127 protein-coding genes, 1 tRNA gene and 1 pseudogene (1 of these 129 running past the window's edge) are annotated in these 115,343 nt (G+C 32.6%); 40 read left to right on the top strand and 89 right to left on the bottom strand.

Annotated elements, in window-relative coordinates:
* Together FLY87_RS02815 and FLY87_RS02810 are read left to right on the top strand one after the other, a co-directional pair.
* Positions 1 to 121 carry the end of a tetratricopeptide repeat protein gene (locus tag FLY87_RS02815; protein WP_141266261.1) on the top strand. Its footprint begins 1,193 nt before the window's first position, so 121 of the gene's 1,314 nt are visible here — the last part of the coding sequence; the start codon falls outside the window, past its left edge; its stop codon occupies positions 119 to 121.
* Positions 118 to 708 carry an RNA ligase partner protein gene (locus FLY87_RS02810; RefSeq protein WP_012545229.1) on the top strand — a complete coding sequence of 197 codons (591 nt, stop codon included), beginning with the start codon at positions 118 to 120 and terminating at the stop codon, positions 706 to 708. Before FLY87_RS02815 ends, FLY87_RS02810 begins: the two co-directional genes overlap by 4 nt.
* On the opposite strand, the gene FLY87_RS02805 is transcribed toward FLY87_RS02810, so the two are convergent.
* The 13 genes from FLY87_RS02805 to FLY87_RS02745 are packed head-to-tail and all read right to left on the bottom strand — an operon-like array spanning position 688 to position 13,774.
* Positions 688 to 1,674 (bottom strand): acetyl-CoA carboxylase carboxyltransferase subunit alpha, encoded by a 987-nt coding sequence (locus tag FLY87_RS02805; RefSeq protein WP_141266260.1) that lies wholly within the window; start codon positions 1,672 to 1,674, stop codon positions 688 to 690. The two genes, FLY87_RS02810 and FLY87_RS02805, sit on opposite strands and share 21 nt — an antisense overlap.
* The gene (locus tag FLY87_RS02800; RefSeq protein ID WP_255446959.1) at positions 1,671 to 5,072 is read right to left on the bottom strand and encodes a DNA polymerase III subunit alpha; all 3,402 of its coding nucleotides are present in this window, start codon (positions 5,070 to 5,072) and stop codon (positions 1,671 to 1,673) included. Before FLY87_RS02800 ends, FLY87_RS02805 begins: the two co-directional genes overlap by 4 nt.
* A 34-nt stretch (positions 5,073 to 5,106) precedes the next feature.
* Positions 5,107 to 6,393: a DUF512 domain-containing protein gene (locus FLY87_RS02795; RefSeq protein ID WP_141266258.1), complete on the bottom strand. Its 1,287-nt coding sequence runs from the start codon at positions 6,391 to 6,393 to the stop codon at positions 5,107 to 5,109.
* Positions 6,383 to 6,922: a CDP-alcohol phosphatidyltransferase family protein gene (locus tag FLY87_RS02790; protein WP_141266257.1), complete on the bottom strand. Its 540-nt coding sequence runs from the start codon at positions 6,920 to 6,922 to the stop codon at positions 6,383 to 6,385. Before FLY87_RS02790 ends, FLY87_RS02795 begins: the two co-directional genes overlap by 11 nt.
* A 10-nt stretch (positions 6,923 to 6,932) precedes the next feature.
* Positions 6,933 to 7,955: a tetratricopeptide repeat protein gene (locus FLY87_RS02785; RefSeq protein ID WP_141266256.1), complete on the bottom strand. Its 1,023-nt coding sequence runs from the start codon at positions 7,953 to 7,955 to the stop codon at positions 6,933 to 6,935.
* Entirely contained in the window at positions 7,945 to 8,604 is a 660-nt protein-coding gene (gene rpe / locus FLY87_RS02780) for a ribulose-phosphate 3-epimerase (RefSeq protein ID WP_141266255.1), read from the bottom strand. Before rpe ends, FLY87_RS02785 begins: the two co-directional genes overlap by 11 nt.
* Complete coding sequence (locus FLY87_RS02775) at positions 8,601 to 9,098, bottom strand: PASTA domain-containing protein (RefSeq protein ID WP_012546118.1); 498 nt, start codon at positions 9,096 to 9,098, stop codon at positions 8,601 to 8,603. The genes rpe and FLY87_RS02775 overlap by 4 nt, the downstream gene beginning before the upstream one ends.
* A complete protein-coding gene (locus FLY87_RS02770; protein WP_028842251.1) occupies positions 9,095 to 10,420 on the bottom strand; it encodes a transcription antitermination factor NusB in 1,326 nt (441 codons plus the stop codon). Before FLY87_RS02770 ends, FLY87_RS02775 begins: the two co-directional genes overlap by 4 nt.
* Complete coding sequence (locus tag FLY87_RS02765; RefSeq protein ID WP_012545747.1) at positions 10,393 to 10,932, bottom strand: DUF116 domain-containing protein; 540 nt, start codon at positions 10,930 to 10,932, stop codon at positions 10,393 to 10,395. Before FLY87_RS02765 ends, FLY87_RS02770 begins: the two co-directional genes overlap by 28 nt.
* Positions 10,907 to 11,833: a methionyl-tRNA formyltransferase gene (fmt, locus tag FLY87_RS02760; protein WP_141266254.1), complete on the bottom strand. Its 927-nt coding sequence runs from the start codon at positions 11,831 to 11,833 to the stop codon at positions 10,907 to 10,909. The genes FLY87_RS02765 and fmt overlap by 26 nt, the downstream gene beginning before the upstream one ends.
* A gap of 8 nt (positions 11,834 to 11,841) precedes the next feature.
* Entirely contained in the window at positions 11,842 to 12,339 is a 498-nt protein-coding gene (def, locus tag FLY87_RS02755) for a peptide deformylase (protein ID WP_028842253.1), read from the bottom strand.
* Positions 12,340 to 12,351: 12 nt separating this feature from the next.
* Positions 12,352 to 13,302, bottom strand: coding sequence for an MlaD family protein (locus FLY87_RS02750; RefSeq protein ID WP_028842254.1), 951 nt, complete (start codon positions 13,300 to 13,302; stop codon positions 12,352 to 12,354).
* Entirely contained in the window at positions 13,295 to 13,774 is a 480-nt protein-coding gene (locus tag FLY87_RS02745; RefSeq protein ID WP_028842255.1) for a flavodoxin family protein, read from the bottom strand. Before FLY87_RS02745 ends, FLY87_RS02750 begins: the two co-directional genes overlap by 8 nt.
* Positions 13,775 to 13,905: 131 nt before the next feature.
* On the opposite strand from FLY87_RS02745, the gene FLY87_RS02740 reads away from it, so the two are divergent.
* Positions 13,906 to 15,444, top strand: a complete 1,539-nt coding sequence (locus tag FLY87_RS02740; protein WP_038058954.1) for a bifunctional ADP-dependent NAD(P)H-hydrate dehydratase/NAD(P)H-hydrate epimerase — start codon at positions 13,906 to 13,908, stop codon at positions 15,442 to 15,444.
* On the top strand, positions 15,410 to 16,207 hold the full coding sequence (locus tag FLY87_RS02735; protein WP_028842257.1) for an RNA methyltransferase: 798 nt from the start codon (positions 15,410 to 15,412) through the stop codon (positions 16,205 to 16,207). Before FLY87_RS02740 ends, FLY87_RS02735 begins: the two co-directional genes overlap by 35 nt.
* On the opposite strand, the gene FLY87_RS02730 is transcribed toward FLY87_RS02735, so the two are convergent.
* Positions 16,155 to 16,505 carry a response regulator gene (locus FLY87_RS02730; RefSeq protein ID WP_021013189.1) on the bottom strand — a complete coding sequence of 117 codons (351 nt, stop codon included), beginning with the start codon at positions 16,503 to 16,505 and terminating at the stop codon, positions 16,155 to 16,157. The genes FLY87_RS02735 and FLY87_RS02730 overlap by 53 nt on opposite strands.
* A gap of 99 nt (positions 16,506 to 16,604) precedes the next feature.
* On the opposite strand from FLY87_RS02730, the gene FLY87_RS02725 reads away from it, so the two are divergent.
* The 20 genes from FLY87_RS02725 to FLY87_RS02630 all read left to right on the top strand — a co-directional run bounded on the left by FLY87_RS02725 (position 16,605) and on the right by FLY87_RS02630 (position 31,432).
* A complete protein-coding gene (locus tag FLY87_RS02725; RefSeq protein ID WP_012545438.1) occupies positions 16,605 to 16,928 on the top strand; it encodes a helix-turn-helix domain-containing protein in 324 nt (107 codons plus the stop codon).
* Between the two features lie 398 nt (positions 16,929 to 17,326).
* Entirely contained in the window at positions 17,327 to 17,770 is a 444-nt protein-coding gene (gene rplI, locus FLY87_RS02720) for a 50S ribosomal protein L9 (RefSeq protein ID WP_028842258.1), read from the top strand.
* Positions 17,770 to 19,152, top strand: coding sequence for a replicative DNA helicase (gene dnaB / locus FLY87_RS02715; protein ID WP_012546182.1), 1,383 nt, complete (start codon positions 17,770 to 17,772; stop codon positions 19,150 to 19,152). The genes rplI and dnaB overlap by 1 nt, the downstream gene beginning before the upstream one ends.
* The gene (gene amrB, locus FLY87_RS02710) at positions 19,153 to 19,962 is read left to right on the top strand and encodes an AmmeMemoRadiSam system protein B (RefSeq protein WP_012545930.1); all 810 of its coding nucleotides are present in this window, start codon (positions 19,153 to 19,155) and stop codon (positions 19,960 to 19,962) included. It begins immediately after the preceding gene.
* Positions 19,946 to 20,554: a molybdenum cofactor guanylyltransferase gene (locus tag FLY87_RS02705; RefSeq protein ID WP_164924810.1), complete on the top strand. Its 609-nt coding sequence runs from the start codon at positions 19,946 to 19,948 to the stop codon at positions 20,552 to 20,554. The genes amrB and FLY87_RS02705 overlap by 17 nt, the downstream gene beginning before the upstream one ends.
* Positions 20,542 to 20,730 (top strand): twin-arginine translocase TatA/TatE family subunit, encoded by a 189-nt coding sequence (locus FLY87_RS02700; protein ID WP_012545632.1) that lies wholly within the window; start codon positions 20,542 to 20,544, stop codon positions 20,728 to 20,730. The genes FLY87_RS02705 and FLY87_RS02700 overlap by 13 nt, the downstream gene beginning before the upstream one ends.
* Positions 20,731 to 20,732: 2 nt before the next feature.
* Entirely contained in the window at positions 20,733 to 21,824 is a 1,092-nt protein-coding gene (gene alr, locus FLY87_RS02695; RefSeq protein ID WP_141266253.1) for an alanine racemase, read from the top strand.
* The gene (locus FLY87_RS02690; RefSeq protein ID WP_141266252.1) at positions 21,821 to 23,011 is read left to right on the top strand and encodes a pyridoxal phosphate-dependent aminotransferase; all 1,191 of its coding nucleotides are present in this window, start codon (positions 21,821 to 21,823) and stop codon (positions 23,009 to 23,011) included. Before alr ends, FLY87_RS02690 begins: the two co-directional genes overlap by 4 nt.
* On the top strand, positions 23,008 to 23,877 hold the full coding sequence (gene era, locus FLY87_RS02685) for a GTPase Era (RefSeq protein ID WP_141266251.1): 870 nt from the start codon (positions 23,008 to 23,010) through the stop codon (positions 23,875 to 23,877). The genes FLY87_RS02690 and era overlap by 4 nt, the downstream gene beginning before the upstream one ends.
* A gap of 13 nt (positions 23,878 to 23,890) precedes the next feature.
* Complete coding sequence (locus FLY87_RS02680) at positions 23,891 to 24,331, top strand: bifunctional nuclease family protein (protein ID WP_206768428.1); 441 nt, start codon at positions 23,891 to 23,893, stop codon at positions 24,329 to 24,331.
* A 3-nt stretch (positions 24,332 to 24,334) separates the two neighbouring features.
* Positions 24,335 to 25,087, top strand: a complete 753-nt coding sequence (recO, locus tag FLY87_RS02675) for a DNA repair protein RecO (protein WP_141266250.1) — start codon at positions 24,335 to 24,337, stop codon at positions 25,085 to 25,087.
* The gene (locus FLY87_RS02670) at positions 25,054 to 25,257 is read left to right on the top strand and encodes a hypothetical protein (RefSeq protein WP_012545128.1); all 204 of its coding nucleotides are present in this window, start codon (positions 25,054 to 25,056) and stop codon (positions 25,255 to 25,257) included. The genes recO and FLY87_RS02670 overlap by 34 nt, the downstream gene beginning before the upstream one ends.
* A 122-nt stretch (positions 25,258 to 25,379) precedes the next feature.
* Positions 25,380 to 25,544: a hypothetical protein gene (locus tag FLY87_RS02665; RefSeq protein ID WP_012546002.1), complete on the top strand. Its 165-nt coding sequence runs from the start codon at positions 25,380 to 25,382 to the stop codon at positions 25,542 to 25,544.
* Positions 25,545 to 26,135: a MarC family protein gene (locus FLY87_RS02660; protein ID WP_141266249.1), complete on the top strand. Its 591-nt coding sequence runs from the start codon at positions 25,545 to 25,547 to the stop codon at positions 26,133 to 26,135. It begins immediately after the preceding gene.
* The gene (gene cobO / locus FLY87_RS02655) at positions 26,136 to 26,636 is read left to right on the top strand and encodes a cob(I)yrinic acid a,c-diamide adenosyltransferase (protein ID WP_141266248.1); all 501 of its coding nucleotides are present in this window, start codon (positions 26,136 to 26,138) and stop codon (positions 26,634 to 26,636) included. It begins immediately after the preceding gene.
* Positions 26,636 to 27,274, top strand: coding sequence for a histidine phosphatase family protein (locus tag FLY87_RS02650; RefSeq protein WP_012545248.1), 639 nt, complete (start codon positions 26,636 to 26,638; stop codon positions 27,272 to 27,274). Before cobO ends, FLY87_RS02650 begins: the two co-directional genes overlap by 1 nt.
* Entirely contained in the window at positions 27,261 to 28,229 is a 969-nt protein-coding gene (gene lpxK / locus FLY87_RS02645; RefSeq protein WP_141266247.1) for a tetraacyldisaccharide 4'-kinase, read from the top strand. The genes FLY87_RS02650 and lpxK overlap by 14 nt, the downstream gene beginning before the upstream one ends.
* A 141-nt stretch (positions 28,230 to 28,370) precedes the next feature.
* Complete coding sequence (locus FLY87_RS02640) at positions 28,371 to 28,760, top strand: hypothetical protein (RefSeq protein ID WP_141266246.1); 390 nt, start codon at positions 28,371 to 28,373, stop codon at positions 28,758 to 28,760.
* Between the two features lie 183 nt (positions 28,761 to 28,943).
* Positions 28,944 to 29,540: a prepilin-type N-terminal cleavage/methylation domain-containing protein gene (locus FLY87_RS02635; protein WP_141266245.1), complete on the top strand. Its 597-nt coding sequence runs from the start codon at positions 28,944 to 28,946 to the stop codon at positions 29,538 to 29,540.
* A 20-nt stretch (positions 29,541 to 29,560) separates the two neighbouring features.
* Complete coding sequence (locus FLY87_RS02630; RefSeq protein ID WP_141266244.1) at positions 29,561 to 31,432, top strand: PglL family O-oligosaccharyltransferase; 1,872 nt, start codon at positions 29,561 to 29,563, stop codon at positions 31,430 to 31,432.
* A gap of 22 nt (positions 31,433 to 31,454) precedes the next feature.
* Here FLY87_RS02630 and FLY87_RS02625 read toward each other — a convergent pair whose 3' ends face one another.
* Together FLY87_RS02625 and FLY87_RS02620 are read right to left on the bottom strand one after the other, a co-directional pair.
* A complete protein-coding gene (locus FLY87_RS02625; protein ID WP_141266243.1) occupies positions 31,455 to 31,868 on the bottom strand; it encodes a HepT-like ribonuclease domain-containing protein in 414 nt (137 codons plus the stop codon).
* Complete coding sequence (locus FLY87_RS02620; protein ID WP_012545284.1) at positions 31,849 to 32,259, bottom strand: nucleotidyltransferase domain-containing protein; 411 nt, start codon at positions 32,257 to 32,259, stop codon at positions 31,849 to 31,851. The genes FLY87_RS02625 and FLY87_RS02620 overlap by 20 nt, the downstream gene beginning before the upstream one ends.
* A 305-nt stretch (positions 32,260 to 32,564) precedes the next feature.
* On the opposite strand from FLY87_RS02620, the gene FLY87_RS02615 reads away from it, so the two are divergent.
* On the top strand, positions 32,565 to 33,503 hold the full coding sequence (locus FLY87_RS02615; protein WP_012545758.1) for a radical SAM protein: 939 nt from the start codon (positions 32,565 to 32,567) through the stop codon (positions 33,501 to 33,503).
* Here FLY87_RS02615 and FLY87_RS02610 read toward each other — a convergent pair.
* Both FLY87_RS02610 and FLY87_RS02605 read right to left on the bottom strand, forming a co-directional pair.
* Complete coding sequence (locus tag FLY87_RS02610; protein ID WP_012546148.1) at positions 33,477 to 33,956, bottom strand: metallophosphoesterase; 480 nt, start codon at positions 33,954 to 33,956, stop codon at positions 33,477 to 33,479. The two genes, FLY87_RS02615 and FLY87_RS02610, sit on opposite strands and share 27 nt — an antisense overlap.
* The gene (locus FLY87_RS02605; protein WP_141266242.1) at positions 33,934 to 34,659 is read right to left on the bottom strand and encodes a ScpA family protein; all 726 of its coding nucleotides are present in this window, start codon (positions 34,657 to 34,659) and stop codon (positions 33,934 to 33,936) included. Before FLY87_RS02605 ends, FLY87_RS02610 begins: the two co-directional genes overlap by 23 nt.
* Positions 34,660 to 34,676: 17 nt before the next feature.
* Here FLY87_RS02605 and glp point away from each other — a divergent pair, with 17 nt between their 5' ends.
* Entirely contained in the window at positions 34,677 to 35,912 is a 1,236-nt protein-coding gene (gene glp, locus FLY87_RS02600; RefSeq protein WP_012545855.1) for a gephyrin-like molybdotransferase Glp, read from the top strand.
* Here glp and FLY87_RS02595 read toward each other — a convergent pair.
* From FLY87_RS02595 to selD, 3 genes are all read right to left on the bottom strand, one after another.
* Complete coding sequence (locus tag FLY87_RS02595) at positions 35,909 to 36,775, bottom strand: NAD-dependent epimerase/dehydratase family protein (protein WP_141266241.1); 867 nt, start codon at positions 36,773 to 36,775, stop codon at positions 35,909 to 35,911. The genes glp and FLY87_RS02595 overlap by 4 nt on opposite strands.
* Positions 36,776 to 36,811: 36 nt before the next feature.
* Positions 36,812 to 37,291, bottom strand: a complete 480-nt coding sequence (locus FLY87_RS02590) for an Hsp20/alpha crystallin family protein (RefSeq protein WP_012546682.1) — start codon at positions 37,289 to 37,291, stop codon at positions 36,812 to 36,814.
* A gap of 108 nt (positions 37,292 to 37,399) precedes the next feature.
* Positions 37,400 to 38,422 carry a selenide, water dikinase SelD gene (gene selD / locus FLY87_RS02585; protein WP_255446957.1) on the bottom strand — a complete coding sequence of 341 codons (1,023 nt, stop codon included), beginning with the start codon at positions 38,420 to 38,422 and terminating at the stop codon, positions 37,400 to 37,402.
* Positions 38,423 to 38,530: 108 nt separating this feature from the next.
* Here selD and mltG point away from each other — a divergent pair, with 108 nt between their 5' ends.
* The 10 genes from mltG (at position 38,531) to FLY87_RS02535 (ending at position 48,272) form a co-directional block, all read left to right on the top strand.
* Positions 38,531 to 39,526 (top strand): endolytic transglycosylase MltG, encoded by a 996-nt coding sequence (gene mltG, locus FLY87_RS02580; RefSeq protein ID WP_012545006.1) that lies wholly within the window; start codon positions 38,531 to 38,533, stop codon positions 39,524 to 39,526.
* Positions 39,519 to 40,568, top strand: a complete 1,050-nt coding sequence (ispG, locus tag FLY87_RS02575) for a flavodoxin-dependent (E)-4-hydroxy-3-methylbut-2-enyl-diphosphate synthase (protein WP_141266239.1) — start codon at positions 39,519 to 39,521, stop codon at positions 40,566 to 40,568. The genes mltG and ispG overlap by 8 nt, the downstream gene beginning before the upstream one ends.
* Before the next feature lie 65 nt (positions 40,569 to 40,633).
* A complete protein-coding gene (gene rpmE / locus FLY87_RS02570; RefSeq protein WP_012545159.1) occupies positions 40,634 to 40,834 on the top strand; it encodes a 50S ribosomal protein L31 in 201 nt (66 codons plus the stop codon).
* An 84-nt stretch (positions 40,835 to 40,918) separates the two neighbouring features.
* A complete protein-coding gene (locus tag FLY87_RS02565) occupies positions 40,919 to 41,809 on the top strand; it encodes a DUF1385 domain-containing protein (protein WP_141266238.1) in 891 nt (296 codons plus the stop codon).
* Entirely contained in the window at positions 41,802 to 42,863 is a 1,062-nt protein-coding gene (prfA, locus tag FLY87_RS02560; protein ID WP_012545879.1) for a peptide chain release factor 1, read from the top strand. Before FLY87_RS02565 ends, prfA begins: the two co-directional genes overlap by 8 nt.
* Positions 42,860 to 43,699 carry a peptide chain release factor N(5)-glutamine methyltransferase gene (gene prmC / locus FLY87_RS02555; RefSeq protein WP_141266237.1) on the top strand — a complete coding sequence of 280 codons (840 nt, stop codon included), beginning with the start codon at positions 42,860 to 42,862 and terminating at the stop codon, positions 43,697 to 43,699. The genes prfA and prmC overlap by 4 nt, the downstream gene beginning before the upstream one ends.
* Positions 43,700 to 43,705: 6 nt before the next feature.
* A complete protein-coding gene (locus FLY87_RS02550; protein WP_012545498.1) occupies positions 43,706 to 44,239 on the top strand; it encodes a C39 family peptidase in 534 nt (177 codons plus the stop codon).
* 14 nt (positions 44,240 to 44,253) lie between these two features.
* Positions 44,254 to 45,489: a glucose-1-phosphate adenylyltransferase gene (gene glgC, locus FLY87_RS02545; RefSeq protein WP_141266236.1), complete on the top strand. Its 1,236-nt coding sequence runs from the start codon at positions 44,254 to 44,256 to the stop codon at positions 45,487 to 45,489.
* Complete coding sequence (locus FLY87_RS02540; RefSeq protein WP_141266235.1) at positions 45,458 to 47,638, top strand: ABC transporter substrate binding protein; 2,181 nt, start codon at positions 45,458 to 45,460, stop codon at positions 47,636 to 47,638. Before glgC ends, FLY87_RS02540 begins: the two co-directional genes overlap by 32 nt.
* The gene (locus FLY87_RS02535; protein WP_012546220.1) at positions 47,631 to 48,272 is read left to right on the top strand and encodes a response regulator transcription factor; all 642 of its coding nucleotides are present in this window, start codon (positions 47,631 to 47,633) and stop codon (positions 48,270 to 48,272) included. The genes FLY87_RS02540 and FLY87_RS02535 overlap by 8 nt, the downstream gene beginning before the upstream one ends.
* On the opposite strand, the gene FLY87_RS02530 is transcribed toward FLY87_RS02535, so the two are convergent.
* The 17 genes from FLY87_RS02530 to FLY87_RS02450 form a co-directional block, all read right to left on the bottom strand.
* Entirely contained in the window at positions 48,250 to 49,401 is a 1,152-nt protein-coding gene (locus tag FLY87_RS02530) for an MFS transporter (protein ID WP_012545276.1), read from the bottom strand. The two genes, FLY87_RS02535 and FLY87_RS02530, sit on opposite strands and share 23 nt — an antisense overlap.
* Positions 49,402 to 49,500: 99 nt before the next feature.
* Positions 49,501 to 50,466, bottom strand: coding sequence for a class II fructose-bisphosphatase (glpX, locus tag FLY87_RS02525; protein WP_141266234.1), 966 nt, complete (start codon positions 50,464 to 50,466; stop codon positions 49,501 to 49,503).
* A 13-nt stretch (positions 50,467 to 50,479) separates the two neighbouring features.
* Complete coding sequence (locus tag FLY87_RS02520) at positions 50,480 to 50,644, bottom strand: zinc ribbon domain-containing protein (protein ID WP_021013190.1); 165 nt, start codon at positions 50,642 to 50,644, stop codon at positions 50,480 to 50,482.
* Positions 50,645 to 50,750: 106 nt separating this feature from the next.
* Entirely contained in the window at positions 50,751 to 51,662 is a 912-nt protein-coding gene (locus FLY87_RS02515) for a DUF4405 domain-containing protein (RefSeq protein ID WP_028842262.1), read from the bottom strand.
* Positions 51,646 to 52,596, bottom strand: a complete 951-nt coding sequence (locus FLY87_RS02510) for a site-specific DNA-methyltransferase (protein ID WP_239639278.1) — start codon at positions 52,594 to 52,596, stop codon at positions 51,646 to 51,648. Before FLY87_RS02510 ends, FLY87_RS02515 begins: the two co-directional genes overlap by 17 nt.
* A 93-nt stretch (positions 52,597 to 52,689) precedes the next feature.
* On the bottom strand, positions 52,690 to 53,664 hold the full coding sequence (locus FLY87_RS02505; RefSeq protein ID WP_012546529.1) for a CfrBI family restriction endonuclease: 975 nt from the start codon (positions 53,662 to 53,664) through the stop codon (positions 52,690 to 52,692).
* Positions 53,664 to 55,091 carry a DNA methyltransferase C1 gene (locus tag FLY87_RS02500; RefSeq protein WP_012545124.1) on the bottom strand — a complete coding sequence of 476 codons (1,428 nt, stop codon included), beginning with the start codon at positions 55,089 to 55,091 and terminating at the stop codon, positions 53,664 to 53,666. The genes FLY87_RS02505 and FLY87_RS02500 overlap by 1 nt, the downstream gene beginning before the upstream one ends.
* Positions 55,088 to 55,762: a DNA repair protein RadC gene (radC, locus tag FLY87_RS02495; protein ID WP_012545736.1), complete on the bottom strand. Its 675-nt coding sequence runs from the start codon at positions 55,760 to 55,762 to the stop codon at positions 55,088 to 55,090. The genes FLY87_RS02500 and radC overlap by 4 nt, the downstream gene beginning before the upstream one ends.
* Complete coding sequence (gene metG / locus FLY87_RS02490) at positions 55,759 to 57,687, bottom strand: methionine--tRNA ligase (protein ID WP_141266233.1); 1,929 nt, start codon at positions 57,685 to 57,687, stop codon at positions 55,759 to 55,761. The genes radC and metG overlap by 4 nt, the downstream gene beginning before the upstream one ends.
* Positions 57,674 to 58,438, bottom strand: coding sequence for a regulatory iron-sulfur-containing complex subunit RicT (locus tag FLY87_RS02485; RefSeq protein ID WP_012546016.1), 765 nt, complete (start codon positions 58,436 to 58,438; stop codon positions 57,674 to 57,676). Before FLY87_RS02485 ends, metG begins: the two co-directional genes overlap by 14 nt.
* A 19-nt stretch (positions 58,439 to 58,457) precedes the next feature.
* The gene (gene holB / locus FLY87_RS02480) at positions 58,458 to 59,417 is read right to left on the bottom strand and encodes a DNA polymerase III subunit delta' (protein ID WP_012545713.1); all 960 of its coding nucleotides are present in this window, start codon (positions 59,415 to 59,417) and stop codon (positions 58,458 to 58,460) included.
* Positions 59,407 to 60,036, bottom strand: a complete 630-nt coding sequence (tmk, locus tag FLY87_RS02475; protein ID WP_141266232.1) for a dTMP kinase — start codon at positions 60,034 to 60,036, stop codon at positions 59,407 to 59,409. Before tmk ends, holB begins: the two co-directional genes overlap by 11 nt.
* A complete protein-coding gene (locus tag FLY87_RS02470) occupies positions 60,029 to 61,024 on the bottom strand; it encodes a hypothetical protein (RefSeq protein WP_141266231.1) in 996 nt (331 codons plus the stop codon). The genes tmk and FLY87_RS02470 overlap by 8 nt, the downstream gene beginning before the upstream one ends.
* 5 nt (positions 61,025 to 61,029) lie before the next feature.
* A complete protein-coding gene (locus FLY87_RS02465; protein ID WP_012546486.1) occupies positions 61,030 to 61,245 on the bottom strand; it encodes a hypothetical protein in 216 nt (71 codons plus the stop codon).
* 12 nt (positions 61,246 to 61,257) lie between these two features.
* Complete coding sequence (locus FLY87_RS02460) at positions 61,258 to 61,353, bottom strand: 30S ribosomal protein bS22 (protein ID WP_084205599.1); 96 nt, start codon at positions 61,351 to 61,353, stop codon at positions 61,258 to 61,260.
* A gap of 81 nt (positions 61,354 to 61,434) precedes the next feature.
* Entirely contained in the window at positions 61,435 to 65,604 is a 4,170-nt protein-coding gene (locus FLY87_RS02455) for an acyl-CoA dehydratase activase (RefSeq protein ID WP_181405965.1), read from the bottom strand.
* Positions 65,594 to 67,039, bottom strand: a complete 1,446-nt coding sequence (locus FLY87_RS02450) for a menaquinone biosynthesis decarboxylase (protein ID WP_012545977.1) — start codon at positions 67,037 to 67,039, stop codon at positions 65,594 to 65,596. The genes FLY87_RS02455 and FLY87_RS02450 overlap by 11 nt, the downstream gene beginning before the upstream one ends.
* Positions 67,040 to 67,235: 196 nt before the next feature.
* Between FLY87_RS02450 and FLY87_RS02445 the strand changes: the two genes are divergently transcribed.
* Complete coding sequence (locus FLY87_RS02445; protein ID WP_012546839.1) at positions 67,236 to 68,660, top strand: methyl-accepting chemotaxis protein; 1,425 nt, start codon at positions 67,236 to 67,238, stop codon at positions 68,658 to 68,660.
* 32 nt (positions 68,661 to 68,692) lie between these two features.
* Here FLY87_RS02445 and FLY87_RS02440 read toward each other — a convergent pair whose 3' ends face one another.
* The 51 genes and pseudogenes from FLY87_RS02440 to FLY87_RS02195 form a co-directional block, all read right to left on the bottom strand.
* The gene (locus FLY87_RS02440) at positions 68,693 to 70,921 is read right to left on the bottom strand and encodes a response regulator (protein WP_141266230.1); all 2,229 of its coding nucleotides are present in this window, start codon (positions 70,919 to 70,921) and stop codon (positions 68,693 to 68,695) included.
* On the bottom strand, positions 70,911 to 71,321 hold the full coding sequence (locus tag FLY87_RS02435; protein WP_012546568.1) for a chemotaxis protein CheW: 411 nt from the start codon (positions 71,319 to 71,321) through the stop codon (positions 70,911 to 70,913). Before FLY87_RS02435 ends, FLY87_RS02440 begins: the two co-directional genes overlap by 11 nt.
* Entirely contained in the window at positions 71,306 to 71,671 is a 366-nt protein-coding gene (locus tag FLY87_RS02430) for a PleD family two-component system response regulator (RefSeq protein ID WP_012545359.1), read from the bottom strand. The genes FLY87_RS02435 and FLY87_RS02430 overlap by 16 nt, the downstream gene beginning before the upstream one ends.
* 28 nt (positions 71,672 to 71,699) lie before the next feature.
* Positions 71,700 to 72,959 carry a response regulator gene (locus FLY87_RS02425; RefSeq protein ID WP_012545878.1) on the bottom strand — a complete coding sequence of 420 codons (1,260 nt, stop codon included), beginning with the start codon at positions 72,957 to 72,959 and terminating at the stop codon, positions 71,700 to 71,702.
* Between the two features lie 10 nt (positions 72,960 to 72,969).
* Positions 72,970 to 74,100 (bottom strand): cache domain-containing protein, encoded by a 1,131-nt coding sequence (locus FLY87_RS02420; protein WP_012544979.1) that lies wholly within the window; start codon positions 74,098 to 74,100, stop codon positions 72,970 to 72,972.
* A complete protein-coding gene (locus FLY87_RS02415; protein ID WP_141266229.1) occupies positions 74,101 to 74,655 on the bottom strand; it encodes a DUF4388 domain-containing protein in 555 nt (184 codons plus the stop codon).
* Between the two features lie 4 nt (positions 74,656 to 74,659).
* Positions 74,660 to 75,262 carry a thiamine phosphate synthase gene (thiE, locus tag FLY87_RS02410; protein ID WP_141266228.1) on the bottom strand — a complete coding sequence of 201 codons (603 nt, stop codon included), beginning with the start codon at positions 75,260 to 75,262 and terminating at the stop codon, positions 74,660 to 74,662.
* Complete coding sequence (gene accC, locus FLY87_RS02405; RefSeq protein ID WP_141266227.1) at positions 75,249 to 76,604, bottom strand: acetyl-CoA carboxylase biotin carboxylase subunit; 1,356 nt, start codon at positions 76,602 to 76,604, stop codon at positions 75,249 to 75,251. The genes thiE and accC overlap by 14 nt, the downstream gene beginning before the upstream one ends.
* A gap of 2 nt (positions 76,605 to 76,606) precedes the next feature.
* Entirely contained in the window at positions 76,607 to 77,050 is a 444-nt protein-coding gene (gene accB / locus FLY87_RS02400) for an acetyl-CoA carboxylase biotin carboxyl carrier protein (RefSeq protein WP_012545496.1), read from the bottom strand.
* Positions 77,051 to 77,053: 3 nt separating this feature from the next.
* On the bottom strand, positions 77,054 to 77,617 hold the full coding sequence (gene efp, locus FLY87_RS02395; protein WP_012545338.1) for an elongation factor P: 564 nt from the start codon (positions 77,615 to 77,617) through the stop codon (positions 77,054 to 77,056).
* A 12-nt stretch (positions 77,618 to 77,629) separates the two neighbouring features.
* Positions 77,630 to 78,694: a Xaa-Pro peptidase family protein gene (locus tag FLY87_RS02390; RefSeq protein WP_012546421.1), complete on the bottom strand. Its 1,065-nt coding sequence runs from the start codon at positions 78,692 to 78,694 to the stop codon at positions 77,630 to 77,632.
* Positions 78,684 to 79,883 carry a bifunctional phosphopantothenoylcysteine decarboxylase/phosphopantothenate--cysteine ligase CoaBC gene (gene coaBC / locus FLY87_RS02385; RefSeq protein WP_012544995.1) on the bottom strand — a complete coding sequence of 400 codons (1,200 nt, stop codon included), beginning with the start codon at positions 79,881 to 79,883 and terminating at the stop codon, positions 78,684 to 78,686. Before coaBC ends, FLY87_RS02390 begins: the two co-directional genes overlap by 11 nt.
* An 18-nt stretch (positions 79,884 to 79,901) precedes the next feature.
* A complete protein-coding gene (gene rpoZ / locus FLY87_RS02380; RefSeq protein ID WP_012545675.1) occupies positions 79,902 to 80,318 on the bottom strand; it encodes a DNA-directed RNA polymerase subunit omega in 417 nt (138 codons plus the stop codon).
* A 13-nt stretch (positions 80,319 to 80,331) separates the two neighbouring features.
* Positions 80,332 to 80,946 (bottom strand): guanylate kinase, encoded by a 615-nt coding sequence (gene gmk / locus FLY87_RS02375; RefSeq protein WP_141266226.1) that lies wholly within the window; start codon positions 80,944 to 80,946, stop codon positions 80,332 to 80,334.
* Positions 80,933 to 81,196, bottom strand: a complete 264-nt coding sequence (locus FLY87_RS02370; RefSeq protein ID WP_164924889.1) for a DUF370 domain-containing protein — start codon at positions 81,194 to 81,196, stop codon at positions 80,933 to 80,935. Before FLY87_RS02370 ends, gmk begins: the two co-directional genes overlap by 14 nt.
* The gene (locus FLY87_RS02365; RefSeq protein ID WP_028842021.1) at positions 81,193 to 82,044 is read right to left on the bottom strand and encodes a YicC/YloC family endoribonuclease; all 852 of its coding nucleotides are present in this window, start codon (positions 82,042 to 82,044) and stop codon (positions 81,193 to 81,195) included. The genes FLY87_RS02370 and FLY87_RS02365 overlap by 4 nt, the downstream gene beginning before the upstream one ends.
* Positions 82,041 to 82,304, bottom strand: coding sequence for a DUF167 domain-containing protein (locus FLY87_RS02360; protein ID WP_141266225.1), 264 nt, complete (start codon positions 82,302 to 82,304; stop codon positions 82,041 to 82,043). Before FLY87_RS02360 ends, FLY87_RS02365 begins: the two co-directional genes overlap by 4 nt.
* Positions 82,279 to 83,163 (bottom strand): phosphatase PAP2 family protein, encoded by an 885-nt coding sequence (locus FLY87_RS02355; protein ID WP_141266224.1) that lies wholly within the window; start codon positions 83,161 to 83,163, stop codon positions 82,279 to 82,281. The genes FLY87_RS02360 and FLY87_RS02355 overlap by 26 nt, the downstream gene beginning before the upstream one ends.
* Positions 83,163 to 83,609: an NYN domain-containing protein gene (locus FLY87_RS02350; RefSeq protein ID WP_012544998.1), complete on the bottom strand. Its 447-nt coding sequence runs from the start codon at positions 83,607 to 83,609 to the stop codon at positions 83,163 to 83,165. Before FLY87_RS02350 ends, FLY87_RS02355 begins: the two co-directional genes overlap by 1 nt.
* A gap of 456 nt (positions 83,610 to 84,065) precedes the next feature.
* Positions 84,066 to 84,905, bottom strand: coding sequence for an FkbM family methyltransferase (locus tag FLY87_RS02345; protein ID WP_141266223.1), 840 nt, complete (start codon positions 84,903 to 84,905; stop codon positions 84,066 to 84,068).
* A 5-nt stretch (positions 84,906 to 84,910) separates the two neighbouring features.
* Positions 84,911 to 85,612: a polyprenol monophosphomannose synthase gene (locus FLY87_RS02340; protein WP_164924890.1), complete on the bottom strand. Its 702-nt coding sequence runs from the start codon at positions 85,610 to 85,612 to the stop codon at positions 84,911 to 84,913.
* Positions 85,612 to 86,640 carry a glycosyltransferase family 9 protein gene (locus FLY87_RS02335; protein ID WP_141266222.1) on the bottom strand — a complete coding sequence of 343 codons (1,029 nt, stop codon included), beginning with the start codon at positions 86,638 to 86,640 and terminating at the stop codon, positions 85,612 to 85,614. The genes FLY87_RS02340 and FLY87_RS02335 overlap by 1 nt, the downstream gene beginning before the upstream one ends.
* 3 nt (positions 86,641 to 86,643) lie before the next feature.
* Positions 86,644 to 87,258 carry a hypothetical protein gene (locus FLY87_RS02330; RefSeq protein WP_141266221.1) on the bottom strand — a complete coding sequence of 205 codons (615 nt, stop codon included), beginning with the start codon at positions 87,256 to 87,258 and terminating at the stop codon, positions 86,644 to 86,646.
* Entirely contained in the window at positions 87,245 to 89,134 is a 1,890-nt protein-coding gene (locus FLY87_RS02325) for a DUF2723 domain-containing protein (protein WP_141266220.1), read from the bottom strand. Before FLY87_RS02325 ends, FLY87_RS02330 begins: the two co-directional genes overlap by 14 nt.
* Before the next feature lie 72 nt (positions 89,135 to 89,206).
* Complete coding sequence (locus FLY87_RS10360; protein WP_141266219.1) at positions 89,207 to 89,644, bottom strand: prepilin-type N-terminal cleavage/methylation domain-containing protein; 438 nt, start codon at positions 89,642 to 89,644, stop codon at positions 89,207 to 89,209.
* A gap of 365 nt (positions 89,645 to 90,009) precedes the next feature.
* Entirely contained in the window at positions 90,010 to 90,840 is an 831-nt protein-coding gene (locus tag FLY87_RS02315; protein ID WP_141266218.1) for a HAMP domain-containing sensor histidine kinase, read from the bottom strand.
* Entirely contained in the window at positions 90,837 to 91,481 is a 645-nt protein-coding gene (locus FLY87_RS02310) for a response regulator transcription factor (protein WP_141266217.1), read from the bottom strand. Before FLY87_RS02310 ends, FLY87_RS02315 begins: the two co-directional genes overlap by 4 nt.
* Entirely contained in the window at positions 91,481 to 93,526 is a 2,046-nt protein-coding gene (pilQ, locus tag FLY87_RS02305; protein WP_141266216.1) for a type IV pilus secretin PilQ, read from the bottom strand. Before pilQ ends, FLY87_RS02310 begins: the two co-directional genes overlap by 1 nt.
* Positions 93,523 to 94,002: a pilus assembly protein PilP gene (locus FLY87_RS02300; RefSeq protein WP_028842013.1), complete on the bottom strand. Its 480-nt coding sequence runs from the start codon at positions 94,000 to 94,002 to the stop codon at positions 93,523 to 93,525. The genes pilQ and FLY87_RS02300 overlap by 4 nt, the downstream gene beginning before the upstream one ends.
* A complete protein-coding gene (locus FLY87_RS02295) occupies positions 94,002 to 94,589 on the bottom strand; it encodes a type 4a pilus biogenesis protein PilO (protein WP_028842012.1) in 588 nt (195 codons plus the stop codon). Before FLY87_RS02295 ends, FLY87_RS02300 begins: the two co-directional genes overlap by 1 nt.
* Positions 94,590 to 94,591: 2 nt before the next feature.
* A complete protein-coding gene (locus tag FLY87_RS02290; RefSeq protein ID WP_028842011.1) occupies positions 94,592 to 95,146 on the bottom strand; it encodes a PilN domain-containing protein in 555 nt (184 codons plus the stop codon).
* Entirely contained in the window at positions 95,143 to 96,081 is a 939-nt protein-coding gene (gene pilM / locus FLY87_RS02285; protein ID WP_028842010.1) for a type IV pilus biogenesis protein PilM, read from the bottom strand. Before pilM ends, FLY87_RS02290 begins: the two co-directional genes overlap by 4 nt.
* A 21-nt stretch (positions 96,082 to 96,102) precedes the next feature.
* Positions 96,103 to 96,930: a shikimate dehydrogenase gene (aroE, locus tag FLY87_RS02280; protein ID WP_141266215.1), complete on the bottom strand. Its 828-nt coding sequence runs from the start codon at positions 96,928 to 96,930 to the stop codon at positions 96,103 to 96,105.
* 484 nt (positions 96,931 to 97,414) lie between these two features.
* Positions 97,415 to 98,440: a glycosyltransferase family 9 protein gene (locus tag FLY87_RS02275; RefSeq protein WP_141266214.1), complete on the bottom strand. Its 1,026-nt coding sequence runs from the start codon at positions 98,438 to 98,440 to the stop codon at positions 97,415 to 97,417.
* Complete coding sequence (locus FLY87_RS02270) at positions 98,437 to 99,504, bottom strand: O-antigen ligase (RefSeq protein ID WP_181405964.1); 1,068 nt, start codon at positions 99,502 to 99,504, stop codon at positions 98,437 to 98,439. The genes FLY87_RS02275 and FLY87_RS02270 overlap by 4 nt, the downstream gene beginning before the upstream one ends.
* Positions 99,505 to 99,695: 191 nt before the next feature.
* Positions 99,696 to 100,769, bottom strand: coding sequence for a glycosyltransferase family 9 protein (locus FLY87_RS02265; RefSeq protein WP_181405963.1), 1,074 nt, complete (start codon positions 100,767 to 100,769; stop codon positions 99,696 to 99,698).
* A gap of 53 nt (positions 100,770 to 100,822) precedes the next feature.
* Positions 100,823 to 102,037 carry a glycosyltransferase gene (locus FLY87_RS02260; protein ID WP_141266211.1) on the bottom strand — a complete coding sequence of 405 codons (1,215 nt, stop codon included), beginning with the start codon at positions 102,035 to 102,037 and terminating at the stop codon, positions 100,823 to 100,825.
* A complete protein-coding gene (locus tag FLY87_RS02255) occupies positions 102,034 to 103,149 on the bottom strand; it encodes a glycosyltransferase family 9 protein (RefSeq protein WP_141266210.1) in 1,116 nt (371 codons plus the stop codon). Before FLY87_RS02255 ends, FLY87_RS02260 begins: the two co-directional genes overlap by 4 nt.
* A gap of 32 nt (positions 103,150 to 103,181) precedes the next feature.
* Positions 103,182 to 103,337 (bottom strand): hypothetical protein, encoded by a 156-nt coding sequence (locus FLY87_RS10080; RefSeq protein WP_181405962.1) that lies wholly within the window; start codon positions 103,335 to 103,337, stop codon positions 103,182 to 103,184.
* Positions 103,338 to 103,365: 28 nt separating this feature from the next.
* Positions 103,366 to 103,545: pseudogene (locus FLY87_RS10380) on the bottom strand (hypothetical protein); the annotation flags it as partial.
* Positions 103,546 to 103,575: 30 nt separating this feature from the next.
* Entirely contained in the window at positions 103,576 to 103,752 is a 177-nt protein-coding gene (locus FLY87_RS10070) for a hypothetical protein (RefSeq protein WP_181405961.1), read from the bottom strand.
* Positions 103,753 to 104,149: 397 nt separating this feature from the next.
* Positions 104,150 to 104,293 carry a glycosyltransferase family 9 protein gene (locus FLY87_RS02245; RefSeq protein ID WP_141266209.1) on the bottom strand — a complete coding sequence of 48 codons (144 nt, stop codon included), beginning with the start codon at positions 104,291 to 104,293 and terminating at the stop codon, positions 104,150 to 104,152.
* A complete protein-coding gene (locus tag FLY87_RS02240; protein WP_181405960.1) occupies positions 104,280 to 105,392 on the bottom strand; it encodes a glycosyltransferase family 4 protein in 1,113 nt (370 codons plus the stop codon). The genes FLY87_RS02245 and FLY87_RS02240 overlap by 14 nt, the downstream gene beginning before the upstream one ends.
* 105 nt (positions 105,393 to 105,497) lie before the next feature.
* Positions 105,498 to 105,971 (bottom strand): hypothetical protein, encoded by a 474-nt coding sequence (locus tag FLY87_RS02235; RefSeq protein WP_028842004.1) that lies wholly within the window; start codon positions 105,969 to 105,971, stop codon positions 105,498 to 105,500.
* Positions 105,940 to 106,326 carry a nucleotidyltransferase family protein gene (locus FLY87_RS02230; protein ID WP_028842003.1) on the bottom strand — a complete coding sequence of 129 codons (387 nt, stop codon included), beginning with the start codon at positions 106,324 to 106,326 and terminating at the stop codon, positions 105,940 to 105,942. Before FLY87_RS02230 ends, FLY87_RS02235 begins: the two co-directional genes overlap by 32 nt.
* Positions 106,327 to 106,732: 406 nt before the next feature.
* Positions 106,733 to 107,830, bottom strand: coding sequence for a glutamate 5-kinase (gene proB, locus FLY87_RS02225; protein WP_012546492.1), 1,098 nt, complete (start codon positions 107,828 to 107,830; stop codon positions 106,733 to 106,735).
* Positions 107,815 to 108,828 (bottom strand): GTPase ObgE, encoded by a 1,014-nt coding sequence (obgE, locus tag FLY87_RS02220; RefSeq protein WP_012545625.1) that lies wholly within the window; start codon positions 108,826 to 108,828, stop codon positions 107,815 to 107,817. The genes proB and obgE overlap by 16 nt, the downstream gene beginning before the upstream one ends.
* Positions 108,829 to 108,863: 35 nt before the next feature.
* Positions 108,864 to 109,133, bottom strand: a complete 270-nt coding sequence (gene rpmA / locus FLY87_RS02215) for a 50S ribosomal protein L27 (protein ID WP_012545975.1) — start codon at positions 109,131 to 109,133, stop codon at positions 108,864 to 108,866.
* Between the two features lie 2 nt (positions 109,134 to 109,135).
* Entirely contained in the window at positions 109,136 to 109,450 is a 315-nt protein-coding gene (gene rplU, locus FLY87_RS02210) for a 50S ribosomal protein L21 (RefSeq protein WP_012545103.1), read from the bottom strand.
* 11 nt (positions 109,451 to 109,461) lie between these two features.
* Complete coding sequence (gene hisG / locus FLY87_RS02205; RefSeq protein ID WP_012545705.1) at positions 109,462 to 110,340, bottom strand: ATP phosphoribosyltransferase; 879 nt, start codon at positions 110,338 to 110,340, stop codon at positions 109,462 to 109,464.
* 542 nt (positions 110,341 to 110,882) lie between these two features.
* Positions 110,883 to 110,966: transfer RNA gene (locus FLY87_RS02195), tRNA-Leu, on the bottom strand.
* Between the two features lie 232 nt (positions 110,967 to 111,198).
* Here FLY87_RS02195 and FLY87_RS02190 point away from each other — a divergent pair.
* The 3 genes from FLY87_RS02190 to FLY87_RS02180 all read left to right on the top strand — a co-directional run.
* A complete protein-coding gene (locus FLY87_RS02190; RefSeq protein ID WP_141266206.1) occupies positions 111,199 to 112,812 on the top strand; it encodes a methyl-accepting chemotaxis protein in 1,614 nt (537 codons plus the stop codon).
* A 321-nt stretch (positions 112,813 to 113,133) separates the two neighbouring features.
* Entirely contained in the window at positions 113,134 to 113,670 is a 537-nt protein-coding gene (locus FLY87_RS02185; RefSeq protein ID WP_141266205.1) for a hypothetical protein, read from the top strand.
* Between the two features lie 646 nt (positions 113,671 to 114,316).
* Positions 114,317 to 115,343 (top strand): methyl-accepting chemotaxis protein (locus tag FLY87_RS02180; RefSeq protein WP_141266204.1); only part of this gene is annotated, 1,027 nt, incomplete at its 3' end.

Genomic DNA, 115,343 nt, shown 5'->3' with positions numbered 1-115,343 from the left:
TCTATCATACTTATGTAGAGAATGTCATTCAACATTTGAAGAATGGACAGGAAGATGTTCTGTTTGCGGCACATGGAACAGCTTTGAGGTTGATCTAAGAGGCTGTGAAATCCTAAAATGATTAATTTTTTTCGCAAAAAACGAAAAATTGTTCTTGATACAAGCGTTTTTATTAATCCAGATATAAGAAATTTTTTTGGTGAAAATCCTGAAAAGGCGATTGAGGAATTTATAAAAATAGCAAAGAGAGCCAAAAATCTTGAATTTTATATTCCTTCCACTGTTTTTAAAGAATTGATGTATTTTGTTGATGAAAAAAAAATCCCGAAAGATTTTTATTTTTTAATTAGAATTAAATCTCCTGATAAACACAGAAGTGTCTGTCCTGCAATATTTTTTTATGAACTTGTTGAGGAGATGAGGCAAAGAATAAATAAGGGTTTGAGAGTTGCAGAGAATGCTGTAAGAAATGTAAATCAGAAAGATGCTGATGAAATAATCAAAGATTTAAGAAAAAAATACAGAGAAGCACTTCGTGAAGGTATAATTGATAGTAAAGAAGATGTTGATTTAATATTTCTGTCTATGGAACTTCAAGCAACATTGATTACAGGTGATCAGGGATTGATTAAATGGGCTGATAAACTCGGGATTGAATGGATTGTCCCTGAAAAATTTAAAGATTTTTTACTTTCTGCGATTGGATGAACCCCAGAAGTTACCAATTTTTCTGAATTTTTCATATCTTTTTTTAATAAGTTCGTCAGGAGGAATCTTAATAAGTTCTGTTGCCACGCTAACTATTTTAGCTTTAATTCTTTTCCCAACTTCCTGAGGTTCTCTGTGAGCTCCTCCAAGTGGTTCAGAAATAATATCATCAATAATTCCAAATTTTTTTAAATCTTGTGCTGTAAGCTTAAGTTCTTCAGCTGCTCTCATGTAATCTTCTACTCCTACATCAGAATTCTTTTTCCATAATATAGCTGCACATCCCTCTGGTGAGATAACTGAATAAATTGCATGTTCAAGCATGAAAATTTTATCACATACACTCAGTGCAAGAGCTCCTCCGCTTCCACCTTCACCTATCACAAATCCAATCAAAGGTATTTTAAGTAGCGACATCTCCATAAGATTATTTGCTATTGCTTCAGCCTGTCCCCTTTCTTCTGCACCTATTCCAGGGAATGCACCGGGAGTGTCAATCATGGTAATAACAGGTATTGAAAATTTTTCTGCCAGCTTCATGACTCTTAATGCTTTTCTGTATCCTTCTGGATGAGCCTGCCCAAAGTTGCGATATATTCTTTCTTTTATTGTTCTACCTTTCTGATGTCCCACCAACGCATAGGGATCACCATCAATTTTCCCAATTCCTGCTATAACAGCAGGATCATCTCCGAAACGACGATCTCCGTGAAGTTCAATGAAATCTTCAAAAATTATTGGAATATAATCAAGTGTATAAGGCCTCTCTGGATGTCTTGCAATCTGGGTTTTCTGCCATGGGGTTAGATTTGAGAAAACTTCAGTTTTTAATTCCTTTAACTTTTTGTTGAGTCTTTTTATTTCCTGAGTAAGGTCAATATCGCTTCCATCGGAGAGTTTTTTTAACTCTTCAATTTTTATTTCTAATTCCTGTATAGGTTTTTCAAAGTCAAGATAGTAGGTCATCTTATCCTCACCTGACAATCTTTGATTTTTTGTATCTTTGTTTCAAAATCAATGCATGGTTCAAAGGGACTAAGAATTATAACATGGTAATCAGGAAGATTTAAACAAATATATATGTTTCCTTCTCCATTATGTCTTTCCTCAAGGCATTGTCTCACTTCTTTTAAAATTCTGTAAGCCTTTTCAGTATCTGAACAATCAATGCTGATTTCATATTTTATTTTTAAATCTACATTTCTCAAATCTTCTATCTCTCTTGCAAGAAATTTTGTTGAATCAGGATATTTAAATATTATTCCCTTGATAAGAATTGCATTTTTTTCTGTTAAAATATTGCTAAATTTTTTAAAAAGTTCAGGATAAATAACAACTTCAACTCTACCTGTTTCATCTTCTATTGTAATATAAGCGGTTACTCCTTTTTCTTTTGCTTTACTTTTGATTTCCTCTACAATCCCTGCAATTTTTATTTCGTGTGTTTCTTCATTGTTATTAACAAAATCATCTTCATCTGTATCAAAAATATCAGCAATGGTGGAGACATTTATTTTATTTAAAACAGGTCTAAGAGGTTTCATCGGATGTCCAGTAAGATAAAAACCAAGTGAGGATTTTTCCTCACTTAAAACTGTGTTATTATCCCATGCTTCTATATTCTCATGAGTAAAGAACAGTCCTCTTGAAGATTTAACTCCTTTAAAGGATAAAAGTTCATGCATTGCTATTGCTCTTGCCTGATTGGGAGTGTATTGAGGATAAAGGGAATCAAAAGCTCCTGCTTTAATAAGCGATTCTATAACCTTTTTATTAACTTTCCTTGTATCCAGTCTGGTTAAAAAATCATCTATTGATGTAAATTTTTTCTTTTCTCTCTCATTAAGTATGCATTGAAGAGCAGAGCCTCCGACTCCTTTAACTGCTTCAAGACCGAATCTTATAAATTTTTCTTTTACAGTGAATGCTCTATCACTTTCATTTATATCAGGTCCTTTAATTTCTATGCCCCAAGCTTTGCATTCATTTATAAATTTAACAATTTTGTTTGTATCTCCCATTTCATTGGAAAGGTTTGCTGCAAAAAATTCCTGAGGATAGTGAGCTTTCAAATAGGCTGTAATATATGCAAGATAGGCATAGGCAGCAGAGTGAGATTTATTGAAACCGTATTCACCAAAGGCTGCCATTATATTAAATAAAGATTCTGCTTTCTCATAGGGAATCCCGTTTTTTTGAGCACCTTGAATAAACTCTTCTTTAAGACTTGCCATTAATTCTGGAATCTTTTTCCCCATCGCCTTTCTTAAAACATCTGCCTGTCCCATTGTAAATCCTGCAATTTTATTGGCAATTTTCATAACCTGTTCTTGATAAAGAATTACTCCATAAGTTTCATCAAGTATGTCTTTTAACTCTGGAAGTTCATATTCAACAGGAACTACCCCTTTTTTCCTCTTAATAAAATCATCAACCATTCCACTGCCAAGAGGACCCGGTCTATATAAGGCAACAAGTGCTATTAGGTCTTCAAATCGCCGGGGCTCCATTCGTTTTAATAGTTCCTTCATACCTCTGCTTTCAAGTTGAAATACACCAGTTGTTTGTCCAGAGGAAAGAAGTCGATAAGTTTCAGAGTCATCAAGAGGAATGTTATTTAAATCTATATCTTTCCCCTGTGCCTTGACATATTTTATTGTGTCATCTATAACAGTGAGAGTTTTTAATCCTAAGAAATCAAATTTAAGAAGTCCCACATCCTCCAGAGCCTTCATATCAAATTGACTTATTACAGTTTCTTCACCAGAATTTTTGTATAAAGGCATTAAGTCTTCAAGAGGCTCTGGAGAGATAACAACTCCAGCAGCGTGTTGGGATGCATGTCTTGCAAGTCCTTCCAGCCTAAGAGCTATATCAATCAGTTCTTTAACTGTCTCATTTTTATTGTAGAGTTCTTTCAATCTTGGTTCTAAATTTAAAGCTTCTTCAAGAGAAGGACATGCAAAAGGTATCATTTTGGCAATTTTATCTACATCAGCATAAGGAATGTTTAATGCCCTTCCAACATCCCTTACCACTGCTCTTGCAGCCATTGTCCCAAAGGTTATGATATGAGCAACTCTGTCTTTCCCGTAGTTTTCTGCCACATATTGAATAACCTCTTCTCTCCTATCTTTGCAAAAGTCAACATCAATATCGGGCAAGCTTATTCTTTCTGGATTCAAAAATCTTTCAAAAAGAAGTCCATATTTAATTGGGTCTATATCTGTAATTTTTAGTGCGTATGCTACAAGACTTCCTGCAGCAGAACCTCTGCCAGGTCCTACAGGGATACTTTTTCTTCTTGCATAGTTTATAAAGTCCCATACAATAAGAAAATAGGAAGCAAAACCCATTTCAGTGATAACTTTAAGTTCTTCTTGAAGTCGCTTTAGGTAGTCTTCAGGTACATTACCTTTAAATCTTTCTTTTAATCCTTCTTGAGCAAGTTTTTTTAAGTATTCCTCTGCAGTATATCCCTGAGGCACATTATATTTTGGCAGTTTATGTTCCCCGAGTCTTAACTTAAAATTACATCTTTCAGCAATTTGCAGGGTATTTTTTAAAGCTTCAGGAATTTCTACAAATGCTGAATACATTTCTTCAGGTGATTTGAAATAAAATTCATCGCTTTGAAATTTCAACCTTTTTTCATCTTTTATAGTTTTACCAGTTTGAATACAAAGCAAAATTTCATGCGCTCTTGCATCTGATTTATGAAGATAATGGCAATCATTTGTTGCAACAACGGGTATATCAAATTTTTTTGAGAGTTCTATTAATCCTCTGTTTGCTATTGTCTGTTCAGGCAGACTGTTTGATTGAATTTCAAGGAAAAAATTGTTTCCAAATATATCTTTTAAAGTTTTTGCTGTATTTTCTGCTCTTTCAATATTTTCATAAACTATATTATATGGTATTTCTCCCTTAAGACATCCAGAAAGAGCAAAAAGTCCCTTATGATACATACTTAAAAGTTCCATATCAATTCTTGGTTTGTAATAGAATCCTTCAAGATAAGAACGGGTAACAAGTCTTGTAAGATTTTTATATCCCTCTTCATTTTCTACTAAAAGAGTAAGGTGAAAGGATGCTTCTTCAGGCATTCCAGGGTCTTTGTTTATCTTTGTTTTATCAAAGCGACTTTGAGGAGCGACATAGACTTCGCAGCCTATAATGGGTTTTACTCCTGCTTTATTGGCTTTTTTGAAAAATTCTACAACTCCAAAGAGATTTCCATGATCAGTTATTGCCACAGCAGGCATGTTATATTTTTTTGCCTGTTCAATTAATTCATCAATTTTAATTGCACCATCAAGCAGGCTATATTCTGTATGGATATGAAGATGAACAAACTCTGACATGCTCATACTATGAATGTTAAAATTTTACCTTATACTAAGTCAATTTGAAGACTGCATCCATAAGAGATTCTGGTTCAGGGCTTATTTTTAAGGCTCTAACTTGTAAAATCTTTTCAATATCACTCATTTTTAAATTATCAATAAACATGTCTTCCGAATCTTTCATTGTAACATCAGGGACAAGAACTAAATCCCCTGGTTCAACATAGGAAGCTAAGCCTTTAATTATATCTTCGCCATTTAAGAGTCCTGTTACTGAAACAGTTTCACCAAAAAGATTATTTTTTATAGGATAAACATCAATGGGAATGTTTTTTTTCCTTAGCTTTTCAATAAACTGAGTAAGATAAGGATAAAAAGAAGTCCCTGTAAAGGTCACAAATCTTTTTTTAAATTTCACAGAAGGTATTTTTAGTTTCGTTGCTTTATTAATAAATAGAGGAACCATACCAACCCCATTTTCAATCTGAGGCAGATCATCATAGATAGTTAAAGAAGGAAATGGTTTTTCAGCTTTAATGTAAAATTCGTCTGCAAGATAAACAAAACTGACTCCGTGTTTTTTCCTAAATCTTTTCTGAAACATTTCAATAATTTTAATTACTTCTTCTGCTTTGTTTTTTGTTACAGGTGTCAGCCCGTTTTTATGATATTTTGTAAGTCCTACTGGAACAATGGCGATTGAAGATACGTAAGGATAAAGTTTATGAAGCTCTATGATTGTTTTTTCAAGGATTTTTCCATCATTTATTCCAGGGCACAATACTATCTGTGTATGCATTCTAATTTTAATTTTTGCAAGTTTTTTAAGTTCAAGCATAATAGGTGGAGCTTCATAATTACCTAAAAGAGCATTCCTTATCTCAGGGTCTGTAGCATGAACAGAGATATAAAGAGGACTCAGTCTGAGTTTTTTTATTCTTTCATAGTCTTTTTGTGTAAGATTTGTCAATGTGATATAGTTGCCATAAAGAAAGCTTGCTCTGTAGTCTTCGTCTTTAACATACAAAGATTTTCTCAATCCTTTGGGAAGTTGTTCAACAAAGCAAAATAAACATTTGTTTACACACCTTTTTATCCTGAACGGTGCTACTTCAATGCCTAAGGGCAGTGCATTTTTATGAATATTAAAGCTTAGTTTTCTGCCATCTCTTTCAATTATAAGTTTAATAAATTCTTCATCTCCGTAAAACATTAAATCCAGAGCGTCTTTGACAGGATGCCTGTTTATTGAAATTATATTATCTCCTGCTTTTATTCCTGCTATATAGGCAGGACTTTGGGGTAATATGGATTCAATTTTAACTCCTTTATTTATCATTTTTTAATCGTATAAGAATATATTGAAATAACGAAATAATAGCAAGAAAACTTACCAAAAAATATCCAAAATCAGGCATAGAAGGGATAGAAAAGTTTGTTGAAAGAAGAATATAACCAAATATAATTACCTGCGAAGCATTACTTATTTTACCAAGCATTGTTGGATTTGCTATTTTCTTTTTTCTTAAATACATTTCCAGCCATCCCGTAGCCACTATAGCATCTCTTATGAATACCACAGAGAGAAACCATCGGGGAGCAAGTTCATTGATATAAAAAGTTATCATAATGCTTAAAAGAAGAAGCTTGTCTGCCAGAGGGTCAAGAAAAATTCCAAATTTTGATATTTGATTAAACTTTCTTGCAATAATTCCATCAAGACTGTCTGTTAATCCTGCTACAATCACAATTTTCAATGCGAGAGAATAATCTTTTGAGTTCATTGCTATGATAAAAAATGGGACAAGAAATATGCGTAGAGAAGTTAGTATGTTGGGAATTGTTATTATTTTTGCATTTACCATCATAAATTATACTCTATGGAATATTATAAGCCTGAGCGTATTTACCTTTAAGCAAGCTTTGTGCATATTTTTTTTCAAGAGCAAAATCATACTTTTGAGTTTCATTAAATGCCTCTGAAAAATATTTTATAGCAAAAAATTTTTTTCTGTTCAGATAATGAATAATTCCTCTCTGAAGTTTACAATATATAAGACCTCTGGGGTCATTACATTTTTTAAAATTTTTCTCAGCATTTTTGATATACTGCAAAGCTACTGCATATTTTTTTCTCAAAATATTTATCATTGCCATGCTCCATAAAGTATACGATGAGCTTACAATATCTCCGATCCCACTGTAGATATTTATTGCTTTTTTAAAATTTTTCTCAGCATTTTTGTAGTCTCCTATCATTCTATATGCATTGCCAATGCCGCAAAAAGAGTATGCCATACCAAATCTATCTTTGATTTTGTTAAATATTTGATTTGCCATTCTGTAATATTTCATTGAATCTTCATAATTACCATAAACTCTTAAGCTTCCACCAAGCCCACAGTAAACATATCCAAGACTCTGATTATTCTTGAGTTTTTTAAATAGTGTTAGAGATTTATAAAAAGCTTCCAATGATTTTTTTATTCTTCCTCCAAATCTCCATATAGCTCCTTCAGCCCATAATGTAAATGCTATACCCTTTTTATCTTTATTTATTTCATAAATTTTTCTTGCTTGTCTGATAAGTTTTAAGGCAACTCTCCACTGACCCGTTGCTTTTTTTGAAAGTGCAAGTCCTGTTAAAGCATCTGCCATAGCAATTTCATTATTTAATATCTCTGAAACTTCTATTGATTCACTGTAATAAAGCTCCGCATTTTTAAAGTTTCCAAGTATTCTGTTTAAGTCTCCAATAACTATTAAACAATCAAGCCCCAGTTCAACATCATTATTTTTAACTGCTTTTTTATAAATTTTTTTCCACAATTTCAGGGATTCTTTAAAATAACCATTCATTCTTAATTGTTCTGCTTTTTTTATTATTTCTTTAGTTTCCATATAACTCTTTTCTCAGTTGTTTCATGAATTTTTTATAGTCTTTTTGTTCAAAAAATGCTGAACCCATAACAAGAATATCTGCTCCTGCTTGAACAATTTTTTTTGCGTTTTCAAGTTTCACGCCTCCGTCTACTTCTATGACTGTTTGTAGTTTATTTGACAAAATTATTTTTTTAGCTCTATTAATTTTATCAAGTGTAGAAGGGATAAATTGTTGACCGCCGAACCCTGGATTAACAGACATAATTAAAATTAAGTCAATATCATGAATAATTTCTTCAATTGAACTGAGAGAAGTAGCAGGATTTAAAGACACACCAACTCTGATACCAGATTCTTTTATCTGCCATACTGTTCGGTGCAGATGTGGACAGGCTTCAACATGAACTGTAAGAATGTCTGCTCCTGCTTTAACAAAATCTTCAATATATTTTTCAGGCTGTATGATCATTAAATGAACATCCAAGGGAAGCATCGTTGCTTTTTTTACTGTCTCCACTATTAGAGGACCGATTGTTATATTTGGAACAAAGCATCCATCCATAACATCAATGTGAATCATATCTGCACCTGCTTGCTCTGCGTGTTTAACCTCTTCTGCAAGTCTTCCAAAATCAGCAGAAAGTATTGATGGTGCTATAAGTGTCACTTCTCTTCCTCCTTTTCTCCAATACTGACAATTAATTTTATAGCCTTCCCTCCCTGTTGCGGCTCAGGTGACTGGGCAATAACTATGTTGTCAGGATATTTGTTTGAATGGATTTTAATAACTTTTTCAATAGGGATACCTTTTTCATTTAAAATTTTTTCAGCTTCTTCATAAGAAACTCCTCTTACATCTGGAAAGACTGTGAATTTTAATCCTTTACTCATAATTACTCCGACTTCTCTACCTTTCTTAACTTTTGTTCCTGCTGGTAGAGACTGTCTTGAAACTGTTCCTGTAGGGATATCGGAATACTCTTCTCCGTCAATTCTTATATAAAGTCCTTTTTCTTTGAGTATCTGATTTGCTTGAACAATATCTTTTCCTCTTAAGTCAGGAACTTCTATTGTCCCACCCGAAACAAAAAGGGTTAAAGAAAGATATCCAGCTAAAAAGCCTGCAAATATTGCTCCTGCTATGTATAAAATTTTTTTCATTTAATTCTTAAAAGTTTACCCATGAAAAATCCATCCATTCCATCTATATGTGGATATGTCCGTAATTTTTTTATACTACTAAATTCATCGTGTTTCTGTAAAAAGCTTTCAATTACTTCTTCTCCTTCCTCAGGCTCAGTTGAACATACTGAGTATACAAGAATGCCATTTTTAACTAAAAATTGTGAAACATTTTCAAGCATGAGTTTTTGAGTTTTTGAAAGTCTTTTAATTTCTTGCTCGTTTACTCTATATCTTACATCAGGATTTCTTCTTATAACTCCTGTTGAAGAGCAAGGTGCATCAAGAATAATTCTATCAAATTTATGAGTATTGAAGCCTAAGGAATCTAAATGTTTTTTTAAACTTATCTGACAGATATCTGCCAATATTGGTTGTATTTCAACATCAGGTAAAAACTTTTTAACTCGTGCTATATTTTCCTGTAAATTTTCTAACCTTTTTTTATTATTTTCAATACAGATAATAGTTCCTTTTTTAATTAATGCTGCTGTAAGAAGCGTTTTACCACCAGGACTTGCACATGCATCAAGAATACATGCACCTTCAAAGGGTTCTAAAAGAAAACACACAAGCTGAGAAGCCTCATCTTGAACAATCCAGAAAAAAGGCGATTCCTTTAAAGTTTTTCTTATTTCATATCCCTGTCCTTCAATTATTAAACCAGAAGCAACATGTTTTGAAAAGCTGACTTTAAACCCTTTTTGTGTAAAATATTCTCCTATCATTTGCCTTTCTTCAGGTTTTACAGCAATTGTAATCGGAGGTTTTTCATTGTTTGCTTTAAGTAGTGCTTTAACTTCATTTAGTTGAAATCTTTTAAGCCATCTTGTAATAAGCCATTCTGGATGTGAGTATACAACAGAGAGATTTTTATTATCAGTCTGCATTTGTTCAGTTATACGAAATATTTCATCACCTTGATATTTCCTTAAAAAGTTTCTCAGTATAGCATTCACAACATTGGGTTTACCATTGAAAGATTTTTCAACATTTACTGTTTCATTTGCTACTGCATATGCAGGAATATGCATAAAAACTAATTGATAAATTGCGCATCTTAGATTATTTATCGTGTACATAGAAAGTTTTTCTTTGTTTTTATAAAACTCCTCTAAAAGCCAGTCTATATAATAGAGATTTCTAAGAACACCATAAATAACTTCAAGCAGAAAAGCTCTATCAGCTTTATCAAACATTGAAAGGATGTTTTCTGTAAGGGCAAATTTTAAAGGTTTTTTTGTTCCTACTACATTGTTTAAGACTTCTACAGCTACTTTTCTTGGTGATTTATAAACCATTTAAGTGCGTCCTCAATTTTTTGTAAACTTACTGTGGTATCAATACATGGGCCGAAGGGTCTTTCATTTAAAATTCCAATAACAGGAATTGGATAAGTATCAACTATTCCACTTGAGAGGTCTCTTTCACAGGCAACTGCGATAATTGCATCAGGTCTGACTTCCTTTACTACTTTTCTCGCAATTGTCCCTCCTGTTGCAATAGCGATTGAGATATTGTAAGTCTCTGCAATTTCAATTAAATTTTTTATTTTGCAGTTTCCGCACCTGCGGCATTTAAAAACATCAAATGTGAGCCTTACATCGCATTTTGAGTTTTGAATGCAGTGAGGAAGCAAAAGAAGTATTTTTTTCACATTTGCATTATCACGCATAACAAGAAGATTATTAAGCTTTACAATATATGCTTGAAATTCTGGTTTTTTTGATTTTAAAAATGCTCCTGCAAGCATCAAAACCGGATATAGAATTTTAAGGATAAAGCCTCTAAGAAAATGAGTCCATGCCTTCATTTATTTTTCTTCCAGAGATAAATTCTTTTGCCGTCATTATTTTTTTTCCTTCTGGCTGAATAAGCAGAATTCTAAGTAACCCTTCTTGTGTTCCTACAATTAATTCATTTTTAGCTTTGATAATCAGACCTGGTGCTGCATTGCCTTCTAATACTTCTGTTTTAATTATTTTAACTCTTTCATCTTTTAAAAAACTGTATGCACATGGCCAAGGATATGTTCCTCTAACAAGATTAAAGATTTTCCTTGCAGAATTATTCCAGTTAATTTTTCCATCATCTTTTTTAAGTTGGGGTGCATAGGTTATCTCACCAGTTTGAGGTTTGGGCGTAATAATCCCCTTCCTCATTTTATCAATTGTCTCAATAATTAATTCTGCCCCAATTACAGAGAGCTTTTCAGAAAGAGTTTCTGCATTGTCTTCATCATTTATAGAAATTTCTTTTTGTAAAAGAATGGGACCTGTGTCAAGTCCTTCATCAATAATCATTGTTGTTACACCTGTTATTTTTTCTCCATTTATTAATGCCCATTGAATCGGTGCTGCTCCTCTGTATTTTGGTAAAAGCGAAGCATGAAGATTTATACAACCGTGTTTCGGTATCTCAAGAATTTCTTTTGGAAGTATCTTACCATAAGCAACAACTATAGCAAACTCAGGATTTAGCGATTTTAATTTTTTTATAAAATTATCATCCTTTATTTTTTCTGGTTGACAGAGAGGTAATTCATATTGTAGTGCAACTTTTTTAATCTCAGGTGCCTGAAGATTTTTTCCTCTTCCTTTTGGTTTATCAGGTTGTGTTACAACAAGCAATATTTTTTCGCTCCTTGAAATCAAAGCTTTGAGCGAAGGAACTGCAAACTCTGGAGTGCCGAAAAAAATTATTCCAGATGACATAATATATTTTATTTCTTTGTTTTGAATTTTTTTCTGAAAAGCTCTCTTTTAAGTGGGCTTATTTTATCAATGAGAAGAATGCCGTCAAGATGGTCTATTTCATGCTGTAAGGCTCTTGCCAAAAGTCCTGTTGCTTCTATTTCTATTTCTTTGCCATTCCTATCCAATCCTTTTACAATAACTCTTTCTTTTCTTTTAAGTCTTGTTGTAAAGCCTGGCAAACTTAGGCATCCTTCTTCAGAAAGAATTTCTCTCTCTGAGTCTGTTATCTCAGGATTAATCAACACTATAAGGGATTGGTTCTGTTCTCTGGGAGATGTATCAACAACAATAAGTCTTTTTAAAACACCAACCTGCGGAGCAGCTAATCCAATGCCATTGGCATTATACATTGTTTCAATCATATTATCAATGAGTTTTTGTAAGTCACCATTTATCTCAGAGATAGTTTCCGCTTTTTTCTTTAATACTTCATCAGGATATTTTTTTATCTCAAGGATTGCCATAAAAAATTATAACTAAAATACACTGAATTTGAAAAATTTTTTTGGATTTTTTTTGATTTCTTCTATTAATTCTTTAAGTTCCTTTATACTTTGTCTTAAATCATCCGCCACAGTTTTATCATTCATAAGAAGTTTAAGTGTGCCTTCAGATTTTTCAATTTCTTGTAAAAGATTATCAAGTTTTTGAGAACTCTTAAGTAAAGTTTCATACAAAGAAGGGTCATTTATCATTTTGCCAAGACTTCCCTGCTGTGAAGATATTTTGTTTGAAGCTTCTTCAAAGTTTTTTAAAGCATTTGAAAGTCTTTGATAAAATTCTTTATCCCTTGCAATCATTCCAATACTTCCAGTTCTTATTTCTTCTACTGTTTTCTTAAGGTCTGAAACTGCAGAGTTTAAATTATTGTAAAGTGAAGGATCAGTAAGTAATTTGGGAATGGTTCCTTCAGATTTATCCACTTTTGTTATCAATGAATCAATTCTCTCAATCAATCCTTCAATTTTACTCATTGTAGAAGCTGCAACTCCTATAATTTCTCTTACTTCTGTTTGAGGAGAGCCATATAGACCTTTTGATGCATCAAAACTTTCCTGAGAATCACCAGGAAATATTTCAATATATTTGTCACCAAGCAGACCTATTGTCTGAACAGTTGCCTTTGCATCTGATTTTAAATAGTTTAAAACATCCTTATCTATTGAAACTTTTACTACTGTACCGTGTTCTTTACTGAGTTTTATTTCTTGGACTGCTCCAATGTCAACTCCTGCAACTCTTACAGGAGCTCCTTTACGCAGTCCTTTGACATCTGTTATATAAATATTTAGCGAAGTTCTTTCTTTAAAAAGTCCCTGTATGCCGCCTGAAAAAACTATTACAAAAAATATAATGAGCAGTGTAACTGTTATAACAATTCCGACTTTTAAAGATGCCCATTTGAGTTGTTTTTTTCTGTCAAACATTATTTATCCTGTTTAAAACCTCTACGTACTTATTCACCATTTCTGCTAATTCTCTTTCAATTCTTTCATCTGGTTTCCCGATTGAAACAGGACCATAATGACCGAGTCTTGTAAACCCAAGACAAAGACATCCATGAATCAAAAATGCTTTTAAAATATCAAGACATACTGTTTCTCCTCCACCACCAATCATTCCAGTTGATGTAAAAGCTGCGACCAGTTTTCCTTCAATTTTTCTGTAGTATTTGACACTTTCATCAATAAATTTTTTAACCTCTGCTGCCATTGTTCCAAAATAGTTAGGTGAACCAATGATATATCCATCATACTCTGTGAGGCTATCAATTTTTACTTCATCAACTCTTTTTAAATCAACATCAATTCCTTTGTCCGCAAGCCCCTGAGCAATTATTTTTGCCATTTTCTCTGTATTTCCTGTTCTTGAATAGTAAGTAACAAGAACTTTTTTCATAATTCACCTCCATAACATTTTTTTTCATTTTATCATAATATACATGAATTTGCCATTAGAAATAGATTGCTAATAGCAATCTAAAATAGCGATGCTCTATTGCCAAACCTTAGTGTGCTATAATTATGATTATGAAAATTGTTACATCTCATGAAATGGCAGAAATTGACAAATTGACAATAGATTATTATGGAATCCCTTCAACAGTTTTAATGGAAAGAGCTGCATTAAGCATAGTTAAGCATGTGCTCAAATTTAATCCAGAAAATTTGATTATCCTCGCAGGACCGGGAAACAATGGTGGTGATGGTATTGCCTGCGGAAGAATACTCAAAAACAAAGTTAAAAATATAAAAATTTTTCAGCTTTTTCCTGAAGAAAAGCTTTCAGAAGACTGTAAACTCCAGCTAAGTGTGGCTAAAAAATTCGGGATTCCAGTAGTTGTAGGCTATCCAGACAATGATCAAATAGATAAAGCTGACCTTATTATTGATGCTATTTTTGGGACAGGACTTAAAAGAGAAATTGAAGGCAAAGTTGCTGAGTTTATTGAGATTCTTAATTCATTTAAAAAACTTACGGTAGCTGTTGATATTCCATCAGGAGTATCCTCTGATACAGGAGAAATTCTTGGAGCGGCTATCAAGGCAAATTTGACAGTAACATTTGGACTTCCTAAAAGAGGACATTTGCTTTATCCCGGCAAAGACTACACAGGTGAGTTATTTATTGAAGATATCGGGTTTCCAGAAGAATTAACAAATAATGAAAACTTAAAAATTTCGCTTATTGAAAGAGAGTTTGCCCTGTCACTTATGCCTCCAAGACCTAAGTATTCTCATAAAACAAGATATGGACATGTTTTTGTAATTGCAGGTTCTACAGGGAAAACAGGTGCTGCAATGATGACCGCAAAAGCTGCACTTAGAGCAGGTTCAGGACTTGTAACAATGGCTGTTCCTGCAGCGCTAAAAGTTGTTTTTCAGAGTAAAGTTCTTGAAGAGATGATACTTCCTCTTCCATGCACAATGAATACTCTTTCAAAGCAAGCTTTACCAGAAATTATGGATTTTGTAAAAGAAAAAGCAAATTCCATTGCTTTTGGTCCGGGTGTTGGAGTCAATGAAGATATTGAAATTATTTTAAGAGAACTTATTTTAAACTCTTCTTGTCCAATTGTAATTGATGCTGACGGACTTACAGTTCTTAGCAAAATTCTTAATGTTTTAAAAGATGCACATTCAGAGATTGTTCTTACACCTCATCCTGGAGAGTTAAACAGACTTATAAACATCCCAGTGAAGGATATTGAAAAACAAAGAATTGATATTGCTCAGAAAGTAGCTAAAGAGTTGAATGTAATTATTGTTCTTAAGGGAGTTCCTACAGTAATTGCAGAACCTCAGGGTAGAGTATATTTAAATACAACAGGAAATCCTGGAATGGCAACAGGTGGTTCAGGAGATGTCCTTACAGGTATTATTGCTTCACTTATTGGACAGGGACTATCTCCTCTTTATGCTTCTGTGTTTGGAGTTTATATTCATGGATTAAGCGGAGATATAGCATCTCGCAGGAAGGGATTTCATGGACTTATAGCAGGGGATATTATAGAAACCCTTCCAGAGGCATTCATTGAACTCACAGATGAAATTGATTCAGAGCCCTGAAAATCCTCTGATTAAAGAAATCAAAAAGATAAAAGAAACTCAGAGGAGAAAAATTTTTTTTGAAGGAGTTCATCTTGTAGAAACCTCTCTGGTTTCAGATTATGTTTTTACTGAAAAAGTTTTTGTTATAGAGAAATTTATTGAAAAACAAAAAAATTTTTTAGAAATTCTTCAGGAGAAAAAAATACCAGTAATAATAATATCAGAAAAAGTTGCAAAAACTATTTCTGATACAGTTACTCCTCAAGGAGTTTTTGCAATTGCTGATTTTAAAATTAAAAATATTAATGATTTATCAAATCCAACTTTTATTGTAATTGCTGATAGAATTCAGGACCCTGGTAATATTGGGACAATTATACGTGCTGCAGAAGCTTTTGGTGCAGAGGCTGTTTTAGTTACACATGGAACATGTAATCCTTTTTCAAACAAGGCTTTGAGAGCTTCAGCAGGAAGTATTTTTTTTCTTCCTGTAATAAAGGTTACAGTGAAAGAAATTGAAGAATTTGTTTCTAAATATGGACTTAATCTTGTAATAACAGATTTAAAGGCAACGATGTCTTCGTTTAATATGGATTTTACAAAACCATTAGCAATTGTTTTTGGAAATGAATCTAAGGGAGTAAGTCAAGATTTAAGAGCAATAAAGCATACAAGTTGTAAAATTCCTCATAAGGGAAAAGCTGAAAGTTTGAATGTTGCTATGGCTGCTACAGCAATTCTTTATGAAATCCTTCGTCAACGATTTTTAAAATCTCCTTAAACTCATTAACAGAAAAAGGTTTATTAATGCAGAAAGCTTTTTCTTTTAAAACTTCTTCTTGAGGGCAATTTATAGTTGATGTTATTATAACAGGTCTATCTAAAGCTATTTCTGATATACGATCAAGAAGATTTAATTCCTTAATTGTTATATAATCAGCTATAATAAAATTATAGGTTGACCATGATTCTGTAATTATTGCTGTAGTTTCTGACTCGTAGCCCCATGCCCTAAGACATTCTGCGAGGAAATCTCTGACGAATCTATTATTTTCAATAATAAGAACTTTCTTACTCATAAAATATATTTTATACAACTTTTAATATATAAAGTCAACAATTTTACAACTAAAAATTGATAGATTTTAAAAGGTTTTAAGTTTTAATGTTTTAAGTTGATGAAAATAGGTGAGATAATAAAAAGACTCAGAAAAGCAAAGGGATTTTCCCAGATGGAGCTTGCTGAAAAAATTGGAATAACCTATCAACAGCTTCAGAAGTATGAGAAGGGAAAATCAAAAATAACAGTAGACAGGCTTATTGATATAGCAAGAGCACTGGATGTGCCATTAAGTGCAATTTTATCTGAAATATACAAGAAAGAGAATATAGAGATTTATTCTGAAGAAGAAATAGTTTTTCTTGAGTATTTTAGAAAAATCTCAGACCCAGAGTTAAGAAAATCTTTTTTAAAAATTTTTGAACAACTTTCAAAGAAATAGAGGCTGTTCAATTACTAATTGTCATTCCGACGGGTCTCAATGACCCCATGAATCTCCTCCTTAAATCGGAGATAAGGAGATTCCTCGCAGACCCTTCGCCTACGGCTCAGGGCTCGCTTCGCTCGGCTCTGAATGACAGTCTTATTATGTCACCCCGAGCGTAAGCGAGGGGTCTCTTCCTTTGGAGGCGAGGAGATTCCTCGTTGCTTTGCTCCTGGGAATGACAAGAAGAGGAATGACAGATGGAGGTAATTGAAAAATTGCAAGGCTTGTGATTTATTGATTTTTAACAAATTATAAGTTTTTGAACAGGATAGAAATAAAAAACAGGGATAAACGATTAGCTTAAAATTATGGTATGATATATTAAGTTAAAAAATTTTTTGTAGGGAGGCAGAATGAAAGTAATTCTCAAAGAAGATGTTCATGGATTAGGCAGAGCAGGACAAACTATTAATGTAAAAGATGGATATGCAAGAAACTATCTTCTGCCAAGAGGACTTGCATTAATTGCAGATGAAAAAAACTTAAAAGTTCTTGAGTATCAAAAAAAGAAATTTGAGGAACAAGCAAAGAAGAAACGTCAGGATGCAGAATCAATAGCAGAGAGACTCAGTGCTCTTGAGCTTACAATTAAAGCAAAAGCTGGAGAAGATCAAAAACTTTTTGGCTCTATTACAGCAAAGGATATAGCAGAGCTTTTGCAAAAAGAAGGTTTTTTAGTTGACAAAAAGCAAATCAATATTTCAGAGCCAATAAAAAGAGTAGGAGAGCATGAAGTAGAGGTCAAACTGCTTTCAAATGTAAGTGCAAAGTTAAAAATAAATGTAGTCGCAGAATAATGGCTTATTTAAAAGAGATAGAGAATTCTGTTGATAGACTTCCACCACAAAGCCTTGAAGCTGAACAGGCTGTGCTTGGTGCAATTATTCTTGAAGGCGAATCAATAACAAAGGCAATTGAAATAATCTCGCCAGAAGATTTTTATAGTGAGCGACACAGAAAAATATATCAAGCAATGCTGGAGCTTTTTGATAAAAATGAACCAATTGACCTTATCACCCTTACTGAGCATTTAAAGGACAAAGGAGAACTTGAAGAAACTGGGGGACTTGGTTATTTAAGCAATCTTGCAACAGTTGTTCCCACATCTGCGAACATAAGATATCATGCCAAGCTTATAAGAGAAAAGGCTCTTTTGAGGTCAGTTATTCGTGCTTGCACAGAGATTGTTACAAAGGTTTATGAAGAGCCTGAAGATGCTGAGGAGATGATTGATTATGCGGAAAGATTGATTTTTGAAATCTCAGAAAAAAGAACAAATACAAGTTTTTATAATATGAAAGATGTTGTTAAGCAAACTTTCAAGATAATAGAGAGTATGTATGAGAAGAAGGCGGTAATAACAGGTGTTTCTTCAGGATTCAAAGACCTTGATGAGTTAACATCTGGCTTTCAACCTGGTGATCTGATAATTATTGGTGGAAGACCCGGAATGGGTAAAACAGCTTTTTCATTGAATATTGCCCAGCATGTTGGAATAGAGCTTGGTGAACCTGTTGCTTTTTTCAGTCTTGAAATGTCTAAGGAACAGATTGCAATGCGGCTTTTAAGTAGCATTGCAATGGTAAATTCTTCAGCTTTAAGGAAGGGATTTATCAGTAAGAGAGACTGGGAGCGAATTACAGATGCCGCAGTCAAGCTTAGCGAAGCTCCGATTTATATAGATGATTCATCTCAGATGAGTGTTCTTGAAATAAGGGCAAAGGCAAGAAGGCTTAAAATGGAAAAAGGTAGACTTGGATTGATTGTTATAGACTATCTTCAACTTATGCGAAGCAGAAATAACTATGATGTAAGAGAACAGGAAATAGCTGACATATCTCGTTCACTTAAAGCTATGGCAAAGGAGTTAAAAGTTCCTGTTATTGCATTGAGTCAGCTTAATCGTTCAGTTGAAAAAACTTCTGATAGAAGACCTACTCTGGCAAACTTGAGAGAATCTGGAGCTATTGAGCAAGATGCTGATGTAATAATCTTTCTTTACAGAGATGAGGTATATAACAAGAAAAATCCTGCTAATAAAGGGAAAGCTGAAGTAATAGTGGCGAAACAAAGAAACGGACCTACTGATATAGTTTATCTTACATTCCTGAATGATTACACAAGATTTCTTGACTATACAGACAAATATATGGGAACAGAGATAGAAGAGGAAGTATAAATGATTAAGAGACGACCTTCAGTAGCAGGATATTTTTATCCATCAAATTCAAAAGAACTTTTACAGGAAATTGAAGAATACATGCCTACAACCCTTAAAATAGATGCTTTTGGAGCAATATGTCCTCATGCGGGTTATGTTTATTCTGGCAGTGTTGCAGGTGCTGTGTATTCAAAACTTAAACCAAAAGAAATATTTATTCTTATAGGTCCGAATCACACTGGCTATGGAGAAAATGTTGCTTTAATGACAGAGGGAGAATGGGAAATTCCTCTCGGTAGCATAAAAATTCATAGTGAACTTGCAAAAAAAATTATTGAAAAAAGCCCTCTTGCCAAAGATGATATACATGCTCATCTTCATGAACATTCACTGGAGGTTCAGCTTCCATTTATTTATAAACTCAATCCAGAAGCTCAAATTGTGCCGATAACATTAAAGATGCTTTCCCTTAAGGATTGTTTGAGTTTAGCACAAGGCATTGTTTTAGCAGTGAATGAGCTTAATTTTAGAGATAAGGTTGTTGTAGTTGCAAGCACAGATATGAGCCACTATTTGCCTGATGAACTTGCAAGGAAAGTTGATTCTTTAGCAGTTGAAAAGATTAGACATTTTGATCCAGAAGGACTTTATAATACAGTATTAGAACATGGAATATCCATGTGCGGTTTTGTTCCCACTGTAACGATGCTTTATACTACAAAACTTCTTGGAGCAAAAGAGATTCAGGTGATAAAATACACAACCTCTGCAGAAGTAAGCAGAGACTACGATAAAGTTGTAGGATACTTAGGTGCAATTGTTTACTAAAATTCCTCTTACTGCAGCTATTCTTGCAGGTGGTAAATCTTCAAGAATGAAACGGCAGAAATGTCTTCTCTCTTTTGACAATGAAAAAATAATTGATATGATTGTAACAAAGCTGAAGGACATTTTTGAGGAGCTTTTCATTGTAACAAACTTCCCTGAACTTTATTTCTATACAGGCATTACTTTATTGGGAGATATATATCCTTTTAGAGGACCTATGTCAGGAATACATGTGGCAATCAAAAATTCAAAACATGATATATTTGCTTTTGCCTGTGATATGCCTTTTGTAAAAGGGGAAGTTATTTGCGCTCTCTCGGAGAAACATATAAAGGAAGCAAATACTGCTACAGTTCCATCATATAATGGTAAAATTTATCCTTTACCTGGAATTTATTCCAGAAAACTTCTTGATGAACTGGAGAAATTGCTTTTGGAAGATAAACTAAGTATGACCAAATTCCTTAATGATATTGGTGCAGAAATAGTAGAAGTTGCAAATTTAGACAAAGAAGGATTATCTTTTATTAATATAAACACAGAGGAAGATTTAGAAAATTTAAAAAAGGGGGGCATAAAATGTTTGGATTAGGCACACAGGAATTATTGATTATCCTTGTTATAGTAATTGTTCTCTTTGGAGCAACGAGACTACCTCAGATTGGCAGGGGAATTGGTGAAGCAATAAAGAATTTCAAGAAAGCAACGAGCGAAAAAGATGAAATTGATGTGACTCCAAAAAAGGATAATACTGAAGAGAAAAAATAAATGTGAGCAGATTTCTACAAGCAGAAATTAATTTAAAAAGTCTCATTCACAATTTCTCCAAAATTAAAGCTCACCTGAGAAATACAAGGGTATCCTGTAAAATAATTGCTATTGTTAAAGCAGATGCTTACGGACATGGTGCAGTTGAAGTTGCTCGTGTATTTGGACTTCTTGGAGTAGATTATCTTGGTGTAGCTTTTTCTGAGGAGGCTATTGTTCTAAGGGAAGCAGGGATAAAAGTTCCCATCATTGTGCTTTTTGACAGGGAAATAGAAGGCGTTTTTAAATACAATCTTATTCCAGTAATATTTGACTACAGACAAGCAGAGTTTTTATCTAAAGAAGCATCTCGTCGTGGGGTGATTCTTCCTGTTCACATAAAGGTTGAAACAGGAATGGGAAGGCTTGGTATATATGAAAATCCCTGTGAAACAATTAAAAAGATTGCACAGTTGGACAACTTAAAAATAGACGGAGTAATGAGTCATTTTTCCCGTGCAGAAGACCTTGAATGGACACAGGAACAGATGAAAAAATTCAGTAAAATAAGGGAATTTCTTCATAATTTAGGAATGAAACCTCTTTTCCATATAGCCAACTCTCAGGGATTGAATTATACAGAAGCTTTATTTGATGCAGTAAGACCTGGGCTTATGCTTTATGGATATGGGGCAGAGGGCTTTATCCCATGTATGACTGTTAAAACAAAGCTTCTTGATATAAGAAAACTTCCTGAGGGAACACCAATTAGCTATGGAGGCACTTTTGTAACAAAGAAAGATAGCCTGATTGGTGTCATACCTGTTGGCTATGCAGATGGATATTTCAGGAGTCTCAGCAATAAAGCAGAGGTCATTGTAAGAGGTAAAAGGGTTCCTGTTGTTGGAACAGTATGTATGGACTTAACGATGATTGATTTAACAGATATTCAAGAGGTACAAATTGATGATGAGGTAATTCTTCTTGGCAAAACAGGCAGTGAAGAGATTACAGCCTCGCATATAGCTCAATGGGCGGGAACAATACCCTATGAAGTGCTCACATCCTTTGGAGGCAGAGCACGGAGAAAATATATAATGGAGGAGGAAGAATGATAGCTGAAAGAACAAAAAAGGTTAAACCTTCACCTACTCTTGCAGTGGATTCAAAAGCCAAGGAATTGAAAGCCAAAGGATTTGATGTAGTAAATTTTGGAGTAGGAGAACCTGACTTTGACACTCCAGAACACGTTAAAGAAGCAGCAATAAAAGCAATAAGGGATGGATTTACAAAGTATACACCAGTTGGCGGAATAGATGAACTTAAAGAGGCAATTATTGATAAACTGGAAAGAGATAACGGACTTAAATATGGAAAAGAAAATATTCTTGTATCCTGCGGAGCAAAGCATTCTCTTTATAACATTGCTCAGGCATTGTTTGGACCAGGGGATGAGGTTATGATTCCTTCTCCTTATTGGGTTTCCTATCCTGATCAGGTTCTCATAAATGATGCCCAGCCTGTAATTGTAGAAACCTATGAAGAGGACAACTTCATGCTTCAGCCAGAGGTTCTTGAAAATAAGATTACACCAAAAACAAAGGCGCTCATTCTTAATTCACCTTCCAATCCAACAGGGTTTATTTATAGTAAAAAAGTTTTAGAAAAAGTCGCAGAGATAGCTTTGAAACATAATATTTATATTATTTCCGATGAAATATATGAAAAACTTATATATGACGATGAAAAACATATAAGTATAGCTTCTCTTGGAGAAGAGATAAAAGAAAAAACCATAGTGGTAAATGGATTGAGCAAGTCTCATGCAATGACAGGTTGGAGAATTGGTTATGCTGCAGGTCCTGTAGAAATAATAAAGACAATGACAAAAATTCAAAGTCAGTCTACATCTAATCCCACATCAATAGCTCAAAAAGCTGCAGTTGCAGCTCTTAGCGGTCCTCAGGATTGTGTTGAAAAGATGAGGCAGGAGTTTGAGAGAAGAAGAAACTATCTTGTAAAGGGATTAAACAGTATCGGAGGAATATCCTGCAAAATGCCAAAGGGAGCTTTTTATGCTTTCCCTAATATTAGCAAAGTGCTTGGCAAAAAAGTTTCTAATAATCAAATAAACTCATCAATGGATCTAAGCATATATTTACTTGAACAAGCTAAGGTTGCTCTTGTTCCAGGGTCTGCTTTCGGAGCAGAAGGCTATATAAGAATATCTTATGCAACAAGCATGGAAAATCTATCCAAAGGCATTGAAAGAATCCGTAAAGCATTGGAAGAACTTAAATGAAATGTGGATATGTTGCATTAATTGGTAGACCTAATGTAGGCAAGTCAACGCTTATTAATACAGTTATTGGTGAAAAGGTTTCAATTGTAACTGAAAAGCCTCAGACAACAAGAAATAGAATCACCGGAATTAAAAATCTTCCTAATGCACAGATTATATTTATTGATACACCAGGGATTCATAAGCCAAGACATAAACTTGGTGAGTTTATGGTTAAAGAAGCTCAAGAAGCAATGGATATGGTTGACTTAATAGTGTTCATGGTAGAGCCCGAAGCACCGGGAAATGATGAACTTTCAATAATTGAAAGACTGAAAAAGCTTAATAAACCTGTTATTCTTGCAATTAATAAGATAGATACTGTAGCAAAACAGAATCTTCTTCCATTAATAGAGCTTTATAATGATCTTCATCCATTTCAGGAAATTATTCCAATTTCTGCACTTAAAAAAGATGGAATTGAAAGATTAGTTGAAAGAATTATTTTTTATCTGCCAGACTCTCCCATTCTTTATCCTGAAGACATGCTTACTGACCAGGCAGAACGGTTCATGGTTGCTGAGTTTATAAGAGAAAAAATTATGAAATATACACATGATGAAATACCCTATTCAGTTGCAGTTGATATTGAAAGATGGGAAGAAACAGAAAAATTAATCTCCATAGGAACAAATATTTATGTTGAAAGAGAAGGTCAAAAAATTATTATAATAGGAAAAAAGGGCGAACGATTGAAAAAAATTGCAACAGAGGCAAGACTTGATATTGAGAAATTTTTAGGAACAAAGATTTTTTTGGAAGTATGGGTTAAGGTTAGGAAAAAATGGAGACAGAAAGACATGTTATTGAAATCACTGGGGTATTGAGATGTTGATTGAGATGAAAGTAGAAGGATTGCTTTTTGACCCAAGAAGTGGAATGTATATTTTACTTCTTCAGCAAGTAGATGGAGAAGAAACCCTTCCGATTTGGATTGGTAAACCCGAGGCAGATTCAATTGCTCTTGCACTGGGCAAGGTGCTAACGCCAAGACCTTTAACCCATGATTTGATAAAAAATATTCTTGATGAACTTGAGGTTCGTATTACAAAGGTTGTTATAACTGACTTGATTGACAATACTTACTATGCCTTAATATATACACACGATGGTATTAGAGAAAAAACCATTGATTCCCGTCCTTCTGACGCAGTCGCCATTGCTTTAAGAGTTCAGGCACCCATATTTGTTGAGGAAGGCATATTTGAGTTGAGAAAGGCTGATGAGCTGGAAGAGTGGCTTAAAAATCTCAAGCCAGAAGACTTTGGCAATATCATGTAGTGAATGCACTATAGCACAGAAGCCATTGTCCTAAAGAACATTCCCTATGGTGAGGCGGATTTAATAGTAACTTATCTTACGAAGAATTATGGCCTTTTGAATCTTTTTGCTAAAAGTCCTCGTAAAATAAAAAGTAGATTTGGAAGTTCCCTTGAGCCTTTGACCTATTCACAAATATCTTTTATTGGTAAAGAAGATAATCTTCAAAAGATTATTCAATCAGATATTATCCATCCTTTTCAGGCAATCAGAGAAAACTACAGATTATTTCTACAGATAGCTAATGCTGTGAGATTTTTAATACAGGCTCTACCTAAGAAAGAACCAAATAGCGAACTTTTTTATCTCCTGCTTAATACGCTTCTTTATTTAGAAAAAAGAATAAAACCTGACAACTATATCCTTTTTCTAAAAGTTAGGGGATTAAGTATTTTGGGCTATCTTCCTGATTTTAAAAACTGTGGAGTTTGCAGACAAGAGTTAAAAGAAGAATTTTATTATTCCAGCGGATTTATTATCTGTAAAAAATGTTCTTCTTCATATCATTATTCATCTTCAGTTCTACCTATCCCTATATCTCAGGGGGTTATAAAACTGCTTAAGGAAATATCAACATGGACATTGAATTTTTTAGAAAGAGTAAAAATTTCGGATAAACTATTCAATGAAATGGAAAAATTTCTTCAGAACCATATTTTTACAGTCTTAGGGTATAATAAGACATGGGATACAGAGAAAAATATTACAGCCTCATAGAGAAACTTAAACAAGAGATAATAGAGTTCTGCGGATATAGGTTCATCAGTTTGGTAATTTTTGACTCAGTTGCCTCAGATAGATTCAGCCCTGCCAGTGATATTGATAAAGATAAATTTCCTGAAGGAATACATTTTAATTTGTCTAAAATTGCTGAAATATCTAAGTGATTAAAAAAAGAAAGAGTCTGAGGAATATACAAAAGAAGATACTTTGAAAGCTATTGAGGGAGCTAAAATAGTTATTGAGACTGCAAGAAAATTTATCAAAATATAGAATATAGGAGGATAACATGAAGGAACAGCAAAAACCAATGTGCATAATCTGTGCATGGAGAGCTACATGCCAAAAGCAGTTTTCCCTTAAAGCAGGGCAGAAATGTCCTGATTTTGTAAAGGATGTTACAGTGAAAATTGAAGAAGAGGAAGAAAAAGAAAAGGAACAAGAACAAAAATAAGTGGAGATTGTAAATACATTTTTACTTACATTTATACCCCTTTTTGTCGCAATAGATGCGCCAGGAATTCTGCCTTTGTATATTTCTTTGGTTGAAGGAGTTCCTGATAAAGAAAGAAAACACATTGCCCGTCAGTCAGTAATAACAGCATTTTTAGTAGGAACATTATTTCTCTTTCTTGGAAATTTTATATTCTCACTTCTTGGAATAAAACTTGAAGATTTTATGATAGCAGGAGGAATTCTTTTATTAATTCTTTCAATTTCAGATATTTTAAGAGTAAAAGAAAAAGAACTTACGATTAGTGATACACTCGGAGTTGTTCCAATTGGTACTCCTTTACTTGCAGGTCCTGCAACGCTCACAACTTTAATCATTCTTGCAGGAAACTATGGATATCCAATTGTAATTTTTTCACTTTCTCTGAATCTTTTGATTGCATGGGTAATGCTTGAAAAAGCAGAGTTTGTAATAAAAGTCATGGGAATTCATGGAATAAAAGCCTTTGCTAAAGTAATGGCACTTCTTTTAAGTGCAATTGCTGTAAGTCTTATTAAAAAAGGATTAACGAAGATTTTAGGAGTAAACTAAATGATTCATGTTTACACAGGTGATGGAAAAGGTAAAACAACAGCAGCAGTAGGGCTCACTATAAGAGCAATTGGTAATGGTTTTAGAGTATTATTTGTTCAATTCATAAAAGGAGCTCACACAGGAGAGATTGAGATATTTCAAAAATTTCCAGAACTGATTGAGATTTACCGCTGTAGCACAGGTTTTGTATATAAAACTCCTGAAGAGTCTCAGATGGAAACTGTGAAAGAATGTGTTAAAGAAATTGAAAAAAAGCTTGAAAAAAATACCTATGATATGGTTGTTTTTGATGAACTTTCTGTTGCATTGAGCATCGGATTACTCAGCCGTGAAGATGTTGAAAGATTGATTCAGCTTTCAAAAAAAGCAGAGCTTATAATTACTGGCAGAAATGCTCCAGACTGGCTAATTGAACGAGCAGACCTTGTTACTGAAATGAAGAAAATAAAACATTACTTTGACAGAGGAATAAAAGCAAGAAAAGGGATTGAATACTGATGAATCCAACTCTGGTTATCTATCTATTAAGACACGGAGAAACAGAAGGACCAAAAAAGGTTTACAAAGGACACATTGATGTTCCTCTCAGTAAAATAGGGGAAAAGCAGGTGGAAAAAGTTGCGCAGTTTTTAAAAAACTATATAAAAAAATACGAACTTCAACCAAAGATTATTTATTCTTCACCTCTTAAAAGAGCTGTAACTTCAGCTGAGATTTTAAGTAGAGCGCTTTTAGTTGAAGTTAAATCAAAGAATATTCTTAAAGAGAGAAACTTTGGAACATGGGAAGGATTAAGCATTAATGATATAGTATCCCTATATCCTGAAGAATTTGAAAGATGGAGAAGGGATCCTCTTAGGTTCTGTCCTCCTCAGGGAGAAAGTACAATACAGGTAAGTAAGAGAGCCAGTGATGCGTTAAAAGAAATTTTGAAAAATCATAATGGTAGTCAAATTTTTATAACAGCTCATGGAGGAATAAATAGGGTTATATTATGTAATATTCTTGGTATGCCTCTGGAAAATATCTTCAGGATTGAGCAGGAATTTGCCTGCGTTAATATAATTGAATTTTATGAATCCCAGCCTGTTGTTAAGCTTATAAATGGAGTTTTCTGGAGGGATGAATATTTTTGAGAGAATTTATTTATTTTTTTATTTAAGAAAGAAGAAAAAAGATTTAAAGAGTCAAAAAAAACTACCCTTTCCTGTAATAAGCGTTGGAAATTTGACAGTTGGAGGCACTGGGAAAACCCCATTTACAATAGCCATTGCTAAGGAGCTAAAAAAAAGAGAATACAAGCCCATTATTCTTACAAGAGGCTACAGAGGTAGACTTAAAGGTCCATTAGTGGTGACAGAGGAGATGATTGCTCGGGATGTTGGAGACGAACCTCTTATGATGGCTATGGAGGGGCTTACAGTAATAAAATGCCCTGACAGATACAGTGGTGGAATTTATGCAATTGAAAGGTTTACTTTTACTGATAAGGATAGGGTGGTTTTCATAGTTGATGATGGATTTCAGCACTGGAAGCTTTACAGAGATGTGAATATCCTGCTTGTTGATGGTTTTACAGGTTTTGGTAATTGTTGTTTAATTCCATGCGGTCCTCTCAGGTCGCCCCTCACCGAGATTACAGAGGCAGATATGGTTTTTATAACCAAAAAGGAAAATAATACAATCTATCAGCATATCAAAGATATGGGAATAAAAGAGGTCTATTTCGCTCCTTTTAAAGTTGAAGGAATAATCAGAATGGATGGTAGAAAAATTGAACCAGCAGGGCAGAAAGTTTTTGCCTTTGCAGGGATTGGGAACTTTCAAGGTTTCTTAACCCTTTTAAATGGTGTCGGATTTAAAGTTGGCAGATATAAAAAATTTATTGACCATAAAAAATACAGTGAAACAACATTAAAAAGGATTTTGAATCTTGCAGCAGAGGCTGAACTTCTTGTTACAACAAAAAAAGATTTTGTAAAAATTAAAGATTTTAGCAATTTACCGAACAGTCTCTGCTATATGGAAATCTCTATAGAAATAAATAGCCAAACCGTTGACAAAATTATGGATTTAATGCATAATTGCTAATATGATAGATATGTGTGAATTTTTTGAAGAATTAAAAGAAACTCTTGAGCCTAAATGCCTCTGAATGACAGTTGGAGGTAATTGAAGAATATTCTGAGCAGTCTCCAGATGATTTTTAAGGAGGCAATTGGGAGGAATAATATGAAAAAATTGTTGATTATAATTTTAGCAATCTTTATTTTAGGAACTTCGGTATCTTTTGCAAAGGAGATACCTTTTACTCAGGAAGACAGAGAGAGACTTATAAGGGTTGAGGAAGGACTTAAGGCTGTAAATCAAAGAATTGATTCCCTTGATAAAAGAATTGATAATTTGAAGAATTTAATGTACATACTTATCAGTGTGATTTTTGCTCAAACAATTGGTGTTGTTGGTTTTGTAATATGGGATAGGCGCACAGCACTTCAACCAGCAATAAGGAAAAATAAGGAACTTGAAGAAAGACAGGACAGAGTGGAGAAAGCATTGAGAGAGCTTGCAAAGGTTGACTCCAGGATAGCAGAAATATTAAAAAATGCAGGATTGTTATAGTTTAAACCCAAAGGAAAGGAGGTGAGAGACTTTCTTTCTGGAGGAAGGATTCCATAACTGCCAAGATGGGCGCCATGGTGGTTATGGAAGTCTCCCAGTGGCGCAACCGACCTCCAAAGAATTATGCTAACATGGCATATAATTTGCATCATTAAAATTAAAAACTTAAAAGGAGGTCAGGTTATGTTAAAAAATCAAAAAGGTTTTACTCTCATTGAATTAGCAATTGTCCTTGTCATTATCGGAATAATTCTTGGTGCTGTGTTAAAGGGGAAAGATCTAATTGAAAATGCCAGAGCTAAAAAATTTATTAATGATGTAAGACAGTTTGAAGTTTTAAGCTGGACATTCTTTGACAGAAAGGGATATTTTCCTGGTGCTGATAAAAATGATCCCATAATAGATGGTAATCCATACGATGATATTGTAAACAAAGGTAAATTTACTGATGCACCTACAACTAATGCTTTAACTATAGGCTCATATACTTTTTATGTATGGCTTGGGAATGATGGACAGAGTGTACCAAAGAATATAATTGCTGTAACAAATAATAACACAACGCCTGGTGCATTTTCTGATGCTGAACTTGTTTATATGGAGGCATTTGATACAGCTGTTGATGGGGCAGTTGATGCAGATACTGGAAGAGTAAGAGCAGCTACTGCTGCTACAGTGACTTCAGCAAGCTGGTTGGTTAGTAGTGTCACTTTAAGTACAGGGGATAACTGGACATCTGCTGCAAAAGCCTTAGTATACTACTTTGACAGAGTTCAATAATAACAACGCAGGGGAGGCTTATGCCTCCCTTTTTTAAAATGATTTTTAGTAAACTTTCCGCTGAAAAAATCCTGCTTATAATTCTTTCAGCTATTTTTTTATTTATAATCCATATATTTTTGCCCAACATTGGTGGAGTTATTGTAAAGCAGGTTGAATATGTAATATGGTTTGCTTCAGGAACAGTTATTTTTATCGCATCCTTGAAGGTGATTAAAGAAAGAACTCTTAAAGAGTCACCTCTGAAAATATACATTCTTTTTTTTATTACTGCATGGATTGGTAGCATTGTTTTCAATCAAATCAGAAACCTTGATTACTTTTTAATAAGCTCTGCATGGCTTGTGGGTGGCTTTGTCCTCTGGTTTGCCTTCCATCAGTATGAACTCACCCAGAAGCAGAAGCTTTTTATTTTTCTTTTAATATTTCTTTCTGCAGTTATTGAGTCCCTCATAGGAATTATCCAGTTTTTTGGACTTTACAGATACATTCCCGTTACTCCTTCTCCTGAGGCAGGAATGGTTGGAGGAGTTTTTCAGCAAAAAAATCTCTTTGCCTCATGGGTAGCAACAGGACTTATTGTAAGCCTCTATCTTGTCTCAACTGCATGGCTCAGGAGCTTTTCATCATTTAAAAAAATTCTTTTCTTTGCTGGAATTTTTCTTTTATCCTTAAGCCTCATTATTGCTCAGTCAAGAACAGGACTTCTTGGCGTAGTCCTTGCTATGATTTTGATATTTTTAGTAAGAAGAAAGACCTATAAACCAATTAAAAAGACTGTCTTTGTCTGGCTGATGCTGTTTATTGCGGGAGTCTCAGCTGGTTTTTTCCTTCTTTCTGTGAAAGACCAGCTTGGTATAGAAAAACTTGCAGTGAAAAAGATAAAGTGGTTTTCTGATCCTGAGCAGGTATCCTACAGGGAAAGAATACTCATGTATGAAACTTCATTTGATATGTTTAAGGAAAAACCTTTTACAGGACAGGGGTTTTCAAATTTTGGTAGTCTTTACATGTATTATCAGGCAAAGGTGAAAAAAGCCAATCCTGATTATTATAAGGGCACAGGAAATCAGTATACCCATCATCCCCATAATGAGCTTTCTCTGATTGTAGCTGAAAGCGGGATTTTTGGTATTCTGGGAGTTTTATGCCTTTTATATGGCATTTTAAAGTTTTTCAAAAAAATTGGCTATCAACGTGCGGGTCTTTATACTGCTTTACTCACTCCTTTTCTGATTCATATGATGCTTGAGTATCCCCTTCATCTTTCAGTTGCCCACTGGTTTACCTTTGTGCTTATTGGAGCAATGGCAACATCACATTTTTTAAAGAAAACAGAGTTTAAAATCCAGAAAAAATTAAGCATAGCAGTGGCAGGAGCACTTTCATTTCTGTTTATTTTATTTTCCGTTTACATTGTAAAAACATTTATAGCCTATAACCAGCTTGTCATATGGTATATAGAATACTCTGAAGGTAAAAATGCGAAAATTGAAAACCTAATTCCTGCAAAGGAAAACTTATATCTCAGAAACTGGGCTAAACCCATGTACATGTTTTACAGTGCTGAGAATGCTCTGAAGAATATTGAGCAGAATCAAAATTATCTCTATGATTTTTTAAACTGGTCAGAAGCTGAGAAAAAAAGAATCCCTATTCCTCAGGTTTTTCAATATGATGCCTATGTTTTGTTTAGTCTTGGAAAGCATTTTGGACAGTTTGAATATTTAAATGAGGCTGTAAAATCCTCTGAAGAGGGGCTTGCACTCTATCCAGAGAATCAAGAACTTAAAAATCTAAGAAAGACAATTTTAGTTGAAGCATTTAGGAATATATTTAAAAACTTAAAACAACCAGAAAAATTACCTTCAAAAAAAGAGCCTGTTCAATAAATTACAAGTTCTTGAACAGACTTTATTGTCCATAGGAGTTAAAAATATTTTGTGTCTTTTTTAAAAAATCTTGAATTTCAGGAAGTTTACTTTTTACAATCTGAATGTTATACCAATTCATTTTTAAATATTGATGAATTGTCTCATTTCTGTGTTTTGTAAGAGGAGCTAATTTTAATGCTAAATCTCCAATAAACTCATAACAAGCTAAAACAGTATCTTTATAAGTATCAGGAATGGTTCTATTATTTATTTTCAGTATCTCTTCGCATATATCAACAATACATAAAATAATATCATTAATTGTTTTATCAAGAATTGCTCTTGCATCTCTGTCAGCAAAATATCTATTTTTATCTATGCTTTTATATTTTTTTAGAAAATAATCAATAGTTTCATTCAGAAAGGACAGGAGTTTATTCGCCTTTTGATTCATCTTTTATTTTTCTTCTAAATCTTATAGTTTCTGTTTCATGTAAAACTCTATCAAATAACTTATAAAGTGTTTCAGTATCAGGTTCAACTAATGCAACTCCTTTTAAAGCTTGTTGTATGATAAAAGGAGATTCATCTTCGTCATCAAGTCTTAATATTTCCACGTCTCTGTCAATAGACATAACTATTTGTTCAATAATATCAAATGATTCATTTTCAGGAACATTTATATACAGAGCCAGATCAATGTCTGATCTGGCATGGATATTTTTAGTTGCAGATGAACCATAAAGATATGCTAAAAGAATTTTATTTTTTTTGCGGAGTTCATTTAGTATGTGTTTTAATTGTTCTATTTCTTTTTTTTGAGCTTTTTTTATTGAAAGATTCATATAAAATTATACCACACTTTTTTTCAGGCTTTTATAATAGTTGAGGCTGTTTAATTTAACTGTCATTCCAAACACCATCAATGGGTCTGAGGAATCTCCGCATGTTCTGTTACGAAAAAAGCGGAGGAGATTCCTCGGCACTAACGCTCATCGGAATGATAGGTAAAAGGGCTTGGAATGGCAAGAAAAGTTAGGAATTCCAGAGGAAATTATAGTCTTTTGAAGAGTCTTACTTAAACTTAAAAGGAGTTTTAGAAATTTTTAAAACCATAAACCATTACATTGAACATATGATAATATAATTTATGGATTTTATTGCTGCTTATTTAAAGCTTTCTGAAAGAGAATTTGAAGAAAAAATTGAACAAGCTTTTGAGATACTAAAAAAATGCACTCTTTGCCCAAGAAACTGTCATGTTGACCGAACCTCAGGTAAAAAAGGAGTATGCAGAGTACTTGATAAACCATATGTTTCAAGCTGGGGACCTCATTTTGGAGAGGAATTACCTCTTGTAGGAAGATACGGCTCAGGAACAATATTTTTTGGATTTTGTAACTTAGCCTGTGTATATTGTCAGAACTGGACAATAAGCCATCTTGGAGAGGGTGATGAAATTTCTTATGAGGAGCTTGCTAATATTATGATTTCTCTTCAAAATTCAGGCTGTCATAATATAAATCTTGTTACTCCAACACATCAAGTCCCACAGATAATTAAATCTATCTATATCGCCAGCAAACAGGGGCTTAAACTTCCCATTGTTTATAACTCTGGTGGTTATGAATCCATTGAGACATTGAGAATTCTTGATGGAATAATTGATATTTATATGCCTGATTTTAAATATGCAGATAAAACTCTGGCAGAAAAATATTCAAAAGTTAAAAATTATCCTGATGTTGCTAAGCAGACACTCAAGGAAATGCATAGACAGGTTGGCGATTTAGTTATAAATGAACAGGGAATAGCTTTGCGAGGCTTACTTGTTAGACACCTTGTTTTGCCAAATAATATAGCAGGGACAGAGGAAGTGGTGAAATTCATTGCTGAGGAAATCTCTAAAAACACCTATATCAACATTATGGATCAATACAGACCCTGCTGGCAGGCAAATGATTATCCAGAAATAAATAGAAGAATAACACGAAAAGAGTTTGAAGATGCTATAAATATAGCTTTAAAATACGGATTAACAAGAATTGACTGCCTCATTTATTCAAAGAGACACTACTTCTGGTTTTAAACTTTCAAGGTCAAGTATTACTGCTGTTGCCTTTCCGTAAAGCCAACCACATGCCTCACCAGGATTTATAATCAATGTATTATTTAGTTTGCGAATGTCAATCTCATGCATATGTCCATATACTATTATGTCAAACTTACCTGAGAGCGTGAGTGCTTCAAGCATCTGAGGTTCATGCATAAGTGCAAACTTTTTACTCTCAATTTCAAATTCTCTTATCTGAGGCTGAATTCTTTCACCATACATTTTTTTAAGAAGAACTCTATCACCATCATTGTTTCCAAAAACTCCGTAGATTTCACCTTCAAATTCTTTAAAAACTCTCCATGTAAAAGGAGAAACAAAATCTCCTGCATGAATAATCTTTTTTACATTATGTTTCTTAAAAACTGCCAATGCTTTTCTTATGTTATCCATATGGTCATGTGTATCAGATATAATTCCTATTTTCATTTTCCTCCTCCAACTTTATTAAAATTTCACCGAAGGGATTTTTTTGAAAAGCTTTGACAAACTTTAACCTCAATAATTCCAATAATGCAAGAAAAGTTACTATAATTTCAAGCTTTGAACAATCAGGGCTAAAAAGTTCTTGAAAAGTTATAGATTTTTTAAATTTCAATATATTCAAAATCTGCTCAATTTTTTCTTCAATTTTAATGGTTTCCTTTGGAATATATATCTTTGGCTGAGGTTTATCAAGGATTTTTCTTAAGGCTTGGAAAAGGTCAAATATACTTAATTCTTCAAGAAAAAGCTCTTGTTCCTTTGATGTATTTCTTGAAAAAGCCTTTGACCAAATCTTATATCGCTCTTTAAGAAGCTGGGAGGCTTCTTTGATTTTTTCATATTCAATTAGTTGTTCAACAAGTTCTTTTCTTGGGTCTTCCTCTTCTTCAGGCTGTTCTTGTTTCGGAAGAAGCATTTTTGATTTTATATAAATCAATGTTGCAGCCATGACAAGAAATTCAGAGGCAATCTCAAGGTCAAGCTCTTTCATAAGCTCAAGATATTCAAGATACTGCTTTGTAATCAAGGCAATGGGGATATCATAGATATCTATTTTATTTTGTTTTATAAGATGAAGAAGTAAATCAAGAGGACCTTCAAATACAGGTAAAGCAACCTGAATTATCATGACTAAATATTTTAGCATATTGTATAATTAATCTCATGCTTGATAAAAAATATCTATTTCCAGAAGATGCGGTAAGGCTTATTTTTAAACATATTACTCAGAGAAGCCTTTCTTCTGAAATAGTTCCAATTGAAGAGGCATATTCAAGAGTTACTGCAGAAGATATTATATCACCAGAAGACCTTCCTGGGTTTAATCGTTCAACTGTTGATGGATTTGCTGTGAAGGCATCTGATACATTTGGCGCAAAAGAAAGCTCTCCAGCTTATCTTAAAATCAAAGCTGATATACCTATGGGAGCTATTCCAGATTTCTCTCTTTCAAATGGAGAAGCAGCATCAATTGCAACAGGGGGTATGCTTCCTGAAGGAGCAGATGCTGTAGTAATGGTTGAGCATGTAAATACGGTATCAGACGATTTAATTGAAGTTTTGAAGGCTGTTTCGCCCGGTGAAAATGTTATATTTCTGGATGAAGATGCAAAGAAAGGAGAAACTATTATAAAAGCAGGTCATAGGCTTAAGCCTCAGGATATAGGTGCACTCGCTGGATTGGGAATTAAAGATGTAAAGGTTATAAGAAAGCCTGTGATTTCCATAATTCTCACAGGAGACGAGATAATGCCCCATACAGAAAAGGTCACTCCTGGTAAAGTAAGAGATGTAAATTCTTTCACTCTTGCTGGGCTATGTTATGAAAATGGTGCAATTCCTTTAAAAATGGGAATTATTAAAGATGATTACAATGAGATTAAAAAAGCTGTTACAAAGGCTTATGAACTGAGTGATATAGTGCTTATTACAGGAGGAACATCTGCAGGCACAAAGGATTTAACTGCAAAGATTATTAATGAAATCGGCTTACCAGGAGTGCTTTTTCATGGTGCTTCAATAAAACCTGGAAAACCTATTATTGGTGGAGTCTGCAATGGGAAACCTGTTTTTGGTTTACCTGGGCATCCTGTTGCTGTTTATATATGTTTTGAGCTTTTTGTAAAGCCAGTAATTAATTACGTGTTTGGGCTTACTGATAAAAATTTTAAAAAGACAGTAAAAGCAAAGATGTCAAGAAGTATTCATTCTCAGGCTGGAAGACAGGATTTCATAAGGGTTTATCTTGAAGAGCATAATGGTGAGATATGGGCAACTCCATTACTAAGTAAATCAGGACTTATAATGAGTCTTGTGAAGGCTCACGGAATTGTTCATATTCCCTCTGAGTTACTTGGCATACTGGAAGGAGAAGAGGTTTTTGTTGAAATTATAGATTAATATTTTGCAGCATGACTTATTTGTTCTTTATAAGGAGTTGGGCTCCTTTTAAGAATTATTTCCATTGGCAAGGCATCAGGGTTTCCGCACACATTATCTTTCCACATCATTTTATACTGTTCAGAAGCAAAAATTTTCAGCAGTAGCTTCGGAAAAGGAATAAAAATAATATTTTTACCAAGATGTTTTCCAAAATCATGAACTATATCTTTCAAAGTAACTTTTTCATCTCCACAGAGTTCAAAAATTCCCTGCCCATTGTAATCAATCGCTTTAAGAAAACATTCTACAACATCCCTTACATCAACTGGCTGAAAATAGTAGTTACGAATATCAGGAAATAATAAAAATGGCAGATTATTTAAAATTGTCCTTAGTTTTACAAAAAGAAGCTGTTCATGACCTATTATAAATGATGGACGTAGTATTACAAATGGAATTCCTGTTTTTATAAGCTCTTTTTCAGCTTTAAGTTTTGTAATATGATACTTTGATGGAGCTTTTTCTCCGACTCCAAGAGCGCTCATATGTATTATTTTTTCAACGGAAAAATCCTTTAAAGTTTCATAAAGCACTTTAGAATACTCATAATGGACTTTTTCAAAGGTATCTGACTTTTTTTCTTGAATAATTCCGATAAGATGAATAACATATTGAGGATTTATAACTTCTATTATCTTCCTCAGCTCTTTTTTATTGTTAAACTCTTTAAGTTGATATATTTTTGGTTTTTCTCCGAATAAAGCTTTAGCTTTTGTAGAATTTCTAACAATTAGATGAATATCATAGGACATTTGGAGGGCTTCATTTACAATATATCTACCAACAAAACCCGTTGCACCTGTAATAAGCAGTTTTTTCATAAAAATTAAAAGGAGGGCTTGAGCCCTCCACCTTTCTTATTCAATTTGAAGTTTCCTTTCCTTTTTCTTAGCTTCTTCAGTCTTTGGAATTCTTATCTCAAGCACTCCTTTTTCAAATTTTGCTTTTGCTTTATCTGTCTGAACATCTACAGGAAGTCTGAAAGTTCTTGAGAATGAGCCATATGAACGTTCATATCTGTAGTAGTCTTTCTTTTCTACTTTTTCCTCTTTCTTCTTCTCACCAGAGATGGTGAGGTAGTCATCTGTAATTTTAACTTCAATATCTTCTTTATTGATTCCTGGAAGCTCTGCCTTGACAACAAGGTCATCCCCTTCTTCATATATATCTACTGCTGGAGAGACAATCTCAGCTTCCTCTCTCAATCTCGGAACAAATGACCTGAATAGAGAAAACGGTCTTCTCATGACCTCATCAAAGAGTCTCTCAATCTCCTCAAAGGGAGAAAGAACAGATGGTTCAACTCTTACTACATCTTTTGTCTCTTTTCTGGTCATGGCTAACACCTCCTTTTAAAGTAGTAGTATTGATACTATTTGACTAAATTTATCATTAAAAATTCATATTTGTCAAGAGGTATTGCCAAAATTTTTATATAATCTATATCAAGCTAAAATAATCTTACCTGAGCTTTTTTCAATAATTTCCCCTATGATAGCTGATTGAATTCCAGAGGAGTTTAGTCTTGAAATCAGAGTATCTGTTCTATCTGAAGGGACAGAAATAAGAAGTCCACCAGAGGTTTGAGGGTCTGATAATATATCAAGTGTTATGGGGTCTGTGTTCCCTATTTCAACTAATTTTGAACAATAGTTTACATTTCGTCTTCCGCCTGCTGGAACAATACCCATTGAAGCAAATTCATAAACGCGTGGAAGCAATGGAACTTTATTTTTCCATAATTTTATTGTTACCTTGCTTGATTTTGCAAGTTCAAGAGCATGCCCTAAAAGTCCAAATCCTGTAATATCAGTACAGGCATTTACCCCAATATTCATCATAACTTCTGATGATGTTTTATTAAGTAAAGCCATTGTTTGAGTAAGAATTTTTGCAGTATCATGGTCAAGAAGTTTTCCCTTAAGAGCTGTTGACAGTATTCCTGTGCCTATAGGCTTTGTTAAAATAAGGACATCTCCTGGTTTTGCACCTTTATTTGTAACGAACCTGTCTGGATGCGCAATTCCTGTAGCTGCGATTCCATATTTTATTTCAGGGTCATCAATGCTGTGGCCACCTATCATTAAAGCTTCTGCTTCACTTAGTTTATCTGCCCCACCTTTTAAAATCTCTCTTAGAATTGATTTATCCATCTCATTTATCGGAAAACAAACAATATTAAGGGCTAAAATAGGCTTTGCACCAACTGCGTATATATCACTCAATGCATTTGCAACTGCAATCTGTCCGAAATCGTAAGGATTGTCAACGATAGGAGTAAAAAAATCAACACTTTGCACAACTGCAAGGTCTTCTTTTAAACGATAAATCCCTGCATCAGACCAATCTTCAGAGCCGACAAGAAGATTTGGGTCTGTTGGTAGAGAAAGATATTTTAATATTTCTTCAAGGTCCCCTGGACCAATCTTTGCTGCTCAGCCAGCAGCCTTAACTTTTTCTGTAAGCACCTATTTAACTCCTTTTGTTTATTAACTTCTCAATTTTACCATAATTAAACTAATTTGCCTATACTCCTGAATTTGCCATTTAATGTTCTTATTTGATAACATTAAAAAATGAGATTATGGAAAGCCGTAGGCATTGTTTTTCTCATTTATTTTCTATTTTTAACCCTTTATGTAACAATAGAACTCACAAAACCTATAAACATTTCAGAGGATACAGAAGTTTATATTCCAAAGGGTGCAAGTTTTTCATACATAGCAAAAATTTTTAAAGAAAAGGGCATTATAAGGAATGAAACAGTTTTTATAATTATAGGAAGAATTTATGGAATTGAAAGAAAAGCACGAGCCGGGTATTATCTGTTCAAAAAAGAGATGACAGTTCTTGATGTTATTAAAAAACTGCTTGAAGGCAAGATAACAGAATATACAGTTACAATTATTGAGGGTGATAGTTTATATGAGATTGCTAATAAATTAGGAAGTATAAATTCTGATTTTAAAAATCAACTATTTACACTTGCCTATGATAGAGATTTTCTTAATTCTTTAAAAATAGAAGCTCCCTCTTTAGAAGGATATCTTTTCCCAGATACTTACAATATTCCCAAAGGCTTAGAGCTTGAAGAGATTGTAAAACTGATGGTAAAGAGATTCTGGGAAGTTTATGATTCAAAATTAATAGAGAAAACAAAAAAAATTGGATGGACAATAAATGAGGTGGTTACACTTGCCTCAATAATTGAAAAGGAAGCGAAGTTAGATGAAGAAAAACCTTTAATTTCAGCAGTTTATCATAACAGATTAAAAATTGGCATGCCTCTTCAGGCAGATCCAACAGCAATTTATGGTATTAAAAGATACAAAGATGGAGTTACAAAAAAGGATCTTAAAAACAAGTCTCCGTATAATACTTATCTGGTAAAAGGACTTCCACCCGGACCTATTGCATCACCTGGATTAAAATCAATTTTAGCGGCACTTTCTCCTGCTAAGGTTTCATATCTTTATTTTGTTTCTCGTGGAGATGGAAGTCATGAGTTTTCAGTTGATTATAAAAAACATGTATCAGTTATAAATCAACTAAAAGGAAACAAACTTGATTAAAAGAAGGCAAACAAGAAGAATTTATGTTGGTGGTGTTTCTATCGGAGATGGAGCTCCAGTCCGTGTTCAATCAATGACAAAAACAGATACAAGAAATATTAAGGCGACTATAAGACAGATAAAACAGCTTGAACTTGCAGGTTGTGAAATAGTAAGAGTTGCAGTTCCTGATATTACTGCTGCAAAGGTTTTGGGAGAAATAAAAAAAAGAATAAAGATTCCGATGATTGCAGACATACATTTTAATTATAAGCTTGCTCTTGAGGCAATCAAGCAGGGAGTTGATGGGTTAAGAATAAATCCTGGCAATATAGGAGCTAAATGGAAAGTAAGAGAAGTCATTACTGCTGCAAAGGATAGGAAAATACCAATAAGAATAGGAGTTAATGCAGGTTCTCTACCAAAAGATTTAATGGAAAAATATAGGCATCCAACTCATGAAGCAATGGTTGAAGCAGCAGAAAGACATATTGAGATTCTTGAAGAACTTGATTTTCATGATATTAAAGTTTCGCTGAAAGCATCAGATGTAATGAAAACAGTTGAAGCATACAGACTTTTTAGTAGCAAACATGATTATCCTCTTCATATTGGAATTACAGAAACAGGTCCTGTGCCTGAAGGTGTTGTGAAGAGTTCTATTGGTATAGGTTTGCTTCTTCTTGAAGGTATTGGTGATACAATAAGAGTCTCTCTAACAGATTCTCCAGTGGTTGAAGTTAATGTTGCATATGAGATATTGAGAGTAACAGGCTTTAGAGAAAAGGGAGTTGAGATAATAAGTTGCCCAACCTGTGGAAGATGTGAGGTTAATATAAAGAAAATGGTAAAGCAGGTTAAAAATGCACTTAGAAATGTAAAAGAACCTATCAAGGTAGCTGTCATGGGGTGTTCGGTAAATGGTCCTGGAGAGGCTAAAGAGGCAGATTTCGGAATTGCTGGAGGAAAAGGTCAAGGCATAGTTTTTGTAAAAGGCAAAATTTTAAAAACTGTAAAAGAAACTGAACTTGTGAATGCTTTAATTGAAGAGATTAGGAAATAACCGTTACTTGCTAAAAATATGTTTTTCAGGATAAAATTAAACATTAAACTTTAACGGAGGAGAAGATGAAAGAGAAAATTCATCCTGAATACAAAGAAGCAAAGGTTGTATGTGCCTGTGGTGAAACATTTGTTACGCGTTCAACAAAGCCTGTAATTAAGGTGGATATTTGTTCTAAATGCCATCCATTTTATACAGGAAAACAGAAAATTGTTGACACAGAGGGTAGAGTAGAGAAGTTCATGAAGAAATACAGTAAAAAATAGATATAGAAGTTTTGTATAGGGGTTAGAACTGAATTTTCCTTTTTCTAACCCCTTTTTATTTTGGAATATAAGGAGCATCAATATATGAAAAAAGATATTGCAATAGGTGGGCAGGCTGTAATAGAAGGTGTAATGATGAAATCTCAAAAAGGATGGGCTGTTGCCGTAAGAAATCCTGATGGTGAAATTACATTAAAGGTAGAAAAGTTTAAAAAACAAAGCCGTCTCTCAAAGATACCAATAATAAGAGGTTTTTTTATCCTTCTTGAAACTTTGTGGCTTGGTATGAAAGCAATAGATTTCAGCAGTAAAGTTGTATTCAAAGAAGAAAAGTCAAGTCCATGGAGTCTTGCTTTATCATTATTCATGGCATTTTTAATTGGAATCTTGCTTTTTATTGTTTTACCTCTTTATCTGACGAAGCTCTCAGGTTATTTCCTTGAGATGGTATCTACAAATTCGTTTATTTTTAATTTTGTGGACGGTCTTTTAAGAGTTTTTATATTTATAGGTTATGTATTTGCAATAAGTATGTGGTCGCAGATGAGAAGAATTTTTGCCTACCATGGTGCTGAACATAAAACAATAAATGCTTTTGAATCAGGAGAGTCCTTAATTGCTGAAAATATAGGAAACTATTCAAGAGTGCATGTAAGGTGCGGGACAAGCTTTATATTTATTGTTCTTGTAATAAGCATACTTGTATTTTCAATGATTCCTTATTCATGGAGTTTTGTTTTAAAGGCTGCTTCAAGAGTTATACTTTTACCCTTAATTGCAGGAATATCTTATGAAATACTGAAACTTTCTGCAAAATGGCAGGATAATATAGCAACAAAACTTTTTATATTTCCAGGGTTGATTTTCCAGAAAATAACTACAAAAGAACCAGATACTGCACAGATAGAAGTTGCCTGTGAAGCTTTGAAGGCTGTATTAAGTTTATCTGAAAAGGAGGAAAAGGTAAATGCTTGAAAAATTAATGGAAGTGGAAAACAAATATGAAAAAATAACTCAAACACTTTCTGACCCGAAAGTGTTTTCAAATAAAGATGAGTATATGAAATATTCCAGAGAACAGGCAGAACTTGAGCCTATTGTTACAAAATTTAGAGAATATAAAAGAATTCTTAAGCAAATAGAAGAAGCTGAAGAGATGATTAAAAGCGGTGATCCTGATCTGAAAGAACTTGCTGAAGAAGAGTTACAACAACTTAAAAAAATAAAACCTCAGATTGAGCAGGAACTCAAAGTTCTACTTTTACCAAAAGACCCAAGAGATGAAAAAAATGTAATTCTTGAAATAAGAGCAGGGACAGGTGGTGAAGAAGCAGCACTTTTTGCAGCAAATTTATTCAGAATGTATGCAAAATATGCTGAATCAAAAGGATGGAAGGTAGAAATTATTGATTCTCACCCTACAGGATTGGGAGGATTTAAGGAAATAATTGCTACAATTTCTGGTAAAGGTGCTTTCAGTAAGCTAAAATACGAAAGCGGTGTGCATCGGGTTCAGAGAATTCCTGTAACAGAAGCATCAGGTAGAATTCATACATCTACTGCAACAGTAGCTGTGCTGCCAGAAGCAGAAGAAGTTGATATAAAAATTGATGAGAAAGACCTCAGAATAGACACTTTTTGTTCTTCAGGTCCTGGCGGGCAGTCTGTAAATACAGCTTATTCAGCAGTAAGAATTGTTCATATTCCAACAGGAATAATTGTTCAATGTCAGGATGAACGGTCACAGATTAAAAATAGAGAAAAGGCTATGAAGGTTTTGAGAGCTCGTTTACTTGAGATAGAGAGGCAAAAAAAAGAAGCAGAAAGAGCTGCTGAAAGAAAAGGGCAGGTTGGCACAGGTGAAAGAAGCGAAAGAATAAGAACTTATAATTTTCCTCAGAATAGAGTGACTGACCATAGAATAGGATTGACGCTTTATAAGCTTGAACAGGTTTTAAATGGAAATATTGATGAAATAATTGATGCATTAATTTCATATTATCAAGCGGAAAAACTTAAAGAAATGTGAAAGCTCTTGATAAAATAAGAGAAATTGTCAATGAATTTTCTTTTAATATCAGAGAAGCACAAGAAATTATCTGCCATGTTCTAAAAATTGACAAAATACAACTTTATACTGAAAATCCTGAAATAACTTCTGAACAGGCGCATACCATAAAATCTCTCATAGAAAGAAGATTAAAAAAAGAACCTCTTCAGTATATTCTTGGAGAATGCTATTTTTACAATATTAAAATAAAAGTTGGCAGAGGAGTATTAATTCCAAGACCTGAGACAGAGATACTGGTTGAACAGGTTCTTGAGAGAATGAAATTAATTATCAATACAGGAAATAGAATACTTGATTTATGTACAGGCTCAGGATGCATTGCATTGGCTATCGGTAAAAATGCTCCAGAATTTCAAATTTTTGGTATTGATAAATCAGAAAAAGCAGTTAAGTATGCAACAGAAAATAAAGCATTGAACAATATAAAAAATGTTATTTTTCTCGTTGGTGACATGTTTAATCCTTTTAAAGAAAAAATATTTGCTTGTATTACTGCAAATCCTCCCTATGTGAAAACAGATGAAATTTCTAAATTGCAGCCTGAGATTAAAAATTATGAACCTTTGGAAGCACTGAATGGAGGAGAAGATGGACTTAATTTTTATAGAAAGATTATAGAAAATGCAGAGAAATATCTTCTAAATAGTGGCTTAATTTTTTTAGAAATCGGGCAAGGACAGGCTAAGGCAGTTCAAAATATAGCATTAATGTCTGGTTTTAATGTAATTGAAGTGGTTAAAGACATTGCAGGAATTGATAGAGTTATGATATTACAAAAGAGCAAAAGTCTATAATAAAAAATGAAATGTAAAAAGTATGGCTATCCCTTATGTTTTATTCTTTACATTTTGCTGTTTATATTTATTTTACTTACAGCTCCTGCTTATGCTCAGGAAAATATAATCAATTCTGTTCCTTTTTTCCCTTCAGAGGATTTTCAATGCGGTCCGGCATCCTTAGCCATGATTTTGAATTTTTTAGGGATGAAAATAACTGTAGAGGAAATAGCAAAGGAAATTTACAGCAAAGGTGCGCAGGGAACAGCTGATTTTGATATGATTATGTTTGTTCAAAAAAAAGGTTTTAAATCTAAATATTATAGTGGGAGTCTTGAAGATATAAAGGAAAAAATAAAGGCGAATAAGCCTCTGATTGTAATGACAGATGAGGGATACTGGTTTTACAAAAAGTATCACTTTATGGTAGTTGTAGGATTTGATAGCGAGTCTGTTATAGTAAATTCAGGGACAAAAATGCACGAGAAAATTAACATGGAAGATTTTAAGAAAAAATGGAGCAAAACAGGCTTTTGGACACTTTTAATAGAGAAATAAGGAGGGACATAAGCATGCCCAAAGTTTTAGCAATAGTTCTTGCAGGTGGAAAGGGTGAAAGATTGTTCCCTTTAACATCATTTAGGTCAAAGCCTTCTGTTCCTTTTGGTGCGAGATATAGAATAGTTGATTTTGTTTTAAGTAATCTTGTTAATTCTCAGATTTACTCAATTTATCTTCTTGTTCAGTATAAATCTCAGTCACTTATTGAACATATAAGGCAAAATTGGTTTTTCTCATCTGTTGGAAGTGATCACTTTGTAACAGTTGTTCCACCCCAAATGCGAATGGGACCTGAATGGTTTCAGGGAACAGCAGATGCAGTGTTTCAAAATATTGGATTAATTAAAGAACACAATCCTGATATTGTTTTAATTTTTGGTGCAGATCATATTTATAGAATGGATATAAGACAGATGATAAAATTCCATATTGAAAACAATTCACAGGTTACTGTAGCTGCAAGACCTGTTGCTTTAAAGCATGCTTCATCATTTGGAGTAATCATTACAGATCCAGACCACAGAATAGCAGGTTTTCAGGAGAAACCTAAAGACCCTATACCCATGCCTGATAATCCAGATATGGCTTATGTCTCAATGGGCAATTATATATTCAATGCTGATATTTTAATTGATGCTTTAGTGCGTGCTGAGAAGAAAAAACAGCATGATTTTGGTGCTCATGTAATACCTGACCTTGTGGGAAGGAAATGCAAGGTTTATGCCTATGATTTTGCTAAAAATGAGATTCCAGGAATTAAATCCTACGAAGAACGTGGTTACTGGCGAGATGTAGGGACAATAAGTGCATATTTTGATGCTCACATGGATATGCTTGGAGAAAAACCAATTTTTGAAATTTACAATAAGATGTGGCCTATTCATCCTGCCAGATATGAAGGTCCGCCTGTAAAAATTCTTGATGGAGAGATAAAGAATAGTATTATTGCTGAAGGAGCATTGATATATGGAGGTAAAATAGAAAATTCTTTTATAAGAAGTGGTAGCATAATAGAAAAAGATGTAGAAATAAAAGATTCTCTTATTATGGATGATGTTATTATAAAAAGAAATAGTAAGCTTTACAGAGTTATAGTTGATAAAAAAAATGTTGTTTATGAAGGGGAAAAAATTGGATTTTCAGCAGAACAAGACCGTTTTAGATGTCATATAGACTCTTCAGGGATATGTATTCTTCCAAGAGCAGCAAGATATAATGATTGGATTAAAGAAATTAACCATGCTTAGAAATTTTTTGATTTGTATTTTTTTACTATTTTTTTGTGTTTCCGAACATGCTCAAGCACAGGAAAAGAAAAAGATTTTAATCCTTAATTCTTATCATCAGGGACTAAGCTGGACAGACAACATAGTTAAAGGTATCAAAGAATCATTGAAGGCTATGGAAAATAGTATTGACTATTATATTGAGTATATGGATACTAAGCGTTTTTATGGAGACAAATATTTTGAAAAAATTTTCAATCTTATGAAGCAGAAATATAGTGGAATTAAATTTGACCTGATAATTGTTTCAGATAATGATGCCTTATTGTTTACAATGAAGCATTATCAAAGATTATTTTACGAAATACCTGTTATTTTCTGTGGAATTAATAATTTTAACGATAGTTTGATAGAAAAATACAGAAAATGGTTTACAGGAGTGGCAGAGGAAACAGATGTAAGAGGCACACTTGATATAGCACTCAAGCTTCATCCTAATACACAAAGAGTTTATATTATCAATGATATAACAACAACAGGGCTTGCAATGAAAAAAGGACTCTTAGAGATATTCCCGGAATTTTCAACTAAAATAAGTTTCATTATGCTTGAGAATCCAGATATGAAAGAATTGCAGAAAGAGGTTGAGAAAATTCCTCCAAAGAGTATTATTCTCCTTTTGCTTGTAAATAGAGACAAAACTGGCAATTTCTTCGCTTATGAGGAAAGCCTTGATTTACTTTATCCGCATACTAATTCTCCCATATACAGTGTATGGGATTTTTATCTTGGCAGAGGCATTATTGGAGGGAAATTAACAAGTGCATTTTTGCAGGGCAAAAAAGCAGGGGAGCTTGCTTTACAGGTTTTACAGGGCAAATCTCCTTCTGAGATTCCTGTTGTTAAAGAAAGCCCTAATGAATACATGTTTGATTATAATGAACTCAAAAGATTTAATGTTTCTTTAAATAGACTTCCTAAGGAAAGCAGAATTATAAATCTTCCTGAAAGCTTTTTTGTTAAGTATAGAAAAACATTAACAATGATTACACTGATTTTCATTGGTTTATCTCTGGTAATAGTTATTCTCACAATAAATATATCAAAAAGAAAGAAAATAGAAGAAGAATTAAGAATATCAGAAGAAAAATACAGGGATCTCTATGACAATGCGCCTGATATGTATCATTCTGTTGATAAAAATGGAATTATTATTGAATGTAACGAAACAGAAGCAAAAATGTTAGGATATAAAAAAGAAGAAATAATTGGCAAACCAATAACTTATTTCATGACTGAAGAATCAAAGAAAGCTCAAGCAGAATTTTTCCCAAATATAGAAAAATACAGTTTTATTCAAGTTGAAAGAGATTTTATAAGAAAAGATGGTTCAGTGTTTACAGCATCTTTAAATGTTTATGTTGAGGTAGATGAAAAGGGAAATTTTGTTAAAACAAAAACAATAGGAAGAGATATTACATACAGAAAACAGATTGAGGAAGAACTTAGAAAATCAAGAGAAGCATTAAGAAAACTCTCAGTATATTTACAGAACATAAGAGAAAACGAAAGAAAAGAGATTGCTAAAGAAATTCATGATGAATTAGGACAGTCTCTTACCGCACTAAAACTATCTTTATCGTGGATTAAAAAACGTGTTGAAGATGAATTTTTAAATAAAAAATTTGATGAAACACTGACCATAGTAAATGCTCTGATAAAACAGGTTCAGAATATATCAAATAGGCTACGTCCATCTCTTATTGACTATTTAACTCTTGAAGATGCTATAATGTGGCAGGTTAAAGAATTTGAAAGAAACACTTCTATAGTATGCAATGTTGATATTGCAGAACATGGAATTAAATTATCAAAAAATGTATCTTTAACTCTTTTTAGAATATTCCAGGAAGCACTTACAAATATAGCAAGACATGCAAATGCAACAGAAGTAGATATTAAAATGTTCAGGTCTGAGGCGAGCATTTTATTAATTATTAAGGATAATGGGACAGGAATATCAGACGAAAAAATTAAAAGTCCTGAATCATTTGGTTTAATGGCAATGAGAGAGAGAGCTTATTCTATAAATGCAACTCTTGATATACATAGAAGCTATGAAGGAGGAACTGAGATAATTATTTCAGTTCCTGTAAGAAACAATGACTAAGAGACTGAAAGTTTTAATTGTTGATGATCACACTCTTTTCAGGAAGGGATTAAAAGAGATTCTTCTTGATACTCCTTATATTAAAGAATGTAAGGAGGCAAAAAGCGGATATGAAGCAATTGATATCCTTTCAAAAGAAAGTTTTGATATAGTGTTTCTTGACATTGCTATGTCTGATATAAATGGTATAGAGACCCTAAAAAAAATCAAAATTTTATACCCTGAAACAAAAATACTAATGCTCAGCATGTATCCCGAAGAGCAGTATGCTATAAGATCATTAAAATGTGGGGCTTCAGGCTATCTAACAAAATCTGCAGATCCTGAAGAACTTTTAAAAGCTGTTGATAAAATAATCAAGGGTGGTAAATATTTACCACATACTTTTTCAGAGAAATTACTTCATTATATTGATAAATCTGAAGATATTCCTCCTCATGAAAAGCTCTCAGAGAGAGAATTTCAGGTTTTTTTGATGATAGCAAAAGGGAAAAGTCTTATTGAGATTTCTAAGGAGCTTTCAATAAGTATTAAAACAGTAAGCACCTATAGAGCAAGGATTCTTGAAAAACTTGGACTTGAAAACAATGCTGAAATTATAAACTATGCTATTAAGCATGGTCTGATAGTTTAGATATAACAAAAAAACCTACAAATACGAAAATAAATAAGCCTATTATAAAACTTATCCACCCAAAGTTTTTGTATACAATTCCAGGTAAATAAGAACCAAGAACACCACCTGAGTAATAAAAAGCTATATATGCTCCATTTATAAGACTTTTCTGTGTTGTTGCAATTTTATTTAAATAACCAGAAGCAACTGAATGGACAAGAAACATTCCAGAACAAAAACCGAACATTGTAATAAATATTAGCAATAAATTAGGTAAACTAAATATTAAAAGAAAAAAACCATAGGTAGCAAAACCAAGAAGCATTGTTTTTCTTTCATTTCCAATCCATTTTATAATTTTTGTTGCGATAAAGGACATAAATATTCCAGTGATGTAACCTGAATAAATAAATCCTATAATCATTTCGCTGCTTTCTCTATCAATGCTTTTTATTCTAAAGGGTAAAAAGTTTGTTATCCCTGAAAAAACAAAAAAAAGGCAGAAAATTGCAATATAAATATAAAAATTTGTTTTATTCATAAAAATAAGCTTAAAATTTTTAAAACTAAAATAGCCTGTTTGTTTTATTTTTGATAACTTTACATCTTCCATAAAATAATAAACAATGGGAAGAACCAGAAGAAGACTTACTGACATTATCTGAAAACAAGTTCTCCAACCAAAATAATTGGCTATAATGCTGCCAATGACTCTTCCAAGAAGTCCTCCAATTGTGGTAAAAGCGATATAATAGGACATAAAAAATTGAATTCTTTCCTTTACAGATTTTAATGCAATATAAGAGGTATTGGAAGTAAGAATTGCTGATATCAAAAAACCTTCTACAAATCTGAGAAATATAACTAAATAAAGATTTACTGCCATAGATATTAAAAATACAGTCAACGAATGTATTAATGCAGCTATAAGAATCATCTTCTTGGGAGATAAAAAATTGAGCAGAATTCCTGAAATTACAGGAATAAATGTAAGGGGAATGAATGTAGCACTCATAATAAGAGATATCGTGTCCATCTCAACGTTAAAAGAATGTCCCAATAAAGGTAAAAGGGGTTGAGGCATATGTAATGCTGAAATTGTAAGTATGGTTGTATAGATTATAGCGATGAAATCCTTAATTGGCATAAATCAAGAATTATCCTTTTTAAAATTTTCCCTCTTTTATTCCTTCATTGCAGTTTGAAGGAATCTATTCCCTTTGGCTCAAGACAGTAAAAAGGAGTTTTACAATGTTATTTTTACTAATTTGTCAAATATGTGGATTGTATCAACAAACCTTATAATCCTCTGATGTGACTCAATTACAATTGAGTGAGTTCTTGCACCACCGCCAAAAAATCTAACACCATTAAGAAGATCCCCTTTAGTCACGCCTGTTGCAACAAAAATTATATTATCAGCTGGAACAAGATCATCAAGAGTGTAAACCTTGTCTTCACTTATATCCATTCCGTAATCAATGGCTCTTTTCTTTTCTTCCTCATTTCTCCAACGCATTCTTGCCTGCATCTCTCCACCAAGACTTTTAACTGCTGCTGCTGATAAAACTCCTTCAGGTGCGCCTCCAATTCCCATGAGGGCATGAATTCCTGTGCCTTCAACAGTTGCTGCAATAGCTGGTGTAATATCACCATCTGAGATAAGTTTTATTCTTGCGCCCGCTGCACGAATTTCTCTAATCAGATTTTCATGACGTGGCCTGTCAAGCACGACTACAACAAGGTTATCTATGTCTCTTCCGAGCGCTTTTGCGAGAGCTTCAAGATTTTCTTTAACAGATTTTCTTATGTCAACCATTCCTTTTGCCTGCGGTCTTACAACTAATTTTTCCATATAAGTATCAGGACAGTAAAGAAGTCCATTTCTGTCAGTTACAGCCATGACTGTAAGGGCATTGGGCATTCCAGTAGCACAAAGATTTGTTCCTTCAAGAGGATCAACTGCTATATCAACCTCAGGACCTGTTCCATCTCCAACTTCTTCACCTATGTAAAGCATAGGAGCTTCGTCTCTTTCTCCTTCACCAATGACAATTCTGCCTTTGATTGGTAAATCATTTAATGCTTTACGCATGGCAGTTACAGCAGCCTGGTCTGCTTCTTTACGATTTCCCTTACCCATAAGTCTTGCTGACTCAATTGCTGCTAATTCACAAACTCTTAAAATTGCTGGAGTTAAATTACTGTCCATTTTTTTTAGCCTCCTAAGATTTTTTTGAGGTAATTGTACTAAATTGTGAAATCACTTTTTTTACATTCTCTGAACCACACTTGGGGCAGGTTATTTTGGATTTTTCCATCTCCATTACAGTCATTTTGACTGTAAAAGTTTTGCCACAATTCATGCACTTAAATTCATAAATTGGCATAACCCACCTCCTGAGTTTGTTCCAAATCTGCCAAAGGCAGGTTCGGAATTTTCCCTTCAGCTTTGCCGCAGGGAGAAGTATAAATCTATATAATATTATTTTATCTTTAAGTTTTATTCTCGTCTATAAGTATCTCAATAAGAATTTCTATAGGACTTGTGCCATTTTTATCAGCGATTTCTCTGAGTGTATCCATTTCTTTCGCATTTATTCCCTTGTTTTTCAGTTTAGCTAATGCTTTCTGAAGGTCAATTTTATTTTCTGCGCAGATTTGCTTTAAAGTTTTCTTACCAAGACCTTTCCCTTCAAACTCTTTAATTATTTCATCTCTTGTCCATTTTGAGGTTTTAGTCTGTTTTGTCTCACTTTTTTCCAGTGGTTTTGAGTCAACTGACGTGATTTTCCCTTCAAGAGGCTTTAAAATCTCATAAATCTGAAGGGGGCTCAGCCTGTTATTTTTAGCTATTAGTCCTATACTTTCCTTTGTGGAGTTAATTTTTATTCCTTTTTGAGTTAAGGCTATGGTTGCCTGCTTGAGGTCTATATTTCTTCTTTTAGAGAACTCTTCAAGGGATAGCAACTCTGCATGTCCAAATGGTGGTTCATATTCTGGGGACTTTATCCATGCATTTTTAAGATAATCAGAAAGGTCTAACAGGAAGTTGAAGGGAGGAAAGGGTTTCAGTGAGCCAATAAAACTCAAAATTACAATCGCGCAAACAACAGTAAGTTCTTTTCTAAGATTCAAGGTTTTTTTAGCTTTGCTGTAAATATAATTTATGAGCACATTCCAGTTATAGTAGACGTGAAAAAAAGCAGTGAGTATGAAAACAATACAGAAAATAATATGCATATTTGTCCAGTCTGTCTTTGTGAGACCTAAAAACTTCCAGTTTATCCAGTAAGCAATTCTTCCCTGTGGTGTAAAATAAAGAATAATACCTGAAATAAAGGCAAACAAAAATGAAAAAGCAGTAAGTAGACTTACAAATCCTCTAAAATTAATAGATTTTTTCATGTTGAACTCCTTTGATTGCCAATTGGTTTTGATTTGTGTCAATTTCAAATAAGGTTAAGTCTTTAGCTTTCTGAGAAGATAACATATTGATATTCTTGAGTTTTATTTCATTTTTTTCAATATCCAAATTATCTTTTGGTAATAAAAAAGCTTCTTTAAGCTTATCCCAATCCTTATCTCTGATAGTTACAACTCTGTTAAGAAATATACTTATATAAATTCCATTGATCATGGTGACCTGTGTCTCTTTTAATTTTTTATGTGCAATTTCAATATATTTTTCATCAATATCTATGCTGATAAATCTTCTGCCAAGTCTCTTTGCCGCAATTGCAGTTGTCCCTGTGCCTACGAATGGATCAAGAATAACATCTCCTTCATCACTGGTCATTAAGAGAAGTCTTTCAATAAGATGGACTGGTAACTGACATGGATGTTTGTCTCTTCTTTTTCTATGCCTTATTCTATGAATATCTGTCCATACATCAGAAACAAGAGGGCCAAATTGATGCATCTGAGCTTTCTTACCTCCGTAATCCTGCAAAATATACTTGCACTTTCTACATCTTTTATGGAGCATTCTTATATCGTAAAATTTGAATTTATCAGATTTAACATAATATAAAATTCCGTAATGGTTTGGTAAAAGAGTTTTACCACGGGGAGACCCCATTGCATCCCATGCTATCCAGTGTCTAAAAATGGCTATTTCATTGAGATAAGAACCAAAATATATCAACCATTTCGGGATATTATGCACAAAAATAGAACCTGTTGGTTTTGTAATTCTTACCATCTCATAAAGCCATTCTTTACACCATGAAAGATACACCTCTACATCATGCTCATCATAGTAGCTATTGTATTTCTTTTTTGAATTGAAAGGCGGGTCTGCAAAGGTAACATCAACGCTGTTGTCAGGGATTTTTCTCATTATCTCCAGACAGTCGCCAAAAATGATTTTATTTAAAAGACTTTTTGAAAAATTTTTATTTTGCATTATTAGAAACTTTTTTCTTCTAAGTAATTATTTCGTCCATTCTTTCAGTTTTTTTACAATTTTTAGATCCTCTTGTTCTTCCCGCCATTCTCTTATTATTTTATTTATGCTTTTTTCTAATTCTTCCGCTGACATTTCTTCTGGTTTATTACATGATACACCATTTGAGCTAAAAAATTCGTAAATTTTAAATAAAGGATTTTTTTGTCTAAATTCAATTACAGTAATACCTTGATTTTTTGCTTCGTCTTTCATCATTTCTGTTAATTTATCTGTTAAAAATAGATTGACATTTCTCGAAAAAGCTTCATCTCCAATTTCTGGATTACCGATTCCGAGTAATTTTAATTCAACAGTCAAAGCTTCATTTTTATCATTGAGCACGATTGCATCTATTTCTCTGTTTTTGACTAATCCTTTTTTCTTCATTTCCTCATTTGTTAATATATATCTTTCATCGGGTATATTTATCATTTTAAATATGACGAATAATAAGCCTTTTTCAGTTTTCTTCCCTACTTCGCTCCAAGCTCCTCCTTGAATTGTTAATTTCATAGCTGAAATGATGTTCATAAAAAATAAACTTTCAATGTAATCTAGACTAATCTTTTCTTTGTCTTTTTCTATATTGATTATCATTTGATATAAATCTTCAGAATTCTCAAATTCTTCTAATAATAATTGTAAGGCTTTAATATTTTTCTTGCCTAAATCTAAGCATACTCTTTTTGCTGATGTTCCTCCTGTCATATTTTTTACAGTTTTATCATTAAGTCCGCCAAACCATAATAGCTTGAATTTATTATTCTTCCCTTGTTTTTTATAGGTATCATCCAGGAGTTTTTCAAGCCAATTATTGCCTTTTCTTTTATATTCAAATATTTCTGAAATTAACTTTTGTGCTTTATCAAGAAATCTTTTATTTATTGTTGCTAATACATACGTTCTATAATCCTGTCCTGTAAGAACTGAATGGACTATTTTACCTATTAATTCTTTCATTACTCTTTGATCCTTATATCTTCTGGGATTTTTTCTATTGCCTCTGATATTTTATCAATATTTTTTAATAATCTCTCATTTGAAGGTTTTTTACCTCTGGTAGAAGTTCCAGGATTATTTTTTATTTGTTCTTTAAAATGTAACATTAATTCTTTCACTATTTGAGAAACAAAGTTATCATCATTTGCAAATATATGGGTTTCCTCTTTTTTTTGCATTACTACAATATACTCTTCATCAATTTTACCAATATCTGCACTGGTATATTTTCTCGTTTTATCAATGTTTCTAAAAATCGTTTTTATTGGGATAAATCCGATTTTTTTAGCCATTTCTGTAAAGAACTTATGGCTTTCAATTAATTCATATTCCAAACTTGAATTTCCTACAACAATTACACAAAATTTATCTCTCTTTAAAACCCTATTCATTTCTATCATTGATCGGAGCATATCTCCTAAGTATTCAGACAATAATCTAAATCTATTATTTATAAAATGGGAATGCCCCCCTATTTCATGTTTTCTGAAAAGATCAAAATCCATACCAAGCCATAACATATTGTACATGTGAACTCTATAATAATCTAAAGCATTAACATAAGGTGGAGATGTTATGATTAAATCTATTGAATTATTTTCTATTGATAAATTTCTTGCATCACCACAAATAACTTTGACATCGGGAGGGTCTTTAATAACTTTAGACATCTGGCTAAGAATCTGCTGCATAGATTTTATTTTTTTAATAAATAATTCATCCACATTAATACCGTTTCCGTTCTCTACCAATGACCAAATTGTTGATGACAGAGCAATTCTTCCTAAGTCAAACAAGTCATAATACCCTTCTTCTTTAATTTCTATTAGAGTCTCTCTTATAATTTCTAATTTTGAAATTATGGTTTTATTAAAAATCTTACTTACTTTTCTATTGGGAAGACCATTAATTGTTCTATCTATGTTTCTATAATCTAAATCTAAATATTTTTTCATTTTTATTAACTTTTCATTAAGATATTTAAATTCATCCTTTTTAATTAAAGTTGTTTTAACTTTCGCTATCAGAGCAGCAAGCGGATTCAGGTCGTTTCCAATAGAATTTCTATCGTTTAAAAAAGCCTCTACCAATGTAGTACCACAACCGCACATAGGATCCAAAACTCTTTCTCTTTCTTTTGTAAAAAGTTTTATAAAAGTTAAAGGAATCTGAGGTATAAAACGAGCAGGATAGGGATGAAAAGTGTGAGTTAGATATTGAGTTGAAAAACTCTTAAAGTCCCAATCAATGTTCTCTAAAATTTCTAAGGCTTCGTCAGAAGAATACTTTTTTTTATTTATTAAATCCAAATAATTCTGCTCATTTGAAAAACTCTCTAAAATCAATTGATTTGAATTTTTAAAAAGCATTTTCCTATCAATCTTCAAACTACTCCCCTCTCCTTCATACTAAAATATTTTCCACTACCTATGATTACATGGTCAAGGATGGGGATTTCAAGGATTTCTGAGGCTTTTTTGAGTTTTTTTGTTATCTCTATGTCCTGCTCACTGGGCGTTGGGTCTCCGCTTGGATGATTGTGTATAAGAATTACTGCATAGGCTGATTCTTTTACTGCATCTTTAAATACTTCTCTTGGATGAATTAATGATTGATTGAGAGTTCCTTCGGAGACTTTTACTTCCCTGATCAGTCTTAACTTTGTATCAAGTAAGAGGGTTATAAATACTTCCTTTTTTAATCCATTAAGTTTCGGAAAGAAATAGTTATAAACAATTTCAGCAGAGTTAAAAAACTGTTCCTGAGATTTTTCACACAGTGCTCTTTTACCAAGTTCAAAGGATGCTTTAATTTGGGCTATTTTGGCAATGCCAAGTCCTTTAAAAGATTTAAGTTCACTTATAGATGCTTCCTCAAGACCCCTTAGACCACGAAAATTTTGCAGAAGTTCAATTGCTGTATCAATAACAGTTTTTCCATTTGAGCCTGTTCGTAAAACTATGGCAAGTAACTGAGCGTCACTTAAAGCTTCCGCTCCATGTTTGATAAGCCTTTCTCTCGGTCTTTCAGTCTCTGGCCATTCTCTGACAGAGTTCATTTTATTCCTGCGCCAGCATTTACCTCTCTATCAATGGTTAGTATTGATATTTTCCCATCCTCCCCTGTTGCTGCAAGAAGCATACCTTGAGATTCTACTCCCATAAGCTTTGCTGGCTTAAGGTTGCTTAAAACCACAATTGACCTGCCTATGAGTTCCTCTGGTGAGTATTGCTCTCCAATCCCTGCAACTATCTGTCTTTCCTCTCCGATGTCAACAATAAGCTTTATTAGTTTCTTTGAACCTTTAACTCTTTCTGCTTGAAGCACCTTTCCAACCTTGAGCTTAATTTTCATAAAATCTTCAATGCTTATAAGGTCTTCCACCTTTGCCTCCTCTCTTTTTTCCACTTTCATCTGTTCTTCGGTCTTAATCTCTATTTTTGGGAAAAGTTGTTCAATTTTTTCTGTCTTTGCCTCTTTTATATCAAGTTCCCATTTAAGCATTTTATAATCAATAATGTAATCCCTTAGTCCAAGTGCATACCATATTTTATTTGTTGTTTCAGGCATAAAGGGATAGAGAAAGACTGTAATTATTCTGATAGCATTCCATATATTGAAAAGTATCAAAGGAAGTCTTTCAGGTTCTTCTTTTAATACTTTCCAGGGTTCTGTTTTTGCAATATAGTTGTTTGTTAAAGAGATTGCCTGCCATATTTTTTCAAGAATAATGTTAAATTTGAATTCATCCCATAATGTTTCATTATTAATTTCCTCAATTAATGACTTAAAGGAAGATAAAAATTCATTGTCAGAGTAGAGATTTCGCGTGGCTTCGCTCCTCGGAATGATAGAGTTTATTTTTACAGCACCTTTCATATACTTTTCATTCATTACAAGAAATCTGTTAAGTAAATTCCCAAAATCATTGGCAAGGTCATTGTTAATTCTTCTAATCAGAGCTTCTTCTGAAAAATCACCATCAAGTCCAAAGGATACTTCTCTAAAAAGAAAATATCTGAAGGCATCTACGCCATATTTTTTTATGACCTCAGAGGGATTTACAACATTTCCAAGAGATTTTGACATCTTTTTACCTTTTACTGTCCACCATCCATGGGCAAAGATGTTTCTTGGAAGTGGAAGTTCAAGTGCCATAAGCATTGTAGACCAGTAAACAGCATGAGTTGTAAGAATATCTTTGCCAATAAGATGATGGTCTGGGGGCCACCACTCTACATTTTCTGGAGCGAGATATTTCAAAGCTGAATAGTAGTTAACAAGAGCATCAAACCATACATATGTAGTATAGTTTTCATCAAATGGCAGAATTATTCCCCACTCAAGCCTGTGTTTTGGACGGGAAATACATAGATCACCAAGAGTCCTATTTTTAAGAAAACCTAAAACCTCATTTTTTCTTGTTTCAGGAAGAATATAGGAGGGATTTTTTTCAATGTGCTCAATAAGTGCTTGTTGATACTTTGACATGAGAAAAAAGTAGTTTTCCTCTTCAATAAATTCCACATCTCTTCCACAGTCTGGGCATTTCCCTTCTACTAAATCCTTTTCTGTCCAGAATCTCTCACAGGGGGTGCAGTACATTCCAGAGTATTTTCTTTTTACAATCTCTCCTTTATCATAAAGCCTCTGAAGGATTTCCTGAACAATCCTTTTGTGTTCTTCATCAGTAGTTCTTATAAAAGCGTCATTGCTTATATTTAGTCCCTTCCATAATGTCTTGAAATTTTCAACCATAATATCAGCATGTTCCTTAGGAGTTTTACCTTTTTGCAATGCAGCTCTTTCTACTTTCTGCCCATGCTCATCTGTTCCTGTAAGAAAAAAGACTTTTCTACCTTTAAGTCTCATATACCGTGCCAGTATGTCTGCTGCTATTGTAGTGTAGGCATGTCCAATATGAGGGATATCGTTTACATAGTAAATCGGTGTGGTGATATAAAATCCTTTATTTTGATTCATCTTTTCCTCCAGAAGTCTCCTCTGTTGGCTCTTCATCAGTTTCTTTTATGATAAAAGATAACTTTTTAAATTCAGGTTCTTTTTCTTCTTGTGTAATGATTTCTTCATCCTGAATTATTTCTTCTATTTCGCCGTAATATTCATGCCTTAGACAGCATTTTAACCTTCCGCAAACACCTGAGAGTTTTGATACATTAAGCACCATTTCCTGATCTTTAGCCATTTTTAGAGAGATTGGTTTAAAAAAGCTAACAAAGGTCTTGCAGCATATTTCCCTTCCGCAAACACCTATTCCACCGAGAAATTTTGCTTCATCTCTAACCCCTATCTGTCGCATTTCTATTCTTGTTTTGAATTTTGCTGCGAGGTCTTTAACCAGTTCTCTAAAGTCTATCCTTCCTTCTGCAGTAAAGTAAAAAATTATTCTTTTTCTATCAAGAGCAGATTCAACAACTAAAAGTTTCATGGGTAGCTTTCTCTCACTTATTTTTTCAAGACAAAAATCCCATGCATCTTTTTCCAGAGAGATGTTTTTTTCAAATGTTTCCATATCTTCTTGAGTTGCTTTTCTGATTACAGGTTTGAAAGAATTTTCATTGTCAGAGGATACTTTTACAACATAACCTAAGGTCAATCCAAAATCACCTTCTACAACAACAAAATCACCTTTTTTTAATTCCATCTCCAGATTATTCAAGTAACGGTAGACTTTGCCAAATGGTCTAATTCTTACATATACAACGTTATTCATTAAAAGTCTCCTTATTGTTCTAAGTTGATGATTTCCTGTTTTCTGAAGAAGTTATTAGGTTATTGATACAGGAAACCAGATAGTTCCATAGTATTGATTTATTTAAATTTAAATCAATGTTTCTTTTAATGTTTTGTACCTCCTCATATAGATTGAAAATTTCTTGCACAGATATATTTTCTTTTAGTTTAAAATCTAAAGGTAAAATCAGGCAACAATCTGAAGAAACTTTGTTTATAAGCTTAATAAGAGAGTCTCTAAGAAAAATACATAAAAAATCTATCCACCACTTAATTTCTTCGTTGTCTTTCCAGATAGCTTTTTTATTATTTTCTTTAATGTTTTTTAATGTAGCACTAAACCATTGAATATCTTTTAGTATATCCCTTGACATAAAAAGTCCAGGCTTTCCCATAATAATTCTGAAGAAGGATTCCTGTTGCATATCGGGTATAATTTTTTTTATTGCATCAATTGAAAGCGGTGTAAAATAGACTTTAAAGCATCTTGAAATCAATGGTTCGGGTAAATTATGAATATTTTCACAGATAAGAATTATTGTGGTCATGAAAGGCGGTTCTTCAACTGTCTTAAGAAATGCATTTGCTGCTGCATTGTTCATTTTATGTGCTTCTTTTATAATAACAACCTTGTACTTCCCTTCAAGAGGTTTTAAAGAAACAAACTCTTCAACTTCTCTTATAGTATTTACTGTGATTACGTCTTTTTCAGGAGCTATTATTTTAATATCAGGATGTAACCTTTGCTCAATTTTTTTACATGAGTCGCAACTATCGCAGGAGTCTTCATTTTCAGAATTCAAACAATTTAATGCCTTTGCATAGGCAATGGCTGTTGATGTCTTTCCAATATAGGCATCTCCTAAAAATAATAAGGCATTTGGAATTTTCTTTGTTCTTAATGTTCCTTTGAGCAGTTTTATAGCTTTTTCCTGAGATATAATTTTATTAAAGCCCATGTGATAGTATTGATTTAACTTTTCTATATATGTCTTCAGCTATTTTATCTATGGATTCAGTGGCGTCTAAAACAAAAAATCTTTTTTTATATAATTCTACAAGCTTAAGATATCCTTGCCTTACTTTTTCATGGAAAGCTAAGTTTTCCATCTCAAATCTATCTTTTTTATTAATCTTCTGATTTCTTTTAAGTCCAATATTTGCTGGACAGTCAAGCAATACTGTTAAATCTGGCATGAATTCGTCAAGAACTATTTTGTTCAATTGTTTAATCAAATCAATTGATATACCTCTTGCATATCCTTGATAAACCAAAGTTGAGTCTGTAAACCTATCACATATCACAATAAAACCAGATTCAATGCATGGTTTTATTTTCTCCTCAATATGTTGGACTCTGTCTGCAAAATAAAGAAGAAGTTCACATAATGGATTTATTTTAATTTCTGAATTAAGAAGTATTTTTCTGATATGCCTTCCAGCTTCTGTATCTCCGGGTTCATATGTATATAAAACCTTCAATCCTTCTTTTTTAAGTTTTTCAGCAAGTAACTTTCCCTGTGTGGTTTTCCCAGAGCCCTCTATGCCTTCAAAAGTTATAAATATTCCTTTATTCATTTGTTAGTTTGATTTTTAATTTTTTAAGAAGTTTACAAACTCTTTCAGAGCTTAAGATATCAAGAGACCCCATCCCACAGGATGGAGTAATAATTGAGTTTTGAGTAATTGAAGGCAGGATTTTTGATATTTCCTCAATTTTTCTTACTGCCTGCTCAACTATTTCTTCATCGCTAAGAGCATTCAAATCATCGGTTGTTGGAATAAATCCCCATGCAATATAACCATTTTTAGTGATGAATTCTGCAATCTCATCTCTGTAAATTTTGAAAAAATCAAAAAAGGAAAATGCATCAAAACTCAGAACATCTATATCAATAGATAAAATTTCCTTCCAGTCAGTTCTTCCACAACAGTGAATTCCTACTCTAACACCCAGGGACTTAATAAAAGAAACAAGTTCCTTTATTAATCTTATTGCTTCAGACTGTTCAACAGAGATATATGCAGAAGTGCCAACTGCCTGAAGTATTGGTTCATCAATAAAAATAACGATTTTTTCAGCAAAATTTTTCAGAAAATCAATCTGCCATTTAGCTTTTGCTTTAAGATGCATGAGGGCAAGTTCTCTAAGAGTCTCATCAAAATAAATAATTTTACCTTCCTCATCTTTGAGAGAAAGAGTGAATGTTACAGGTCCTGTGATCTGTCCTTTAAAGATTTTTAATTTTTTACCATTTATTAGTTCTGCCATTCTGTAGAGTCCTATCGCATATTCTTTGCTTATAGGGGAAAATATATCTTCGTGATAGTTACTTAACCATTCAGTAATAAGTTCTTCATCTCTTTTGATGTAAACTTTACCCGAACTAAGAGTTATTCCTGGCAAACCCTCACAAAACTGTGTAATCATCTGTTCATTTTGAGAATATTTAGGCATTTGAGGCCAAAAGGGAATATCAAAATATTTTAAAATAAGTTCACAAGCAGACAAAACTTCAGTATGGGGCATGCTTCCTATGCCAGTTGTGCTAAATGGTTCAAACACTGTAATTACTCCATAGAACTCAGTTTTTTCAATATATCAGGAAACTCTTTTTTAAAATCAGGGAAAACTCTTTTTAAAAATAGTTTGATTGCCTTGATTTCCAAATCAATCTCTTCTATTTTGTTTAACTTTTTATCAATTAAATCAATCTTTTCTGATATGATTTTTATTTCTTTATCAATCAGGGCAATCTGTTCTTTTAAAATCAATAAATCTTTCATTTTTTATTCCTCTTATTTATTTCTTCTCTGTGCTCTCATTTTTTTACGAAGTTTTCTATATTTGTGTTTTTTTATCTTTTTCTTTCTCCACTTAAGAACATTACCCACTCAGTTCACCTCCTCTTTTTAAGTTTATAGACTGTTCAAAAACTTGTAATTTATTGAAAATCAACAAATTACAAGTCCAGATTACGTTTTTATAGTTTCTATGAAAGCTTCCAGCCACAGTTCATTTACTGTAGAATTTGTGCCATCAAATGCAAGTGATACAACAGGTATATTATAATCTCTTTGAATAAATCTTAACAAAGCAGTGACAATAGCACCAGGCATACACCCAAAAGGCATTGCGTTTATTATTCCACTTACTCCTTTTTTTATCAAATCAACGCTTTTACCAATACTCAAAATAGTTTCTCCTTCAAAGCTATCAGGAACGTATGGTGAAGCAAATTTAAAAAGTTCCTTTATAGAGGGTTCATGCAAAAATTTAAGTGTTTCTTTAAAGTTTGATGAAAATTTTTTCTCAACCCTCCATTGAAAAAATTTATTAATAAGAATTTTTATAATAGCAGATTTATCCTTTTTTATCAAGGCTTTTCTTAAAGCCATTTTATTTACATAATGAATCCACTCTTCAATTGGTGTGAAATAGACCTCTGCTCCTAAGGATTCAAGTCTTTTTATCAGATTTTCATTTGAAAATGAATGAGAACGGACAAATATCTCTCCTACAATTCCTACAAGAGGTTTTTTATCTTTGTATTTGGGAATATTTTCAAAATCTTTTTTCATATTGTTCATCAGATTTTCAATATTTCCATTTCTGCTCTTTAAAGCATCGCAAATTTTTGTAAGATAGTATTCATATAGAGATTCTGTTTCACCTTTATTTTTTTCATAAGGTCTTGTCTGTAGCAAAATTTTTATAAGCAATCCGTAGGCAACAATGCCTTGCCATGCTCTGAGAGAAAATTCACTTCCAGCAATATTTAAATCTTTGTAAAACTGAGCATCCTGTTGGGGTGAATAAACTGGCACATTGTCAAACCCTAATTTTTTAAGCATTCTTCTATGGGAAACATTATACTGTCCAAATCTACAAGGACCTGCACCAGAAGGCATAAAAAAAGCTGTTTTTTCTGGGTTGAAATCTCTTGAAAAAACAAGTTTTAACATATCCCCTAAGGTTACAACATAAGGGAAACATTCTCCTCCACCTATATATTTTCTTGCAAGTTCAATGGATTCTTTATCAGAGGGAGGCATTACTTCTGCATCAATTCCACAGTAGTTAAAGGCTGCTTTTAAAGCAAAGGCATGATCAGACATTCTGGGGATATATATTGTTCTTTTTGATAAATCTTTATTGGAAGTTTTGATTGATAAAGGAATAAATATTTGCTCGGATCGTTTTTCTTCTCTACTTTTTACACTGTCAATAAAAGCCTCAAGTCTTGTAACTATTCCTGCATCAGCACTATGTTCATCAATTTCAAGAATTAAATAAGGTTTCTGAAGCATTTCTTCTTTGAAATAATTTATTATGAACGAGTCAGGTCCACAGGAAAAGTTGGTTATAAAAAGGGGATATACTTCATCTAATTTGTGAAGAAACTTTGAGGCTCTGATTATCCTCTGCCCTGAACGCCAGTATAAATTGTTCCATTCATCCTTTATGTTTACGCTATCAAGAGGTAACATATCCATAGGAATTGGAAGGACATCAAGGCGTGTAAGCTTTCCTGAAATATCAAGGCTAACTGCCTGATCAAAGGAGTTATATGACCTGCCAATAATAACAACAGTTGCTTGTTGCCCGAGTGATTTATCTTTTGCTGTTTCAAGAAGTTTTAAACCTTCCTTCTGAAGGGAATTTACAAATTCTTTTTGCTTTTCTCTTGCAATAGATATTTTTGCATCAATGTTTTTTATATTTATAATTCCCTTAAAAGTCCTAAAAAGTTCCTTCTTTAAGTAATCAAACCCTCTTGAGAAATCTATTCTCGGTATCAGGATTTTTGCTTCATTAAATAGCTTTCTGCTTACATATGGGATTGTTTGCACAAGTGGGCATGCAAGTCCTCTTTCATACTCATCATAAAGGTTAAGATTTATAAAACTCGGAACAAATATTAAATCAATTCCTTTTTCAACTAAATCTGCTATATGGCCATAGGCTACTTTAAGAGGAAAGCATGCTTCAGATAAAACCTTTTCAACGCCTTTATTAATAATTTTTTTGTTTGTTTTATCTGAAATCCTGACATTAAACCCTAATTCCCATAAAAGTGTGCTCCAGAAAGGAAGATGGTCATGAAAGAAAAAAATGTAAGGAATTCCTATTACAGGTGCTTTTCTATCTTTATATTGCTTTTCGTATTCTTTATGTGTTTTCCAAAGCAATTCTTCTCTAAGCTTCACAGGGTCTGGAAGTTTAGATAAGAAATCCTGTTTTTCATATTTTTCGCATCTTCCTCCATAAAAAAGATTTTTTTCCTCGCCTTCTAATTTAACTCTGTTTATTTCACAATAATTAGGACAGCCTTTGCATTCAAAAGAAGAAATGGTGTATTGTTTATTTCTAAGTGAAAAGCCTTTAAATTTACTTTTTTTCCCATTTTTCATAAAGTCTTTAGCAAGCAGAGCGACTCCAATTGCTCCCATAACTTCATGATTGATTGGAATAATTAACTCGCATTCTTTGTCAATTTTGGATTTTAAAAAGTTCTCAAAAGCTGCAATGACAGCTTTATTAAAAGCAACACCTCCCTGAAAAAATATTTTTTTACCAATCGGTTTTCCTGCAACAACTCTATTAATGTAATTTTCCACAATACTATAACAAAGACCTGCAACAATATCCTCTTTGCGTGCACCTTTATGAAGGTTTATAACCAGAGAGTTTTCCATAAAAACAGTGCATCTTTCTCCAAGTCTACAAGGAGTCTCAGAAGCAAAAGCAAGCCTTTGAAATTCTTCAAGGCTTACTCCAAGTTTGTCAGCCTGTTCTTCAATAAAAGAGCCCGTGCCTGCTGCGCAGGCTTTATTCATTTCAAAATCTACCACCTTGCCATCTTTTAAACGTATATATTTTGAATCCTGTCCACCAATTTCAAAAATTGTATCAATGCTGCTATCATAATGAACTGCACCATGAGCATGGGCTGTGATTTCGTTCTTAATAATATCTGCACCTACGAAATCTGCAATCATGTAACGGCCTGAACCTGTAACACCAGCACCCTTAATTTTGATTTTTGGAAATTCTTCATTTAGCTCATTGAATCCTCTTTTAACAGCATCAATTGGTCTTCCAGCTGTAGGAAGATATTTTTTTGCAATAAGTTTTCCATCTTCATCTATAAGAACAATGTTTGTGCTTACTGAACCAACGTCAATACCAAGATAAGCAGAGTCAGACTGAAGGCTTGAGGCTGAAGATTGACAGCTATCATTTTTTCCATTCTGAACTACCGCAGGGTGTGCCAAGAATCTCTCTTTTTTAAGAGGGGGCAATCCATATTCAATCTCTGCTTTTATGCTACTAAGTTTGTCTATAATTTTCTCATTTAGATAAACACTGCTATGCTGAGCCTTTATTGCTGCTCCTATTGCACCAGTTACTTCAAAATGCTCAGGTATCAATATTTCATCAATGTTCAAAATTTTTTTAAATGCCTTTACCATTCCTTTATTTGCTGCTACTCCACCTTGAAAAGCAACCACTTGCTCAACAGTTCTTCCTTTAAACATGGTTGCCTTAAAGTTTCTTGCAAGAGCAAAGCAAAGTCCTGCAATTATATCTTCCACAGGGGTTGCAATCTGCTGTAGATGAATCATGTCTGATTTGGCAAAAACACTACATCTTCCTGCAATTTTTGAAGGTTTGTCTGACTTTGTTGCAAGTTCGCTGAATTCTTCTATTATTAAACCAAGACGTTCTGCCTGCTGCTCAAGAAATGAGCCTGTGCCTGCTGCACATATGCTGTTTAAAGAAAAGTCCTTAATTCTTCCGCCTTTGTCAAGAAAAATAAGCTTTGAGTCTTCTCCGCCAATCTCAATAATTGTTCTTACCTGAGGATAAAAAAATGAAGTTGCTGTTGCCTGTGAAACAATTTCATTTACATAGGGAGCGCCAGCAGTCTTTGCAATAAATCTTCCTGATACGCCTGTAAAACATATTTTTAAGTTTTTATATTTTGAAACAATATCTTTCAAAATATGAGAGACTATCTCAGCAGGTTTTCCAAAATGCTTCAAATAGAGTTTTTCAATAATGTTACAATCCTTATTAACAACTGCTATCTTAGCTGTTTCGCTTCCTACATCAATTCCAAGAAAAAAATCAGAATCCATACTCATGCCATCTTTTTGTGACAAGTTGTTTTATTTCTTCTGTTTGAGTAATTTCTTCGGGCCAGTCTCTCATCATGCCTTCTTCACGAGTTTTTCTTGTTGCATCAATTCCCATCTTGCCACCAAATCTTGGAAAGCTTGCAGAATGGTCAAGTTCATCAACAGGACCTTCAGAGATAATTATATCCCTTCGCCAATCAACATTATTTAGCACCTTCCATGCAGTTGTTGATAAATCCTGAACATCTACATCATCATCAACAACAATTATAAGCTTTGAAAACATCATCTGTCCCATGCCCCAGAGTCCATGAATGATTTTTTTACCATGTCCAGGATATTGCTTTTTTATAGAAATTATAGCTGCATTGTGGAATACTCCTTCCATTGGAAGATTCATATCTCTAATTTCTGGAAACTGCATTTTAAGCAAAGGTAAAAAAATTCTTTCTGTTGCCTTACCCATGTAACAGTCTTCCATAGGAGGCTTACCAACAACTGTTGCAGGATATATGGGATTTTTTCTGTGAGTAATACAAGTTATGTGAAAAACAGGAAATTTATCAACAGGTGAATAAAAACCTGTATGGTCACCAAAAGGACCTTCATCCCTTAATTCATTAGGGTCAACATAGCCTTCAAGAACAAATTCTGCATTTGCAGGCACTTCTATATCACAGGTTACGCACTTAACCATTTCTACAGGACTTTTTCTTAAAAATCCTGCAAAAACCATCTCATCTACACCATAGGGAAGGGGTGCGGTGGAAGAATAAATAACCGCTGGGTCAGAACCGATTGCCACTGCTACAGGCATTCTTTTACCGAGTTCTTTGTATTTTCTGTAGTGTGTTGCACCGTCTTTATGGATATGCCAGTGCATGCCTGTGGTTTTTGCATCATAGACATGCATTCTATACATTCCACAGTTTTGCTTGCCTGTGTCAGGATCACGGGTAAAAACCATTGGCAATGTGATAAATCTTCCTCCATCAAGGGGCCAGGTTTTCAATATAGGAAGCTTATCCAGATTCGGCTCGTAGTTAACCACTTCCTGACAGGGAGCATTTTTAACCCTTTTTGGTAAATACTTACTTATCTCAAGAAGGTCAAAGGCTGTTTTTATTTTTTCTTTAAAGGTTTTTGGCGGAGTTTGGTTAAGAAGCTTTTCTACTCTTTTTCCAACATCATCAAGGCTTTCCACTTCAAGGGAAAGGCACATTCTTTCAAAAGAGCCGAAAATGTTTGTCACGACAGGGATGTTTGAGCCTTTTACTTTCTCAAAAAAAAGGGCTTTTCCACCATGTGGTGATTTACACATTCTATCAGTGATCTCCGCAATTTCAAGAACAGGGTCAACCTCAACTTTAACTCTATGAAGAAGCCCTTTTGTACCAAGAACCTCTATAAAATCTCTCAAATCCTTATAAGCCATATTAAATTATTATCCATGCTAATCCAGTATTATGTCAATTTTAAGGTTGGTTGGTTTAGAGATGTTGTGGAATATGTATAAAAAATTAAGAAGGGAGAAATTATCATCCTCTGATTTAGGAATATCTTAACTGTTGACAATTAAAGGATTTTTTCTACATACTTTATAAGTTTAATTTTTTACGAAGGAGGTTATTATGCCTGAAGGCTTTAAATCAAAACTAAAAAGAACATCAGGTCTTTATAAAAAATTTCTTATTATATTCAACCTATCTATTATTCTTTCCACCATTATTCTTCTTGCAGGACTTGTCATAACAGGATATGAAATTTATGGAGAAGAATTTATTATGAAAAAGATGGGAGTTCTAAATAGTCTTTTGAAATTTGCTCCTGTCCTCGGTATATTTGCTATAGCATTAATAGGAATATCAACAGCTAATGTTTTTTGGTTTAAAAAACAGATTGTATCTCCTCTCGCAGAAATTGAAGAGGCTATGGAAACTATAAGAAAAGGAAATTTTGAAAAAAGAATAAAATTAAAGACAGGTGATGAGTTTCAAAAAATTGCAGATACTTTTAATCAAATGATGGACAAACTTTCCACGCTTATCCAGACAGAAGAAGAAAAGAAAGAAATGCAGAATAACATCATAAAATTTTTACAGATAATGACTCAGGCATCTGAAGGAGACCTTACTCAGAGAGCAGAAGTTACTCCAGATGTTTTTGGTTCATTGGCAGATGCATTTAATCTTATGACAGATGGATTGAGCGAACTTATTAAAGAAGTTAAAAATTCAGCAGAAGATGTTGGTCAAAAAAGTAACATTCTCAATGATATAATCCAAAAACTACAAACAGGAGCAGAAATCCAGAAACAGGAAATTGAGAAAATAGCATCACTTGTTGAAGAAGCTGCAGAAATTGCTTACCAGACAAAAGAAAAGACAACAGTTGCTACAGATGTTTCAAAAGAAGCTATGAATGCAATTATTAAGGGTAACGAAATTGTTACAGAAACAATTAATAGTATGCAGTTAATCAGAACAGCTGTTCAGGGAATAAACAGAAGGATGAAACTTCTTTCAGAAAAATTAATGGAGATAGGAACAATATCAACAATAATCAGTGACATAGCAAATAGGACAAATCTCCTTGCCTTGAATGCGTCAATTGAAGCAGCAAGAGCAGGAGAAGAGGGGAAAGGATTTGTTGTTATTGCTGAAGAAATAAGGACACTTTCTGAAAAAACAGCTAAATCATCTAAAAATATCGCAGATATTATCACAGCAATTCAGGAAGAAGCAACAGCTGTTACAAAAAATCTTGAGGAGGAAACTAATTATGTTGAGACAGGAACTACAATGGTAAGCCAGACTACATCAGTATTTGAAAAAATTGACTCAATCATAAAAAATATCGGACAAATTATAGGTGAAATTAATGAATCAACATTGAAACAGAAAGAAATAACAGATAGTCAGGTAAATTCAGCTCAAACAGTTAAGGAAGTAACTGAAAATATATATGGAATAACTACTGAACTTACAGATGTATCTAATTCTTTGGCAGATACTTCAAAAGAGCTTGTTAATGTAGCAGAAAAATTTAAAGTTTGATAAAGAAGTCAGAATATTATACGAATACTTTATTATAAAAGTTTTAATCTGTCAAGAATTTCTTCTTCTATAGTCTTTTCATCAAAGGGCTTAACAATATATCCATCTGCACCTAACTCAAAAGCCTTTTCTTCATGCTTTTTGGTTCCTCTTGAGGTAAGAACAATAATCGGCAAATTTTTAAATCTCGCATCTTTTCTTAATCTACTGATAAGTTCATAGCCGTGCATAACAGGCATTTCAAGGTCAGTTACCACCATGTCAACCTTGTTTCTTTCAAGTAAATTTAGTGCTTCAACACCATCTTTTGCAGTGTATACCCTTAATTTTTTTGCTTCAAGAACACTTTGAAGAGTTTTTCTTACGCTTATAGAGTCATCTACAACCAGAACAGACCCTGAGTATATGAAAGATTCTGTAATTTTATCAGATAAGCCTGTAAATATAAATTCTTCTTCAAATAGTTTCAATGGGTCAATGACATATCTTGGACTACCTTTGCCAGATATAAAATAGCCAAGATACTGTGTTAACCCTTCAAGAAATTTGCCAAAATTGTGAACTGTTGCTTCCTCATGTCCTAAAATCTCATCAACAATAAGTCCTTTTCTTATTCCTGAAAAATTAAAAACAATTATATAACCCTTCTGAAGTGTTTTGCCATTTAAAGAGAAAAAAATTTCTGAAAATATCTTAACAGGGATAATTCTGTTTTTATGATTAATGCTTCTTTCTTCAAGTGCATGGGGAAAATCTTCCAGTGTTAAAATTTCTTCAATATAATTAATAGGTATTGCAAAATCCAGATTATGAGAACTAAAAATCAGAAGATTGCTAATAGTTAATGATTGCGGAATTTTTATTATGAATGTGGTTTCTTTATCTAATTCTGAAAAAACTTCTATTGTGCCTTTAAGTTTTGAAATAGCTGTTTTAACAATATTAAGCCCCATTCCTCTTCCACTTTGGAAATCTATCTCATCTGAAGTTGAAAACCCAGGGACAAATATGTAAGAAAGAATTTCCTCCTCGGAAATAAAAGATGTATATTCTGAAGAAATCAATCCTTTCTGCACAGCTATTTCTTTTACTTTATCAATATCTATTCCTCTACCATCATCTTTGATAGCAATGACTATATATTTCCCTTCTTTTTTTACATCAATTTTTATATGACCTGTTTGTTCTTTGCCTTTTTTTATTCTTTCTTCAAAAGATTCAATCCCGTGCTGGATAGCATTACGAAGAATATGAATAATTGGCTCATATAGTGAGTCAAAAACAGGTTTATCAATTTTTATTTCTGCTCCTTTAATATCTATTTCAACAGTTTTTCCTATGTCTTTTGCGTTTTCCTTAATGGCTTCAGAAAGTCTGTGTAAAAGTTTTCCGATAGGTATCATTCTTATCTCAATTAAACTGTCTTTTAAATAATTGATTTCTCTGCCCAAAGATTTAAAGTGAGATGAGAGGTTTTCAGAAAAAATAAACAAAGAATTTATACCCTCTGTTATATCATTTGTTATTTCCTGAATTTTTCTTAAAAAGATGTGGTATTCATCATATCTGTCAAACTCAAGGTCACTAAAGTCAACAAAAAAACTATCTATTACTTTCTGTCCTCTTTCATATGTGCTTAACCAGTACATATCTGAAAAGTCCGTTATTTCTTTTAAAAGCTTTTTTCCGCTATTTGATATTTCTTCAACAATGTGGAATAGTTCTTTTTCTTTATCGGTTATGGTATTTTTCTGAACAAGAACCTCGCTCAAGGAAGCAAATATATTTTCAATAACTTTTAGCTCAACTCTTACATTATCAGTTACTGGGAGGGCATCAAAAATTACAGATTTTTGTTGCACTGCAGGAATCTCTTTTTTATTTAAAATATTATCAATTAATTCTATAACTTCCTTTTCAATTTCGCTTTTTTCTTCTCCTGCTTCATGAACTTCATTTACAAGAGCAACGATTAGATTAATAACGTTTCTAATATGATAAATAAGGGAATTATCATAATTTATTTCTCCATTCAATAAAGCTTCAAAGAGATCTTCAAGTTTATGAGACAACATTGTAATCTTATTGAACTTAACTATAGATGCAGAACCTTTTAAAGTATGAGTTGCTCTAAAAAGACTTTCTATGGTGCTTTTGTTATATCCTTTGGTTTCAAGTTCTTCTGTCCCTTCAACTAATACATTCAAACAGTCATCAGCTTCCAGAAGAAAATATTTTATCAGCTCAGATTTATTTATCATCCCTCTTTTCTGCAGGTTTTTGAGAACTGACTTTCAGTTGTTCAAATAATTTTTCAGGATCAATAAAATCCTCCACAACTATATCTGATTCAAAATTAACAAAAAATGGAGTAATATCTGATAAAATTCCTATTTTTTCTCCTTTTACATCAATAACCAGCAATTTATTATCAGAGTAGTTTAATCTTTCAATATTATAAACTTTGGCGAGGTCTACTGCGGGAATGATTTTACCTCTAACAGGCAATGCACCGACAATATAATCAGGTGCCCCCGGAATAGGGAAGATTCGGGTAACATCCAAAACTTGCATAACACTTTCTTTTGGTATTAGAAACTCTCTTTCTCCTATACCAAAAACACAGTAAGATTTTTCTGTTTCTTTTATTTCTTCAGACATTTTTTTATAGCTACCAAAAGGTCAATTGGTTCAAAAGGTTTTGTAATATATTCATCTGCACCCTGCATCTTACCCCAGAATTTATCAGCTTCTTCCTTTTTAGAAGTTACAAGAATTACAGGAATATTTTTAGTTTTATCATTCTTTTTTATTTCCCTGCAAATCTGAAATCCGTTTTTCTTAGGCATAACCACATCTAAAATTATTAAATCAAAATTTTCATTTTTAAGCAGGTTTTCTGTTTCTTCTCCATCCTTTGCAAAAATAATGTTATATTCTCCTTCTTTAAGGATGGACTCAATATATTTTGCATCTACTGTAGAATCTTCAGCAACAAGAACTTTATACATTTTAATTTCCTCTTAAATTTGTATTATATCATTTTAATGTTTCTTTAAAAAGCTCTGAAGGAGTATAGCGTTCTTTATTCAACAACCATTCCTCAGTAAAATCTTTCTTTTCAAAAATAAAGTTTTCAATTTGAGATTTTTTCAAAGCCGTTATTGCTTCAATAGTAATATTTTTAATTTGTTCCTGAGAAAGTTCATTCAGTAGTTTAAAACCGAATTTCTGTTTCTGAAAGTTTGATATCCCATAAATGACCTGTCCGTATATAAATAAAAATTCATAGATTTCCCCTTTTCCATAAACAGTCAAAATACCACTTAATCCATTAGAATTTATTAGTGAAAAAATTTCAGGAAGTTTAAAAAAATTTAAATTTCCTGAGAGAATTAAAGAAGAATCTTTTATCAATCCATATTTTTTGAATATTCCTTCAATAGAACCATCAAAGAGGGTTATAATTTTTTCATAAAAACTACTAAATTTATCCTCTATTAATTTCTCTAAACTACTCAAAGCATAAGCTGGACTGTCTTCCATTTTTTGAATTTCTTCTTTAGCTTGAATTTCCTCAACTTCAGGTTGGACAGTTTTTTCTTCAAATAAAAATTCTTCAGTAGATTTGATTTCTTCTATTTCAGGTATTTCTTCTATTTTTTCAGAGATTTCTAATTCAGGCTCCTTTAATATTTCCATGTTTTCTTTCATTTCTACAAAGTCAATTTCCTTTGCTAAATCTTGAGATTCTTCTAATAGAATTTCATCAAGAGTCTCTTTTTCTTCTGGAAATTGTAAGGGTTCTTTTTGTTCAAGAGATAATATTTCTTCAACTTCAGGAATTTCTAAAGAAGGTTGCATTTCTTCTACTTCTTTTATCTCTATTTCAGATACAGGCTCTGAAATGTCAACAATAGGCTCAGGAACTTTGCTTAACGTTGTTCTAACTTTCTCTATAAGGTCCTCTGATTTGAAGGGCTTTATGAAATAGTCTAAAACTTGATATTTTTCAATAAATGTTTGTCCTACTGTCTCACCCTTTCCAGTAATTAAGATAATAGGAATATCTTTAAGAGTTTCATTATCTTTTATTAGTTTGCAAAATTGAGAGCCTGTCATTTTAGGCATTATAAAGTCTACTAAAATCAGGTCAGGTTTTACTGTTTCCGCAATTTTCAGCCCCTCTTCTCCATCAGCTGCTGTGTAAACCTCATATTCTGCTTCTTGTAAAGAAACTTCCGCAAGCTTTCTTACAAGAGGGCTATCATCTACTACTAAAATTTTTTCTTTTGCCATGTTTAACCCCTTATTCAAGAAGTTTTCTCATTGTAATACGCATTCTTTCAACTGCTTTTGCTAAGATAGCAATTTCTCCTCGTGCATCTTTAATTTCTACTTTCTGAGATGTCTTACCCATTGATATCTCATCTGTGATTTTTGTAAGTGTTACTATCGGATTTATTACATATTTATTCATGCCATATCCAATCAAAAGAGCAATGACTATAAGCATTATAATATAAACTGAAATATTTATACCAAGAATTGTAAAAACCTTCATTGGAGTGAGAATTCTCTCTTTGACAATATATATAAAACCTATTGTTTTACCAGAGAAATCTTTAAAGGGGCTATAAACAATAATATAATCTTTACCTGATTGAGAAACCTTTTCAGTATAATATTTCTCTTTTGATTGAGAAGCCTTTTTTAAAGTAGATTCAGAAATAAACAGTTTTGGGTCCTGTGCAGTAAAATAAAGAGAAACCCATTCTCCAAAGTTATATTTAACGTCTTTTAAACCTGGCCAGCCAGAAAGTAATTCTTTATAAACAGCTACTCCAATTTCAGCATTTATTGCTTTTTTAATCTGCTCAATCTCAGTTTTTAATCCTCCTCCAAAATCAACACTTCCGACATAGTTACCTTTGTAGAAAACAGGTTCTACACCTCTTAATCCAACTCCTCCCAAACCGATCTCAACCCCTCTTACACCTTTTCGGGTTGTTTCTACCTGCACAACGGTTTTACGGTCTTTTGAAATATTATCACCAAAGTGTTCCAGATCATGAAGCCTGAGAAGAGAAACTGCTGGGGGTATATGGAAATGAAATTGAGCAAGACCAAAATTTTCCTTTAAATAATTAAAACTGGGTAGAAATTTATCTATTAAACGATTTCTATCTTTTTTATTAATGGCTTCTTGAATATCAGGAATATGCGTAACCAGAGCAGCCATTTGTTGATAATGTATTGTAGATGTCTCAAGAAAAACCTGCACTGTATTAACTGATGCTTCAATGTTTCGTTGTTCTTCCTCCTTTAAAAGGCTTACCTGCATAATATAATTAAAAACAACCAGTAGACTCATACCAACAATTAGAGTTGCTAATAGAGGCAAAGCTATTCCTGTTCTTAATCCAAATTCTATTTTCATTTATAGCCCTCCGATAAATTTATTTACCTCATTTAAAAATTCTTTTCTTGATATAGGGTCTTCTATCTCTTCTTTTAACAAATTGACCAAATTTAACAAATCATTCTTAGATGGCGGGTTAGCAGGAATCCATTTTTCAGCAATATATTTTTCTGTAATTTTACTTCCTATCGGTCCAATCTGTCTGATTAATGCTGTTTTTATTACATCTTTTATTTTTTGAAAATCTGAGGAATGAAAAGACATAGGGTCTTCAGAATTGATAAACTTGTTCATATTTCTCAAAGTGGTTATTATATCTTCGGTTGAAGGGATATCATTGCTTGTTATATCAACTGAAATCTGAGGAATGAAATTGTATGAAACAGGTTCTCTTGAGATTATTTCATTTAAACATTGCATACCTTTTTTAAATCCAAATGAAAGATAATAGATTTGTCCAGTTTTAAAATAAAACTTGAAAAGATTTTTTTCTGAAGCAAAAATTATTGTTAAAAGCCCTGTGCTTTTGCTTTCATATAAATTTTCAATAATATCTGCAAGATTTTTTTTCATAAAATCATTGGAAAAGTTCTAAAAAATCTTTAACATTACTCTTAACATCTCCTACTAAAATTCCTGAGGCTATAGCCACGTATTTGCAACCCATCGCTTTTAAATCCTTTAAATGCTGTTTTTTAATGCCTCCTATTGCGACAACAGGAACTTTTATTTTTTTACAAATCAAAGATAGCATATCATATCCTTTTGGTTCAAGAGCATCTTTTTTCGTTGTAGTATAAAAAATTGGTCCATACCCAATATAGTGAGCTCCTTTTTTTTGAGCATCAAGAGCTTCTTCAAGATTATGGGTTGATATGCCTATAATGCCTGAAAAAAATTTTTTTGCAACTTCAATTGGAAGGTCATTCTGTCCCAAATGGATACCATCAGCTTTTATAGCAATTGCTATGTCTAAGTAGTCATTGATAGTTAAAAGAGCGTTGTAGTGCTTTGTTATCTCTTTTACCCAAAATGCGTATTTTAAAATCTCTTTTCTTGGTAATTCCTTTTCTCTATATTGAATCCATTTGATTCCCGCTTTTAGTGCTATTTCTAATTTTTCTGGAATTTCTTTTGATGAAACAATAAGACATATTGATGGAAGTTCAGGATTTATCATTGTTGTTCATAGTCTGAACAAAGTCTGTAAAGAACTTTCCTTTGATGAAATCTGGATGTTCAAGCAATTTCAAAAATAAAGGTATGTTTGTTTGTATTCCTTTTATCACTGTTTCTTGAAGAGCTCTTTTCATTCTGTTTATTGCTTCCTGTCTGTTTGTGCCTTTAGCGATTATTTTGGCTACAAGAGAATCATAATACGGAGAAACCTTGCATCCCTGATAGAGATAACTATCTACTCTTATCCCTGGTCCACCAGGTAAATATAAAAACTCTACTATGCCAGGAGAAGGAATAAATTTTTCAGGGTCTTCTGCATTGATTCTGCATTCAATAGCATGTCCACGAAATTTAATCTGAGGTTGTTTAAAAGATAAAGGATATCCCTTTGCGAGTTTAATCTGCTCTTTAATAATATCAATATCTGTAATTTCCTCTGTTACAGGATGTTCTACCTGTACTCTGGTATTTATTTCAATAAAATAGGGATTTAATTCGTCATCAACAATAAATTCAAATGTGCCTATATTTCTAAATTTTAAAGCTTTTGCAGCTTTTACAGCATACTCTCCAATTTTTTTTCTCAATTTTTCATTTAAAACTGGTGATGGTGCTTCTTCAATTAATTTTTGATGTCTTCTCTGAATTGTGCAGTCTCTCTCTCCAAGATGAATTATGTTTCCCTGTTTATCAGCAAGTATTTGAACTTCTATGTGCCTTACTTTAGGAAAATATTTTTCAATATAGAGTTCTCCATTGCCGAACGCAGCAAGAGCCTCTCTTTGAGCCATAAAAAATGCTTGTTCAATATCTTTTTCCTCATTTACTATTCTCATTCCTCTTCCACCACCACCTGCAGAAGCCTTAAATATTATGGGAAGTCCTATTTTTTTAACAATTTTGATACAAGCTTCGTCTGTATTTACAGGACCGTCACTTCCAGGAACTACAGGGATACCCTTTCTCTTTAGAATTTGTCTTGCCTTTGCCTTGTCTCCTCCTATTTTTATATTTTCAGGAGCAGGACCGATAAATACAATTCCAGAGTTTACACAAGCTTCTGCAAATTGAGCATTTTCAGATAAAAAACCATATCCTGGATGAATTGCTTCTGCATCAGTTACATCTGCTGCAGAAAGTATGGCTGTAATATTCAAATAGCTTTGCCCAGGATTTGCAGGACCTATACATATTGCTTCATCTGCAAGCTTTACATGAAGGGCATCTCTGTCAGCTTCGGAATACACTGCCACTGTCTTTATACCAAGTTCTCTACAGGCACGTATAATTCTTACAGCTATTTCTCCACGATTTGCAATAAGAATTTTTTTGAATAACTCCATTATCAAGCTACCTCAATAAGGAACAATGGTTCTCCATATTCAACAGGCTGTCCATTTTCAACAAGTATTTTTTTAACAATTCCTGATACATCGCTTTCAATCTCATTCATTATCTTCATTGCCTCTATTATACATAGAACCTGTCCTTTTTCAACTCTTGTTCCAACTTCCACAAAAGGTGCAGCCTCTGGAGATGATGCTCTATAAAATGTACCAACCAGAGGTGATGTAACAGTGTGAAGTAGTTCCTCTTGTTCTTGAATTTCTACAACATGAGAAGGTTTAACGGTTTCTTCCGAGGGTTTTACTGTCTTTGTTATTTCTATAGGACCATAAATATAACCTCTTTTAATTCTAATTTTGAAACCTTCTCTTTCAATATTTAATTCTGTTACATCAGTATCCTTGAGAAAAGATATGATTTCTTTTATCTCTTTAATTTCCATTCTTTACTCCTTTACTTTTTCAATATACTCCCCGGTTCTTGTGTCAATTTTTAATAAATCCCCAGTTTGAATATGAAAAGGAACTTTTACTGTAAGACCTGTTTCAAGCTTAGCTGGTTTTGTGCCTCCTGATGCTGTATCACCTTTAAAAGCAGGCTCTGTTTCAGCAACTCTTAATTCAACAAACATGGGAGGTTCAATAACAAGGGGCTCACCTTTATAGTAAATCACATCAACAATCATTTCGTCTTTTATATAGTATATGGCATCTCCTATTCTTTCTTTTGGAATAGAAATCTGTTCATAGCTCTCCATGTCCATAAAAACATAAGAGTCTCCCTGAGAATAAAGATACTGCATCTGTTTTTCTTCTAATTCAGGTTTTTCAAATTTTTCTCCAGCAGGGAAGTTTTCCTCAAGAACTCGTCCTGTTTTAAGATGCTTAATTTTAGTTCTTACAATAGGAGCTCTCTGCTGCATTTTTACATGCTGAAAATCAATTATTTCATATGGTTCTCCTTTGTATTCAATCTTTAATCCTTTTTTAAATTCTGATGTTGAAATCATTTTTCACTCCTCCTATAAAATTTCTAAATCCTTTGACAGAGTTGTTAAAACTTCCACTGAATTTTCTTTTACAGCTACCATATCTTCTATCCTCACTCCTCCAAAACCTTCAATATAAATTCCTGGTTCTATCGTAAAAATCATGCCAGGCTTGATAGTTTCTTCAGATTGAGCACTTATTTTTGGCAATTCATGAACATCAAGCCCAACTCCGTGTCCTGTTGCATGACCAAAGTTTTCGCCATAACCAGATTGTTTTATCAAATTTCTTGCTACTGCGTCAATTCCTTTAGCCTCAATGTCAACTCTACATGTTTCAATTGCTTGAAGATTTGCATTATTGACTATTTCGTAAATTTCCTTCTGTTTTTCTGAAGCCTCTCCTATTATAAATGTCCTTGTCATATCACAAAAATAACCGTTGTATTCAGCACCCCAGTCAATTATAACAAAATCTCCTCTTTTAAGTATTCTATTAGAATGTCTCCAGTGGGGCATTGAAGAATTCTCTCCTGATGCTACAATTACAGGAAAGGGTAAACTATCGCTGTGTTCTTTTATTGTATTTTCTACCATTTTTGCTATAGTTTTTTCAGTAATTCCTTCTTTAATAATATGTTTATTTTGCAAAAAAGCATTTTCTGCTATTTTGATTGCTTCTTTTATATTGTTTATTTCTTCGTCTTCCTTAACTGCTCTAATATTTTCAATAACATAATGCTCAGGAACAAGCTCAAGTTTTGTATTATCCCTGAGCTTTAAAAAAGTCTCATAGGTGCATGTAACTTCAAAAGAAAGTTTTTTTATATGCATCTCCTCAATTAATTTTTTTAATGTATCAATCCATGAGTCTTTAAAACATATAATTTCTCCTGTAGCTTCCTTTTTAGCCTGCTCACTATAACGAAAATCAACAAAAATATAGCATCCTGTCCATGTTAAAAGAGCAATAGCAAAAGTGCCTTTAAAACCTGTAAGATATCTAATATTTTTGAGATTTGTTACTAAAAAAGCTTCAGAATATGAACTTATTTTATCAAAAACCTTTTTAACCCTGTTTTCATATTTATTTGCCAAGTTTTATCTCCCTGATTTTAGAAAGAATAATACTGGCTATCTCTTCTTTTGACATTAGCGGAGTTTTTTCTTCAAAAAATTTATTTCCTTTTCTGTAAATTATTAATACTTCATTAGTGTCAGATTCCATGCCTCTGTCTTTTTGCATAATATCATTAAGGATAATCATGTCAAGTGATTTTTCCCTCAACTTTATTTTTGCCCTTTCTGTATTAAGCCCTGCTTCAGCAGCAAAGCCTACAGTAAATGGTTTTTTTTTAAGCTTTGAAACTTCTATGAGTATATCAGGACAAAGTTTAAGTGGGATTGATTTTATTGATTTTTTTTCAATTTTTGTTTTAAAAATTTTTTTGGGTTCAAAATCAAGAGGAGCTGCTGCCATCAAAAGAGTGGTAGCTTTATTTATGTTTCCCATAACTTGATTGAGCATTTCAGACGTTGTTTCAACTCTGATAAATCTGTCAACTTCAGGTGGTTCAATAGTTGATGGTCCACTTATAAGCGTTACATAGGCACCTTTTCTTTTTGCAATTTTTGCCAGAGCATAACCCATTTTCCCTGAAGATTTATTTGTTATGAATCTTATAGTGTCAATATATTGTCTTGTTGGTCCTGCTGTGATAATTATATGTTCTTTTTCTAAATCTTTTTCAGTTATGGCAGAAACTACACTCTCAAAAATCTTATTTATTGATGCAAGTCTTCCAGCACCTTCCTCTCCGCAAGCAAGTAAACCTTCTTCAGGTCCTACAAATTTTACTCCAAGATTTTTCAAATATTCAATACTTTTCTGAACCTGAGGAGATTGATACATTCTCCAGTTCATTGCAGGAGCAATGATTACATGTCCTTTGAATGCAAGTAGAGTTGTTGTAAGAAGGTCATCTGCAATGCCTGAAGCGTACTTATTAATCAGATTTGCAGTAGCTGGCGCAACTAAAAAAATATCTGCTTTTTTTGCAAGCTCAATATGAGAAAGAGGCTCTTCAAACATGTCAATCAAAACTTTATTGCCACATGATATCTCAATACTGAGAGGTGTAACAAAATAGGTTGCCTTTTCGGTCATAACAGGAAAAATGTCGGCTTCTGCATCTTTTAAAAGTTTAATAAGTTCATATATTTTGTATGCAGCAATACTTCCTGTTATACCGAGGATAATTTTTTTATTTTTTAAAAAATTCCCCACTGTTCACAATTAAATTTTTTATTCCTGTTCATTAGAAGAATTACTTTCACCTTCTGTAAACAGGTCCTCAAGCATTTTTTCAGCTGATTCTTTTCCGTGTAAATAAACTTTAAGGTCTTTTTCAAGTTCACTGAGATCAGGAATTGCTTTTCTTTTATCTTCAAGAAGTTTTTTAACATCAATCTGATCAATCTTTTCTTTAGCTTTCACTGCCTCTTCGCCTGTAATATAATCTATTTTATTTGACAAAATCTCAAGCAGGGCTGTTGTTGTAACTTTTTTACCCTTTTTGTCTATTTTTGCTGTTGCCCCAAGAGAAAGTTCAGCTGCCCTCTGAGCTGCAATAAGTGCCAGCCGATATCTTGATTCAATTTTTGTTCTGTCCAGTTCTATTGGTAGAGAAATAATATCAAGACTTTGTTCTTTTTTCTTCATCTTATTTTCCTCCTTATTTTTTGAAAATTTCATCTATTTTATTGTGTTCTATTCTTTTTGTTTTCAATCTTTCTGCATAAATTATACAGAGTAAGTCATTTAAAGCCCTTTCAATACTATCATTTGTCACGACATAGTCATAAAATTTATATTGAGAAATTTCTTGAGATGCTTTGCTCAATCTTTTGTCTATTATATCTTTATCCTCATTTCTTAGTAAAAGTCTTTTTTCTAACTCCTTTAGAGAAGGTGGAAGAATAAAAATTAAAACACTATCAGGATAAAGCTTTCTTATATTTTTTGCTCCCTGTGTATCAATGTCAAGCAATATATCATATCCGTTTTTGATTAAATCAAATATAACTTTTTTTGAAGTTCCATAAAAATTTCCATAAACCTCTGCCCATTCAATAAACTCGTCATTGACTATCATTTTTTCAAAGTTTTTTTTATCTACAAAAAAATAATCAACTCCATTCTTCTCATAAGGTCTCGGTTGCCTTGTTGTATGGGAAATACTCATTTTTAAATCTGGTAATATTTTAAGTAATCTCTCACACAATGTTGTTTTCCCAGTTCCTGAAGGAGCAGATATAACGAAAATAATTCCCTTTTTATAAATCTCCATCTTCTACTCTGTTTATTTCATTTATTCTCTGCAAAATAGTTTCAACTTGAAGGGCGCTTAATATTATATGGTCACTATCAGTAATTATAATTGAACGAGTTTTTCTCCCTTCAGTTGCGTCAATGAGTTTTCCTCTTTTCCTTGCTTCATCTTTCATCCTTTTCATGGGAGATGAGCCAGGATTAACCACTGCAATAATTCTTGATAAAGATACTATATTACCAAATCCTATATTTACAAGCATGACTATTGAATATTCTGGATTTGTTCTTTCAGTCTTTCAGTTTGTGTTTTTATATCAATAGCAAGGGTTTTTACTTGAAAATCTTCAGTTTTTGCCATTACTGTATTGATTTCTCTATTTATTTCCTGAAGTAAAAAATCCAATTTTTTCCCAACCATTCCACCCTCTAAAATATTTTCTCTAAATTGAGTAATATGACTGCGAAGTCTGTCAACTTCTTCTTTTATATCTATTTTCTGAGCATATAAGATAATTTGTTCTAACACTCTCTTTTCATCCAGATTATTTTCCGCTATTATTTCTTTTACCCTGTTTTTTAAGGAATTAATATAGGTATTATAACTTACATCCACCATATTTTCTAAATCTTTAATCTTATTCTCAAGATTGTTGGTAATTTCTATCAGAGATTGTTTTATTATCTCACCCTCTCTTTTTCTCATTTCATGAAGTGATTCAAGAGCTTCTGATACAGCAAGCATTAGGGTATTTATATCAGGTTCCTCTTCTTCATATATAAAAAGTTCTTTAAAATTTGAAAACATTGAAATATCAATTGAACCAAGAATGCTCAACTCTTTTTTTAAATCAATAAATGCTGAGTATAGCTGCTTTGCAAGGTTTTTATTGAGGTAAACCTTTCCTGTTTTTTCTTTCTGATTAATTGATACAATAACATCTATTTTACCTCTATAAAATTTTTGTTTTATGAGATTTCTTATTTCAATTTCATGGCTTGCGAGTATTTGAGGCAGTTTTAAATTTATTTCAAGAAATCTATGATTTAGAGATTTTGCCTCAACTCTGAATATTCCTTTTTCAGAAAATCCATAACCTGTAAGACTTTCTATCAAACCAGTTCTCCTTTTAGCTTAATAATTTTGTGTTTTGATGTTTTCCCCTTTATTATTTCAATCCTTGATTTAGGAATATTTAATATTTCAGAAAGCATCTCAATAAGCTCTTTATTAGCCAGTCCATCATGAGGTTGAGCTGCAAGTCTTAATTTTAGAGTATTTCCTTCAATCCCTTCTATTCCAGCAATTTTTGTTCCAGTCTTTACAAGCACTTTTAATAGGTAACCATCTTTATCTTTTGATAAAGGAATTTCCATTTCTTGTTAACCAAAAATTATAGTATAAATTACCAATAGTCAAACTTACAACTGCTAAAATAATCCCACCTAAAACATCAGTAAAATAGTGATATCTGCAATAAATTGTAGAGACTATTAAAAATAAGACAGGAATAAGGCTCAACCAAAAAAGCTTTCTTGAATATTTTAACATTAAAAAAAGAACTACTAACGATATCCCAACATGTCCACTTGGAAAGGCATCTCTCTTTATTCCTTCAAGAGAATTTAAAAAATCTTTAATTCTGTCAGCCAGAAACAATCCACTAATATCATTATGAAACATGTGTGGGATACTATATCTTGGACCAAGAGCAGGAAATATCATATAGCCAATATAGGAAAGATAATAACAAAAAAGCACAATAAACAACGCTCTATAGAATTCCTTTTTATTTCCGTTTTTAATTAAATAAACTCCTATTAGAAAAGGAAGAATATAATACACGCAATATGAAATCTGCATTAATTCAGTAAAAAAAGGGTTTGCAATTCTTTCAAAATAAACATAAGGATAAAAGCCTAAAATTGAGTAATCAAGCTTAAGTAGAATTTCATCAATATCTCTTGGATTTATATAAGGAGTAAGCTCGCCTACTGTGTCAAAGGCGATTAACACAGAAAAAACAGGAAGGCAAATATTTTTTATAAAAGATAAAAGAGCATTGTCTGGAATTTTAAAAAGAAAAATTTGGAATAAAACTATGGAAGCATAAAGTGTGAAAAAGTTGAAAAAGGGCAGTCTATTTGAAAAAATAAGTAATAAAAGGCACATACCAGTAAAAAATATAATATTTAACTGAAATGCTGGTTGTAGTTTTAAAAATTTTTTTACCATTATAGTTTTGATATTGCCCTTAGTATTGCTTTTTGTTTTTTTGAAAGAGTTACTCCTTTTGATTGTTCCAAATAGTATTCCTCGCCATTAAGAATATCAGAAAATATTTCAGAGTTAACTACCACGCAGTTTTCTTTCCAGCCTGTTTTTTCTATATCTCTGTCAGAAGTTATTACAATCCATGAATATTTTTCTGTTTTTAAAAGTCTTTTTATTACATCGTCAGCTTTTTCATTAGCTCCTGAATAAATTATTCTTATTCCACCCTGATATTCTATTGTTTCCCTACCATATCCTTCTTTATATCCATCAAAAACAACAGTAATATCATGTCCTTTTTTATTGTGATAGTTTATGAGTGTTTGAATAAGTTGTTGTCTGGCTTTTTTTAAATCGCGATGTAAAATCCCAATGAGATTATATCCGTCAATTAAAAGTTTGCTCATTTTTCTATTTTAAATTTTACAACTATATTTTTTGAAGCTGTTTAATTATCAACTGACATTCTAAGGAGTCTCAATGACCCCGAAGAATCTCTGCCCGAGGGCTCTCCTCTTTCTTTATCATTCCGAACACCCTCAATGGGTGTGAGGAACCTCTGTCCTGTTTACCCTTGCAAAAAAAAGCGGAGGAGATTTCTTACAGACCTATCACTTTGTTCGGAACTACGCTTCTTTTCGGCGAGGCATGACACTCTTTTTCTGTCACCCCGAGCGAAAGCGAGGGGTCTACTCTTTTAGACGGAGATTCCTCGCTTCGCTCGAAATGATAAAAGAGGAACGTTCCTTGGAATGACAAGAAAAAGGCGGAATGACAGATAGAATGAGCGAAATGGCAGATAGAAGACTTAGGATGACAGTTAGAGGTGCGGAATGCAAAGTGAACAAGCTTTTGAACAGGCTCTATTCCATATAAGCCCATATATTATATGGTGTAAGTCTCATAAAGTCTTTGAATTCAAGTGTTGATAAAAAGGAGATAGTTTTTTCATCATCAAAGGACTCTATCAATAAATGAACTTCTTCAAATTCCTTAAAAATATTTTTACCTTTGCTTAAAATTTTTTCCTCAGCACCTTCAACATCAATTTTTATTACCAAAATATCAAAAAAATTTGTAAACTCTCTTAAAAGGCTTTCTAAAGTCTGGGTTTTAACTGATATTTCTTTCCCTAAATCTTCAGTAACAAAAGTTTGCCCAGGCACTTTATCATTATGGAAGATTGAAATAGTTACTCCATCTTTGTCCCACAAAGCAATATTGTAGGTTTTAATTATATGGTTTAATTTATTAATCTGAATGTTTTTAAGTAATATTTCATAATTAAACAGACTTGCTTCAACTGACAGCACTAATAAATCATAATTTAAGAATTTCTTTGCAACTTCAATGGAATAACATCCTATATTTGCTCCAATATCAACAAATAGAACTTTTTTTCTTTTTTTAAAAAATTTTTTAAATCTCTTAAAAAGTTCTTTTCTATCAAGATATTCGTATGCAGGTGAAACAGTAATAGCATCGGTAGTTTTTGGTCTAATATAGAATATGCCGTATTTTGTAATGATAACATTGTCATTAAAAGGATAAATTAGCATATATGATTTTTTAAAAATTTTGATAAATGAGTATAAAAGTTCATAAACATAAAATTTCAATTTTGGAGTTTTAATTTGAAAAGGTAGAATAAAAATTTTATAAAAAAGATAGCTAAAATAAAACTTCCAGCTATTGTATCTCATATTGTCTATTTCCCAAATTTTAGTTTCCAGACCATTAAAGCTGCTTCGCGGACGATTCTTTTATTCATTTTTGATGAGCCGCTGTTTCGTTCATAAAAAATTATTGGTATTTCAGTAATTTTGAAATCCATTTTGTATACTCTGTAAACCATTTCTATCTGAAAGGCGTAACCATTTGACTTTATATTGTCAAGGTTTAAGGCTTCAATTACCTTTCTACTGTAACAGCGGTAACCGCTTGTTACATCAGTAAGAAAACTGAGCCCGAGTATTGTTGTTGCATACTTATTTGCAAATTTTGAAAGAAGAAGTCTCCTGAAATCCCATCCAACTACACTTATTGTCCCATGAGTGTATCTTGAACCAATGACAAGAGCATAATCTTCTTTGCATTTCTCAATAAATTTTGGAATATCAGCAGGATCATGAGATAAATCAGCGTCCATCTCAAATATATATTGATAATCTTTCTTTAAAGCCCATTTAAAACCAGTAACATAAGCTGTTCCGAGTCCGAGTTTTGCAGGTCTTTCAATAAGATTTATTCTTGTTGATTTATTCATCCATTTTTTTATTAAATTAGCTGTCCCATCCTCTGATGCATCATCTATGAAAAGCATATCAATGTTTTGTTCAAGAAGTTTGGGAATTAATTTGTCTATATTTTCTGCCTCATTGTATGTAGGCAGTATCACAAGAGTATCAATCATAATAAACTCTCCAGAGCATTTTTTACGGTTGATACATCAATATCTTTAAGGCATTTAAAATCTAATCCTGAATGGCATTTAAGAGGCTCTGGAGAATAGTAAAAACATGGCGAACAGGAAAGTTCAATACGAACAACTCTGTGTTTTACCTTCCAAGGTCTAACCCATGCAGGATTTGTTGGTCCAAAAATGGCAACAGTTGGAATTCCTAAAGCAGAAGCAATATGCATTAGCCCTGAATCATTTGAAATAAATGCATTCAGATGAGTAATTATTGATGCAACCTCACGAATAGGTTTATTTTGAATGATAATTACGTTACTATATTTTGCATTATTAAAAATAAATTCATTTTCCTGTTTTTCTTCCTCTGTGCCAAAGATGAAAAAATCAATATCTGGTAGACTATTTATAAGTTCTAAAAATTTTTCTTCTGACCATCTTCTCTGTTTATGTCCTTTAAATCTACTTGTTCCTGTATGAATACCAATCTTAACTGCTTTTTTAGATAAAGCCTTAACCAGTTGCTCTCCTTGTTTAATTTCTTTTTCATCAAGATAAATCCTCATTTCTGGGGATTTATCTGTTTTTATCCCCAGAAACTCAAGTAGCCTCAAATTTTCTTCAACATTATGAAGTGTCATATCTTCTTTTAATGTTTGATTTTTTAGAAAATTAAGTTCCATAAAATCTCTTTTAAAATATCTGTGTCCTATTCTGTATTTTGCTCCTGTAAGAAGACTCAAAATATTATACTGTTTTCTGTTTGAAGGATAAAAATTTATTGAGCAATCAAATTTTTCTAAAGAAAAAATAAATTTTAATGATTTTAAAATTCCTCGTTCAAAAAATGGGAAATAAATGAGTTCATCAATATAGGGATTGTTTTTAAGAACTTCATAGGTACCTTTGAACATACATATATTTACAATTCTGCAATCAAGGTTTTTTTTCAGAACCTCAATTGCTGGAGTTGTCATCAGAGTATCACCAATTCCATATAAAGGTAAAGTAAGGATTTTCATGGCTTACGCAATATAAAGTCCTATAATCCATAAGCTGAAAAACAGGACAAAACTCACAAATCCGATTAGCAGATATTTTTTATTTAGTGGAGTATTAAATCCTTTGATTATAATCCAAAAAACAGAGCCGATCCATGTAAGAAGAGAAAAAATAGAAATTATACTCCAGAGCACAGATGGTGAACTGTCATATTTTAAAATTTCCATATGATGATTATAAAGCCTTTGATAATCTTTTTCTGAAAAATTATTATACTTCCATTGAATCATCTGTTTTGTTTTAATTTCCGCAATTAAAGGTTCAATGTTTTTAATCTCGTCTTTATAAGGCTGATAAAAACTTCTTATCTGATAAAGAGCACTTCTTAGGGTTTCATAACAGTAAAGCTTTTGTTCTGTATCTTTAAATTTTTCACATCTTTCAAGAATTCCCTGTATAGCTTCTTTATTGTAAGGACTTAGAGGTATATAGGATAGCAAAGCTCTTTCATAATATCTAACTGCTTTAATAGAGTTATCAGTTTTTTTTGCTTCAGAAATAAAATTTTTCTGTGTTATAAAAGCTTTTGCGCAGAATAAAAAAATTATAACAAAAAATATTATGCTAATTTTTTTCATTCTCTTTTCCAGATAGATAAAATTTATTCATTTTGTTGTATTTTTTAATAGCATTATAAATATAAAGATACTTTTCATTTTCACTGCTGATTTTTGCATTTATATTAAATGGTGCTGTAAAATCTCCATAGCTTATTTTCTGTTCAAAGGTTATCTCGTTACCAGAAGATGTCTCATATGCTTTTGCCATGTTAACATATCCCATCGTAGAAAAATTACATAGCAAAAGAGTAAAAACATCATCTGTTCCGTGACTAAGGCAGTCTTCATAGTTAACAAAAGGCTCAATTTTTTTCATTCTTTCCCTGAAAAATTCATCAAAATCTCTTTTATCAAATGATTTTCCCATATAAATAAAAGTGTAAAAATAAGGATAACTATCAACAACTCTGTAAAGAGGATGTTTTTCTGATAAAGCAATAATTGAATAATATCTTTTTTTTCTGGTTAAATCTATCAAATCACCGCCAAAAAACTCAGGGAAAAGCTCGCTGTAAAGTTTATAAGGTTTGCATCCTTGAAGTGCCCATAGCATTGTTTTATAATCATCAAGAGCTATATGACATATATCTTCTCTGTATCTACCGACAAGCTTTAAATACCATGCCTGAAAGGCATGATTATCCCCATAGGTCATATAAATTGATGCAACAGGTAAAGAAGAAAAAATTTCCTTTGTATATGAATAGGGAACATAGTTTTTATGCTGATACTGATCAGTAAGCCTATCAAAAATCATTAGTAAAGGGAACAAAATAGCAATAATAGGTATAATCTTTTTAATTAAATGGAGATTTAATCTCTCAAACATACTGTAAATGAAATATATTCCTGAACCTATTACTATACAGTAAATAGCAAATGAGGGAAGAAAGTATTGATGCCCTATCACGTATATATTATGTATGTCAAGGTTTTGTAAGGAAAATGTTAGCTTTGCAAGAAAAATTGAATAGATGAAGAAAGATATCAAAGTAAACCAAAAAAGTTTTTTTGATTTTTTAAAAAGCCATATCAGTCCAAGAACAAAAAAAGGGATAGAAAATAAAGTGAAGTTTTTTTCAATAAGATAAAAATAGTTTTTGAAAGCATAGAAATATCCATAAAAATTAATAAAGCCTGATGTTGTCAAATCAACTGATGAACCACTCCCATAGCTTTTTCTTAAAAAAACCGCCAAGAAAGAACTCCAGTCAGTTACAGCTATCATATTGAAAAGTGTTTCTTTAATACCTCTTATGTAAAGATAGAGATTTATTGAAAAACCCAGAAGAAAAAATAGAAAACTCAATGGCAAATTTTTAAAAAAATTCTTAAAATAAAAAAGACTGAGAACAAAAAGAGGTACAATCATCATAAAACCTGTATGATGTGCTGAAAGTGTAATTCCAAGAATAAATGAAGCAAGAAATTGAACTTTTCTATCATATCCGTTTAAAGCTGTATTTACTCCGCAAAGAAATAAAAGCATGACAAGAAAGGAATTTAAAGTATAAAATTTTGCTACAATGCTTTGCCCAAAAAATGAATAAGAAAAGGCAAGTAGAATAACAGAAGTAATCGCAGCAAAATGGGCTTCACGATTCTGTTCAGAAAGCTTAAAAACAATAAAATATACAAGAAAAAGTGTAAGAATTGAAAAAAAAACTGAAATTAGCTCCACTCTGTTTCCAATATTTCCAATTGGTAAAAAACTGAATAACTTACCAAGTTGAACATAAAGTGGATAGCCTGAGGGATGAGGAGTTCCAAGTCCATATGAGGCTGTTATCAATTCTCCTCCATCACCTGTTGAAAGAACTGGTGGAAGAGAGAAAATATAAACAGAAACAATTAAAGATAGTGTAATGAAAAGAAAAAGTTTTTTAAAATCCATTATGTTGTTTTTATGTATGAATTTTATTTATTAGGATTAAAAGAGGGCAGGTTTTGCCTGCCCCTTTTAAAATTATTTAACCTCGCATTTGAATCCGCCAACATCAATGCGGCATATTGCTGTATAAGAAGTTACTCCAGCTAAAGAACCTATGACTGTACCTGTAGTAATTGAGCCTGTAGAATCACATGTAATACTATCATTACCAGTTAATACAACTGTACCACCAGGAGTTGAGATAGAGATATTGGCTTGTGAGCAATTTTTAAGACTTGCAACGGGAATTGGGTAACCACTCCCTGATGTATCAGGATTTTCAACGCAGTATGCAGTTGCATCCATCATACATGCTCTTGCCATGGGTTCTGCATAAGAGGAAACCTTTGCTTTTTGTTGATACTTCATGTACTGAGGAATTGCGATTGATGCTAAAATTGCAATAATTGCGATAACAATAAGAAGCTCAATAAGTGTAAATCCTTTTTCGTCTCTTAAGAATAATTTTTTCATTTTTACATCCTCCTTCCTGTGAACTTCTGGCTTCCAAAGGAAGCCTTTTAAGATTTATTTACTTCTCACCTCCTTTGCTCTTTCCCATGTCATTCCGAGGAGCACCTCTTTCTTCATTCCGAACGGAGCGAAGCGGAGTGAGGAATCTCCTCCTTTTTTCTATAACAGAAAAGGTCAGAGATTCCTCGCACCCATTGAGGGTGCTCGGAATGACAGAAAAACAGAGCCCTCGGCTTCACTCTTTCGGTCAGAGATTCTGAGGGGTCATTGAAACCCCTCAGAATGACATTTTAAATAGATAATCTCATAAAAATATAAATAATTTACTAAAATATAAATAAAAATCCAATTAAATGTTGTGAAAATTATGTGAATTTTACTACTGCGATAAAATTATCTCCTTTTGCTCTGCATTTAAGTTTAAGTCCTTGCTTTTTTGCAAGGGCTTCTGTAATTTTCAATCCTACTCCAGAACCCTTTTGTTCCTGTGCAATGTTGTTTCTGATTGCAAGTAAATTTTTTGATAGTCTTATATGAATTTTCCCATTAGAATATTTAATGGCATTTTCCAGCAGTGAAAAAATAATATTCTCAATAATCTGTCGGTTTGCGGAGATATAAGTATCTTGCAGGTGCAATATTAATCTTGTATTACTTATATCAAATATTGAAATATTTTTCTCTATTATTGTCTTCAAATTAATTTTTTCCTTATTAAGTGAAAACTCTTTGAAGCGGCTTATGGTTTCCAGAATTTTGTAAAAATCTTTCTGAATATAGTTATAGCTTGTTTCTAATCTTTGAAGAGCTCTTTCGTCATGTCGGATTTTCAAAATTTCTATATTACCCTGTTGAGTAGCAAGAAAATTACCAAACTTATGAGAAATAGTTAAAAGAATTAATTCTAAAAAATCTCTATAATCTCTCTCTTGTCTAAGCATCCTGTCAATGATTTTATAAAGAATTAACATTAAACTTAAAACAAGTAAAAATTCACGTAATAAAACATCTTTTATATATTCCTGAAATTTTTTCTCTATAAATTCTTTTCTTTTCAATTCCTTTTTATCAAATGTCTGAAAAATATAATCCTCTTTGGCACTATCAAAAAAGTTTATTACTACTGTATTCAAATAAAAGAGGATTACTCCCATAATTAATGAAAAAACAATAATTATCTTAATCTGAAACTTCAACTCAGTTTATATCCCCTTCCTGGATAAGTTATTATACTGTCTGATGGTAACACTTTTCTCAATTCTTTAATATATGCTCTCACAATTTCATCTCCCACATCCTTGTCAGGCCATATGTAGTTTAAAATTGTTTCTGTATCAACAATTTCACCTCTTTTCTTTAAAAGAAGAATAAAAACTTCCCATGCTTTTTTTGATAATTTTATCTCATTATTTCCTTTATGAATTGTTTTAGCATCAAGATTTATAATAAGCTCTCCCAAGTTAATGATGTTTCCGATATGTTTCCTTCTGCTTAAAGCCTTAAGCCTGAGGACAAACTCTTTGAATTCAAAAGGCTTTGTAAGATAATCATCAGCACCTCTTAAAAAACATGTTTCTTTATCATCTATGCTTTTTTTGGCAGTAGTAACCAGAATTGGGGTTTCAATGCCTGCTTTTCTTAATGCAGCAATTATTTCTTCGCCAGATGTAAATTTAAGTATCAGGTCTATAACTATTACATCAAACTCGTATTTTTTGATTGTTTTAGGAAGTTGTCTTTCATCATAAAGCCATACTGTTTCTATAGCTTCTATTTTGAGATAGTCTTTGAGTGTTTCTCCCAAAATTCTATCATCTTCTATAAGAAGAATCCGCATTACTCATACTTTAAAATTCTTGGAGTTACAAAAATCATAACTTCATAAAGAGTTTCATCTCTGCCACGACTTTTAAACAGTTCACCAAGCAAAGGAACATCTCCAAGTCCTGGAACCTTAGATTCTGTCATGCTGTCAGTCTTTTTATATATGCCTCCTATAACAAGAGTTTCACCATCTTTTAAAGAAACCTTTGTATTTCCTTCTATTTTTGTGGTTCTCGGAGCATAAACTCCACCTATATTTACAAATTCCACAAGGTCTTCTTTGATGACACTTACATCAAGAAGCATTGATTTATCATCAATAAGATGAGGCGTTGCCTCAACTGTTATTGCAACATCTTTAAACTTGGTTGATATTTGTCCGCTTTGAACATCTTTTTCTCCGTAAGGGATACTTGCTCCCTGAACTATTTTTGCTTTCTGATTATCAAGAGTAATAACTTTTGGATTTGATATAACTTTACCCTTTCCTGATTGTTGAAGTGCTGAAATCCTTAAATCAAGAGCAATTGTTTGACTTGGATTAAGATATCCGATTGTAAATGCAGTTGTTGGCGAAGTTACATTTCCTGTTGAAGCAGGTAGATTTATTGCTAATGGTGCAGTTCCTCCTGGAACACTGCTTGCTGAACTACCTGCTGCTGCTCCTACAGAGCCAACTATCGTTGTTCTTGTACCCGGAGGATACCACTGAATACCCCATTCAAACCCAAGACTTTTTGAAAAGCTGCTTGACATTTCTATAATTCTTGCTTCAAGAAGTATCTGCCTTGTTGGTTTATCAAGGTCTGATACAAGCCTTGCAATATGTCCTAAAACAGAAGGAATATCTCTAATGATTACTGTTCTTGTTCTTTCATCAGTTGATATTGTTCCTTTTGGGGATAGAATTTTTGCTGCTTCTATTGTCCCTTTTACCTTATCAACAGAAGCATACTTTAAAACAAATATGCGAATTTGTTCATCTTCTGCTTTTTTGAAAAGGTCTTTTGTCTCTGCTTCAAGCTTTTTTTCTTCCTGAAAAATTTTAACAGGAGCAATTCTTATTATATTTCCTTCAAATGTTTTTTCAAGTTGAAAGGTTTTACATATGACATCAACTGCCTGTTGCCAGGGAACATTTATTAGCTTTAATGTTACCTTACCTTTTACATCAGGATGGATGACAATATTGTATCCACCTATGTCTCCAAGAAGTCTGAAAACTCCTACAATATCAGCATCTTGAAGGTCAAGTGAAATAGTTTTTTCTTCATTACCAGCCTTTGGCATAGAGGTTTCTATGGATTTGCTTTCTTGTGATTCAACTATTTTGGTTTCTTTAACTTTCTTCATATCAAGAATTATTTCATCTCCGAGATAAACAGGCTCAACATCAAATTCTTTTCCATAAAAGAAGCTCAATATGAGTTCGTCTCCCTGCCTTTTTATAGAAACAGGAATGTCTTCTGATGGTTCTGTATCCAGATTTATACCCTGAAAACCAACATTAATGTAACCATCAATCTTAGTTATAGAAGGCTCTGGAAGTTCGCCATCTCCCTGAATTGATATCTCAAAACCTTCCTCTGTTTCATCAACTGTTATTTCAATAATCTTTTTTGCTTTCATCTGTTGAGATATTGAATCAGACGGAGAACTAAAAGAAATAATCAAAATATTGTTTTCCATTTTTAGTTCAGGCTTAACAGGTTCAACTAAAAGCATATCTACAATAGTGTTATCTCCATAAGATTGAGCTGAGATCTCACTTATAATTCCTTCTCTGAAAAACATTTTTTTATTTAAAATTCCAGGATTTGTGTTTTTAAACTCTATTTTTATCTTAAAGGGGTCTTCCTGAGAAATCACTTTAAATTCTGTTTTTTCTGTAAGTTGTATTTTTATAATATCTCCTTCAGGAATTATCGCTTTAATTTTGTTTTGTATAAAATCACATGCAGAGCATTCCTCCTCAGTATTTCTTTTAATGTCATCAGCTATTAAATTTGATGCAAAAAAAAGTATAAAAATTAAGATAAAAACAATTTTATTTATCATTTCTCTTCCTCCGCTCTAAGCTTTAAATATTTAAGCTTTCTATTATCTTCTTTAATTTCAACACCATCTTTTAGAATCCTGATTACTTTACCTCCACTAAACCCTATTCTATCATTTTCTCTTACGATATAGAACCTTCCATCAGGTGCCTGAATAAGTGCTAAGCTACCTTTTTTATCCTTTGCAACTCCTGTGAGCTTAAGTTCTTCTATGTCATAACTTTCAAGAGGAGAAGCCCCTTTTTTCCGCTCCTCTCTTTTTACGATTAATGGTGCAAAGGGATCTCTTAATTTTTGAGCATCATAGGAATATGTAGGGAATGTAATTTCTTGTAAATTTGTTTGGATTGATTGTTTTTTTACAGATTGTTGGACTATTTCTTCATGTTTTAAGGTGTTATTAAACAGATAAATTACTAACAGTAAAACTATGAATAATGTAAATATTCCGATAAATAAAATCTTTTTTCTATTCATCATTTTTTCTTCTGTTGTATTTTCTTCTTTTCTTCTTCTGGTATCAATGAGTATGTTACAGCAATCAAGTTCATATTAAGCATTGTTGGGTCTTTATCACCTTTTTTAATTTCCATCTTTTTTATGTTGATTATTCTTTCTATTTTTGTAATATCAGCGAAAAATGTTCCAAATGTATGATACTTACCACGCATTAACACTTCTACAGGAATTTCATAAACTTCATTTGATGAATGTGGCTTTTTATCTTTTGGTTTCCATGAAGTTACAACTAATCCTTTTTGAAGTCCTATCTCAGACACTTTCTTTAATACATCAGAAACTTCTGTTTCCTTAGGAAGAAGATTTGCAAGAAACTCCATCTTTTTCTGAAGTTGTTCATTTAAAGCTTTCAATTCTTCATACTTGTTAACTACCATATTTGCTTTTTCTATCTCTTCTTTTAAACTATTTTTTTCTTTTTTTAATTTATCAATAGTTTCCAGATTTGGCAATAAATAAACAGAACTGAAAAGAATAAAAAGAACAAGACATGGAATCACCGTTAAAAGAATTCTGTTAGTTTTTGAAAGGTTTTCCCAGTTCATTTTTATACCTTTAGCTTAAATTTTATAATAAATTTATATACCGCCTGTTTTTCAAACTCAGTTTGCTGAGATTCTACAAGATAGACATCCTGTAACTCTGGTGTTGCTTTAAGATTGTCAACAAAGGCAACTACATTTAAGTTTGAAAATCCTATGCCTTCAACTGTAACTGCCTCATCAAACTGTAATCCTGTAAGCCATACTCCATCAGGAAGTTTTTTTACAATAGTGCTGAGAATACTAACAGGTGCTGATTGCATTTTTTTCAAACTTTCAATTAATTTTGTTTTTGCTTCTATATCTTTATTCATTGCTTCAAATTTTTTAACCTCGGCAATTTTTTTCTGTAGCCCTGAAAGCACTTTTTTCTGACTTTCTATATCTTTTTGATATTCTGATTTTATATACTCACAATAAGCCAAAATAACCATCAGAATCACCAATGTTATTCCTGCGGGAATTATAAACTTTTTAACAACTTCCCAAGATAGTGTGATTTGGAATTTTTTACCTGTTTTTTTTACCTCTTTTTTGGGTAAAAGATTTATTTTAATCACTTTATCTTCTCCGTTCCTCTCAGAGATAAACCTATTGATATAGAGGCAATGTTTACATATTTATGCATTTTGGATGAGATTTTTTTATTAATCTTGATTTTTTTGAAAGGATTAAATATAAAAATTTCCTGCTCCAGCCTTTCCTCAATTGATGAAATAAAAAAAGGAGAAATTACAGGAAATCCTGTAAGATATATCTTTTTTACAGATTCTTCGGACATAAAAGCCTTGAAATACTCAATCTGTCTATAAATTTCTGCAGAAACTTCATCTGCGAAGTTTCTTATTTCTTCATCGTGAGCCTCATTTATATTAATATTTAAAGCAATAGTGCTATCTCTAATATAAATAGGCTTATTTTTCTTTGCGATAGCAAAGTTAATAACATTTTCTCCTATGTTAATAACTGCAACAGTATCAACATCGCTATAATTTACCTCGTATATATTATAAAGAGCTAAAGCTCCAATATCTATAGCTACCAGTGTAATGCCTGCCTTTTCAAAAATATTGACATATTCATCCACTACTTGTTTGTTAGCCACTGCTACAAGCAGTTCTGCTGAATTTCTATTTTTGGATTGTTCAAGTATATGAAAATCATAATATACTTCTTTCACACTAAAAGGAATGTATTTATCAAGTTCTAAAGGAAGATTTAAAGCAATTTCATCTTTATTTATGTAAGGAACTTGAAGTATTTTTACAGCTGTATATGTAGGTCCTGAAATTGCTAATGCTACTTTGGGATTCTTTATATTAAACTTAGGAGGTATTTTTAAAAGAGTCTTTATAAGAGTATCGCTATCAACAATCCCTTCTGAACCGAATACGCCATTTGGAAGTTCAAATATCTCCCATTGAACAAGCTCATACTTCTTGCCTACTTGAGCTACTCTGATAGAAGAAGGCTCTATCTCTATTCCAAGAACCATTTTATGTTTTGTAGCAAAAAATTAATCTTTTGTCAATAGTTTATTCAAAGTTTTTTTCATAATTTCAATAGGAGCTTCAACTTCAGTCCAAATTTTAAAGGCAAATGCAGCCTGCCACAGAAGCATTCCAATACCTCCAACAACCTTACATCCGATTTGTTCCGCTTCTCTCATCAAAGGTGTTTCAGGATAAACAATGTCACAATAAACATGCTCAGGTTTTATTAATTCAGGATTTAAAGGCATAGGGTCATCCTTTTTTAAACCAAGTGATGTGGCATTTACTATAACATCTATTTTTTCAGTAACTGATTTATCCATTTCCACAATTTCAATAAAACCAAATTTTTTAAACTTTTCTTTTATTGCCAATGCTTTAGGTGGCGTTCTATTGTAAATATAAACTTTTCCACCTTCTTTTAAAATCCCGTAAACTATCGCTTTTGCAGCTCCACCTGCTCCCAAAATTAAAAAATTCTTATTTTTAATTGATATTCCTTCATCTTTAAGGGATAAAATAAACCCGTTTACATCTGTATTAAATCCTTTTAATATTCCTTCATTATTTAAAATTGTATTAACTGCACCGATATTTTTAGCTTCATCTGAGACTTCATCAATGTATTGGATTACTGTCTCTTTGTGAGGAACTGTAATATTAACACCCCTTATATTCAGAGCTCTTATAGCCTCTGTAGCTTCTTTTAGTTTATCTTTCTTCACATTAAAGGCTACATAACAATAATCAAGTCCAAGATAGGAAAAAGCTTCATTATGTATTAGAGGAGAAAGTGTATGTTCTATAGGATCACCGAATATTCCTATTATTTTTGTTTTTCCTGTAATCACGGAATTTATTCTATCAGATAAATCAATTTAATCTCAATTTGTTATAAAGTAAATAATTTACATTGCCTTGATACTGATAAAATGCTATATCTTTTTGTCTTGAAAGGATAGGGGTTCACTTTTGGGGAGCCATTTTTGCCCATCTCAAGTTGCCCTATTTTTCTGAGGAATTCCTCTTTTGCTTTTTCCAAACTTATTCTTTATTGCTGTTTTTTTACATTAAAAACTTCAGTTAATGCTTCAAAAAATTGTTTTTTCCAATAAATAACTTGATTGGGATGAACACAGTGTTCTGAGGCAATTTTAAAAATTGTTTTTTACCCACAAATTACATGGCGATTACTATACTTGATTTGAATTCTCTGTCAAGTTTCCTTTCTTAGTGATTTCATTTTTTTCTCCTTCTGAGTTAGGTTATATTCTACTAGAATAAGAGGCAACTAAACTTAACTCATTGTTTAAATTTTGAGATATATTATAACTTTTAATTTATTTTCTCTATGAGTAGTTTTTGCACTGCTTGATATACTGTTTCCACATCTATATTTTCTACACTTTCGTCTGCTGTAATGACAATATTTTTTGTATTCCAAGGGTACCAACAATATGACTTTGCTTTAGTCATTAAAGCCACCACAGGTTTTTTTAAAGCAGATGCAATATGAAGTGAACCTGTATCTAATGTAACTACTATATCTGATATAGAAATTGCTGCAATTAAAGCATTTAATTTTGGGGTATAATAACCTTTAACTTTTCCATCAAAATATTGTATTATTGATTCAGCAAATTCATCATCTCCTGGAAACATGGGATGCTTTGAAGAACCAGGAGCCCATAAAATTAAAATATTATAAATATTCTGAGTTAATAATTTTTCAATAAGTTTTATAAATTTTTCTTTTGTCCATCTATTTTTTTTAATTCTTGCACTTATGGAAATTGCAATAAAAGGTTTATTAATATCCTTAAAATTATTGATTTTGAAAAATTCAAATTTCTTCTGTTCCATTTTGTCAGGATATATTATAAGATCTCCTGGCATTTCAGTTATATTTAAAGGCTTAAGTAAATTAAACGTTTTAATGACTTCATGAATATTTTGAGAATATTGAATTATTGGGTGAGTATATAATGAAATTTTTTTATTTTGAGGGCAATATCCTATTTTAACCCGTGCCCCTGTAAAAAATGTTAATCTTTCAATATGTTCGGAATAAGAACCACAAGCAATTGCAACGTCATAATTTTCTTTTCTTATTTTTGAGAGAACTTTAAGATTATTACACCAAACAGAAAACTTGTTTTTCTCAGGAACATGTTTAGCTTTTTCATAAATATATATCTCATCAATATCTGGATTGTTTCTAATCGCCTCTGCATTATAAGAATTAACAAGGATTCCAATTTTTGCCTGAGGATAAGCCTGCCTTACTGCATGTATTGCAGGAGTCGTGCATACAAGGTCTCCAATATTGTCCCGACGGATGAAAAGAATTTTTGAGATCATTTTTTATTAGCCATCTCTGTTTCTTTAGGAATTCTATGCATAACGGCCATGCCAATCCCAAGTAGCATCATAAAAAGCAGTTTTGTATCATCTCCATCAAAACTTCCAAAAAAATTATTAACCCAATATCCTACCATCATAGTCATTAAAGAGACAGAGAAATATTTTACCAACGAATCCTTAGAATTTAACCAATATTTAAAACAAACTATAAAAAATGTTGTTATCATCCATAGAAAAACTGCTAAGCCCTGAATTCCTAATTCAAAGGCAACGCCTATAAAAGTATTATGTGTTTGTGGATAGATAAAATGTTTATTATCCTCATTTCTTACAGTTTTACCAAACAGAAACCTTCCATATCCATGAGGATAAAAGGGATTTTCAGATATTTTATCAATTGCTGTTTTCCACATTGCAAGTCTTTGTCTCATTGAGGACGGATTTTGTCCTGCTATTTCTTCTGGTGACATTTTTAAATATTCACTTATAGAAGGAATTTTTTCAGTATGCATCTCACGAAACATTTTCTTTTCTAAGTATACTAAACTTCCAATAGACAAGAAGATTAACAATAAGATACTAATGAATATCTTTTTTTCTTTAATTAGTAGCAAGGAAACAAAAAAAATCTGTAGCCCTAAAGCAATCATTCCAGCTCTCACGAATGTAATATGGAATGCCAAAAGATTGATAATCAAAGTTAATCCTAATAAAATTCTCTCTCTTTTATCCTTAAAATAAATCAATCCCCAAAAAATAAAGGGAATTACCATAGTATGATACAAAGCTGCCACTTCGCCACCACCAGGGTCTCTGAGGCCTCCTGCTTTGTATTTAGGATAAAACCATGTGCCATCATGTCTATAAAAATCATAAAGAGAGTAAAGGCTGAATAAAATGCTTCCAAAAAATAGAACTTTTATCAAAGTAAGAGCATTCTCATCTCTCTTAATCGCAAAATAAACTAAATAAAACAACAAAATCGGAATAATCAACTCGCTTCTTATCTCTTTTATAGTCTCTTTTTGGTTAACTGAAGTTAGAATCGAAATTACTGCCACAATAAAAAAAGCTATAAATGGTATTTCAAAGGAGGTCTTAATAAATTTAAAATTTTTCTCAAAATAAAATCTTAGAATTAAGAGAAAGAGAGGAGAATATAAAGCAATAGACCGAATAGTAGCCGTATGCGCGATGGGAAGTATGAAAATAAGAATAGATAGAAAAAAACTTATCAAAATATTGATGTGTTTTATATAAATTTGGGATTTAGAGTTAATAATTTTGTGACCTCCTCAACTATATCCTCTAATTTTATCATCTCAATACATGCACGATTGTTTATCTTACAATTATAAGGAACTCTGAAAATGTGAGAGCATGGAACGCATGGTAATTCTTTTTTTTGGATTATCAAAGCATTTTTCCCTAAAGGTCTCTGATCTTCCATATTAGAAGGTCCTGCTATGTTAATTAAAGGAATATTTAAAGCATCAGCCATGTATGTTATTCCTGTATCTACACCAATAAACAATGACAGTTTTTCGATAAGTGCCGGAAGTTCTTTAAGATTAAAAAGTCCAGTAGTATTGATAATTTTGTCTTTATGATTTGAGGAAGATTTGATTATTTCAGCATTATTTCTATCTTGAGAATTTCCTATTAGAACAATATGAATATCGAAATTTTCTAATAACTTATTAACTAAATCGATTATCTTATCAACCCCTAACTCTTTCAGTTTATTACCACTACTTACCGCGATGCCTATCAGAGGTTTATCTGTTTCGCTCAAGATCTTCTTAACTTTCATTTCTGCTTCTTCAGATTTATAAACTTCTTTGTTTAATTCATATTTATCGATCCCTATGAATTTCAGCATTTTCATGTAAGTTTCAATAACAAGCTGTCCTAAAATGTGAGGTTCAACATAAGTAAAGAGCTTTGAAGCTAATTTAAATGTAAAACCAGAAAAATTTGGCATTACTGATAATCTTATCTGGACTAATCCCCAAAACAGAGAAATAGCATATAAAACACTTGGATTAAGAGCAATTCCGATATCATATTTACCATTATAAATTAGTCTTGAAAGTTTAATCTTACCCAAGAATCCTTTATAATCTTGAGGTTTTATAACTATAATCTCATCTACATGTGGATTTAATTCCAACAATTCTTTCGTAGTCGGTGTTACAATAACGGATAATTTAACATTAGGAAAAGTTTTTTTTATTTCTCTAAAAATGGGCGTTGAACAAATTAAATCACCGATCTTTGCCGTTTGTATAACTAAAATTTTAGAGATTATCTCTTTTCTTTTCAAAGTAATCAGAATACAAATAAGTGGATAGAAAATATAAGTCAAAATCAAATATATCAAACCTTTAGCACCTCTTCAAATACTTTTTCTACTCCTCTTACATAACGTTCAATTGAAAAATGGTTTATAACTCTTTCCCTTCCTTTTTCTCCCATCTGTTTTCTTAAATCTGGATTATTTATTAAAAATAAAATTTTTTCAGCAAAAGCCTCTGGATTTTTAGGAGGAACAAGAAATCCAGTTTCTCCATTTATAACGAGTTCAGAAATGCCAGGTATATTTGAAGCTACGACAGGCTTAGCCATAAGCATTGCCTCAAGAATTACCCTTGGTAATCCTTCTTTATCTGAGGTCATGACAAAAATATCAAATGCATTGATATAAGAAATAGCATCATTTTGAAAGCCTGTAAAGATTATATCATTGATTAGGTTTTTTCTTTTTGCTAATTCAACCAAATTTTCTTTTTCAGGACCTTCACCTACAATTATGAGTTTAATTTCATTATCAATTTTACTTCTAACTATACTGAATACCTCTATTAAATCTGATATTTTTTTTCTTTTCATAAGGGAGCCTACTGTTCCTATTGCTATTTCTTTTTCTGATGCTTCTATTTTTTTTCTTATTGTTTGCAGGGATTGCTTGGGCAATACAGCAATGTCTATGCCATCATAGACTACTATGCATTTTTCAGTGTTAATGTTCTGCTTAATAAGTTCATTTTTGACACCTGCTGATACGCATATTATTTTATTGACTGATGAATTTGTTAATTTTGCTTCAAAAAAATTAAGAACTGGCTCTACTCGGCAATGTAATACTGAGGGAATTCCTGTAATTTTTGAGGCTATTATCCCCTCAAGATTTGATGATGGTTGATTATTCATATATAATAAGTCGATTTTCAAATCTTTTATTATTTTGGCAATTCTTTTTGCGTTAGGTTTTATTTTATAAAAATAATCAATCCAGAAAATGATAATTTTTTTAATTTTTTTACTATAAAAGAATAAAATCCTGCTCACTTCCTTTATTATCTTTATAAATATCGCCTGAGATTTTTGTGGTAACAAAACAAACTTTATTCCGAGTTTTTCAATTTCTTTTTGGATATTAGAATCATTACCCTTATTATAATTGTAGTAAAATAAAACAGTAAAATTGTATTTTTTTCTATCAATTCTCTTGAGAAGTTCAATAAGGCTATTAGTGCCTCCTCCCCATTCTTTGCCTGTATCAAGAATTAATATATCATAAATTTTTTTCATAAATTCAAAAATTTTATTATAACTTTATAAACTTCTTCAACACTTATACTTTCCATACATACGGGATATTTACATTTTTTACTTATACATGGTTCACATGTTCTATTTTTTTTGATAATAAAATGCTTATCTAAATCATAATATGCTCCAGACCGATTAGGATCAGAAACAGCAAATAATCCAATTATCGGCGTTCCCAAAGCAATTGCCATATGCATTATTCCTGTATCTCCTGTAACTAAAACTCTGAACCTTTTTACGAGCGACGGTATATATTTTAAAGGAATTTTACCTGCGGAGACAACTGCTCCTTCTCCTATACCTTGAGCAATTTTTTTACAAAATGAATACTCACTTGGAGAACCGGTTATTATAATCTTTATTTTAGAGTCTAATTGGATTAATTTTTTTCCTAATTCTATAAATCTTTCAGGCAACCACATTCTACTTACAGTGGAAGCTCCCACTTGAAATCCTATAATTATGTCTTTGTCATCAATATTGTTTTGTTTTAAAAATATTTTTACAAAATTTTCTCCCCCATTTTGAATTGGCAAAACCATTCTCTTATCTCTAATATTGCATCCTATCAATTCTGCTGATTTAAATCTAACCTCAACTCCATGTGTAAAATCATCCCACGTATACAACTTGTTTGAGTTAGAAAGCAGAAATCTAAATCTATTTGTATTAGGCACCTTTACGATAAATCTCGCACCACCCAGATATGCCATTGGTGTTGCTTGAGGTTCGTTGCCATGAAGAATCACGGCTACATCGAATTTGTGTTTTCGAAACTCTCTTATTGTTTTAAAAAACTTTTTCCAGCCTCCGTAATAGGGAATTATTCCGTCTATGTGGGGGTTGTTTTCAAAAAGTTCCATGTTTTTTACATTGAAATGGGCAATTATTTTTGCATGGGGATATCTTTCCCTTATAGCTCTTATTGCAGGAGTTGCCATGAGTGTATCTCCAATAGCTGTTGAAGACACCACAAGAATATTCCTTACCTCATCTGGATTAAAATATTTCAGTTCTGTTTGCCTTTTGTCAAATTTTTTAATTAGTTTTAATAAAAAATACAAAAGATTTTCTCTTATCCTGAGTCTCATCTGCCTCTTTGGTTATAAATTGTTTAAAGTAATTATTTTAACAACTCATCAAGAAATTTTAGAAATTTATTTATTTCACTCCTATATCTTTCCTTTATTTTAAATGCCTTTTCAGCAACAATTTTAAATTTTTTTCTATCAATATCAACATCGTAGGCATGCCTGAAAAAATGTCTGAATGCTCTCAACTCATTAAGATACTAAAAACTCTCAATTTCACTTTTTAAAACTGCAATGCTTTCTTTCATATATAAGCATTCCTTCTTTCCTTATCTTTTCTCTAAAAGGAAGCTCGCTGAGTAATCTTATGTCCACTTCTCTTTTGAAGTATCTGTTTATCTCGGAGTAAAGCTTAAGAAGGGTTTCAAAATCTATATCTGGTTCTACAGCAATATTAACATCGGAATACTTATTAAAAGAAAGCTCTTACCATTGAACCATAAAGGTAAACCCTTTCCACTTCATATTTTCCCATAGCTTTGAAAGTCTCCTTACCATTGACAATATCTCATACTGTTCTTTTCTTTTAAGAGCTAATTTCCTTTCATTTTTTTCTAAAAGATAATTTTTGACTGACTGAATATCTATTTTGCAGCCTTTCATGTTTTGATTATATCACATAGTTTAGTTTTCTGAAAATTCTCACGAAAACAGACCCAATTTTCTCATGAATTGACCCAACTTTAGATTAAAATAACCCCATAAAAAAAGGGAATTTAGGATTTAAAGGAAATCCTAAATTTTGTCAATACTGAATAGATATCTGTGTTTTATAATGATAGAGGTGTCCCTATATCCTTCTACCACATAAACATAGTCATATTCTGTGCTGAGTGGACACCTTTGAGGAACATGAACAATTATACCTCATGAAATATGGATACTCTATTAATATAAAAAGAATAAAAAATCTAAAAAAGTTATACAATAAAGATGAAAAAACAAAAAAATAGAATTAAGTAAAATCAATGAGTTACGAGCCAAAAATAGCAATTTTGGACTATGAATTGATAAACTCGGAAGCTGTGACTTTAGCATGAGGAAATTCTTCCTTTAAAACTTTGAATACAGGAATTGTTAGCATGACATCTCCAATATTTCTGGGTTTAATTACGAGTATGTTTCTTGCCTTAGTTCTTAACAACATTTCTCATTAAAGTCTTATATAGCCTCTCAATTTTACAGAGCATTCCTTCAAACGAATATTTCTCTCTAACTAATTTAATTGCATTTTCAATTATTTGTAATTTAAGTTCTCTATCAGTTAATATTTTTAAAATTGCTTTATATATAGCATATGGATTTTTAGGTTCAATTAAGATTCCCGTTTGATTATTCTTTATTATCTCTCTGATAGAACCTGTATCACAAGCTATTACAGGAATTTTCATAGCTAATGCTTGTAATATTGATTGAGGAACGCCTTCATTCGCGATAGAAGGATGGACCAATACATCTAACGATGATATTATTTCCGGGATATCCTCTCTATATCCTGTCATAGAAACATATCTCTCAATTTCTAATTGTGTTATCAATTTTTTTAAATTTTTGAACTGAGGTCCGTCACCTACAATATAAAAGTGAATGTCTTTAATTTTTTCTATAACCAAAGGAACTGCTCTTAATAAATATTCGTGTCCTTTCCAACTTCTTAATATTCCTATAGTTCCTACTAAAAAACAATCATTTTTTCGTGAGTGGTTTATTTCATTCACTCTAAATTTATTTAGGTCGACACCTGTAGGTATTGATATTATCTTTGTCGGATCAAACTTATTTATTTTAACCATTCTTTCTTTTATAATTTCACCCGTTGTAATTACCGCATCGGGAATTAAATCATAGATAATTTTACTTGCATAAGATTTACTTATAGGTGTAGACAAATGTCTCGTTCTTATTATTTTTGGTTTGTTATAGGCTATTTTTGCAGCAATAGTAGCAATCCAGCTGTCTTTTGAGCTATGAGTATTTAGTATATCAACTTTTTCTTTTTCAATTAGAGATTTAATTTTTAAAAAGGAGAGCGGATTATATTTTGAAAAATGAATTGGAAAGACTTCTAAATTTTTCGCAAGAGCTTTTTGGAAAAGGATACTATCTTTTTCTGTGGCAATCAATACTCTATATCCTCTATCTCTCATGCCAAGTGCTTCCTGCAGAATTCTTATTTCCTGACCTCCCCAGCCTTTAGATGATTCAGTATGTAATATGGTTAATTTTTTATATCCCTTTAACATCATCTCTTTTGTCAAATTTTTTAATTAGTTTTAATAAAAAATACAAAAGATTTTCTCTTATCCTGAGTCTCATCTGCCTCTTTGGTTATAAATTGTTTAAAGTAACTATTTTAACAACTCATCAAGAAAATTCAAAAATTTATCTATTTCACTTTTATATTTTTTCTTTAATTTCAATGCCTTTTCAGCAACAATTTTAAATTTTTTTCTATCAATATCAACATCGTAGGCATGCCTGAAAAAATGTCTGAATGCTCTCAACTCATTAAGATATTGAAAACTTTCATCTGAAAACAGAGCAGGTCTTATGCCCTTAATCTCAAGATTCATCCTCTCCAGTAGAGATTTATGCAAGTAGTCCTCATCTATTGTGTTTTCAAAGGTTTTAGCGATGTTTTTAAAAATTCTTTCAAAGCCAGTATAGATTTGATTTATATAAAAGGCAGATTCAATCAGTTTTGAATACTCTCCTGTTTTTTCAAATTCTTTGTAGGAAGCAGAAAATCTCTTAAAAAGTCTATTTAACTTCTCAGTATCTTTCTCAATTTCACTTTTTAAAACTGCAATGCTTTCTTTCATATATAAGCATTCCTTCTTTCCTTATCTTTTCTGCAAAAGGAAGCTCGCTGAGTAATCTTATGTCCACTTCTCTTTTGAAGTATCTGTTTATCTCAGAGTAAAGCTTAAGAATGGCTTCAAAATCTATATCTGGTTCTACAGCAATATCAACATCTGAATACTTATTAAAAGAAAGCTCTACCATTGAACCATAAAGGTAAACTCTTTCCACTCCATATTTTTCCCATAGCTTTGAAAGTCTCCTTACCATTGACAATATCTCATCCCGCTCTTTTCTTTTAAGAGCTAATTTCCTTTCATTTTTTTCTAAAAGATAATTTTTGACTGACTGAATATCTATTTTGCAGCCTTTCATGTTTTGATTATATCACATAGTTTTCAAAAATCTCTTTTACCTCATCAGGATTGAAATAAATTAATTGAGGCTGTTCAATTACCAACGGTCATTCCGATGGGTCTTCTCCTTAAAAGAGAAAAGGAGATTCCTCACTTCGTTCGGAATGACATGGACGAACAGAGGAGATTCCTCGTCGCTAACGCTCCTCGGAGTAACAGAAGAGGAACGCTCATTGGAATGACAGGAAAAAGGTGCAATGACAGAAAGCGAATCCGAAGGATACATATATTCTCTTACCCTGAGCGAAGCGAAAGGTCTCATCTTTTAGAGCGGAGAAGATTCTTCTTCCGCATACACGGCATTGGAATAGCAAACTTTTTGGGCAACTCATATTAGAAACTGAAGTAGACAAAAGAAATCAAAATTATATAAGGATAACAAGATTATCTCTGTGGACTATTTCATCTGAGTATTTATATCCAAGAATTTTTTCAATTTCTGAAGATTTTTTGCCTTTTATGAGTTTTATTTCACAGGAGGAATAGTTAACCAATCCTTTTGCAATTCTTTCTCCTTTTTCATCAACACAATATACTGCATCACCAACATCAAAATCTCCTTCAACTTTTTTTATTCCTGATGGTAAAAGACTTTTCCCGTTTTTAAGTAATGCTTTAACAGCGCCTTCATCAATATAAAGATTACCTTTTGCTCTTGTTGCATAGGCAATCCAGCCTTTTCTGGATGTTACTTTTTGAGCTACTGGTTCAAAGTATGTGCCTATCTGTTTTCCTTCTATTACAGCTTTAATATTTCCATAGCTTCTTCCGCTTACAATATGAACAGGGATTCCAAATGAGGTTGCTTTCTTTGCAGCCATAACTTTTGAGTACATGCCACCTGTTCCGTATCCTGTGCTTGTTGGTTTGGCGATCTCTATAAGTTCTTTTGAAACCTCTTTAACATGTTTTATTATCTTAGCATCAGGGTCTTTTTTAGGATCAGATGTATATAGTCCTTCAACATCTGATAAAATTATCAAATGATTTGCTTCAATAAGCCCTGAAACAAGTGCTGCAAGCTGGTCATTATCACCAAATTTTATTTCATCTGTAGCAACAGTGTCGTTTTCATTTATTATAGGAATAACATCCATCTCAAGAAGTGTAAGAATCGTATTTTTTGCATTAACATAGCGAATTCTATCACTGAGGTCATCTCTTGTAAGAAGAATCTGAGCGATATGTTTTTTATATTTAAGAAAAGATCTTTCATACATCCACATAAGAAGAGGTTGTCCAACAGCAGCTGTAGCCTGTTTTTTTCTTATTTCTCTGGGTTTAGTTTTAAGTCCGAGTTTCCTTAAGCCAGAAGCGATTGCTCCGGAGGAAACCATCACAACTTCAATTGATTTATTATGAAGTTCGGAAACTTCCTTTGCCAAAGAAAGAATTCTTTTTTGGTTAATGCGTCCTGCTTTGTCAGTTAAAAGATTACTCCCTATTTTTACAACAATCCGCATTTTTTACCCACTTTCTCTGAAAGATAATGTAAAAGTTTATCAATACCTTCTTTTTTTACTGCACTTATTGGGAAAAAATCAATACCTTTTTCTTCACAATATTTTTTAAGCTTTCCAAGTCTGTCCCCTTTATAGGCAATGTCAATCTTAGTTCCAACAACTGCAAATGGCTTTTTTGTAAGGGCTGGATTATAAAGTTCAAGTTCTTTCTGAATTTTCTCAAAGTCTTCCCGAGGGTCAGACTCAGAAAAATCTGATACATCAACAAGATGAAGGAGCAAAGAGGTTCTTTCAACATGCCTTAGAAATTGATGTCCAAGTCCTGCTCCTTTATGAGCACCTTCAATTAATCCTGGGATATCAGCAACAACAAAACTTTGATAATTTTCATATTTTACAACTCCAAGCACAGGTATAAGGGTTGTAAATGGATAATCTGCAATCTTTGGTTTGGCTGAGCTTATTACTGAAATCAAAGTTGATTTGCCAGCATTGGGAAGACCTATTAACCCTACATCTGCAAGGAGCTTAAGCTCAAGAATTACCCATCTTTCTTGTCCTTTTTCTCCTGGTTGAGCATATCTTGGAGCTTGATTTGTTGGAGTCGCAAAATGAGCATTTCCGAAGCCACCTCTGCCACCCTTTGCAACAATAAAATATTTTTCTTCTTCATCAAGATCTGCGAGAACTTCCTCTGTTTCAGCATCTTTAACTACAGTTCCAACAGGTACTTTTATTATCAGGTTTTCTCCATCTTTTCCTTTCATATTACTTCCTTTTCCATGTTGTCCTCTCTGGGCTTTATAGACTTTTTGATATCTATGGTCAAGAAGTGTATGAAGTTCTGAAGAAGCTTGAATTATTACATCTCCGCCTTTTCCACCATCTCCGCCGTCAGGACCTCCTTTGGGAACATATTTTTCCCTGCGGAAGCTTATACAGCCTCTGCCACCGTCACCAGCTTTTACATAGATTTTTACATAATCAATGAATTGCATGGAAGAAGAAAGGGTGGTTTTAGCCACCCTTTGATTTATTGGGCAGGTTCAATTACTGGATAAACGCTTACTTTGAGTCTCTGCTTGTCTTTTCTTTCAAATTTAACAATTCCATCAATCAAGGCAAACAGGGTATAGTCAGAACCAACCCCTACATTTGCTCCAGGATGAAATTTTGTTCCTCTCTGACGAACAAGAATATTTCCAGCTTTAACAAACTGTCCACCGAATCTTTTTACGCCAAGTCTTTTAGCCTGGCTATCTCTTCCGTTTCTTGAACTTCCAACTCCTTTTTTATGTGCCATTTTTATCCTCCTACAATTTCTTTTATCTTTATTTTAGTATACCATTGTCTGTGTCCTTTTAGCTTGTGGATAGCTTTTTTTGAAGGAGGACTGTAGACAAGAACTTTCTTGTCTTTTTTCTCATCAATAACTTCAGCTTTAACTTTTACACCTTCAATATACGGATTTCCTATCTTAAGTCCCTCATTCCCTTTAAAAAGTAAAACCTTATCAAAAATTACTTCCTGCCCTGGTTCAATATTGAGTTTTTCAATTTTTACTATGTCTCCAGATTTAACTCTAAATTGTTTTCCTCCTGTTTCTATAATCGCGTACATGAAACACCTCCTTATGGAATTACTTTATTCAATGGATACTCAACAAAACCTGATGCACCTGCATCTTTGAGCTTAGGTAAAAGTTCTCTAACTTTTTTCTCGTTTATAATAACTTCTACTGCATACCATTCTTCATCATAAAGCTGAGAAATTGTTGGCGAATGTAATGAATTAAGTAAACATAGCACTTTCTTAAGAGAATCCTTTGGAACATTCATCTTGAGTCCCACTTTTTCTTCAGCCAATAAAGCACCCTGAAGAAGCATCGCTATATCCTGCATTTTTTTCTTTTTCCATGAGTTTTTCCATGCATTTTTATTTGTAATAAAACGGGTGGTTGATTCAAGAATTGTTTCAATAACGCGTAATTTATTTGCCTTTAAGGACGTCCCGGTTTCTGTTAAATCAACAATTGCATCAGCAAGATAAGGTGGTTTAACCTCTGTTGCTCCCCATGAAAAATAAACTTCAGCTTTGATGCCTTTTGATTTTAAATATCTTTTTGTGTATCCAACAAGTTCGGTAGCAATCCTTTTACCCTGCAAGTCTTCAACTGTTTTTATCGGAGAGTCTTCTGGAACAGCTATAACCCATTTGACAGGCCTAAATCCTTCTTTTGCATATCTCAATTCAGCAACCTCTATTACATCAACATTTTGCTCAAGAATCCAATCATATCCTGTAAGTCCGCAATCAAGATATCCTTTTTCAACATAAACTGGTACCTCTTGTGCTCTTAAAAGCATACCTGAGATTTCTTCATCATCAATTACAGGATAATATGACCTGTGTGAAACATGTATATTGTATCCTGCCTTCTTAAAGAGCTTTAATGTGGTTTCTTGAAGACTTCCCTTAGGCAATCCGAGTTTTAAGACTTTATCCTTCATTTTATTTAGATGTCCCTCCTAAATAAATTTAGAAATTTTAGTTTAAAATTTTTATTAATTTTCCGTCAACTTTTTTTGCCATTCAGGGGCTGCGTATGCGGAAGAAGAATCTTCTCTGCTCTAAAATATGAGACCATTTACTTCGCTCAGGGTGACAGAATATATGTGTCCTTCAGATTCGCTCTCTCTGTAATTCCGCCTTTTTTCCTGCTATCCCGAACTTCTCTTGTCATTCCAATGCACGTTCCTCTTCTGTCATCGTATATTAAACAATGGAGAGATTGAAGATCGTGGTTATGGTTTACAATTATAGAGGAGGAGTGAAAGTGAAGGAGAGGAAGAGCGAGGTGTCATTCCGAGGAGCGACAGCGAGGAGGAATCTCATTTTTTCTCCCGAGTATCAAAGATTCCTCGCATCCATTGAGAATGCTCGGAATGACAAAAAAGATTGTTCAATTATTAAGGAGCATTGAAACCATTGAAATGACAGTTAGTATAAGTTTTTTAAATTTAAAGGCTTTCAACATCAATAACTTATAAAGTGCCGAAGGCGGGATTTGAACCCGCACGGCGTTACCACCACCAGATCCTGAATCTGGCGCGTCTGCCAATTCCGCCACTTCGGCATATAGTATTTTAAACTTTTTTATTATCTTTTCTTCAAGAATTAATCCAAAGAGGTATGATTTATATAAAAAATTTATTAAACTATTTAAAAGTTTTAACAAACCTAAGAATTAAAAATTGATATTATATTTTTGATGAGTCAAATATATCACTATTTTGATTGTCCATCCCCTTGATTTCCTGTCTCATTAATGTTTGACAATACTTTGATACTTAAAAGGAGGAATTATCATGAAAATTTCAAAACTTATTCAATTAGTAAGTATTACAACACTTTTTTCTTTTATATTTCTTTTTGTTATTTTTTACTTTACTGGAAAAACTTCTCAGGATAATGTCAGAGAACTTGTGGACAAGGATATTCAGCTTCTTGTTGCGTACAAAGATATTTATGGACATGGTTCTCAGACATTAGCTTCGGTCAGAAATGTTCTGGCATCTAATGATGAACAGTCAAAGAAAAATGCTGAGAAATACTATAAAGAGTTAATACAGACGATTGATGAAACAATAAAAATAGCACCTGCTAACATACAGGAAGAATTGAAAAAACTTCTAAAAATGTGGCAAGACAATCATGTTTTAATAGCAGAAATAATTAAACTTACAGAACAAGGTAAAAAAGAAGAAGCCCTTAAGAAATCACAAGAACTTACAAATGGATTCAGAAAAGCAAGGGATATAGTTTTTAATCTTAGTGATTTGCAAAAATCTAAGTTTTTAAAAGCAAAAGAAAATATGGCAAATACCATGAAAAGAAACTTTTATCTCTTTGCAGGAATATTTGTATTTGCAGCTCTTTTGACCAACATATTTTTGTTTTTCATGAAAAAGTCATTAAAGGTTATCCCAGAGATGGCATTAAAGATGGAAGAGATAGCAAAGGGAGCAGACAGGGGTGATATAGGGTCAATAGAGTTTGATAAAAAACTTGAGGAGAGGAAAGATGAGATAGGCTTAATAGCCAGAGGAGTAAGAAAGGTTGATGAATTCACTTTATCAGTAATAGAAAATGTAAAGAAATCTCTGGGGACGATTCAATCAGTAATAGGAGCACTTGAGGCAAATGTTGAGACATTAAAAAAGAAAGCAGCGGAGCAGACATCACAGTCTCATCAAATAGCTACAGCAGCAGAAGAGATGAGTCAGACAATAACTGATATAGCAAGAAATGCCTCTCAGGCATCTGACTTAGCAACAGAATCACAAAATATTGCACATGAAGGAGTAACACTTTCTGATAAATCAACAACAATAGTCCAATCAGCTAATCATTCAACCACAGAATTGAAAAGAACAATAGATTCGCTGAATAAGAGAGTAGAGGAAATTGGAGAGATAGTTACAGTTATCAAAGACATAGCAGACCAGACAAATTTGCTTGCTCTTAACGCAGCAATAGAGGCAGCTCGGGCAGGAGAGCAAGGAAGAGGCTTTGCAGTAGTGGCAGATGAAGTGAGGAAACTTGCAGAAAGAACAATAAAATCTACAGAAGAGATATCACAGAAAATAGAGGCGGTACAGGCAGAATCAAGGGAATCATTGAAAAGCATGGATGTGACAGCAAGGGAGGTAGCTGAGGCACTGGAAGCATTAAATGAAGTAAAGGATGCATTGAACAGGATAGCAGAACATTCAATAAAAGTAAAGGATACAATAACGCAGATAGCTACAGCTACAGAGCAGCAATCCTCAACATCTGATGAGGTAGCCCGTTCAGCAGAGCGTTCAAGTGGGCTTGCTCAGGATGTAAAAATAACATCAGAGACAGTGGGACAGGAAGTGGAAAATCTTAATGAAGTCATAAAAAAACTTACTGAGGCTATTAGAGGTACAAAAGTTTGATGAGTTATAATTGAGGTTATTCAAGGTTCTTTCTGTCATTCTGAGCATCCTCAATGGGTGATAGGAATCTATGAACCATTTCGTTACGGAGAAAGAGGAGATTCCTCACTCCGCTTTCGCTCTGTTCGGAATGACATTTTTATTGTGACCCTGAGCGGTAGCGGGGCATCTTTCTCTAGAGACGATGAGATTTCTCGGTTGCTTCTGCGGTCTCGGAATTACAGATGAAGGTAAAAGAAAAATAACAGGACTTGTAATTTATTGATTTTCATACATTATAAATTTTAGAACAGTCTCAAACATAGTAAAGGAGGTTTTAAGATGAGAGATGATAATATTTATGAAAGAATAGTAGAAGAATATATAAAAAGAAGGAATCAGTTTATGAGAGAAAAGTTTATACAAAAACGATGGAATTTTTTTAAATCTTATTGGAAAAGATCGTTAGGTAAAGAAGATGAATTCAAAAGGCTTAGAGATGTTGATATGGAGTTTCAGAATAATTTTGAAAAATATCTAAAAAAATATTTAGATAGTCCTGATATAAAAATAGATGACTTAAAAGAGTATATTGCCAAGCTTAAAAATCATTCACTTAAATTAAATTACAGACTTTCAGTATTGCCAGTAACATTATCAACATTTTTCTTTTTCTTCTATCAATTTAATTTGTACGAAGATATTATTAAAAAAATTAAAGCCAATTTTTTTATAGAAAAGGTCGTTGGTATTATTACTGTGGGGTCTATTTTTATGATTATATTCCTTGCTTTTAATGAACAAATAAAACTAAAAGAATATAAGTCAGCTTATGAAGAGCTTTATAATATTTTGGATAGATTTATTAAGAATAAGTAGAGAAAGTAGAGAATATAGTTATAATGTATTTTAAAAACTGCAAGTAAGTTAAAGTTTTTCCTGCCTCCTGATACAGAAAGTTTAACTTCTACTAATTTGATTTTATCCACTGTTAAGAGGCTCAATATAGCATTGTAATATCTGAATTTTTTCATTGAAAATATTATACAATTTTGTTTAACCTATAAATAGCAATAAAATGTTACCAAAATATACATTTTATTGCTACAAAAAGTAACGCAAATTTAAATGCTCTAATTTTTTCTTTAATTATTAAGACGTTTTATATTTGAAAAAGTCAGGCATAATTTTTGCTGCATTTATTTTTGGTGAGAAGTGAATTCAAAAAATAATTATGTTCATTGAAAAGAATTTTTTGCAATCAATAGGGCTGGTCAATTTCTTTCTGTCATTCCGAAGGGTCTCAATGACCCTGAGGAATCTCTGATTTGTTCCATTTGAGAAAAAACAGAGGAGATTCCTCGTTGCTTATGTTCCTTGGAATGACAGGTGGGGCGGAATGATAGAAAAATGAGAGATATGATAGATGGATGCAATTTAAAAATAACGCAGCTTGTAGTTTATTGATTTTCAATAAATTGCAAGTTTTTGAACAATCTTAAACTAAAAAAAGGAGGGGAAGAGTATGTTTAAGAACCTTACAATTGGTAAAAAACTCGGGATTGGTTTTGGGGTTGTTATAGCATTATTAATAATTCTTGGATTTTTGGTGTTCACCCAATTGACAGCCATTGAAGGAAAGTTAGGAGATATTGATGAAAGAACAAATAAGCTAAATGATGCAGCAATTATAAGGAAAGAAGTTAAAGATATATTGACCACCATAAGAGACATAATGCTGACTGATGATATAAAGCGAAAAGAGGAGATGAAAAAAGAAATTGATGAACATAGGAAGATTTATAAAGAAAAATTTGAAACTTTAGAAAAAGTTACCCGTTCTGAGCAGGGAAAGAAAATACTACAAGAAATAGAAAATGCTATAAAAGATGCTGCATCGGCAAATAATAAAGTTATAGAACTAAGTTTTGCAGGAAAAAATAAGGAAGCTATAGCATTTTTTAACAAAGAGTTGCCTAAGAAAGTTGAAAGGATTAACAAGTCACTTGATGCTGCTGTGAGCTTTCAACATGAAAATTTAAGTAAAAGAGTGAATGAAATCAAAACTTCCATTAGAACTCAAATAGTTATATTAATTGTTATATCACTCGCGAGTGCCTGTATCGGAATTTTCTTTGCTCTCTTCATTTCTCGTTCAGTCAAGAAACCTGTAACAGAGCTTAAGGGAGTTTTAGGGAAAGTAGCACAGGGAGACCTCTCAGTTGATATAAAAGTAGAAAGCAAAGACGAACTTGGAATGATTGCACAATCAGTGCATGAAGCAATAACAAGTATAAAGCGTCTCATAGCAGAATCAAAGACAATCTCAAGCTCTCTTGCATCATCTTCTGAAGAACTTTCAGCAACAACAGAAGAGATATCAAGAAACCTCAAATCCCAGACAGAAAGAGCAAGCCAGATAGCATCTGCAGCAGAAGAAATGAGCCAGACAGTAGTTGACATAGCAAAGAATGCATCAAACATAGCAGAAGTAAGTGTAACAACAGCCAGTGTTGCAAAAGAAGGCAAAGACATGACAATGAACACAGCAC

This window comes from Thermodesulfovibrio sp. Kuro-1, from assembly GCF_006538445.1.
GTDB classification, from domain to species: domain Bacteria; phylum Nitrospirota; class Thermodesulfovibrionia; order Thermodesulfovibrionales; family Thermodesulfovibrionaceae; genus Thermodesulfovibrio; species Thermodesulfovibrio yellowstonii.
The sequence above is the reverse complement of the archived record's forward strand: the minus strand, read 5'-3'. Positions and strand labels throughout refer to the sequence as shown.

Coding starts and splice junctions, on each gene's coding strand:
- FLY87_RS02810 (WP_012545229.1), top strand. CDS start 118: ATGATTAATTTTTTTCGCAAAAAACGAAAAATTGTTCTTGATACAAGC.
- FLY87_RS02805 (WP_141266260.1), bottom strand. CDS start 1,674: ATGACCTACTATCTTGACTTTGAAAAACCTATACAGGAATTAGAAATA.
- FLY87_RS02800 (WP_255446959.1), bottom strand. CDS start 5,072: ATGTCAGAGTTTGTTCATCTTCATATCCATACAGAATATAGCCTGCTT.
- FLY87_RS02795 (WP_141266258.1), bottom strand. CDS start 6,393: ATGATAAATAAAGGAGTTAAAATTGAATCCATATTACCCCAAAGTCCT.
- FLY87_RS02790 (WP_141266257.1), bottom strand. CDS start 6,922: ATGATGGTAAATGCAAAAATAATAACAATTCCCAACATACTAACTTCT.
- FLY87_RS02785 (WP_141266256.1), bottom strand. CDS start 7,955: ATGGAAACTAAAGAAATAATAAAAAAAGCAGAACAATTAAGAATGAAT.
- FLY87_RS02775 (WP_012546118.1), bottom strand. CDS start 9,098: ATGAAAAAAATTTTATACATAGCAGGAGCAATATTTGCAGGCTTTTTA.
- FLY87_RS02770 (WP_028842251.1), bottom strand. CDS start 10,420: ATGGTTTATAAATCACCAAGAAAAGTAGCTGTAGAAGTCTTAAACAAT.
- FLY87_RS02765 (WP_012545747.1), bottom strand. CDS start 10,932: ATGAAGGCATGGACTCATTTTCTTAGAGGCTTTATCCTTAAAATTCTA.
- fmt (WP_141266254.1), bottom strand. CDS start 11,833: ATGTCATCTGGAATAATTTTTTTCGGCACTCCAGAGTTTGCAGTTCCT.
- def (WP_028842253.1), bottom strand. CDS start 12,339: ATGGCAATCCTTGAGATAAAAAAATATCCTGATGAAGTATTAAAGAAA.
- FLY87_RS02750 (WP_028842254.1), bottom strand. CDS start 13,302: ATGTTTGACAGAAAAAAACAACTCAAATGGGCATCTTTAAAAGTCGGA.
- FLY87_RS02745 (WP_028842255.1), bottom strand. CDS start 13,774: ATGAAAAAAGTTCTTGTTACTTACTATTCAAGAACAGGAAATACAGAG.
- FLY87_RS02740 (WP_038058954.1), top strand. CDS start 13,906: ATGAAAATTGTTACATCTCATGAAATGGCAGAAATTGACAAATTGACA.
- FLY87_RS02730 (WP_021013189.1), bottom strand. CDS start 16,505: ATGAGTAAGAAAGTTCTTATTATTGAAAATAATAGATTCGTCAGAGAT.
- FLY87_RS02725 (WP_012545438.1), top strand. CDS start 16,605: ATGAAAATAGGTGAGATAATAAAAAGACTCAGAAAAGCAAAGGGATTT.
- rplI (WP_028842258.1), top strand. CDS start 17,327: ATGAAAGTAATTCTCAAAGAAGATGTTCATGGATTAGGCAGAGCAGGA.
- dnaB (WP_012546182.1), top strand. CDS start 17,770: ATGGCTTATTTAAAAGAGATAGAGAATTCTGTTGATAGACTTCCACCA.
- amrB (WP_012545930.1), top strand. CDS start 19,153: ATGATTAAGAGACGACCTTCAGTAGCAGGATATTTTTATCCATCAAAT.
- FLY87_RS02700 (WP_012545632.1), top strand. CDS start 20,542: ATGTTTGGATTAGGCACACAGGAATTATTGATTATCCTTGTTATAGTA.
- FLY87_RS02690 (WP_141266252.1), top strand. CDS start 21,821: ATGATAGCTGAAAGAACAAAAAAGGTTAAACCTTCACCTACTCTTGCA.
- era (WP_141266251.1), top strand. CDS start 23,008: ATGAAATGTGGATATGTTGCATTAATTGGTAGACCTAATGTAGGCAAG.
- FLY87_RS02680 (WP_206768428.1), top strand. CDS start 23,891: ATGAAAGTAGAAGGATTGCTTTTTGACCCAAGAAGTGGAATGTATATT.
- recO (WP_141266250.1), top strand. CDS start 24,335: ATGCACTATAGCACAGAAGCCATTGTCCTAAAGAACATTCCCTATGGT.
- FLY87_RS02670 (WP_012545128.1), top strand. CDS start 25,054: ATGGGATACAGAGAAAAATATTACAGCCTCATAGAGAAACTTAAACAA.
- FLY87_RS02665 (WP_012546002.1), top strand. CDS start 25,380: ATGAAGGAACAGCAAAAACCAATGTGCATAATCTGTGCATGGAGAGCT.
- cobO (WP_141266248.1), top strand. CDS start 26,136: ATGATTCATGTTTACACAGGTGATGGAAAAGGTAAAACAACAGCAGCA.
- FLY87_RS02650 (WP_012545248.1), top strand. CDS start 26,636: ATGAATCCAACTCTGGTTATCTATCTATTAAGACACGGAGAAACAGAA.
- lpxK (WP_141266247.1), top strand. CDS start 27,261: ATGAATATTTTTGAGAGAATTTATTTATTTTTTTATTTAAGAAAGAAG.
- FLY87_RS02640 (WP_141266246.1), top strand. CDS start 28,371: ATGAAAAAATTGTTGATTATAATTTTAGCAATCTTTATTTTAGGAACT.
- FLY87_RS02635 (WP_141266245.1), top strand. CDS start 28,944: ATGTTAAAAAATCAAAAAGGTTTTACTCTCATTGAATTAGCAATTGTC.
- FLY87_RS02630 (WP_141266244.1), top strand. CDS start 29,561: ATGCCTCCCTTTTTTAAAATGATTTTTAGTAAACTTTCCGCTGAAAAA.
- FLY87_RS02625 (WP_141266243.1), bottom strand. CDS start 31,868: ATGAATCAAAAGGCGAATAAACTCCTGTCCTTTCTGAATGAAACTATT.
- FLY87_RS02620 (WP_012545284.1), bottom strand. CDS start 32,259: ATGAATCTTTCAATAAAAAAAGCTCAAAAAAAAGAAATAGAACAATTA.
- FLY87_RS02615 (WP_012545758.1), top strand. CDS start 32,565: ATGGATTTTATTGCTGCTTATTTAAAGCTTTCTGAAAGAGAATTTGAA.
- FLY87_RS02610 (WP_012546148.1), bottom strand. CDS start 33,956: ATGAAAATAGGAATTATATCTGATACACATGACCATATGGATAACATA.
- FLY87_RS02605 (WP_141266242.1), bottom strand. CDS start 34,659: ATGCTAAAATATTTAGTCATGATAATTCAGGTTGCTTTACCTGTATTT.
- glp (WP_012545855.1), top strand. CDS start 34,677: ATGCTTGATAAAAAATATCTATTTCCAGAAGATGCGGTAAGGCTTATT.
- FLY87_RS02595 (WP_141266241.1), bottom strand. CDS start 36,775: ATGAAAAAACTGCTTATTACAGGTGCAACGGGTTTTGTTGGTAGATAT.
- FLY87_RS02590 (WP_012546682.1), bottom strand. CDS start 37,291: ATGACCAGAAAAGAGACAAAAGATGTAGTAAGAGTTGAACCATCTGTT.
- mltG (WP_012545006.1), top strand. CDS start 38,531: ATGAGATTATGGAAAGCCGTAGGCATTGTTTTTCTCATTTATTTTCTA.
- rpmE (WP_012545159.1), top strand. CDS start 40,634: ATGAAAGAGAAAATTCATCCTGAATACAAAGAAGCAAAGGTTGTATGT.
- FLY87_RS02565 (WP_141266238.1), top strand. CDS start 40,919: ATGAAAAAAGATATTGCAATAGGTGGGCAGGCTGTAATAGAAGGTGTA.
- prfA (WP_012545879.1), top strand. CDS start 41,802: ATGCTTGAAAAATTAATGGAAGTGGAAAACAAATATGAAAAAATAACT.
- FLY87_RS02550 (WP_012545498.1), top strand. CDS start 43,706: ATGAAATGTAAAAAGTATGGCTATCCCTTATGTTTTATTCTTTACATT.
- glgC (WP_141266236.1), top strand. CDS start 44,254: ATGCCCAAAGTTTTAGCAATAGTTCTTGCAGGTGGAAAGGGTGAAAGA.
- FLY87_RS02540 (WP_141266235.1), top strand. CDS start 45,458: ATGATTGGATTAAAGAAATTAACCATGCTTAGAAATTTTTTGATTTGT.
- FLY87_RS02535 (WP_012546220.1), top strand. CDS start 47,631: ATGACTAAGAGACTGAAAGTTTTAATTGTTGATGATCACACTCTTTTC.
- FLY87_RS02530 (WP_012545276.1), bottom strand. CDS start 49,401: ATGCCAATTAAGGATTTCATCGCTATAATCTATACAACCATACTTACA.
- glpX (WP_141266234.1), bottom strand. CDS start 50,466: ATGGACAGTAATTTAACTCCAGCAATTTTAAGAGTTTGTGAATTAGCA.
- FLY87_RS02520 (WP_021013190.1), bottom strand. CDS start 50,644: ATGCCAATTTATGAATTTAAGTGCATGAATTGTGGCAAAACTTTTACA.
- FLY87_RS02515 (WP_028842262.1), bottom strand. CDS start 51,662: ATGAAAAAATCTATTAATTTTAGAGGATTTGTAAGTCTACTTACTGCT.
- FLY87_RS02510 (WP_239639278.1), bottom strand. CDS start 52,596: ATGAGAAAAATCCCTGACAACAGCGTTGATGTTACCTTTGCAGACCCG.
- FLY87_RS02505 (WP_012546529.1), bottom strand. CDS start 53,664: ATGAAAGAATTAATAGGTAAAATAGTCCATTCAGTTCTTACAGGACAG.
- radC (WP_012545736.1), bottom strand. CDS start 55,762: ATGAACTCTGTCAGAGAATGGCCAGAGACTGAAAGACCGAGAGAAAGG.
- metG (WP_141266233.1), bottom strand. CDS start 57,687: ATGAATCAAAATAAAGGATTTTATATCACCACACCGATTTACTATGTA.
- FLY87_RS02485 (WP_012546016.1), bottom strand. CDS start 58,438: ATGAATAACGTTGTATATGTAAGAATTAGACCATTTGGCAAAGTCTAC.
- holB (WP_012545713.1), bottom strand. CDS start 59,417: ATGGGCTTTAATAAAATTATATCTCAGGAAAAAGCTATAAAACTGCTC.
- tmk (WP_141266232.1), bottom strand. CDS start 60,036: ATGAATAAAGGAATATTTATAACTTTTGAAGGCATAGAGGGCTCTGGG.
- FLY87_RS02465 (WP_012546486.1), bottom strand. CDS start 61,245: ATGAAAGATTTATTGATTTTAAAAGAACAGATTGCCCTGATTGATAAA.
- FLY87_RS02455 (WP_181405965.1), bottom strand. CDS start 65,604: ATGGATTCTGATTTTTTTCTTGGAATTGATGTAGGAAGCGAAACAGCT.
- FLY87_RS02450 (WP_012545977.1), bottom strand. CDS start 67,039: ATGGCTTATAAGGATTTGAGAGATTTTATAGAGGTTCTTGGTACAAAA.
- FLY87_RS02445 (WP_012546839.1), top strand. CDS start 67,236: ATGCCTGAAGGCTTTAAATCAAAACTAAAAAGAACATCAGGTCTTTAT.
- FLY87_RS02440 (WP_141266230.1), bottom strand. CDS start 70,921: ATGATAAATAAATCTGAGCTGATAAAATATTTTCTTCTGGAAGCTGAT.
- FLY87_RS02435 (WP_012546568.1), bottom strand. CDS start 71,321: ATGTCTGAAGAAATAAAAGAAACAGAAAAATCTTACTGTGTTTTTGGT.
- FLY87_RS02430 (WP_012545359.1), bottom strand. CDS start 71,671: ATGTATAAAGTTCTTGTTGCTGAAGATTCTACAGTAGATGCAAAATAT.
- FLY87_RS02425 (WP_012545878.1), bottom strand. CDS start 72,959: ATGGCAAAAGAAAAAATTTTAGTAGTAGATGATAGCCCTCTTGTAAGA.
- FLY87_RS02420 (WP_012544979.1), bottom strand. CDS start 74,100: ATGAAAATAGAATTTGGATTAAGAACAGGAATAGCTTTGCCTCTATTA.
- FLY87_RS02415 (WP_141266229.1), bottom strand. CDS start 74,655: ATGAAAAAAAATCTTGCAGATATTATTGAAAATTTATATGAAAGCAAA.
- thiE (WP_141266228.1), bottom strand. CDS start 75,262: ATGATAAATCCTGAACTTCCATCAATATGTCTTATTGTTTCATCAAAA.
- accC (WP_141266227.1), bottom strand. CDS start 76,604: ATGGAGTTATTCAAAAAAATTCTTATTGCAAATCGTGGAGAAATAGCT.
- accB (WP_012545496.1), bottom strand. CDS start 77,050: ATGGAAATTAAAGAGATAAAAGAAATCATATCTTTTCTCAAGGATACT.
- efp (WP_012545338.1), bottom strand. CDS start 77,617: ATGATTTCAACATCAGAATTTAAAAAAGGATTAAAGATTGAATACAAA.
- rpoZ (WP_012545675.1), bottom strand. CDS start 80,318: ATGAAGAAAAAAGAACAAAGTCTTGATATTATTTCTCTACCAATAGAA.
- gmk (WP_141266226.1), bottom strand. CDS start 80,946: ATGGAGATTTATAAAAAGGGAATTATTTTCGTTATATCTGCTCCTTCA.
- FLY87_RS02360 (WP_141266225.1), bottom strand. CDS start 82,304: ATGGAAATTCCTTTATCAAAAGATAAAGATGGTTACCTATTAAAAGTG.
- FLY87_RS02355 (WP_141266224.1), bottom strand. CDS start 83,163: ATGGTAAAAAAATTTTTAAAACTACAACCAGCATTTCAGTTAAATATT.
- FLY87_RS02350 (WP_012544998.1), bottom strand. CDS start 83,609: ATGAGCAAACTTTTAATTGACGGATATAATCTCATTGGGATTTTACAT.
- FLY87_RS02345 (WP_141266223.1), bottom strand. CDS start 84,905: ATGAGATACAATAGCTGGAAGTTTTATTTTAGCTATCTTTTTTATAAA.
- FLY87_RS02335 (WP_141266222.1), bottom strand. CDS start 86,640: ATGAAAATCCTTACTTTACCTTTATATGGAATTGGTGATACTCTGATG.
- FLY87_RS02330 (WP_141266221.1), bottom strand. CDS start 87,258: ATGAAAAAAATTAGCATAATATTTTTTGTTATAATTTTTTTATTCTGC.
- FLY87_RS02325 (WP_141266220.1), bottom strand. CDS start 89,134: ATGGATTTTAAAAAACTTTTTCTTTTCATTACACTATCTTTAATTGTT.
- FLY87_RS10360 (WP_141266219.1), bottom strand. CDS start 89,644: ATGAAAAAATTATTCTTAAGAGACGAAAAAGGATTTACACTTATTGAG.
- FLY87_RS02310 (WP_141266217.1), bottom strand. CDS start 91,481: ATGCGGATTCTTCTTATAGAAGATGATAGAATTTTGGGAGAAACACTC.
- pilQ (WP_141266216.1), bottom strand. CDS start 93,526: ATGATAAATAAAATTGTTTTTATCTTAATTTTTATACTTTTTTTTGCA.
- FLY87_RS02300 (WP_028842013.1), bottom strand. CDS start 94,002: ATGAATAGAAAAAAGATTTTATTTATCGGAATATTTACATTATTCATA.
- FLY87_RS02295 (WP_028842012.1), bottom strand. CDS start 94,589: ATGAACTGGGAAAACCTTTCAAAAACTAACAGAATTCTTTTAACGGTG.
- pilM (WP_028842010.1), bottom strand. CDS start 96,081: ATGGTTCTTGGAATAGAGATAGAGCCTTCTTCTATCAGAGTAGCTCAA.
- FLY87_RS02275 (WP_141266214.1), bottom strand. CDS start 98,440: ATGATCTCAAAAATTCTTTTCATCCGTCGGGACAATATTGGAGACCTT.
- FLY87_RS02260 (WP_141266211.1), bottom strand. CDS start 102,037: ATGAAAAAAATTTATGATATATTAATTCTTGATACAGGCAAAGAATGG.
- FLY87_RS02255 (WP_141266210.1), bottom strand. CDS start 103,149: ATGAGACTCAGGATAAGAGAAAATCTTTTGTATTTTTTATTAAAACTA.
- FLY87_RS10070 (WP_181405961.1), bottom strand. CDS start 103,752: ATGAAAGGCTGCAAAATAGATATTCAGTCAGTCAAAAATTATCTTTTA.
- FLY87_RS02240 (WP_181405960.1), bottom strand. CDS start 105,392: ATGTTAAAGGGATATAAAAAATTAACCATATTACATACTGAATCATCT.
- FLY87_RS02235 (WP_028842004.1), bottom strand. CDS start 105,971: ATGAAAGAAAGCATTGCAGTTTTAAAAAGTGAAATTGAGAAAGATACT.
- FLY87_RS02230 (WP_028842003.1), bottom strand. CDS start 106,326: ATGAAAGGCTGCAAAATAGATATTCAGTCAGTCAAAAATTATCTTTTA.
- proB (WP_012546492.1), bottom strand. CDS start 107,830: ATGCGGATTGTTGTAAAAATAGGGAGTAATCTTTTAACTGACAAAGCA.
- obgE (WP_012545625.1), bottom strand. CDS start 108,828: ATGCAATTCATTGATTATGTAAAAATCTATGTAAAAGCTGGTGACGGT.
- rpmA (WP_012545975.1), bottom strand. CDS start 109,133: ATGGCACATAAAAAAGGAGTTGGAAGTTCAAGAAACGGAAGAGATAGC.
- rplU (WP_012545103.1), bottom strand. CDS start 109,450: ATGTACGCGATTATAGAAACAGGAGGAAAACAATTTAGAGTTAAATCT.
- hisG (WP_012545705.1), bottom strand. CDS start 110,340: ATGAAGGATAAAGTCTTAAAACTCGGATTGCCTAAGGGAAGTCTTCAA.
- FLY87_RS02190 (WP_141266206.1), top strand. CDS start 111,199: ATGAAAATTTCAAAACTTATTCAATTAGTAAGTATTACAACACTTTTT.
- FLY87_RS02185 (WP_141266205.1), top strand. CDS start 113,134: ATGAGAGATGATAATATTTATGAAAGAATAGTAGAAGAATATATAAAA.